Genomic DNA, 111097 nt, shown 5'->3' with positions numbered 1-111097 from the left:
GAAGGCCGCCGACGCGCAGGTGGCGCCCGAGGACACGTCTTCGTCGACACCCGAGCTTTTGGGCATTCATCCGGTGGAACCGGAGGAGGTCGAGCCGGCACAACATGCCAAGGAGGCGGAACCGTCGCGCTCCTGGTCCTTCGACGAAGGTGATCCTTTCGCGGTCACAACGGAAGGCAGAAAGGATAAGCCTGCCGACGACGATATTTCCGAATGGTCGTGGCCGGTGGAAAAAGCGCCTGTGCCCGCGAGCCAGGAAGAACGTGCCAGCACGGCCTGGGACCATATCGACGACCTGCTTGGCTTTGGCGAGAGCAACGGGGCCGCGGTAGCGAACGGAGCGGCCAAGGAGAACGGCCGCGAGCAGCCTCCGATTTCCGCGCCGGCACGGCCGGCGTCCTACCGCGCGACACCGAAGCCTTCCCGGTTCAACTTCAAGCGTCTGGCGATCGGCGCCGTTATTGCGCTTCTCCTCGGTGGTGGCGGTTACGCCTATTGGCAGAACCGGGAGGCGGGCAACGCCTGGCTTTCGGGGCTGATTGCGAAGGTTATGCCCGCAGCGCCGGAGGGCACTGAAACACCGGCGGGTGAGACCGCGCCTACCGGTCAATCAAGCGGACAATCTGGTGCGCCTGACCAAACGGCGCAGCCGCAGGACAGTTCCACCAAGTTCACCCAGCGGCTGCTTGCCGACGGGTCTGAAGTGGACGATGGTCCGGCAGGGGTGAACGGCACGGAAGTTGCCCAGGAAGGCAAGTCCGTCGCTCCCCAGACGGAGGCAGGGCATGTGCAACCTGGCGGCACCGCACCACAGCCGCCGGCGGGAGAGCAAGCCGCGGCAACGGCACAGGGCCAGAACGCAGCACAGGGTCAGAACGCAGCACAGGGCCAGAATGCAGGGCCGGCGCCTCAGGCGGAGGTTTCCGTCGCAGATGGGGAGAAGATGTTCCTTTACGAGGAGCGTCTCGGCCAGTCGTCGCCGACAGCGATCCCGGGCACCGTCGCCTGGTCGATCAAGGATGAGTCGCCGGGCGGCGACGCGAAACCCGAGCCCGCCATCCAGGCGCAGATCACCGTTCCCGATCGAGGCTTTACCGCGCTGATGACGATCAAGCGCAATGCCGACCCGTCTCTGCCGGCAAGCCATGTGATCGAATTCGTGTTCTCACTTCCGGAGAACTTCGAGGGCGGTGCCATCGACGGTGTCCAGCGCGTTTCGATGAAGCGCACCGAGCAGGACCGTGGCGATCCGCTGATCGCCGTCCCGGCGAAGATCACCGACGATTTCCACATGATCGCACTCAACGACTTCGCCGAAGCGGTCAGCAACAATACGGAACTGCTGCGCAGCCGAAGCTGGATCGATATTCCGATTACCTACCGGAACGGTCGCCGTGCCCTGCTGACGCTGGAAAAAGGTGCGGCCGGCGTCGAAGCCTTCAACAAGGCTATGCAGGCGTGGGGTACGCTCGGCAACACGGCCGCAAGCAGCCAGTAGCGGGTAACGAGACACCGATGCAAAAAATCCCGGCGGGGCAACCTGGCCGGGATTTTCGTTTGTTCCCGCGTCGCGCGGAAGCTTAACCCTTTACGCGCCTTCAACGACGCGCAAGGCGCTGGAGCGCTCCAGCGCCGCCTTGCGGACGGCATCCTGCACTTTCTCGAATGCCCGGACTTCGATCTGCCGGACGCGTTCGCGGCTGATGTCGAACTCGGTCGAGAGATCTTCCAGCGTTACCGGGTCCTCGGCCAAGCGGCGGGCCTCGAAGATCCGACGCTCGCGATCGTTCAGCACCTTCATGGCGCTGGCGAGCAGGGCCCGGCGATTGTCGAGTTCGTCCTGTTCGATCAGGATCTCTTCCTGGTTGTCGTGGTCGTCGACAAGCCAATCCTGCCACTGTCCGGAATCGCCCTCGCTTGCCTTGATCGGCGCGTTCAGCGAGGCATCGCCCGAGAGGCGGCGGTTCATGGAAACGACCTCGTCCTCGCTGACCTTCAGTGTCGTCGCGATTTCCTTCACCTGCTCGGGCTTGAGGTCGCCCTCGTCGAGTGCCTGGATGCGGCCTTTGAGCCGCCGGAGGTTGAAGAACAGCCGTTTCTGGTTGGCGGTCGTGCCCATCTTGACGAGCGACCAGGAGCGCAGGATGTATTCCTGGATCGCTGCCTTGATCCACCACATCGCGTAGGTCGCGAGCCGGAAGCCGCGATCGGGCTCGAATTTCTTGACGGCCTGCATCAGGCCGACGTTGCCTTCCGATACGACTTCGCCGATCGGCAGACCATAGCCGCGGTATCCCATCGCGATCTTGGCGACGAGGCGAAGATGGCTCGTTACCAGCTTGTGCGCAGCGTTGCGGTCGTCATGCTCCTGGTACCGCTTGGCGAGCATGTACTCTTCCTGCGGTTCGAGCATCGGAAATTTGCGGATTTCGTCGAGATAACGGTTGAGACCGCCCTCTCCAGCGGTAATGGTCGGCAAAGTATTGCGGGCCATGAAGCACCCCCTTTTTGCGTCTCCGGTCTCCGGGACGGCAGACCGGACATGTGGGTCTTCATCAAGACCCCACGAGGCTAGAAGATAAGTACGGCGAAAGCATGATTCAAGGACTCCGGTTTCACGCTGTCGTGAGACCGGGGAAGGGAATGGCGCAAGTTGAAGCTCTTATAAGATTGGAATCCGGAACCAAGAATTCAAGGGCTATGGCATGATTCCTGAAAGTCTACGCGGCTTAGGAATCACGCAGCAATTCAAAGTGATACAGCGCCGTTTGCGTGTGCTGCAGGATTAATCTCCGGCCCGCAAGGCGGCAACCAGGGCTTCCATGTCAGAGGGCATCGGTGCCTCGAAATGCATCGTCTCGCCTGTCGTCGGGTGCTCGAACTGCAGCATGAAGGCGTGCAGCGCCTGCCGGTGAAAGCGGTTGACGACGGTTTTCGCCAGCTCGGGCAGCAGATTGGCCTTGGTCCGGAAAGCCGCGCCATATTCGGGGTCGCCGATCAGCGGATGGCCGATATGGGCCATGTGGACGCGAATCTGGTGGGTACGGCCCGTTTCAAGGTGACAGGTCACGGTCGAGGCGAGGCAGGTGCCATCCGGCTTTTCATGGTAACGCTCGACCACTTCATAATGGGTGATGGCTTCGCGCGCGTCGTCGCTTTCCTCGTGTTTGACGGCGCGCTTCGTCCGATCAGCGGCCCGTCCCAGCGAGGCGTTGATCGTGCCCTTCAATTGCCGGGGACGCCCCCACACCACCGCCTGATAGGCGCGTTCGAGTGGGCCGGTGCGCCCGTGGTCGGCAAACTGGTCGGAGAGATGCCGGTGGGCGGTATCATTCTTTGCCACGACCATGACGCCGCTCGTTTCCTTGTCGAGCCGGTGAACGATACCCGGTCGCCTGACGCCGCCGATGCCGGAGAGGCTGTCGCCGCAATGGTGGATGAGCGCATTGACAAGCGTGCCCGTCCAGTTGCCGGCACCCGGATGGACGACCAGGCCGGCAGGTTTCACGAGGACGATCAGGTCGTCGTCCTCATAAAGCACGTCGAGAGGGATCTCTTCGCCCTTCGGCTCGGGATCCTCGGGCTCAGGCAAGGCGATCTCGAACACGTCGCCGGGATGCACCTTACGCTTCGGCTCGACGATCGTCTTGCCGTTGATCGAGACGGCGCCTTGCTCGATCAGGCTTTTGATGCGATTGCGGGAAAACTCGCCCGCAAGCGCGGCCGTAAGGAAGGCGTCCAGCCTTCCCGCCGCGTCCTCATTGGCCTTCAGGACTTTCCTATTGCCGGCGGCTTGTTTAAAGGGATCGTTCATTCCGTTTCAATTCCGACAGAAAGCCAGCCATGACTGCATTCGAGCCCGATGAACAGGAAGAAAAGCCGCTGGATCCCGCGATGGAAAACGTCCGTCGCAAGATGGTGCGCCTGCAGCTCGTCTCGGCCGGCGTGATGCTTGTCATGCTTATGGCTGTCCTTGGGACGATTGTCTACAAGCTGACCCGCACGGATGACGGTGCGGCGGCAGCGCCGATGGCAGCCGTGAGCGTGCCGGGCGACGCGCCCGTAAGCGCGATCGCTGCGCTGCCGGCCGGGTTTTCAGTGAGCAATGTCGCGCTCTCGGGGTCGCAGGTGCTTTTCTACGGCAGCCTGCCCGGCGCCGAGCCGCGCGCGATCGTGTTCGACATTCCCGCCGGACGCATCGTCGCCGACATCACCGTCAGGACCAATTGACGGCATCGCCATGACGCTGCCCGCCCCCGTCCGCATCGATGATCCTTCCGATGCCCGCATCGCCGGCTTCGTCGCGATCAAGGAGCGGGATCTCACAGGGCGGCAGGGTCGTTTCATTGCCGAGGGCACGGTCGTGCTCCGCATGCTGGCTGCCGCTCATCGCGCCCGGCGTGGCATCGTCGCCGAGGCGATCCTGCTGCTCGAGAGCCGTGTTGCCGGCCTGACCGAACTGCTTGCCGACTTTCCGGCCGATGTCCCCGTCTACGTGGCGGATGGGCGGGTTTTCGATGCGATCGCCGGCTTCAACATGCATCGCGGCGTGCTGGCGCTCGGGCGACGCGATGCGGTGCCTGATCGGGATTCGCTCATCGCCAGCCTTCCGGCAGAAAGCCTCGTCCTCGCCGCCTGCGGGATTTCGAACCACGACAACATGGGCTCGCTGTTTCGCAACGCCGCCGCCTTCGGCGTCGATGCCGTCCTGATGGATGCAGCGAGCTGCGATCCGATGTACCGCAAGGCGATCCGGGTGTCGGTCGGATCGGTGCTGACGATGCCGTTCGCGCGGGAAGGGACGGGGGCTGCGCTGATCGAACGACTTCAGACCGCGGGCTTTGCGATCTGGGGACTGTCGCCGCGCGGCACGGTCGACATCAGCGACATTCCGCCAGCGCCACGAACGGCGCTTCTCGTCGGCACCGAAGGCGAAGGGCTGCCGGAGGCTATCCTGTCCGGGATCCAGACCGCGCGCATCCGCCAGCGGCCGGGTCTCGATAGCCTGAACGTCGCCATGGCTGCCGGCATAGCGCTGCATCAGGTCGCGCTGATCAACGGGCGAATCTGAAGCTGGTCCGTTCGGGAGCAGGTCCGTTCGGGGCGCTCACTCCGGGGGCAAGATTTCCTTGGCGCGGCTTGCCAGGCTCTTGCGGTTCGGCGTGGCGTCCGTCTCCTCCCCGGCGAGCAGGCTGCGGATCGGTGAGGCCTTGCCTTCGCTTGCCGCCGTCAGCGCAATCATGCCCGCGGCGATGTCGGCGACCTCCTGCCGCAGCGCCTCGTCATGGGCGGCGGACTTGGCGTTTATCAGCCGCTCCGAAAGCGCTGTGGCGCGATTGCGCAGGTCTTCAGACATGGTCTTGTCAGGGGCTTGTTTCGCCATTGCGTGTGGCTCGGCGCTCGCACCATCCACGGCGTCCGCAGCAACCGCTTTCTTAGGAATTGCGAGGCCGGCCGCACGAAGGACTTTCGCCGCTTCGCGCATCTCCTGATTCAACTCTTTCAGGCGCGCCTTCAATTTTTCGATCTCGTCCGCCCGCCGCGCGAGCGCATTCTCGCGCTGCGCATTGGCGGCGGCTTCGCGTGCGACCGCGGCATCGAGCTGGCGTATCCGGGCCTCGTCCTTACCGAGCCGCAACTCCATTTCCCGTGCGCGGGCATTCTCGGCCTTGAGATCGCCGCGCAGCGCCTGGCGCTCGTCATGCAGCCCGGCGAGCCGGCTCTTCAGGTGCTCGATCTCGGTTTCGCGTGCGGCGAGGTCTATCCGGAGATTGTCTATATCGGCCGTATGTTTGTCCATTTTGCCGTTGAGCGTACGGATCGTATCGCTCTTGGTGCCGTTGTCCTTTTCCGAAGTCTCGAAGGTTGCCTTCATCTGCTCGAGACGTTGTTCGAGTTGGCGGACCGTGGAGCGCATGTCCGCCGCTTCCACGTTCATATCGGCAAGTTGAGCCTGCAGATCGGCATTTTCCCCGGCGAGCCTGCGCGCCTCGCGAAGGGTATTTTCGTTTTGCAGCATCAGCGTGACGCTCTTGTCGCGTTCGCGCCGGAGCGCCTGCTGGGCCTTGGCGTTTTCGGCAGCATAGGTGGCGCGGGCGGCATCCCTCTGCGCACGCACCTCCTGGGGGCTGAGGGGCATGGTTGCCTTCAGGCGATCTTCTGCAAAGCGAACGATCCGCCCTTGAATGGCGGGGGCGATCATCAGGCCAATAACAACCGCCGTCAGAAAGCCCAGGGCAAAGAGGAGCGCATATTCAATCACGAGCTGGCCGTTTCAATCTGGACCGGATGCACCGCCCGCGGCGGAGCGCGGGCGCCATCCAGTGCTTTTCCTGCAGTAAACATGATGGCTGGAATGCTGCAAGTGCTGCAACAGGAAAGCGCGCCTTTTCAGACGCGCCAAGATCGGGTGAGACGGAGAGGTGAGGTTTACTTCGCGAGTGCCCGGTCAGCGGTGCGCCGGAACAGGCCCCTCGCTTCGAAGCGCCTCAGAAGGGATTCCACGTCGGCTGTTGCGTCAGCTTGAGGTAGCCGACGTTGAGGCCGAGCCTTGCGCCGATGCCGGTGCGGATCGGCACGACGACGACCTGGTCGTCCGTCAATACGGTCATCCCGACGCCGGCGACGACATAGGCCGAGCCGGAAACGCCGCCGAAGCGCTTGTAGAGCGCCGGAACGCTGGGGAGGTTGTAGACGAGCATCATGGCGCGGCTGCCCTGGCCGCCCCAATCGAGCCCGAGCGAGGGACCTTGCCAGAAGACCGAGTGTCGTCCTACGTTTTTGGTATAGAGCTCGCCCTCGCCATAGGTCAGGCCGGCGATAAAGGCGCCGGAGCCTTCCTGTCCGAGAATATAGCCATTCGGCAGGCCGTAGCGCTCGAAGGCGCGCTCGACGACCTTGGCAAGTCCGCCCGACGTTTCGCCGAAGAAGCTGTGGCCGGCATCGACGATTTCCTGCATCGTGTACTGGCTGTTGTTCGGGGACTGGGCGTGGGCGACAGACATGGCGCCGGCTATTAGCATCATCGTCAGGATAGCGCGGACAACCATTGTGGTTGCCTTCATGAACGGCTGCATCGTTTCCTCCGTCAGGCACGAAAGTGACCTGCGCCGGCTGTCATGGCCGGTATTTGCATCGGTTGCGCGTCCGGCGCGGGTCTTGTCCATTTCCAGGGGCGGGCGCGGAAAAGTGTGGAAACTGGTTCCGGCCGCGCATCCTCCAGCGATTCGCGCTGAATTCGGGATGCACCAGCAATTTGAACCGATCATCTTAACAATCGGTTTACCAAATGTGATGTCATTATGACCTATTGATTACCGGCCGCGCCCGCGCGATTCATGGCCCGTGCCATGGTCGTGCGGCAGCTGTGTTGTGGGGCAAGAAGGCGCGCCGGCGCCGGTAGACGGATAGCGAACAAGGAAGAATGATGGCAAAGAATCCGAACCTGACACTGACGGGACCCGATCTGGCCGCACTGCTCTGCAGCCGGGTTTGCCACGACATCATCTCGCCGGTCGGCGCCATCAACAACGGCCTCGAACTCCTGGACGAGGGCGGAGCCGATGCCGACGCGATGGACCTGATCCGTACCAGTGCGCTCAATGCCTCCGTCCGCCTGAAGTTCGCCCGTCTTGCATTCGGTGCGTCCGGGTCGGTCGGCGCCTCGATCGATACGGGCGAAGCCGAAAAGGCTGCGAAGGACTTCGCCGCAGCGGAAAGGAAGACCGAGATCAGTTGGAACGGCCCACGCGCGATCATCGCCAAGAACCGCGTCAAGCTTCTCCTCAATCTCTTCCTGATCGCCTACGGCTCGATCCCGCGCGGCGGTTCGATCGATGTGACGCTCGAAAACCCTGAGTTCGACGCGACCTTCAGGCTTGTCGCCAAGGGGCGAATGATGCGGGTCAACCCGAAGCTGGTGGAATTGCTCTCCGGCAGCCCGGAAGAAGCTGTCGACGCACATTCGATCCAGCCCTACTACACCGTCCTGTTGGGCGAGGAAGCTGGCATGACGATCGATGTCGTTTCGACCGGTGAGGAGATCGTATTCACGGCGAAGTCCGAGGCCGCTACTGCATGATTCCTTAAATCGCAATCGATTTAAGGACAAAATCACGCGGCAGATCAAAGTGCTACAGCGACCGTAGCGCGTCCGATTGGACGCGCGGCGCTGCGGGGGACAGGCTCGTCGTCCCATTCGCCGGACGATGAATATCGACACGTTACCGACCCTTCGGCATCAGTCTGCCGGAGGGTCTTTCGTATGTGGCCCCCTGGGTTGGGTTCGTCTCACGTGCGACCGGGACGTGTTGAGCTTCGATGTCCGTGCCGAAACGAAGTATTAAGTAACCCTCGTAACAGTTTCTTTGCCAAATCTGTATAAGATTTGTTGCATGATTGCCGGTGCGCGTGCAGGTAGAGTGTGAAGGAGTTTGGACATGCGGCGCTTGATGATTGCTGATGGCTCGGAAGCTGTCAGGAAAGTTGGAAAGCGCATCCTTTCGGGCATGGGATTCCTGGTGCTCGAGGCGCCGAGTAGCCTTGATGCGTTGGTGCGCTGCGAAGCCGAGTTGCCGAACATTCTGATCGTCGATGCGGCCCTGGACGGTGCGCTCGATCTGATCGCCAATATCCGGCATCTGCCGAACGGAACGTCGGTGCGCATCTACTATTGCGTTGTCGAGGCGGACCTGAAGAAGATGATGGCTGGCAAGCGCGCCGGCGCCGACGACTTCCTGCTGAAACCCTTCGACCGCAAGATTCTGACGAGCGTTTTCGCCAGCCAGTCGATGGCCGCCTGACGGACCTTTGCAGCGCCGCGCGTTTTTGAGACGCGCAAAGGTCGCCGTAGCACTTGAATTGCTGGATGATCGACACGGCCGTGGCATTCCGCGGCCGTTTTTCTTACACCCTGCCCATGCCCAATGTCGATCCGACGCGGCGGCGCCGCCATTCCCTCGTTCGGTTGGCGAGCGCAATGAAGGTTGGCCTAAAAGAAAAACCCGCCCGGGAGGGGCGGATTCTTCGATCCGATGATAGCTGCTAGAGCGGCCGAGGAAATGCGGGGTCCCGACCGCGTTGCTATCGAAATCAAGCCGTTTCCAGGTAGTCGTTGCCGTCCGGCTCGCGCAGGACGTAGCCGCGCCCCCATACGGTCTCGATATAGTTGGCGCCGCCGGCGGCGTTTGCGAGCTTCTTGCGCAGCTTGCAGATGAAGACGTCGATGATCTTCAGTTCCGGCTCGTCCATGCCGCCGTAGAGATGGTTGAGGAACATTTCCTTGGTGAGCGTCGTGCCCTTGCGCAGCGAGAGGAGCTCCAGCATCTGATATTCCTTGCCGGTCAGATGCACGCGCTGGCCGCCGACTTCCACGGTCTTGGCGTCGAGATTGACGATCAGCTCGCCGGTCGAGATCACCGACTGGGCGTGGCCCTTGGAGCGACGGACGATCGCATGGATGCGTGCGACCAGTTCGTCCTTGTGGAAAGGCTTGGTCATGTAGTCATCGGCGCCGAAGCCCAGGCCGCGCACCTTGTCTTCGATGCCCGCCATGCCCGACAGGATGAGGATCGGGGTCTTCACCTTCGACAGGCGCAGCGTCCTCAGGACCTCGTAGCCGGACATGTCCGGAAGGTTCAGGTCGAGAAGGATGATATCGTAATCATAAAGCTTGCCGAGATCGACGCCTTCTTCACCGAGATCGGTCGTGTAAACGTTGAAACTCTCGGACTTAAGCATGAGCTCAATGCTTTGAGCTGTCGCGCTATCGTCTTCGATCAGTAGAACCCGCATTTTTTTCCCCTTTTCCGCCGCCCAAGGTCGTCCGTGGCCCCCTTACGCGATACGGATCCAGTCGTTGCCTGATTTGGAGGCTGCCACCAAATGGTTAACAAATTCTGATTCACTCTGGCAAGGTGTATCGAGATTGTTAAATATTTTTAGCAGTCTCCTGATTCCAAAGGTGAATCTCAAATGGCACTTCTCACGTAGTTCATGAGGAAACGCCGTTAACTGACTCTTGCGACTCGGTAATGGCGAAGTGCCACATTTCGTGCTTCAGCATTTACGGAGCCTTAAATCATCACACCTATGATTAACGATGCCCGTAAACGAAAGGTTACCAGCGGTAGGCCTTTGTTAATGCCGCTTCGATTTTTTGTTTCCGGCCGCCACAGGGCCGGCACGACGGGTCAGGATCAGTAACCGGGGTCTCGGTATCCACGGGAGTATTGCGTATGAAAGCACGTGAGAGCCTTGTCCGCCTGAAAGAGTTTCAGGTCCGGGAGAAGCAGCGTCAGTTGAACCAGCTTCAGATGATGATGGCCGAGTTCGAGCGAATGACCAAGGATCTGGAAAGCCAGATTGTATTCGAAGAGAAGAAATCGGGAATTTCCGATCCCGCGCATTTTGCCTATCCCACCTTCGCCAAGGCTGCCCGCCAGAGAGCCGACAATCTCCAGGTATCGATTCGCGAGCTGAAGGCGCAGCAGGATGCCGCCGAACTTGCCCTCGAGGAGGTCCAGGCCGAATACGCGAAAGCGGCGGCGCTCGAAGAACGGGACACGGGCGCACGGATGCGCGCCTGATAAGATGGAAGCGCTTTGCAGCGCCGCGCGTCCTATCCGACGCGCAAAGGACGCTGCAGCACTTTCAGTCGTCTCCGGCTTGACCGGAAGACAGCCTGGCCTGAAGCGAACCCGCCTCGCATGTCTGGATGCAGGGTATCCCCACGGTGACGGCCGCCTTGCTGAGATGGCCTGAAGGCTGCAAGTCCTAGTGCAAGCACTAGGGATATTCCTATGACAAAGCAGCTTGTTGAGGTGATTACGTCGGTCGAGCGTCGTCGACGCTGGTCTCGTGAGGAGAAGGAGCGGCTGGTCGCAGCGACGCTCGAGCCGAACGCCAGTGTTTCGGAGATCGCGCGCTCGGCGGGGATCCATGTGAGCCAGCTTTTCCGCTGGCGTAAGGAACTCTGCCAGATCTCCGCGCCGTTCATCCCGCAACTGGTTCCCGTGGAGGTCGTCGAGACGCTGCCTGCGCCATCGATCCCGACCGAGCCGCCGCCGGGAGACCGGCGGCGCAAGAAGGCGAGCCTGGTGATGATCGAGCTTGGCGGCGGCCGTCGCCTGCGGGTCGAGAGTGACATTGACACCGAAGCCTTGGCCCGGATTGTTGATGTGCTGGAGCGGCGATGATCCCGGTCCCGAACAGTGTGAAGGTCTGGCTGGCAACCGGCTATACCGATATGCGGAGAGGCTTTCCTGGCCTGTCGCTGATGGTGCAGGAGACGCTGAAGCGCGATCCGATGAGCGGTCATCTTTTCGTCTTCCGCGGCCGAAGCGGCGGGCTGATCAAGGTGATCTGGCACGACGGCCAGGGTGCCTGCCTGTTCACGAAGAAGCTCGAGCGCGGGCGGTTCATATGGCCGTCAGCGGCCGATGGCACGGTGGTGATTACGCCCGCGCAGCTCGGATATCTGCTCGAAGGCATCGACTGGCGAATGCCGCAAAAAACCTGGCGTCCGAGCTCAGCGGGATGAGCAAAACCGCTGGCATGCAGGGAGCGAATATGATTCCATCCCGCCATGACCGATGCGGCCGATCAGCTTCCCGACGACCTTGCCAGCGCGCATGCGATGATCCTCGCCGAGCGCGCGGCCCGCCGTGAGGCGGAAGCACTCGCCGCCCGCGCCCAGGCGGTAAACTCGCATTCGGATGCGCTGATTGCCCGGCTCCGGCTGGAGATCGAGAAGCTGAAGCGCGACATCCATGGCAGCCGCTCGGAACGCAAGGCCCGGCTTCTGGAACAGATGGAACTGCAGCTCGAGGAGCTGGAGGCCGACGCCAGCGAAGACGAACTGGCCGCGGAGATGGCAGCACGCTCATCGACGGTTAGGGCCTTCGAGCGCAGGCGTCCGTCCCGCAAGCCGTTTCCCGAGCATCTGCCGCGCGAGCGCGTCGTCATCGCCGCGCCGGTGAGCTGCCCGTGCTGCGGTTCGGCCAAGCTGGCAAAACTGGGCGAGGACATCACCGAGACGCTGGAGGTGATCCCGCGTCAGTGGAAGGTGATCCAGACCGTGCGCGAGAAGTTCACCTGCCGCGAATGCGAGAAGATCACCCAGCCGCCAGCACCCTTCCATGTGACGCCGCGCGGCTTTGCCGGGCCGAACCTCTTGGCGATGATCCTGTTCGAGAAGTTCGGTCAGCATCAGCCGCTGAACCGGCAGAGCGAACGCTATGCCCGCGAGGGTATCGACCTCAGCCTGTCAACGCTCGCCGATCAGGTCGGGGCCTGCGCCGCGGCGCTGAAGCCGGTGCATGCGCTGATCGAGGCGCATGTGCTGGCCGCCGAACGGCTGCATGGTGACGACACCACCGTGCCGATCCTGGCGAAGGGGAAGACCGATACGGGTCGCATCTGGACCTATGTCAGGGATGACCGGCCGTTTGGTGGGCAATCGCCGCCGGCGGCGCTCTATTATGCCTCGCGCGATCGGCGGCAGGAGCATCCCGAGCGCCATCTGAAGAGCTTCACCGGCATTCTGCAGGTGGACGCCTATGGCGGCTACAATCCGCTGTTCAAGGTGGATCGCGATCCCGTTCCGCTGACCCAGGCGCTATGCTGGGCACATTCACGGCGCAAGTTCTTCGTGCTCGCCGACATCGCCAGCAACGCCAAACGCGGCAAGAATGCTGCCGCGATCTCGCCGGTTGCGCTCGAGTCGGTCAAACGCATCGACGCTCTCTTTGATATCGAACGTGACATCAACGGACTTGCCGCCAGCGAACGCCTGCAACGACGTCAGAAGGACAGCCGTCCGCTCGTCGATGAGCTTCAGGCCTGGCTTCGATCTGAGCGAACAAAGCTGTCGCGCAGTTCACCGGTCACTGAGCCGATCGATTACATGCTGAAGCGCTGGGACGGATTCACGTCCTTCCTCGGCGACGGCCGCGTCTGCCTCACCAACAATGCCGCCGAACGGGCGCTGCGTGGCTTTGCCCTCGGCAGAAAGTCATGGCTCTTCGCCGGCTCCGACCGTGGTGCCGATCGCGCCGCCTTCATGGCGACGCTGATCATGAGCGCCAAGCTCAACGACATCGATCCGCAGGCCTGGCTTGCTGACGTTCTTGCTCGTATCGCCGACACCCCGATCACCAGGCTGGAGCAATTGCTTCCGTGGAACTGGGTGGCATCGTCGGCAAAAGCCGCCGCTGCGTAGGTCAACTCGGACGATTTGGCCTGCTCACGCCGATGTATAGGGGAATGATCGTGGTCACCAAACTCTCGAAAAACACATTTTTGGCGAAGAAGCTGACCGGCAAAATACTCGTTGCTGTTTCTACGATCTCAGAGGAGACGACGCTCTCGTTTAAGGACGGATTAGCTTGGACGGCAGTTCGAGTTGATGGTCGGGTCGCTTGCGGGTCTTCATCGGTGCAAGCGGTCACAGTCACCGATGAAGACTTGATGTTAGAGTTCGATGAAGGCCGCATAACAGTCGGCCGGATTCCTGACAAAGGTCCGGAGAGTTATCTTTTGGAGGACAGCAGCGGTGCTCTCATCGTCGACAACGGAGCCTGACCGTTCGCTCAGGTGAATGACGATCGGCCACCTGCGGTGCTCACCGGACGGTTACGATGCAGGGCGGGTTAAGGCGTTTCCTGGACGCGCCGTTCGTCGAAATGGAAAGAGGGGCATGGCAGAAGCCGCCCGCGCCGGCGTGACTAAAGCGCGTCGCGTTCAATTGGACTCATGCGACGCGCTTTAGGTCGTTGCTTTTAAGCATGCCGCTGGCCCAAACCGCTGCACACTCTTGGGCGACATGCATCAGGCCTGGATCACGTCCTGCCACTCCTGATGGCGCATGGCCTGGGCGCGCATGAAGGGGCAGAGCGGGATGATCTTCCAGCCACCCTTTCGCGCTTCTTCGACCGCGTGCTTTGCGAGCGCTTGGCCGACACCCTTGCCGCGCAACTCATCCGGCACCAGTGTATGATCGATGATGATCAAGGTCGGCGAGGAGCGAGAATAGGTCATCTCGCCGGTATAGCCCTCCACGGTCGCCGAATAGCGGCCCTTCGAATTGATTTCCTCGTCGACGATTTCCATCGATCTTCCGTGCTCCGCATCTGTTGCTGACGGCTGGGATGCTACAGCATAACTTCCGAGATCGAAATCGACTGCGATCTCGTGCCGCAATTCAAAGTGCTACAGCGTCCTTTGCGCGTCCGATGAGACGCGCGGCGCTGTAGGAGCACCCTGCCATCAAAAACAACACCGGCGGCTGCGGGCAGATCCCGAGCCGCCGGTGTCGAATTATGGCCCTGTCGGGTGAACTCAGTGGCGATACTGTTGGATGCGCGTGGTCCGCAGGCCGGCGAGACCGTGGTCGTTAATGGAGGACTGCCAGGAAAGGAACTCCTCGACGGTCAGCGTGTACCGTTCGCACGCCTCTTCAAGGCTCAAAAGGCCACCGCGCACGGCGGCGACGACTTCAGCCTTCCGGCGGATGACCCAGCGCCGGGTGTTCGCCGGCGGGAGATCCGCAATCGTCAGAGGGCTGCCATCGGGGCCGATGACATACTTTACGCGTGGTCGCATCATTTCGGTCATGGGACTCTCTACACAAACTCAAGACCATATGAACGCGACCTTAGCCTGCCACATTTAACATTTGCCTAAGCGGCAGGTAACAATTTGCTCATAATTTGAGACACTTCGCGGCTGGGTGTAGCGATCCTGTCGCGTTCAAAAGATCAGGCCAGCATGCTTCATCCAATTTGCTCCGCTATTGCTGTGCCTTGCGCGGAAAACCCTGGATTCGCGCGGTTTTCACATGGGAGCCATGCAATTACCACATTTCACTTCAACTAAAATTTTTGATAGCGAGGCGTCCATCAAAGAATGAGCGTTCGCGTGTACGCTCCCGGAATTGTCTCCTGGATACAACTTATTTCGTGATCGGCCGCGTTGCTTGCGCGACCGGCGGAGTGGGGCCGGTTGTATTTCAGCTGCACTCGAAGACGATGCCCGGTTGTAGGAAAGCATTCCATTCTCGACCGGTCGAACGAGCGCCGGCAACGTGGTGACAAGGTATGAAGGAATCGAGTGAACCGGCCTTGCGGCGCGAGGCTGAGGCGGACATGTATTTCGAATTTGATCCGGCATCGGTGCGCACCGAATACGAGCTGCTGCACCTGATGCGCAGACTGATTGCGCGCTACCGGTTTCAACGCTTCCTGATCGCGCGGCTGCCGCTCGCCGAACAGCAGCGGTTTTCCGAAAGCCTGGTGCTCAGCAACTGGCCGCCCGAGCTGGTTCGCCAATACGATGCTTCCGGCGCCTTTCATGCGAGCGTCCTTGTCCAGCGCCTGCGCCAGACGAAGCTGCCGCTCGCGGGCGGCGCGGAGCTTCTGGACGCGGCAAGCACGGAGGGAGGAGATATCTCCGTCCGTCACCTCGCCGATCCCGACATGGCGCGTCATTTTGCCTTGCTTTTGCATACGACCTACGGAGAACCATACGTGGTCCTGCTTTCGGGCGCGCGGGAAGAGCCGGTCGGCGCGGAATGCGCGATGCTCTATCTGACGCTCGTGCAGCTCTTCGAGTGCCTCGAGCGCACCTTCGATACGGGCAGCACCGTGCGCGAAAAGTTGTCCGGCCGCGAGATCGAGTGCCTGCGCTGGGCGGCGGCGGGCAAGAGCAGCGACGAGATCGCCATCATCCTCGGCATTTCCGCCTATACAGTCAGCAGCTATTTCAAGAGCGCGACCCGCAAGCTCGACGCGGTCAACCGCATGCAGGCGATCGCCCGGGCGATGCGGATGAAGCTGATCTGACCACGTCTATCGGCCACCAAACCTCCGCTCTTGCCGCAAGGCGGACAAGTTTCTATATGTCGCGGCACAGAAAGCCTTGAAAATGCCGGCCGGCGCCGCCTTTGCGGGAGGCCCACGGCAAGAGCGTGAAACAGGGCGGCGCAAGCGATCGGCGCGCCGCAATGCCGGATTGGATCCCGTGAACAGTCTCGATTTTGACCGCAAGCCCGAAGATACGCGCGTCGTCGTCGCCATGTCCGGCGGCGTCGATTCCTCTGTCGTGGCGGGGCTGCTCAAACGCGAGGGCTACGACGTACTCGGCATCACGCTGCAGCTCTATGATCATGGGGCGGCGGTGCACCGCGCCGGCTCCTGCTGTGCCGGCCAGGACATCGACGATGCGCAGCGCGTCTGCGAGACGCTCGGCATTCCGCACTATGTGCTGGACTATGAGGCACGCTTCCGCGAGACGGTGATCAACCCCTTTGCGGAAAGCTATATTGCCGGCGAGACGCCGATCCCCTGCGTTGCCTGCAACCAGACGGTCAAGTTCGCCGATTTGCTTGCGACCGCCAAGGAGCTCGGTGCCGACGCGCTCGCCACCGGCCACTACATCCGTTCCCGGCCGAGCCCGAACCCGCGTTACGCGGGGCAGCGCGCGCTCTACCGGCCGACGGATGCCGAGCGGGACCAGAGCTATTTCCTGTTCGCGACCACGCAGGAACAGATCGATTATCTGCGCTTTCCCTTGGGCGGCCTTTCCAAGGCCGAGACGCGGGCGCTTGCCGAAGACATGGGCCTGATCGTCGCCAAGAAGGCCGACAGCCAGGACATCTGCTTCGTGCCGCAGGGCAAATACAGCGACATCGTCTCGAAGCTGAAGCCGAATGCGGCGCTTGCCGGCGAGATCGTCCATCTCGACGGTAGGGTGCTCGGCAGCCATGACGGCATCCTGCACTATACGATCGGTCAGCGGCGCGGCATCGGGGTCGCCACCGGCGGGCCGCTCTACGTCGTCTATCTCGACGCCCGCTCGCGCCGCGTCATCGTCGGCCCGAAGGAAGCGCTGGAGACGCGCCGCGTCTATCTGCGCGACATCAACTGGCTGGGTGACGAGGAGCTTGAGCAGGCGGCCGCCCGCGGCTTCGACTGCTTCGCCAAGGTACGCTCCACCCGCCAGCCGATGCCGGCGGTCCTGAAAAGCGACGCCGAGGGCCTTTATGTCGAGCTTGCCGAAGGGGAGGCGGGCGTCGCGCCCGGCCAGGCCTGCGCGCTCTATTCCGGCACCGGCGAAGACGCACGCGTCTATGGCGGCGGCTTCATTCGCAAATCCGAGCGCGAGCCCGGCGCGGAAGCGGCGCTCAAGGCGCTTTTGCAGGCGCCGGCGGCGGCTTGAGAAGGCGTGATCAGCAACGTCAGGAAAAGTTCACATTTTCCCGCAGACTTTGCTTGACACTAGCCGGAACAGCACCTTATAAGCCGCCCGTCCAGCCGAGACGGGCTTCTTCACGAAGCCTCCACGGCACCGGCGGCGGAGTAGCTCAGTAGGTTAGAGCAGAGGAATCATAATCCTTGTGTCGGGGGTTCGAATCCCTCCTCCGCTACCAACGATTTAGCCGACAGTGTGGAATCGATTAGGCTCGATGTAGCTCGCCGCGCTTTTCCGGATGTAGCTCGCCGCGATTTTCCGGAATTTTGACACCGAAAATCGGAATATTGGATTTTCCGGCCCTTCTGTCAAAATCCGCCCGAAAGTGCCTTTTGAGCCCGTAGGAATCCGCAGGGCGTAACGACGATATCTCAGGCGGGAGCATCTGCCATCTTTGCGGGCTGCTTCTTTTGAACGCCGGGTCCGTGTTCTTTCCAGACCTTATCCATGTCGATGCCCTCTTCGAGCGCCGCCTTCATCTTGTTCCGGGCATTGTCAGAGAAACGGTCGTGCTTAGAGCTCCCGAACTCGAACCTGTGGTGACACGAAGGGTCGTCATCGATCTTGAGGTAGCGCCGGAGGGCCAACGCTCGCGGGAGGCTCAGCTTGAGCACCTTCGCTAGCTCCGTAGCGCCCATATGGAATTTCTTCTGCAAGTCCACCTGTCGCACGGCCGCAGCTGCTTGCGGGTCGTCCCCAGCCACGAACTTGACGGGAGGGCCTTCCTTCTTCGAGAAGTGCACCGTGATCGCCGGCCCGTCGCCCTCAATCGTGCTGGCGATAGTGTTAAGCCTCGGGAAGACCTCTCCCATTTCGCTCCCCGCCTTTATCGCTTTCTCGATCCTGTTGATGTCCTTCTCAGAAATCTGGACCTCCTCGGCGGCGAGGCCCTCCATCGCGAGTAGTGCGCGTATGCGGGCGCGGGCCTCGTCGCGTTTCCGTTTGCCGGGTTTAAGTAGCTCGCCGATTAGCCGGTACTCTCGGTCTACGAGAAAGTCGAAGTCGCCCGGCGGCTTGGTCGACACGGGCAACACACGGGCGGGGATGCGGGACGAAAGGTCGAGGTCGAGTGCCCGCTTCAGGTACATGTCGAATACGGTGACCAGCGCCCGCGTCTGGAGGTACAGAACGTCTTCCTCGACGACCGTGAACCAGTGCTGCTCGGCGTCGCGGAGCGCGTCGATCATGCGCATCGTTCCAGCCTCGGCTTCCGTGAGACCGTGATCCTGTCGGCACAGGTGTAGCGCCCGATCGAAGCTGATGCTCTTTCCGTTCTCCTCGTCGAAGACCTTCACTCTGTTCTGCACCAGGACAGCCTTGAGGAGCATTTCGCAGGCGTGCTGCAAGTGCAGGAGAACCGAGCAGACCCGGCCCTCGTCGTCGTAGCTGTTGAACGTGCTCATGGCCATTCGCATCGAGCAAATGGCCTTGTTGGATAACGTCTTGGCGTCTCGGATTAGCGGCATGCATGAATCTCCTGAAAGGCGCCACCAAGACCACCTGCTTTTTAACAGGGGCTTGGCGCGCTCTCTCAGCAGGAAAGCTGATTCGTGGATCGAACCCAACTACGACGGATCCGGTTCGTCTCCGAGTTCAAGAAGGAGATCGTGAACGCTTTGGACCTCTGGGGCTAGGTCATCCAACGAGATAAGGTCGTCTCTCGATAGCCGCACGATGCGAGGCGAGCGGACCTTGGGTAAACGGTCGCGGCGGGACTCGACGGTCTCAAAATCACAGCTCAAGTCGGCTAGCTCCACAACTGCCGCTTCACGGTCACCAACTGCATATGCGTGGTGGATGATGGAGAGCAGAACCTTGATTGTGTGATCGTCAAGACGCTCTCGCCGAGGATAGGCAAACTGAAAAATCAGCTCGTCGTCTTTGACCAGCTCGTGTTGAAGCCCAATCGCCGCTGTTCTGTTAAGGCCGAGCGCCAGATTGCGTGCTGGATGGTCATACGCGGCATAGCCTCTCGGCCTGACTACATCAAAAAGAGTCAAAGCGGCGTCGACATTGATGCCCTCGTCTATACCCTTGCACGCCGCCTTAACATATCGCTCCAGCTCGCCTCGTCCGACAGGTGGAGACGGATCCAGGCCCCGGGCAACACCATAGATGGTGGGAATGGCGGCGCGAAAATATCGGTAGCTCGGAAATTTTCCGCCGTTCACCGCACGATGAAGGTATCTTCTGAGCCAGCCCTTTCGCGCGGCCGAGGAAACGGTGACGGCTTGCGCAAGGTCAATAAATTGTATGCGATTTAGAAGGCCGATGGCCTTGCGTTTCATCTTTCCCAATTAAGCGCCCCTAAGCGGTCTGTAGCCCCTCGAAGTACGACAAGATCAGATCATCCTTGATTCGCATACCAACGTTAACACGGGACTTTGCTGCCTCGATCGTTCGAGACCAAGGGGTGCCGGGACGGTGGGTGATGTCCACCAAGGTGAAGCTCGGAATCTCAAGATACTTGTAGAGATGCTGCTCGATCGTGGAGATCGCAGCATTATCAGTTAGCTTGGGAAGGGGCGCGGTGGTCCGCTTCACCGGGTCGAATTTCTGGGCAAGCTCGGTAATAGGTTCGTCGCCATATTTCTTGAACTCGTCGTAGACGGATCTTTGGACAGGTCCAAACTCCCAAGCCTCAAACTCAGACTTTACGAGAGCTTGCCCATACTCGGTTAGATGATGCCCATGCAGGAAGTAGAGGATTTTCTGCACATCGATCTGCGTGAGTTCGAGGCCTTCGTCCCACGCCCTAGTGAGCATTTCGTTAGCGATGATCCGGGCATCAAACATATTCTCTGTCCACTCGCTGCTTGCGATGCTGGGTCATGGCGCATCTCCTTGCGCAAATCAGTTGCATCCTATCTTCAACTCACATCGTCTCCAAAGGCTTAAAATCGCTTCAAAGGGCCTTTAAATGTGCGTTGTGGTTTATGTGGGCAGCCTGAGAGTTCGCCACGCACGCGCCGCCGCTCGGCTGATGGGGATATCCTCAATCGTCGGACTAAAGCGGCGTGCGTGACGCTGCCTTGTTTCACACCCCCCAAAAGAAAAAGCCCCGCGCAAGGGCGGGGCAAGTTTCGCATCCCGTTGCCTTCAAGGGATACGGGGGAAAGATGTAGTTCCAGCGGAAACTACGGTGCGACGCTATCCATGGAGTGAGTGGAGAGGAAGGTCGGATTCTTCGATTCCGGTACGCTTCTGCAAATAAAGCCAGTATGGCGATCTGCTGCATTTGCGCGATAGAATTTAGAATTTGCTAAATCATTTATCGCTAAGATTCAGGAATGCGCGGCTTGCTACTCGTCATTGTTGGACTGTGTGGCCTCCTGGCGATCGATCAGATCGCAACCGAGGGCCGGTATCGCCGCGCGGTCTGGAGCGAAGCAAAAGCGCAAGGAAACACGATCCAGGATCGGGTGGAATATTGGGTGAACGGTATCATCAGGTTTTGACGCGGGCCCGCCGTGCGGCCCTCCGTTCCGCTATTTTTGCCTGGAGTTTTTCGCTGAACCGCGGCGCCCTCGGCAGGGCCATGTTCATGGCCTTGTCCAGATCTTCCCGGTACCAGAACTTGCGCCTGGGGCCTTCGACGAGGCGCGGCTGCGGGTAAATTGTTCCGATCCGCTCGAGGAAGTCTTCGACGTGCTTTTCACCAACGTAACCGGCCGCCATCTCCGCCATCATGCGTGGCGGCCAACTGCCGGTGGGAATCTGGGCGGCACGGCGTTTCCTGTCTTTTTCGGGCATCGCGGCACCGTTTCCTCGACTGCAACCGAGACGTCCTGCAGCGCCGCGCGTCTTTTGAGGCGCGCAAGGGATCACTATAGGACGTTGAACCGCTGGCATGATCGCTCAAATCGATTCCGATTTGAGCGATCATGCAGTAGGCTCTCACAGTGCCGGTTGCTGTCAAGAATTAGCGGCGCCCCCCAAAGGGAGTAGGGCGATCAACATGCCGGTCGCGGCCACGTGACCATACCTGTCGCCGATCGGATCGCCGCCGAAATTATCGCCCACGCACTCGATCTGCTTCACGAGGTAGGCCGCAACGCCCACGCGGAGGTCGTCGACCGCTCGATGTCAGGCCGCGCCGCCGGGCACGATCTCGACAAGGAAAAGCCCGGACGCGATCTCCGCCGTCAGCGTGAGGGGGAGTGGCTGGATGAGGATCGCGGCGTCCAGCGCATGAAGCGTTGCGGTCACGCCCTCCGTCGCCAGCGTGACGCTTCCGCGGTGGCAGAAGACGATGAGTTCCCGGGCATGGGATTCGAGCGATTGCGAACCCTCGACGTGAAGCCGCCGCACGCGGTGCTTCAGCACGCCGCGCCGCGTCATGACGTTAAGGTCAATCACCGGGCCGTCGCGAAGCGTCGCCGATGTCGGCGCCTCGGCGGGGAAGGAGAGGGGAGGATCGGCGACCGTCAGCAGCTTCGGCTGCCGGCCTTCGATTGCAAGCGTCATGCCGGCACCTTCGAGGATCGAGAGCGTGCGGTCGATGCCGGGGAAGCTGGAGAAGGAGCCGTCGCTCGCGACCGTCGCCATGCTGATGCGCCAATCGAAATCGGAAAGCGACGCGCGCTCCGGGGAGACGGCAATTTCCACGGTTTCGCCGCCACCGTTTTTCCACGGCATGCGCCGGTATTCGTTCGAGCGCAGGATCTTCATGGCGTGGCTCCTTGCATCAGGTTGCGCATCCGGTCGATGTCATTCGCAGGCTTGTCGCCGGTCTGGGTCTTGCATCGCGAAACATGGCCGGCGCCGCACAAGGCGCGACATACGGTTAGCCAGATTGCACAGAATATCACCCGACGTTCTATTGTGCACGGCCTGCAATCGTCGGTCGTCTGATCTTGATCGTTGCTTCGGTGACTATTTCAGTTTCGTCAGAACCCGTGCGAAGGCGCGGTCGATCTCTTCCTCCCGATCATGGCGTCCATTGCGGATCTTCCATTGGCCGGCGACCATCACGTCGCGCACCGCCTCACCACCGAGCGCGAAGAGCCAGCGGTCGAGAATCTGGTTGTCGGTGGCGGCGGCGATATACGGGTTGGCGCCGTCGAGGACGACGAGATCCGCGCGTGCGCCCGCCTTGATGCCCGGCGCGTCGAGGCCGGCGGCTTGCAACCCGCCGGCAAGGGCCGCCTCGAAGACCGATCGCCCGACGGACGCGCCTGGACCGGCGGCAAGCCGGTTGCGCCGGCGATCGCGCAGCCGCTGGCCGTATTCGAGAAGCCGCAGTTCTTCCGCGACGCTGGTTGCGACATGGCTGTCGGTGCCGATGCCGATGCGGCCGCCGTCGGCGATGAACTCGACGGCGGGAAAGATGCCGTCACCGAGATTGGCCTCGGTCGCGGGGCAAAGGCCGGCAACCGCCCCGGAAGCGGCGAGCCGCTTCGTTTCCTCGGCCGTCATGTGCGTCGCGTGGATGGCGCACCAGCGTGCGTCGACAGGCATTTCATCAAGCAGCCATTCGACCGGCCGCCGGCCGCTCCAGGCGAGGCAGTCGTCGACCTCGCGCGTTTGCTCGGCCACATGAATATGAATGGGGCCGGAGACCGGAGCCGCAGCGAGAATTGTCCGCATCTCGTCCGGCGTCGCGGCGCGCAAGGAATGAATCGCATAGCCGAGCTTGGCGCCACCGCTCGCGCAGGCGGGACCAAGGCGATCGAGAAGGGCGAGAAAGCGATCCGGATCATGCAGGAACGGGCGTTGGCCGGGATTGGGCGCCACACCGCCGAAATTGGCATGGGCATAGAAGACGGGAAGATGGGTCAGGCCGATGCCCGTCGCCTCGGCCGCGCGCAAGATCCGAAGCGACATTTCGGCAGGATCGGCATAAGGGGTGCCGTCTGCCTGGTGATGGAGATAATGGAACTCGACCACACGGCCGAAGCCGCCCTTCAGCATCTCCATGTAAAGCTTGGCGGCGATGGCCTCGGCGTCGTCCGGGTCGACGAGGCCGACGGTGCGATACATTTCCTCGCGCCAGGTCCAGAAACTGTCATCTCCCGTGCCTGCTACTTCCGCGAGGCCGGCCATGGCGCGCTGAAACGCATGGGAGTGAAGGTTGGCAATCGCCGGAATCACCGGTCCCGAAAGTCGCTCGTCGCCTTCCGCAATGGATTGGCCGGGCGTGACCGATGCGATGCCGCCCCCGTCGTCAAGGGTGATGGCCACGTTTTCGGCCCAGCCGCCTGGAAGAAGAGCACGCTCCGCAAAGAGCCGTTGGACGGGAAACGTGGCCATGCTGCGATTTTCCTGTACGTGGTTGTATATGGAACTATAGGTATTTTGTGGTGGCGCGCAAGGCTAAAATCGACGAAAAGAGTGATTGCCGAGATGGTCGTTGCCTTCATAGGCGTTAATTGGGAGCAGGTGATGACGGCACCGGGGTGGACGAACGACATGGCAGCCTTCGCGCCAGGGCCAGTTCCGCGCTACGAGGCGGTGAAGCAGTTCATTCGCAGCCGGATTGAGAGCGGCGAGTGGCCGGCCAATCACCGGATACCGTCGGAAAACGATATCGTCGCGGATCTCGGCGTCAGCCGGATGACGGCGAACAGGGCTTTGCGCGAGCTTGCGAGCGAGGGCGCGATCACACGGGTGCAGGGGGTCGGATCCTTTGTCGCGGCCCACAAGGGCAGCACGGCGCTCCTCGAGGTCCGCAACATCGCGGACGAGATCCGCGAGCGTGGTCATCGGCACACTTCGCGGCTGACCCTTTTAGAGGAGGAGCCGGCGAGCCCCGAGATCGGCGATGCGCTGGGCGTCCCGACGGGGGCAAGGGTGTTCCATTCGATCATGGTCCATTGCGAGGATGAGGTGCCGATCCAGATCGAGGATCGGTTCGTTAACCCGACGGTCTGCCCGAGCTACATGGCGCAGGATTTCAGCGCCATCACCCCAAACGCCTATCTGACCCTGGTGGCGCCGATCACCCGCACCGAGCAGATTGTCGAGGCCGTATCGCCCAAGCCTTGGGAATGCAAGCTTCTCGCGATCGGCCGCAACGAACCGTGCCTGATGATCCGCCGTCGGACCTGGTCGGAGACGGCGAGTGTTACGACCGCGCGGCTGCTTTATCCGGGCACGCGCTATCGCCTTGAGGGCGTCTCGCAGTGAGGCGGTCCCGCGAACAAACGGGAATTGAAGGATGGACGGAGAAGCGCTCAAGCTCCGCACGCAACTTGCCAGGCCGGATGTTTCGGCCGAGGAGGCGAAACGCGTTCTGTCGGTTGAGTACGACCTTTCCGGCGCGCTGACAGAACTCGGCAGCCAGCAGGATCGAAACTACCGCGTGGATACCGAGGACGGCCGGTTCGTCCTGAAAATCTGCCGGATGGAATATGCGCGGGTCGAACTTGAGGCGCAGAATGCAGCGCTGCATCATCTCGGCGCCACCGCGGGCGCTCCGAAGGTGCCGGCCGTCATCCCGGCGCGGAATGGCGAGGACATCGTCGTCGCCATCGTCCGGGACGTGCCCTATCAGTTCCGGCTGCTCACCTATCTCGACGGTACGCCTTTGACCCGCCGCAAGCATCTTCCGGCGCAAACGGTGGCGGAACTGGGCGATCTCGCCGGAAGGTTGGCTTCGGCGCTCAAGGGGCTGGATCATCCCGGGCTCGAACGCGAACTGCAATGGGACCTGCAACGGGCTGGACCGGTCGCCCTGCAACTGCTGCAGACCATGACCGACGTCGATTTGCGCAAGCGTGTCGCAGAGGCGATGGTCGCCGCCATGCGGCGCGTGCAGCCACTGATGCCGGAGTTACGGGTGCAGGCGATCCACCAGGACGTCACCGACGACAACGTCGTGAGCAGGGTGGAGGGCGGCAGGCTGGTGCCCGAGGGCGTGATCGACTTCGGTGATGTCCTCAAGGGGTGGCTCGTTGCGGAGCTGGCGGTCACCTGTGCGTCGCTGCTTCACCACGCCGACGGCGACCCGTTCTTCATCTTGCCGGCGGTCCAGGCGTTCCACGCGGCATTCCCGCTGACGGATGTCGAGCTGGAAGCGCTCTGGCCGCTCATCGTGGCACGGGCGGGCATTCTGGTCGCAAGCACGGAACAGCAGTTGGAGATCGATCCCGACAACGCCTATGTCCGTGGAAACGCTGCCCATGAACGCGAAATTCTCGATGTTGCGCTGTCCGTGCCTTTCGCTCTGATGGAGCAGGCAATCCGCCGGACGGTGGGGAAGGGGGCGGCACCGACCGTGCCCCTGACGGCCGGCCGGCTGCTGCCGGACATCGAGCCCTCCCGCGTCGGGATCGTCGATCTTTCGCTTCTTGGGCCTCATCTTCCGGCCGACCGCTGGCACTATGAGGACACCGAAGCGCTGCTCTTACAGTCGGCGGCGCGGGCGGCCGGCACCTCCGCCACGCGCTACGGCGAATTCCGCTTGACCGAGACGCGGCTTCTCCAGGCAAGGTCGCCTGCGACCTTCGCCCTGCACGTCGATCTCTGCCTGCACGGGCAAACGGCCGTCCATGCGCCCTTCGCGGGGCACCTCGGGCGGCGCGGCGATAAAATGGTTCTGTCGACCGATGGGCTGCATCTTCATCTGCATGGCATCGAACAGGCCGCCGAAGGTGCGATCGAAGCCGGAGCACCGATCGGCGTCGTGTCCGGCGATCCGCCGGCGCTCGGCTTCATCCGCGTCCAGCTCTCGACGGAAGCGGAGATCGACCCGCCGCCTTTCGCGACAGCAAGCCAGGCGGAAGCCTGGCGGGCGCTTTGCCCGTCGCCCGCCCAAATGCTCGGTTTCGACTGTGATGCGCCTTTGCCGGCGGCAGGCGAGCTGCTTCAGCGCCGGCAACGTCATTTCGCACGGCCGCAAAAGAACTATTACCGGCAGCCGCCGCAGATCGAGCGGGGCTGGAAAGAACATCTCTTCGATGTCGAGGGCCGCGCCTATCTCGACATGGTCAACAATGTCACGATCGTCGGCCACGGCCATCCGCGCCTCTCGGCGGCGGTTGGCCGGCAATGGTCGCTGCTCAACACCAATTCGCGGTTCCATTATGCGTCCGTCGCGGAATTTTCGGAGAGGCTTGCAGAGTTAGCGCCCGATGGACTTGACACGGTCTTCCTCGTCAACAGCGGCTCGGAGGCGAACGACCTTGCGATCCGGCTCGCCTGGGCCCATTCCGGCGCGCGCCACATACTCTCTCTGCTCGAAGCCTATCATGGCTGGACGGTTGCGAGCGATGCGGTCTCGACCTCGATCGCCGACAACCCGCAGGCGCTGACGACGCGGCCCGATTGGGTGCACCCGGTCGTCTCCCCGAACACCTATCGCGGACCGTTTCGCGGGGAAGGTTCGACGGTCGATTATGTTCGTGCCGTGACCGAGAAACTGGAGGAACTCGACGAGAACCGGGTGGGCCTTGCGGGCTTCATCTGTGAAGCGGTCTATGGCAACGCTGGCGGCATCCCGCTGCCGCCCGGATATCTCCAAGCCGTTTATGCCATGGTCAGGAAGCGGGGCGGCGTCTGCATCGCCGACGAGGTGCAGGTGGGTTACGGCCGCCTTGGCCATTACTTCTGGGGGTTCGAAGAGCAGGGTGTCGTCCCGGACATCATCACGGTCGCCAAGGGCATGGGCAACGGCCATCCGCTCGGTGCCGTCATCACGCGGCGCGAGATCGCGGAGGCGCTGGAAAAGGAAGGCTACTTCTTCTCGTCGTCCGGCGGCAGTCCGGTAAGCTCGGTCGTTGGCCTCACGGTTCTCGACATTCTCCACGACGAGGCGCTGCAGGAAAATGCCCGCACGGTCGGCGACCACCTCAAGGCGCGACTGCAGGCGCTTGGCGAGCGCTTTCCGCTCGTCGGCGCGGTCCACGGCATGGGGCTTTATCTCGGCGTCGAGTTCGTCCGTGATCGCGAAACGCTGGAACCCGCGACGCAGGAGACGGCGGCGATCTGCAACCGGCTCCTTGAACTCGGCGTCATCATGCAGCCGACCGGCGATCACCTGAACGTATTGAAGATTAAACCGCCGCTCTGCCTCAGCCGCGAGAGCGCCGACTTCTTCGCCGAGATGCTGGGGCGGGTGCTGGAAGAGGGCTGGTGAACGAGACGCCCGCGCCGGGCGTCCAAAGATACGCGAAGAATCGTCTGGCTCCTAACCCTCGCTCAAAATCTCCGTCTCGCCACCTAAACGCTCGACGAGGCTGCGGCGAACGCGGCCGATATGGCGCGCCGGCGGTTCGCCGAACTGGCGGGAATATTCGCGGCTGAACTGCGACTGGCTCTCATAGCCGACCTGATGGCCAGCATCGCCTGCATCGAGACGCTCTTCCAGCATCAGGCGCCGCGCTTCCTGCAGCCGGAGCTGCTTCTGATACTGCAGCGGGCTCATCGCCGTGATTGCCTTGAAGTGATGATGAAGCGAGGAAACGCTCATGCTGACCCGGCTCGCGAGATCGTCGATGCGCAAGGGGTGCGTATAGTGCTCCTTCAGCCATGCGACGGCGCGGCCGATCTGGTGCGGCTGACTTTCCGCCGTCATCATCTGCCTGAGCCTTACGCCATGCGGCCCGACGAGCAGGCGGTAGAGGAGTTCCCGCTCGATCAACGGCAGAAGGGCGGCAATGTCGTCCGGGCGATCGAGCAGCCGCAGCAGGCGGAGTGCAGCGTCTTCGAGATCTGGTGTTATCTTGCTGACCGTCATTCCGCGCGCGGAGGCCGACGCCTTCGCGGGGCGGCTACCGATCAGATCGACCAGTGCCGGTATCTTTCCGGTATCGATCTGGAACGCGAGGCTCATGTACGGCTCTTCCGGCGACGCATGCGAGATTTGGGAAATGACCGGCAGGTCGATCGAGGTCAACAGGTAGTCCGAAGCGCCGTAGACGATGGTCTCGTCGCCAACTACCACGCGCTTGGCGCCTTGCACGATGATCGCCAGGCTCGGCCTGTAAGCTGCGCAATTCGGCTTCGCTGTGCTTGAATGCCGGTGGACGCTGAGACCCGGCACGATCGTGGCGTGGTCTCCATCCTTGTCGGCGATACGGGCAATGATATCGATCATCTCCTGGCGCGGCGTCTGTCTTGTCGTCGTCATATTCAGCGGCCTTTCCAATATCTTAGGTCTGTGCGGCGTGCCGTTCAGATAGGTTCCCGCCGCAGCCTCGCCACGGCGGCGCCTTCATTCATGCAGAATTGTGCAAAACTTTTGCAGGATCGCACTAACGCTTCGTCGCTCCGGGACAGCATAGTCCGCCCTGTCGCTCGAGGTCCACGCCTCACGAGCGCATCATTTCCCAAGACATCAAGGACAGACCCATGGCTATAGCTAGAGGATATGCGGCGACCGATGCATCGAAGCCGCTGGTACCCTTCACATTCGAGCGCCGCGAACCGCGTGACGACGATGTGGTCATCGACATCAAATATTGCGGCGTCTGCCATTCCGACATCCATCAGGCCCGCAACGAATGGGGCAACTCGACTTTTCCCATGGTGCCGGGCCACGAGATCGTCGGCATTGTGTCGGCGGTCGGATCGAAGGTCACCAAGTTCAAGGTCGGCGACCGTGCCGGCGTCGGCTGTTTCGTCGATTCCTGCACGACCTGCGCCACCCGCGACCTCGATCTGGAGCATTACCTACCCGGCCTGGTCGTCACCTATAACGGCGTCGAGGCCGACGGCAAGACCGCGACCCAGGGGGGTTACTCGGACCATATCGTCGTCAAGGAAGGCTATGTGCTTTCTATTCCCGAGAACCTGCCGCTCGACGCGGCCGCCCCGCTGCTTTGCGCAGGTATCACGCTTTACTCGCCGCTCCGCCACTGGAAGGCGGGGCCCGGCAAGAAGGTTGCAATCGTCGGCATGGGCGGCCTCGGCCACATGGGCGTGAAGCTTGCCCACGCGATGGGCGCCGAAGTTACCGTGCTGAGCCAGAGCCTCTCCAAAAAGGAGGATGGGCTGAAACTCGGCGCGGATCATTATTACGCGACCAACGATCCGGAGACGTTCCAGGCGCTTGCCGGAAGTTTCGACCTGATCATCTGCACCGTTGCCGCCGAGGTCGACTGGAACGCCTATCTCAATCTCCTGAAGGTCGACGGCGACCTGGTGCTTGTCGGCATTCCTGAGACCCCGGTGCCGGTCCACGCCTTTTCGCTGGTTCCGGCGCGGCGCAGCATTTCCGGTTCGATGATCGGCTCGATCAAGGAAACCCAGGAGATGCTGGATTTCTGCGGCGAGCACGGCATCGTTTCCGAAATCGAGACGATCGAGATGGAGCAGATCAACGAGGCCTACGAGCGGGTGATCAAGAGCGACGTTCGCTACCGCTTCGTGATCGACATGGCTTCGCTCAAGGCGTGAACCTTCTTACTGCACCGTATGCCTTGCCGGCCATACGGCGCTATAGAGGGCTGGAGGGGGAATCCGGTTGCGGAAAGCAGCTGTGATACCCCCCTCTGCCCTGCCGGGCATCTCCCCCACAAGGGGGGAGATTGGCAAGTGGCGATGCCGCTTTCCACCAATGGTTCGCCTGTTGGCTCTGGATATCGTGTGCTCGCAGTTATAGGGGCAGGCGATTGCTCCAGCCGATCTCCCCCCTTGTGGGGGAGATGCCCGGCAGGGCAGAGGGGGTGTCGCTGAGCAGTCCGGATATGTCGCTGCTCAGGCCTGCCGCCTTCAGACGAGCGGCAGCGGACCGTCGTTCTTGATCTCTTCCATGACCGCGTAGGTGCGGGTTTCCTTGACGCCTGGCAGCGTCCAGAGCACCTGCCCGAGGAAGTTGCGGTAGGCGGTCATGTCCTCGAAGCGGGTCTTGACCAGATAGTCGAAGCCGCCGGCGACCATGTGGCACTCCAGCACGGCGGGTGCCTGCTTGATGGCGATCGCAAACTGGTCGAAGACTTCCGGCGTCGTCTTGTCCAGCATGACCTCGATGAAGACGAGCAGGCCGAAGCCGAGCTTGTGCGGGTCGAGCCGTGCGCCGAAACCCGAGACGTAGCCTTCCTTCAGCAGGCGCCGCAACCTTTCGCTGGTTGCTGTCGGCGACAGGCCGATGCGGTCTGCGAGTTCGAGATTGGTGATCCGCCCATCCGCCTGCAGAATGTTCAGGATTCTGCGATCCGTCTTGTCGATCTGATGCATTGCCGCCGCCTCCCCGCTTTTGTCTCTCAGGCGGCCAGTCGCGTTTCAGCGAGCTTCACCCAATAGGAAATCCCATGGGGGATTGCCTCGTCGTTGAAGTCGTAGGCCGGATGGTGAAGGCCGGCCGTGTCGCCGTTGCCCATGAAGATGAAGGCGCCGGGGCGGGCGAGCAGCATGTAGGAGAAATCCTCGCCGCCCATCATCGGGTCGAGTGAAGCATTGACCTGGGCGGCGCCGGCAACCGTCGCGGCTGCCGCAAGCGCGTGGCCGGTCTCATCGGCGTGGTTGACGGTCACCGGATAGTTGCGGCCATACCAGACGTTGACCGTCGCACCATAGGCGCCGGCGATGCTTTCGGCGATCTGGCGGATGCGGGCCTCGCCGGTGTCGCGCACCTCCGGCATCAGGGTGCGGACGGTTCCGGCGAGCACCGCCTGTTCGGGAATGACGTTGTGGGCGAAGCCGGCGTTGAACTTCGTGACCGAGACGACGACGGATCCGAGAGGATCGACCGTGCGCGAGGCGATCGTCTGGAGTGCGTTGACGATCTGCGCGCCGATCACGATCGGGTCGATCGTCTTGTGCGGCTGCGCGGCATGTCCGCCACGGCCGTTGATGGTGATGGTGAACTCGTCGGTGGACGCCATGATCGGGCCGACGCGGCTGCCGAAATGGCCGACCGGCATGCCCGGCATGTTGTGCATGCCGTAGACCTCCTCGATCGCGAAACGCTCCATCATGCCGTCCTTGACCATCTCGTTGCCGCCGCCGCCGCCTTCTTCCGCCGGCTGGAAGATGACCGCCACGGAGCCCGCGAAATTGCGCGTCTCGGCGAGATATTTCGCCGCGCCGAGCAGCATCGCTGTATGGCCGTCATGACCACAGGCGTGCATCTTGCCGGCGGTCGTCGACGCCCAGGGCTTGCCGCTCGTCTCGGTAATCGGCAGGGCGTCCATGTCGGCTCTCAGCCCGATCGTGCGGCCGGCGCCAAGATTGCCGCGGATGATGCCGACGACACCGGTTCGGCCGAGGCCGGTCACGATTTCGTCAACGCCGAATTCCTTCAGTTTCCTTTCCACAAAGGCTGCCGTATTTTCCACCGCGAACAGAAGTTCGGGGTTCCTGTGCAGGTGGCGCCGCCATTCGGTGACTTCGTTCTGGAGTTCGGCGGCGCGGTTGAGAATCGGCATAGGGTCGTCCTGTCGGTTCGGGCACTAAGGCGCAGTGGATTGGCGCGGCAGCCATGGATTGGGCTTTGCCATCTCCTCGCCATATAGGCTAAATACCGGGACGAGGCGAGGCAACTGCGGAATTTCGAGGTCGGATTGTGGTGACAGGTGGATTCTTGGGACATGGCCGGGCGAGGGCGATGGGCGTTCTCGCGGGGGCCTGTACGGCATTTCTGGCGGCGGTGCTTCCCGCATCTGCCAATCCGCGGCTGGTCGTCGACATCAATTCACTTAAGGTCTACGAGCATCAGGACATCTTCAAGAGATGGTACCCGGCGTCGCTGACCAAGCTGATGACGGCCTACACGACGTTTCGGGCGATCAAGACGGGACAGTTGACGCTGGAAAGCCCGGTCGTGATGACGAAGAACGCTGCATCCGAGCCGCCGAGCAAGATGTTCTACAAGCCCGGCCAGGCGATGACGCTCGACAGCGCGCTGAAGATGATGCTGGTGAAATCGGCAAATGACATCGCCGTTGCCATCGCGGAAACGGTCGGCGGATCGGAAGCAGCTTTCATCGAGCGGATGAATGCCGAGGCACGCCGTATCGGCATGACCTCGTCGCATTTCATCAATGCCAACGGACTGCCCGGTGAGGGGCAGTACACGACGGCGCGCGACCTCGCCGTACTCGCCATCACATTGAAGCGCGAGTTCCCCGAATATGCTTCCTATTTCGCGCTGGAGGGTTTCACCACCGGCAAGAAGGATTATACCAACTACAACATGCTCATCGGCCGCTTCGATGGCGCGGACGGCATGAAGACCGGCTTTATCTGCGCCTCTGGCTTCAACCAGGTCTCGTCAGCGACGCGCGGTGGACGCAGCGTCCTTTCGGTGGTCCTCGGGGAAGACAGTCTCGGTGCCCGGGCCGACGAGTCCGCACGTCTGTTGCAGATGGCGCTGACGACCAGCGATGCCGGCAAGCAATCGCTGACGCAGATCGCCCCCTATGGCGAGGATCGCGATTTGGTTGCCGACATCAGCAAGGAGATCTGCTCCAAGGCCGCGGCGAAGGTGCGCAGCGAGGGCCGCGACGAAGCCGGCCGCCAGAAGCTGCTTTCTCCCTATATCCACGAACTCAATCGCCCGCTGAAGCTTGCTTTTGCCGGGCTTATCCCCGGCAGCGACAAGACTGCCAAGGCCGGCAGCGATGTCGCGGGGCAGGGTGATGTCGCCGCGATCGCCAACGTGCCGATCCCGGTTCCTCGCCCGACTTTCTAATTCGGATGCGCGGCCTGCGGCTGCATCCCGCGTCTCAAATTTGATTTCGGGACGAATCGACCCGAAGTCAGCGTGATCTAAGACGGAGTCCGCCATGAACGGTCCATTGCCGGTGGTGCCGGTATCAATCCTCACCGGCTTTCTCGGTGCGGGCAAGACGACGCTTCTCAATCGCTTGCTCAAGGATCCCGACCTCGCCGACACCGCGGTCATCATCAACGAGTTCGGCGATGTCTCGATCGACCACCTGCTGGTCGAGGCGTCGAGCGATGGCGTGATCGAGCTTTCCGACGGGTGCCTCTGCTGCACGGTGCGCGGCGAGCTTGTCGATACGCTCGCTGACCTCATGGACCGGATGCAGACCGGCCGCATCAAGCCGCTGAGGCGCGTCGTCATCGAAACGACCGGGCTTGCCGATCCGGCGCCGGTGCTGCAATCCGTGCTCGGCAATCCGGTCATCGCGCAGAACTTCCGGCTGGACGGTGTCGTCACGGTCGTGGACGCGGTCAACGGGCTGCAGACGATTGCGAACCATGTGGAAGCCTTGAAGCAGGTCGCGGTCGCCGACCGTCTCGTCATCAGCAAGACCAAGCTCGCCAATGAGGCGGAGCGCGATGCCCTCTTCGAGCGGCTCAAGGACCTTAATCCACGTGCGCCGTTGATCGACGGCGACACGGACGAGGCCGGCCGTGCGGATCTGTTCGCCTGCGGTCTCTATGACGCGTCGACCAAGGTCGCCGATGTCGGCCGTTGGCTTCAGGACGAGGCGCACGCCGATCATGATCACCATGATCACGACCATGGGCATGACCATGACCATCATCATGGACATCACGATCACCACCATCACGACGTTACGCGCCACGGCTCGGACATCCGGTCCTTCAGCATCGTGCACGACCGTCCGATCGAGCCTATGGCGCTGGAGATGTTCATCGATCTGCTGCGCTCGGCCCATGGCGACAAGCTGCTGCGGATGAAGGCGGTCGTTTCCGTGGCGGACAACCCTGAACGGCCGCTCGTTCTGCACGGCGTGCAGACGGTTTTTCACGCGCCGGAGCGGCTGGCCGCCTGGCCCGATCCTGCCGACCAGCGCACGCGCATGGTACTGATCACCAAAGGCCTCGAAGAAGCCTTCGTGCGCGACCTCTTCGATGCCTTCACCGGCAAGCCGCGGATCGATCGACCCGACGCACAGGCGCTCTCCGACAACCCGCTCGCGGTTCCCGGAGTGAAATTCTAGGCCCGGACCGAAACTCTTGGATGGCTCCGGGTTGATTCACAGCCAGCGGCGGACGCGGCTCCTGTAGCCGCGATAGGCGTCACCGAACTTGCGTTCGAGATAGGCTTCCTCTCGGGCCACCACCAGGTAGCGGATGACGAAGTAAAACGGCACCAGCAGAATGAGGAGCCACAGGCTGTCGAAGCCTACGGCGAGGCCGATCAGGCCGAGAAACATACCGATGTAGATCGGGTTCCGGCTGAAGCGGTACGGGCCCTCTTCGACGATCGTCGTCGTCGGCTGTGTGGTCGGAACATGCGTTCCCGCCCGGCGGAATGTCGTCGCCGCCCAGATCAACAGTGCCAGGCCCGTCAGGAACACGATTGCGCCCAACCAACCGGCCGGCACTGCCGCCGGCAGGAATGGCAGCGGGTGGACCACGTCAATCACGCGCCCCGCCACGACCATCAAGGCCCAGACGATCGGCGGCCGCACCGCCGCGCCGGAACTGTCGTTAAGATTGCCGCCCGCATCGTTCATTGTTGAGCCCGCATTGTTCTCGCGGATCATAGCAAGAATTCCGGCCGCCTTGGAGCGCTGCGGTGTGGGACGCCGAGAGGGCTGAGACCCAGCGAATTGCCCCTCTCCTCGGGTTTAACCCGAGGACAACGGCGCCGCGCGTCCAATCGGGCGCGCAAAGGTCGCTGTAGCACTTTGATTTGCTGCATGTTTTTATCCTTAAATCGATTCCGATTTAAGGGATCATGCAGTAGCCCTCTCCCCGCAAGCGGGGCGAGAGACTTCAGAGGTCGCCGCTTGTCGTCAAGCCTTCTTGCGGATGAGGAAACGATGGCCGCCCTTGGTTGGTGCCGCTTCCTCGAGCCGGTGTCCATCCTCGTTGCAGAAATGCGGAATGTCGATCACCGCGAGTGGATCGGTCGTCTCGATTTCGAGCAGGGTGCCCGGAGCGAGCGTCTGCATGCGCTTGCGCGTCTTCAAAACGGGAAGGGGGCATTTCAGCCCCCTCAGATCATAGACGGTCCTGGGTTCGTCCGGCATCAATTGCCCCAGATCTTCCAGAACGGGCGCTTCTTCGGTTGCTCGGCGGCGGGTTGTTCGGCGGCTGCCTGCGAGTTATCCGCCGGAGCCGCGGCCACCTGTGCGTTGTTTCCGGCCGGCGCGGGTGCCTGCTTCTGGTCGCCTGCCGGCTGCTGGTTTGCCGCGGGCTGCGGTGCAGCCGACTGAGCGGTGGCCGGCTGCTCGGGTGCCTGGACCGCCGGCGCGGGGGCCGCCACCTCCGGCTCGCTTGCAGAGAACAGGTTCCAGAAGGATTTCCTGGCGGGCGCCGGGTGGATGGCGGCCTGCAGAACAGGGCGCTCGATCGGGCTTGCCTGTGGTACCGGAACACTTGCCCCGCCGCGGGTCGCTTTCTCCAGCGCCTCCTTCTGGATCAGCGCCGCCTGCTTGGCTTCCTCGGCCGCCTTCTGGTCGGCGAGCTTCTTTTCGAGGTCGCTCACCTTCATCAGCTTGCCGGCGTCAAGCGAAGTGCCGGTTGGGGCATAGGCGAGCTCGCGGCCTTTGCGCTGGTCGGCGACGATCGCCTTGCGCTCCGCTTCGGTCGGCTCATACCAGACCATGCCTTCGTACTTCTTCAGTGCCTTGTCGTAGTCGCGCTGGTAATCCTTCTCGAAGCTGGCCATCGCCACCTGCAAGGCCGGCGGCGTCGACATGGCGGGGCATTGGCCCATCGGATTGAACGCGCCGTCGCTCTGCTGGTTGAAGACGTACTTCCTCTCGCAGACATTCACTTCCGGCGGGCGTTTGGTCACCTCGAACTGGTCGTAGCCCGTCTTCAGCATCTTCCAGAACTCGATGTTCGGGTTGTCGCGATGGCGGGCCATGTTCTCCGCGGTCATGCGGAAGGGAAAGGCTTGGAGCTGGACGCTTTGCTGGCCGCCCTTGAAGGCGTCACGCGCAAGCGCGAAGATCTCGATGATCTGCTCGTCGGTCATCGAGTAGCAGCCCGACGAAGAGCAGGCGCCATGGATCATCAGATGCGTGCCGGAACGGCCGTTCGCCTTATCGTAGGTGTTCGGGAACCCGGTGTTGATCGCGAGATAGTAATTGGAATTGGGGTTCATCTGGTGCGGGAACAGCGGATAGAACCCTTCCGGCGCCTGCCGGTCGCCTTCCTTCACCTTAGGGCCGAGTTTTCCGGACCACGCGCAGATCTTGTAACTCTTCAGGAGCTGGAAGCGGTTCGCGGTGTTGGCCTTCCAGACTTCGAGCGTGCCTTCTTCCTTGAAGATCCTGAGAGCGATCGGGGACGTCTTCTGCATCCCGAGTTCGCTCATCTTGGCGGTTATCTTGCCGGAGAGTTCATAGTTGGTCTTGCTCTTGACCGAGGAGAGATTGACCGAATCCAGCGTCTCGTTGGTGCAGCCGGCGAGCGCGGCTGCGATAGCGGCGGTGGCGACAAGGTTCCTGAAACGCATCGGCAGAGGCCCGTTAAAAAACACAATCCGTCATTGAGCGCCGCACCCGTCGAGGGGCGGCCTCAACGAATCAGTAAGCGATTATTCTTCACGAAATCTTAACCCTGCAGGATCCCCCTGCGCACGCCGTCTTTCATGACCGCACGAATATGGCCAAGATTTGGCCACAGTTTGATTTCCGGTTGCCGTGCCGGCGTTTTTAATCGCAATGGTTCAGAGATTTCGGCCGATGTTGAGGTATTTCTGCCGACGGTCTGTTCGCAATTCGTCACCGTTGCGGCCGGACAGGTCCCTGAGCGCGTCGGCGATGACGGTCCCGGTGCGGCCGATGACCGACGCCGGATCACGATGGGCGCCGCCGACCGGTTCGGGAATGATACCGTCGATGATGCCGAGCGACTTCAGGTCCTCGGCAGTGATCTTCATGTTGCTGGCGGCTTCCTTGGCGCGCGTTGAATCGCGCCACAGGATCGAAGCCGCGCCTTCCGGCGAGATGACGCTGTAGATCGCGTGTTCCAGCATATAGACGCGGTTGCCTGTTGCGATCGCGATCGCGCCGCCGGAGCCGCCTTCACCGATAACTACGGTCACGATCGGCACCTTGACGTTGAGGCACATCTCGGTCGAGCGGGCGATCGCCTCGGCCTGGCCGCGCTCCTCGGCGCCGACGCCCGGATAGGCGCCCGCCGTGTCGACCAGCGTGATCAGCGGCAGACTGAAGCGGTCGGCCATCTCCATGACGCGGATCGCCTTGCGGTAGCCTTCCGGCCGCGGGCTGCCGAAATTATGCTTGATGCGCGACTTGGTGTCGTTGCCCTTTTCCTGACCGAGGACGGCGACCGGCATGCCGCGAAAGCGGGCGAGACCCGCCTGGATCGCATCGTCGTTGCCAAAGTTGCGGTCGCCGGCGAGCGGCGTGAATTCGGTGAAGAGTTCGGCGGCGTAGTCGAGAAAATGCGGGCGCGACGGGTGGCGGGCGACCTGTGTCTTCTGCCACGGCGTCAGCTTGGAATAGATCTCTGCCATCGCGTCGCGTACACGCACCTCAAGCCGCGCGATCTCGTCGGATGTGTTCACACTCTCATCTTCGCTGGCGAGCTTCTTCAGTTCGAGAATCTTGCCTTCGAGATCAGAGATGGGTTTTTCGAAGTCGAGATAGTTGTGCATGAGATGCGTTTCCGATCAATTTGCGACAGGGCTGTCCGGTCGAAGCCAGCCTGCCCGGCGGTCCTAATCCTGTTTTTTCGCCTGTTTGGCAAGGGGGTGATGGTTTTGCACGAGGTCATGCAGCCGTTCTTCAAGCACATGGGTATAGATTTGTGTCGTTGAAATGTCCGAATGGCCGAGGAGTTCCTGCACGGCACGCAGGTCGGCGCCGTTGGCGAGCAGGTGGCTGGCGAAGGCATGGCGCAGCACGTGCGGCGAGATGGTCGCGACCCTTATGCCGCCACGCGCCGCGAGGCCTTTGAGGTCGCGTGCGAATACCTGGCGCGGCAGATAGCCGGCCTTTCCGTGGGATGGAAAGAGCCATGGGCTCTCCTCGGGCCGGTCTGCCTCCGCATTCGCCGATCGGAGCGCGTCGCCATAGGCGCGCATGGCACTGATGGCGGCCTGCGACAGCGGCACCAGCCTTTCCTTGTTGCCCTTGCCGCGAATGACGAGGAAGCGGCCGTTTTGCGAGAGCACGCTTGCTGGCAGAGAGACGAGTTCGCTGACACGCATCCCCGTCGCGTAGAGAAGCTCGATCAGCGCGTGCATGCGCAGTTTTGCCAGCGTGTCTTCACCGCCGGCGGCGGCTTCCGCTTCCGCCTGGCCGATCAGCCTGGTCACGTCATCGATGCTGAGCGTCTTCGGCAGCGCGCGCCCCTTCTTCGGCGCGTCGAGAATTCCGGTCGGATCGTCGCCCCTGAGGCCCTCGGCGTAAAGAAACTTGTAGAATTGCCGCAATGCGGACAGGCGGCGCGCCTGCGACGAGGACTTGAATCCCTCGCCGGCGAGATGTGAAAGGTAGCTTCTCAAGTCGTCGGCCGAGGCATCGGCCAGCCGTATGCCACGGGTCCGCAGGAAGGAGAGCGCGTCTTCCAGATCGCGCTCATAGGATTGCAGCGTATTGGTCGCAGCGCCGCGCTCGGCGCTCATCATCTCCAGGAAGGACTCGACATAGGCGGCGGATCGGTCGGTCATTGCGGTTTGTTGACCCGTTCCGATGGAATGCGCACCGTGACGTCCCGTTCGACCGGCTCGACGAAGGTCACCAGCGCCACCATCGTGCCATAGACGATGGCGGCAAAGACGGCCAAGAAGAACAGGAAGCGGAAAAGGGTCGGCATTTCGGTCTCCTCTGCATGATTCCTACTCGGCGCCGGTTAAGATCATGCAGTCGTTCTTCAAAGTCCCGCAGCGACCTTCCATGCGTCTGCAGCGGATGCGTGGACTATATGAACGGACCCGCCGCCGAGTTCAAGAAGCGTCGCGCAGCACGCGCGACGACTTGACGCTCCCCGTCGATTTGTCGATATCGAAGGGGAATGGGGAAAATGAAGTGCAATGAACGACGTGACCGAACCGGTTTCCGCGACGCTCGCCGAACGGGCGAAGCTCGCCCTCGGTAAGCGCAATCTCGTTTTCATCGGATTGATGGGAGCGGGAAAATCGGCAATCGGCCGACTGACCGCGCAGGCGCTCGGCATTCCTTTTATCGATTCCGATCATGAGATCGAACGGGTTTCCCGCATGACGATCAGCGAGCTTTTCGCGGCCTATGGCGAGGAAGAATTTCGCGCGCTCGAGGCCCGCGTGCTGAAACGGCTCTTGAGATCCGGCCCCCGGGTGGTCTCCACTGGCGGCGGCGCCTACATCAACGAACGCTCGCGCCGGCAGATCAAGAAGGGCGGCATGACGATCTGGCTCAATGCGGAGCTCGACGTGTTGTGGGAGCGGGTGAACAAGCGCGACACCCGGCCGCTTCTGAAAACCGAGAACCCGAAACAGACGCTCGAAAACCTGATGCGAGCACGTTACCCGATCTATGCGGAGGCGGATCTGACCGTCCAATCGCGCGACGTGAAGAAGGAGATGATCGTCGAGGAGGTTCTCATCGCCATCGCCGATCGCCAGAAAGCTCAAAGCCATGACTAGCCATGTGATACCCGCCGCTGAACGCAAGGTCCGTGTCGACCTCGGAGATCGCTCCTATGACATTCTTATCGGCCCCGGCCTCATCGCCGCGGCGGGCAAGGAAATCGTTTCGCGGCTCAAGGGCCGGAAGATGGCGGTCATTACCGACGAGAACGTCGCGCCTCGCTACCTTCAGCCGCTGATGGCGAGCCTCAACGAAAATGGCATCAACGCGGTGTCGCTCGTGCTGCCCGCCGGCGAAAAGACCAAGAGCTTCGACCATCTCATTCCCGTCTGCGAGACCGTGCTCGGCGCCAGAATCGAGCGGAACGACGCCGTGATCGCGCTTGGCGGTGGCGTGATCGGCGACCTTACCGGCTTTGCGGCCGGCATCGTACGCCGCGGCTCGCGCTTTATCCAGATTCCGACGTCGCTGCTGGCGCAGGTTGATTCTTCCGTCGGCGGCAAGACCGGGATCAATTCGCCGCACGGCAAGAACCTGATCGGTGTGTTTCATCAGCCGGATCTCGTGCTGGCCGACACGGACGTGCTCGATACGCTGAGCCCGCGCGAATTCCGGGCGGGTTATGCCGAAGTCGCCAAATACGGCCTGATCGACAAGCCGGAATTCTTCGAATGGCTCGAACGGAACTGGCAGGCCGTCTTCGCCGGGGGCCCGGCGCGCATCGAGGCCATTGCCGTCAGCTGCCAGGCGAAGGCCGACGTGGTGGCTGCGGACGAACGCGAGAACGGCTTGCGCGCGCTTCTCAATCTCGGACATACCTTCGGTCATGCCCTGGAGGCGGCGACGGAATATGACAGCGCGCGTCTGGTGCACGGCGAGGGCGTTGCGATCGGCATGGTGCTGGCACACGAGTTTTCTGCCCGCATGAACCTTGCGAGCCCGGACGATGCGCGGCGCGTGGAAGCTCATCTCAAGGCGGTCGGCCTGCCGACGCGGATGGCCGACATACCCGGCAGCCTGCCGCCGGCCGAGCGGCTGATGGACGCGATCGGCCAGGACAAGAAGGTGAAGGGCGGCAAACTCACCTTCATCCTGACCAGGGGCATCGGCCAGTCCTTTGTCGCCGATGATGTTCCGGCTTCCGAGGTGCTGAGCTTCCTCAAGGAAAAACATCCCCGATGACCAGCGACACGCTATGGGCATTCGTGGCGGAGCATTGGCCGTCTCTTGTTTCGGTCATCTGCCTGCTGTTGCTCTCGGCGTTCTTTTCCGGATCGGAGGCTGCTTTGACCGCGGCATCCCGGGCGCGGATGCACATGCTCGAAAGCAACGGCGATCGGCGGGCGGGTATCGTCAATCGGCTGATCGAGCGGCGTGACCGCCTCGTTGGAACGCTTCTCCTCGGCAACAACCTCGTCACCATTCTCGCGACATCGCTGGCCACGAGCCTGCTGATCGGCCTCGTTGGCAGTTCCGCAGTGGCGGTCGCCACGCTTAGCATGACCGTGCTGCTCGTCGTCTTTGCCGAAGTGTTGCCGAAGAGCTGGGCCATTGCCTCCCCGGACCGGTTCGCGCTCGCCGTGGCACCTCTGGTAAGGCCCTTCATGGCGGTTGCCGGTCCGGTGTCTTCTCTCATCAATACCTTCGTCCGGCGCCTTTTGACGCTCTTCGGCGTGAACGTTTCCTCCGACAAGCCGATGCTGACGGCGCAGGAGGAACTGCGCGGCGCCGTCGACCTGCTCCACCGGGAAGGATCCGTAATCAAGGCGGACCTCGATCGTCTGGGCGGCGTGCTGGATCTCGGCGAACTCGAGGTCTCCGATATCATGATCCACCGCACCGCCATGCAGGCGGTCAATGCGGAAGACCAATCGGAGGTCTGCGTACGCGTAATCCTCGAAAGTCCGTTCACGCGCCTGCCGCTCTGGCGCGGCTCGACCGACAACATCATCGGGGTCATCCATTCCAAGGATCTCCTACGCGCGCTTGCGGAGCCCGACGTCGAGCCCGCGAGCCTCGACATCGTCAAGATTGCGCAGAAGCCCTGGTTCGTCCCGGATACGACCAACCTCAGGGATCAGCTCAATGCCTTTCTGCGACGCAAGCTGCACCTCGCCATCGTCGTCGACGAATACGGCCAGGTCCAGGGCCTCGTGACACTCGAGGATATTCTTGAGGAGATCGTCGGCGATATCGCCGATGAACACGACATCGACATCCAGGGCGTGCGGCAGGAGGCTGACGGGTCGATCGTCGTCGATGGTTCCGTGCCGATCCGCGACCTCAACCGGGCGCTAGATTGGTCGCTGCCGGACGAGGAGGCAACCACCGTCGCCGGCCTCGTCATCCACGAATCGAAGAGCATTCCGGAAGAACGGCAGGCCTTCACCTTCTACGGCAAGCGCTTCATCGTCATGAAGCGCGTCAAGAACCGGATCACCAGACTGCGCATCCGGCCCGCCGAGGATGAAACGTCGATCGGTTAGTTCGAAGGGTTGAAGCCGGAGATAACCGGACGAGGCTCACCAGCTTGTTGGCTCTCCCGGCGCGGCCGGCTCGACGGCGAGCGCATGCAGACCCGCATCGAGCTCAGGCTTTAAGAGGTCGTTGATCGCGCGGTGGCGCGCCACCCGGCTCATGCCGGAAAATGCGCTGGCGACGATCCTGACCCGGAAATGCGTCTCGCCTTCGCCGTCGAAACCGGGCTGATGACCGGCATGCAGATGGCTTTCGTTGATCACCGCGAGGCGCTCTGGCTGGAAGGCATCGAGGAGTTTCTGTTCGATCCGGCTTTGCAGCGACATTGTTCCGTCCTATTTCCCTGCTTGCTGCCAGTGCCGCCCATATTAGCGCTACAGCGCCGCGCGTCTTGCGAGACGCGCCATGGACGCTGTAGCACTTTTGAGGTGCTGCTTGTTTTCATCCTTAAATCGGCTCCGATTTAAGGAAACATGCAGTAGCGGCGCAAAATGCTCGCACAAAGCCAGCAACATTCGCCTTTGTCAATTCTTGTTGTGGGGGCCTGCAAACCCCATAATGTCGGCTATGAAACTCGATTCAAAATACTTCGATCGCATCCGTACGCGCCGCAGAGTGGAGCCGCGCGCAGAACCGTCTGCGCCCGTATGCCAGTGGGACGGCTGCGACAAGAAGGCGATGCATCGGGCGCCCGTCGGCCGCAACGCCGAAGGCGAATATTTCATGTTCTGCTTCGAGCATGTGAAGGAATACAACAAGGGCTACAACTATTTCTCCGGGCTTTCCGATAGCGAGATCGCGCGCTACCAGAAGGAAGCCGTGACCGGTCATCGTCCGACCTGGACCGTCGGCGTCAACAGGAACGCCCGCAATGGGCCGAGCCAGTCGCAGATGCGCTCCGGCACGGCGGGCGCGCAGGCCCGCATGCGCGATCCGTTCGGCTTCTTCAACGAGGCGCGCGCCCGGTCGGCCCGGCACGAACCGCGCCTGCGCAAGCTGAAAACGCTCGAAGCCAAGGCTTTCGAAACGCTTGGCCTTGCCGCCTCGGCAACGGCTGCCGATATCAAGGCGGCCTACAAGGATCTGGTGAAGAAGCATCACCCCGATGCAAATGGCGGAGACAGAGGATCTGAAGACCGTTTTCGCGCGGTTATTCAAGCCTATCAATTGTTAAAACAGGCTGGTTTCTGCTAACAACGCGGATTATGACAGAAAGCACTTTATGCAGGCGAATGCGCGGGTGCCGACCGGCGGCCGCTCTGGAGACATGATGAGCAAGATTGACCTCGACATTTCCAACCTCCCCGACACGACGATCTCGGTCCGGGAGGTCTTCGGCATTGATACGGATTTGCGCGTTCCTGCCTATTCGAAGGGCGACGCCTATGTGCCCGACGTCGACCCCGACTATCTCTTCGATCGCGAAACGACGCTCGCCATTCTTGCAGGGTTCGCCCACAACCGACGCGTCATGGTCGCCGGCTATCACGGGACCGGCAAGTCCACCCATATCGAGCAGGTCGCAGCGCGGCTCAACTGGCCCTGCGTGCGCGTCAACCTCGACAGCCATGTCAGCCGTATCGACCTCGTCGGCAAGGATGCGATCGTCGTCAAGGACGGGCTGCAGGTCACCGAGTTCAAGGACGGCATCCTGCCCTGGGCCTACCAGCACAATGTCGCGCTCGTCTTCGACGAATACGATGCCGGCCGTCCGGACGTCATGTTCGTTATCCAGCGCGTGCTCGAATCGTCGGGCCGCCTGACCCTGCTCGACCAGAGCCGCGTCATTCGTCCGCACCCGGCCTTCCGCCTGTTTGCGACCGCAAACACGGTCGGCCTTGGCGACACGACCGGCCTCTATCACGGCACGCAGCAGATCAACCAGGCGCAGATGGACCGCTGGTCGATCGTCACCACGCTCAACTATCTGCCGCATGACAAGGAGGTCGACATCGTCGCCGCCAAGGTCAAGGGCTTCACTGCCGACAAGGGCCGCGAGACGGTATCGAAGATGGTTCGCGTCGCGGACCTGACGCGTGCGGCTTTCATCAATGGCGACCTTTCGACGGTCATGAGCCCGCGTACGGTCATCACCTGGGCGGAGAACGCCTATATCTTCGGCGATATCGCCTTTGCCTTCCGCGTGACGTTCCTCAACAAGTGCGACGAGCTGGAGCGGGCGTTAGTCGCCGAGCACTACCAGCGGGCCTTCGGCGTCGAGCTCAAGGAGAGCGCCGCCAACATCGTGCTGGAAGCCACCGCCTAAGGCTTCTGCCGGCTTCGGTGAGAAGCCGGCTTCGCAGGCCTCCAACGCCCGGATGTCACCGTACTGGCTGAAAAGGATTTGTCGTGAGCTCGAACTCCAAGGCGAAACCGACCACGAGGGAAAACGCCGCTGAGCCGTTCAAGCGGGCGCTTTCCGGTTGCATCCGGTCGATTGCCGGCGATGCCGAGATCGAAGTCGCCTTTGCAAACGAGCGCCCCGGAATGGCGGGCGAACGCATCCGGCTTCCGGAACTCTCCAAGCGCCCGAGCCGGCAGGAACTTGCCGTGGCGCGAGGCCTGGGCGACTCCATGGCGCTGCGGAAGGCGTGCCACGACGCGCGCATCCACACAACGATGTCGCCGCAGGGAGCGGATGCGCGGGCGATCTTCGATGCGGTCGAGCAGGCCCGCGTCGAGGCGATCGGTGCGCTCCGGATGGCCGGTGTCGCCGACAACCTCTCCTCGATGCTCGACGAGAAATATGCCAAGGCGAACTTCGCGGCGATCGAGAGCCAGTCGGATGCTCCGCTTGAAGAAGCGGTGGCGCTCCTCGTGCGTGAAAAGCTGACCGGGGTGAAGCCACCGGCATCGGCCGGCAAGGTGCTCGACCTCTGGCGCGATTTCATCGAGACAAAGGCGGCCGGAGACATGCGCAACCTGCCCGCCGCGATCAACGACCAGCAGGCCTTCGCCCGCGTCGTGCGCGACATGCTGTCTTCGATGGATGTTGCCGAGAAATACGCCGAGGACGATATCGAACCGGACGAGCAGGAAAGCGAGACCGACGAGGACCAACCGCGCAGCCAGGAGCAGGACGAGAACGCCAGCGACGAGGAAGAAGGCTCCGACGCCGCACCCGCCGATGAGAACCAGCCTGCCGAGGAGCAGATGGAAGAAGGCGAGATGGACGGCGCCGAGATCTCCGACGACGACCTTCAGGACGAGGGCGAAGAGGAGAGCGAGACGCCCGGCGAGGTCAAGCGGCCGAACCATCCGTTCGCGGATTTCAACGAGAAGGTCGACTACACCGTCTACACGCGGGAATTCGACGAGACGATCACCGCCGAGGAGCTTTGCGACGAGGCGGAGCTCGATCGCCTCCGTGCGTTCCTCGACAAGCAGCTTGCCCACTTGCAAGGAGCGGTCGGCCGCCTCGCCAACCGCCTGCAGCGCCGCCTGATGGCGCAGCAGAATCGCTCCTGGGAGTTCGACCTCGAGGAGGGCTATCTCGACACGGCCCGTCTCCAACGCATCATCATCGACCCGATGCAGCCGCTTTCCTTCAAACGCGAGAAGGATACGACCTTCCGTGACACGGTTGTGACGCTGCTGATCGACAATTCCGGCTCGATGCGCGGCCGGCCGATCACGGTCGCGGCGACCTGCGCCGACATTCTCGCCCGCACGCTGGAGCGCTGCGGCGTCAAGGTGGAGATCCTCGGCTTTACCACCAAGGCGTGGAAGGGCGGACAGTCGCGCGAAAAGTGGCTGGCGGGTGGCAAGCCGCAGGCGCCCGGCCGTCTCAATGATCTGAGGCACATCGTCTATAAGTCCGCCGATGCACCCTGGCGTCGGGCGCGCCGCAATCTCGGGCTGATGATGCGCGAAGGCTTGCTGAAGGAGAACATCGACGGCGAGGCGCTGATGTGGGCGCACGACCGGCTGCTGGCGCGGTCGGAGCAACGGCGCATCCTGATGATGATCTCCGACGGTGCGCCGGTCGATGATTCCACGCTGTCGGTGAACCCTGGGAACTATCTCGAACGCCACCTGCGCGCCGTTATCGAGCAGATCGAGACCCGCTCGCCGGTCGAGCTTCTGGCGATCGGTATCGGCCACGACGTGACGCGCTATTACCGCCGGGCGGTGACCATTGTCGATGCGGACGAACTGGCGGGTGCGATGACGGAGCAGCTTGCAGCGCTTTTCGAGGACGAAAGTCTGCATCGTCGCCCAGTGCGCATGCGCCGCGCGGGCTAGGGGTGCAGCCGATCCACGGCACGAAATTGATTGAGTGGTTTCTGCCTGCGAAGGCTTCTAAGTCCGGTTTGAGAGCGGGAATGCCGCTGCGACTTGTCACGCACTCGCATTGCCTTCCGAAGGTTCCTCCTAGATGCTCCGTCGAAGTCTCGTTCTTCTCTCCCTTCTGGCATCGCCTGCAATCGCGCAGCCGGAGCCGACGACCGAAATCGTGCCGGTTCAGGCGCGGCAGATAAGGCAATTCAAAGCCGGCTCCAACGAGACGGTGTTCGGCCACCTCGAATTCATCGGTGGCATCGAAATAAGCTCGCGCAACCCGCTGCTCGGCGCGATTTCAGCGATCCGGTTCCGGCCGGGCAGCGATTCCTTCGTCGCCGTGATGGATACCGGCCACTGGGTCGAAGGAGCCGTCGTCCGCGACAATAGGGGCAGGCTTCTGGGGCTGACCGACCTCACCGTGACCTCGATGATCGATGGGGACGGTGGCGCCGAGCTCGAAAAATGGAGAGTAGACTCGGAAGGGTTGGCGTTGCGCGAAGGTGAGGCGATCGTCAGTTATGAGCAGCAGGCCCGTGTCGAGGTCTATCCCGACCCGGGTTTCGCGCGATCAAGACCCGTGGGACAGATGGCCCTGCCGTTTCCCATCGAGGAACTGCGCATCAATGGCGGCCTCGAAACGATGGCGATCGCGCCAAAGAACAGTCCGCTTCGGGGTGCTGCGGTCGTGGTGGCGGAACGCAGCGTCGACAAGGCGGATAACCTTCTGGCGGGCATACTCGAAGGGCCGATGAAGGGTGCCTTCACGGTCGTCCGCGAGGATCCTTATGCAGTTACCGACGGCGACTTCCTGCCAAATGGCGATCTGCTTCTCCTCGAACGCCGGTTCAATCTGGCCTCCGGCCTCGGCATGCGCATTCGCAGGATTGCTGCCGCCGACATCCGCCCGGGCGCCGTCGTCGACGGCGAGGTGTTGCTCAAGGCCGACATGAGCTATCAGATCGACAATATGGAGGGGCTGGATGTCGTCGTTCGGCCCGACGGCGAGATTCGCGTGATCATCGTTTCCGATGACAACCACTCGATTCTCGAGCGCAACCTGATGCTCGAATTCCGGTTGGTTTTGGGTTGAGCCAACTCAGCACCTCATTAGGAGCGAGGGACGTCGCAAACGAAAACGGGGCCGCATCGACCCCGTCAACGTGATTTTTCATTCTCCGCTGGTCTCATGCGGTGGCGTTGGCGGGCGGCATCGGCTTGATGACGCTCATCAGCGCTCCATAGGGCAAGAGCAGCACGATGCCGCACAGGATCTTCACCAGAAGATCGCCGAGCGCCCAGGAAATCCAGCGCGGCGCTCCTGCTGCGAGCACGCCGAGGAGGGGAGCGGTCTCGAGGGCAAAGTTGTCGTTCGGTCCGAAGAATACGAAGAGCGGAGCGAAGGCGAAAGAGAAGAACATCGCGGTGTCCAATGCCGATCCGATGAGAGAGCCGGCGAGCGGTGCCTGCCACCAGGTCTGCCGGCGCAGGCGGTTGAACACGGAAATGTCGAGGAGCTGACCGAACAGGAACGCGGAACCGGAGGCGATCGCGATGCGCGGCGTCGCGAGGTAGATCGAGACAGTGACGCCGACGATAAAGCCGGCAACGACCACGCGGCGCGCGATCCGTGGGCCGAAATGGCGGTTGGTGAGATCCGTGACGAGGAAGGCGAAGGGATAGCTGAAAGCACCCCAGGTCCACAGGTCGCCGAGGTTCATGCCGGCAATGGAGCCCGGAAGCGGGTATTGGACAAGGAAATTCGACGCCACGACCACGAGGGTCATGAGTACGACATAGACAAAGAACGTGCGTTTGATCAGCATTTTTTTATCCTGGGTGATGCCACCAGTTGGAGAACGTGACCGGGTGCTTGACCGGCGGCTAAATAGATCACGACACGAGAAAAAGGCTTGCCGGACGAAGTCCGCAAGCCTTCAAGTCTTGTCGGAAGAGCTGGCGCCGATCAGGCTGCTTCAGCGGTCTTCTTGACGATCTGGCGGCGCAACAGGCGAGCGCGCATGCTCAGCTCGTTCTCGTCAGCCTTCAGCAGGAAAGCGTCGAGGCCACCGCGGTGTTCGACCGAGCGGAGAGCGGCTGCGGAAACGCGCAGGCGGAAGCGCTGGCCGAGAGCATCGGAAATCAGCGTGACGTTGCACAGGTTCGGGAGGAACTTGCGCTTGGTCTTGTTGTTGGCGTGGCTGACATTGTGGCCCGACTGGACGCCCTTGCCGGTCAATTCGCAACTACGGGACATGGTACACCTATTCTCTTTATCGCCGCCGGACAATGCGGTAGCGGGCCCAGAGCCCAGGCCGCGTTCCTGTTGGCCATTATTGGAAAGTCGCGGTTCTATAGTCACAGAAGGCCTGCCAGTCAAGCCAAACCCTGCGCATTCTAGAAAAACCGCAACGCGATCGCTGCCGCCGCTACAATAATCTCTCCCGATACCCATTCCAAGCCGTTGCTCACTGCGCTATTTCTCCTGAACGCCGTGCAACGAAAAGGTGCCGCCTGTTCTCCTTGCGGCTGGCCGGATTTTGAGCAATTGGCGCAAAAAAAGCCGCAAACCCCTTGCATCCCAGAGGATTGCAAGGGGCAAGGAAACGACAGGTCTTCGGGCATGAACAGGCGCAATGGCTTCCGGGCATCAGCATTGCTGGCTGCCACGATGTTTTCCACAACATCGGTAGCTGCAGATATCGCACATCAAACGGATTACAGCATTTCGCTTGCCGGCTTACCCCTGGCGCGCGCCACTTTCCATACAGAACTCGTAAAGAATCGCTACACGATTTCCGGCACGCTGAATTCCGCCGGACTCGTCGACATCATCAGCCGCACGTCCGGCCAGACGCGCGTTTCCGGTGTGATCGCGAATGATCATCTGCGCGCCTCGCAATATTCCATGTCCTATCGCAGCGGCAGGAAATCGCGCGCAATCAGCGTGACCTTCCGGAACGGCAATGTCGTACGCGCGAGCATGACCCCGAAACGCAACCCGCTTCCGAAGAACTGGGTGCCGGTGACGAGCCGCGACATGCGCAACGTACTGGACCCGCTTTCCGGGCTGATCATTCCGGGGAAAAACAGGGTTTGCCCCAACACGCTGCCGATCTTCGATGGCGAATCGCGGCTCGACATCAAGCTCTCGCCCAAGGGGACCCGAAGCTTCAAGACCAGAGGATTCGAGGGCGAAGTCATCGTCTGTGGTGTCCGCTTCGTTCCAAGAGCGGGATACAGGAAGGGGCGCGAGGACGTCGAATATCTGCGCCGGCTGGAGACGATGGAGGTCTGGTTCGCAAGGGCCGAGGCCGTCGATGTCTATGCCCCGGTTTATGTCCGCATCCCGACGAAGCTTGGTCCGGTAACCGTTTCCGCGACGCGATTCGGCGGGTGATCAATCCCGAAAATTCTCTTCCGTCCGTCGCAAACGGACGCTAACTATGCAATGCATGATTGATTTGACGCGGCTTTCACGCACGTGAGCCGGGCGTGGGGGCAGGAATGAAATTCAAGGCAACCTTGATCGGTTTTGCCGCGATCCTGATGTGGTCGCTGCTGGCGCTCTTTACCGCCGCTTCGGGCAAAATGCCGCCGTTCCAGCTATCAGCAATCTGTTTCCTCATCGGTAGCCTGCCGGGCATCGTGGTGCTTGCGCTGAAGCCGGAGCGATTGAAGCTGCTGAAGCAGCCGGCCAAGGTCTGGATCACCGGCATTGCCGGGCTTTTCGGCTATCACTTTCTCTATTTCACCGCGCTTCGCAACGCGCCGGCCGTCGAGGCGGGCCTGATTGCCTACCTCTGGCCGCTGCTGATCGTGGTCGGCTCGACGCTGCTGCCGGGCGAGAAGCTTCGCTGGAACCACATCGCCGGCGCACTGGCGGGACTTGTCGGCACGATCCTGATCGTCGCCGGCAATGGCGTCGCCTTCGATGAGGCCTATACGCTCGGTTACGGCGCGGCATTCCTCTGCGCGTTAACGTGGTCGGGCTATTCCCTGCTGACGCGCCGCTTCGAAGCGGTCTCGACCGATGTCGTCACCGGTTTCTGCCTTGCGACGTCCATCCTTTCCTTCCTCTGCCATCTCGGTCTCGAAACGACAGTATGGCCGGAGACGGCTTTCGAGTGGCTGGCGGTTGCCGGACTTGGCCTCTTGCCGGTCGGCGCGGCTTTCTATGCCTGGGACTTCGGTGTGAAGAACGGAGACATCCAGCTTCTCGGCGTTGCCAGCTATGCCGCACCGGTTCTCTCGACGCTCGTCCTGATCCTGTTCGGCTTTGCGGACCCCTCCTGGCGTATTGCCGCCGCCTGCCTGCTCGTGACCGGCGGCGCCGTGCTGGCTGCGAGAGACATGATCTTTCGCAAGAGGATCGCTGTACCGCAGCCGGCGGAATAGGTGCAAGGAAGCCCCTTCCTAACCCTCGAGGAGAGGGGGCTTCTGGACGGGGCGCTGCCTCGAATCTCCTTCGCCCCGCTCGCGGGGAGAAGGTGGCCGGCAGGCCGGATGAGGGGCGGAGACGGAAACCCTGTCTTTCCTCATTCCTCAGGCGGCTGCCAGTCGGCTGCCGCCATTTCGAAGGCGGAAAAGTCGAATCCGGGCGCTACCGTGCAGCCGACGAGCGTCCAGTCTCCGAGCGAGGCGGCCGACTGCCACCAGTTGGCGCGAACGACGCGTTGCGGCCTTTCGCCCTCAAGCAGATCCGGCCCAAGCCGGAAGCGTGAGGCCGGCTTGCCCGGCTCGGCGATGCTGAGTTCGAGAGGGGCGCCCGCATAGTAGTGCCAGATCTCGGCCGCGTCGCGCACGCGATGCCAGTGCGAGCGCTCGCCCTTTTCGAGCAGATAGTAGATTGCCGTCGAATGGCTGCGTGGCGCGCCACTGTCGCGGAAGGTCTCCACGTACCAGCCGCCCTCCGGATGCCTCGCCAACCCAAGCGCGTCGACAATTGCGGCCGGCGTCAGGTGCCGCGAGACGTCCATCAGAAATTATCCTTGCGCTTGCGGATCTCTGCAAACACCTCCGCATCGCTCGCGCTCTCCATGGCAAGATGCTTGCGGATCTTCTGGTCGCCTGCGCGAAGGAATGGATTGGTCCGCTTTTCGAGGCCGATCGTCGTTGGTGCGGTGAAACCGCCGTCCGAGCGCGTCTCCTCGATTTCGGCGGCACGCGTCTTGAGCGCTGTATTTTCGGGGTCGATCGTCACGGCGAAATGCGCATTGGCGAGCGTGTACTCGTGGCCGAAATAGACGGCGGTGTCGTCCGGGAGCGCCATCAGCCGGTTCAGCGATTGCCACATCGTCTCGGCCGTTCCCTCGAACAGCCGCCCGCAGCCGAGCGCAAACAGCGTGTCCGCTGCAAACAGCAGCTTATCCTTCGGGAAATGGAAGCAGATGTGGCCCGCGGTATGTCCCGGCGTTTCGATGACCTCGACCGGGTGCCCGGCAAAATCGAAACGGTCCCCTTGGCCGACGCTCCTGTCGAGGCCAGGGATCTTAGATGCCTCGCCTTTTGGCCCGATGATCGTGACGCCGAAGCGCTCCTTCAGGCTGACATTCGCCGCCACGTGGTCGCCGTGGTGATGGGTCGTAAGGATATGCGTGAGGCGCCAGCTCCGCCGCTCGAGCGCCTCGAGGATCGGCCGTTCTTCCGGAGCATCGATCGATGCCGTCGCACCGCTTGCCGGATCATGGAGAAGCACACCAAAATTATCGGTGCGGCAGAGGAAGAGGTCGAGTTCGAGCGCGGCCATGATGAGGTCCTCCGATCGGGCGTGACGCGGGATGCGGGCGAAGCCACGCCCATCCCGCTCCAGCGGAATGTAGCGAGGCTCGCCTTGAAGTCTACCGTTCCAAAGCTAACATGTTGGCCATGCACACGGATATCGTCGATCTTCGCCAATTTTATCATTCCGAGCTGGGCCGGATGGCGGAGCATTCCGTCAGCATGGCGCTCTCCTCGGTTTGGGCGCGATTGCCTGAGGAGCGGCTCGTCGGTCTCGGCTATGCCGTGCCCTATCTCGAACGATTCCGCGCCGACACCGAGCGGACCTTCGCCTTCATGCCGGCGGGGCAGGGCGCGGTGAATTGGCCTGTCGCGGAATTGTCTTCGACCGCGCTGGTCTTCGACGAGGAACTGCCGCTGCCGGACGCCTCGATCGACCGCGTGCTGATGGTCCATTCGCTGGAATTCGCTGAAAGCCCCCGCGAAACGATGAAGGAAATCTGGCGCGTTCTCGCGCCCGGCGGCCGATTGGTGATCGTCGTGCCGAATCGTCGCGGCGTCTGGGCGCGGATGGAGCACACGCCCTTCGGCTCGGGACGGCCCTATTCGCGCGGCCAGTTGACGGCGCTCCTGCGCGAGACAAATTTCACGCCCGGCGCCACTTCCGAGGCGCTGTTCTTTCCGCCATCGAAGCGCAAGGTCGTTCTCCGTTTGCGACGCAGCCTGGAGCGGTTCGGCCGTTCGTTGTGGCCTGTGTTTTCCGGAGTGATCATCGTGGAGGCGCAAAAACGGCTCTATCAGGGCCTGCCGGTCGCTGTCCGCGCCTCGCGCCGGGTCTTCGTGCCGGTGCTGGCGCCGCATGGCGTGCCGAGCACGCGCACCCAGCCGGTGCTGCCGACCACGGTGCTGTAGTCGCGTGGGCTTGCCGCACTCGACAAATTTCCTCCGCCCCGCTATTGGCTTGGCCACATTTCCTCCCGTGAAAGCCGATCCGATGAACCTTGTTTCAAAGAGCCCGCAGCCGCGTTCCGGTATTCTGGACATTGCCGCCTATGTGCCAGGCAACGAACATGCGCCGGGTGTTGCCAAGGTCCACAAGCTTTCGTCGAACGAAACACCGCTCGGCGCCAGCCCGCACGCGATCGAGGCGTTCCAGAAGGCGGCTTTCAATCTCGAACGGTATCCGGACGGTCAGGCGCATGCGCTGAAGGATGCGATCGCTGCGGTTCACGGCCTCAACCCGGCCAATATCGTTTGCGGCAACGGTTCCGACGAGCTGCTCGGGCTTATCTGCCACACCTATCTCGGCCCGGGCGACGAGGGGATCATCACCGAGCACGGCTTCCTCGTCTACAAGATCCAGATCATGGCGGCGGGCGCCACTGCGGTTACGGTCAAGGAAAAGGACGCGCATGTCGATGTCGACGCGATCCTCGCTGCAGTGACAGAGCGGACGAAGATCGTCTTCATCGCCAATCCGGCCAACCCGACAGGCACGTATATCCCCGTGGACGAGGTCCGCCGGCTGCATGCGAGTCTTCCCTCCGGCGTGTTGCTGGTGCTGGACGCTGCCTATGCGGAATATGTCCGGCGCAACGATTACGAGGCGGGCCTCGAACTGGTGTCGGCCAATCGCAACGTCGTGATGACGCGGACGTTCTCGAAGATCTACGGGCTCGCCGGGCTTCGCATCGGCTGGATGTTTGCCCCGCATGAGATCGTGGACGCCGTGGACCGTGTGCGTGGCCCGTTCAATCTCAATGCGCCGGCGATCGCCGCCGGGGCGGCAGCGATCCGCGACCAGGCCTTTGTTGCCGCGGCGGTCGATCACAATCTTACCTGGCTCGCAAAGGTCACTGCGGCCTTGCAGGGAATCGGTCTGCGGGTGACGCCTTCGGTCACCAACTTCGTGCTGATCCATTTTCCGGAGACGGGCGGCAAATCGGCCGAGGACGCTGATGCGTTCCTGACGGCTCGCGGCTTCATCCTGCGCGCCGTGCGCGCTTATGGTTTTCCCAATGCGCTCCGCATGACCATCGGTTCCGAGGAAGCGAACGAAGGCGTCATCGCCGCACTGACTGAATTCATGGGACAAGAATGATGGCTCAACAGTTCGAAACGATCGCCCTCGTCGGCATTGGCCTGATCGGATCGTCGATCGCCCGGGAAATTCGCGAGAAGCAGCTTGCCGGTACGCTCGTCGTTTCGACGCGGAGTGCTGCGACGCTCGCCCGGGCGGAGCAGCTCGGCCTTGGCGACCGCTACATGCTTTCGGCAGCCGAGGCCGTCAAGGATGCCGACCTCGTCGTCGTTTCGGTGCCGGTCGGCGCTTCCGGTGCCGTCGCTGCTGAAATCGCCGCGCATCTGAAGCCCGGCGCGATTGTTACCGATGTCGGTTCGACGAAGGGCTCGGTCATCGCACAGATGGCGCCGCACCTGCCCGACACGGTCCATTTCGTCCCCGGCCACCCGATCGCGGGCACCGAGCATTCCGGCCCGGACGCCGGCTTCGTCGGACTTTTCCGCGGACGCTGGTGCATCCTGACGCCGCTACCCGGTGCCGATGAAGAGGCCGTCGCAAAGCTCAGGTTTTTCTGGGAGACGATGGGCTCGATGGTCGACGAGATGGATCCGGAGCACCACGACAAGGTGCTGGCGATCGTCTCGCACGTTCCGCACATCATCGCCTACAACATCGTCGGCACGGCAGATGACCTCGAAGCGGTCACCGAGTCCGAGGTCATCAAATATTCGGCGTCGGGCTTCCGCGATTTCACGCGCCTCGCCGCCTCGGACCCGACCATGTGGCGTGACGTTTGCCTGCACAACAAGGACGCGATCCTGGAAATGCTCGCCCGCTTTTCCGAGGACCTTGCATACCTGCAGCGAGCCATCCGCTGGGGCGACGGCGACAAGCTGTTCGACCTCTTTACCCGCACGCGGGCAATCCGCCGCTCGATCATCCAGGCGGGCCAGGATACGGCCATGCCGGATTTCGGCCGGCACGCAATGGATCCCAAATAATCGCCTACAGCGCCGCACGTCTTATCCGACGCACAAAGGACGCTGTAACTCTTTGATTCCACGCATCGTGCCTTCCGAAAATCGGGTCCGATTTTCGGGCCGATGCGCTAGTCGGCTACGATCTAAGGAAACATCAGGGCTCTTCAGAGCGGCGGCAGCACGCCGACCGGGATGAAGGCCACGAAGGCAGTGCTATCGCGGACGTTGAGCTTCACCGTTGCCTCGTTCTTGCCGCCGGCAAGCGTTTTCAGCATGTTGGCGATGTTGTTGATCAGGTCCGTTTCGTCCGGAACCACCTTCACGAGACTTGCCCGCCAGGCATCGATATTCATCATAGTCAGCGAGAATTCGCCGGAAATCAGGCCTTGATCATTCACCGAAAAGGGGCCCGAAAGCTTCGCGCTCATTCCGTCGCCCGCGTCAAGGGTCAAGTGACGCAGTTCGCCGCTGCTGCCGCGAAGCATGTGTTCGGAAAGGGCTCCCGCCTGCATCCACCCGGCCTTGCCGACGACAGTGACGTCCGCTGCGACATCGACCGGGGCGGCAAGGCTCGGCCCTTGTGCGGGGCGCAGATCGAGTTTCTCCACGCTCAGGGCGGCGTCGAGGTCTTCGCCGTTCTGGCGCAGGTGCATCTCGCCGTGGCTTGCGCCGAAACCGAGGCTGTCGCCCGTCAACGGCCAACGCGCCGTTCCCGTGAGATTGTCATAGGCGATCGACGTACGGTCGAGGCCCGACATCGTCGCCTTGAGGCTCGCGTGCAGCAGCGTCCAATCGGCCGAGAGCGTCAGGCCGGGCGACATCCGGACCTCGGCGGGACCGTCGAGTTCGACGACGGCATGTCCCGGCTGATAGACCTGGGCGGCCGTTCTCAAGGCGCCGAAGGATGCGGAGGCGCCGCGAAGATTGTCGTCGAGCCGCAGCTTGTCGCAGAAAAGGCCGATGCGGAACGGGAAACCACGCACGTCCATCTCCGTGCACTCACCGCCAAGGCCGTTCGGCCGCTTTTCCGAGAGGTAGGTTGTCAGTCGTTTTTCAATCTGGTCCGCAGCAAAGAACCAGCCTGCAGAATAAATGCCGGCGGCGAGCACGATGCCCACTGTCAGCCAGAGAAATTTCTTGCCGGCTGGTGATCCGTTGGCGACATCGGTGACGGTCATTCTAATCGCGTACTCCAATTGCTGCTGTGGCCGGGCCCCCATCGGACCATTGATCGAAGGCGGAAGGGATGGAAAAACGACCTGGCATTCTTTCTCATTCCGTTCCGGGTGGCGGTTGCCGATCCTGCAAACTATTTTTCATTCCTGTGTATGGTTGCCGGCCTCCCCTTCCGTGTGCCGAAATAGTTTCGGCTTGATCGATCACGACAGCGCTCGCGAATGGTTCAACACGTGGCAGGCGGCATGGATTAAATGGCAGTTGATATGGACGAATTTTGGGTCTTTGGCTACGGGTCGTTGATGTGGAACCCGGGTTTCCGTTTTGAAGAGAAGTCGACGGCGCGCGCCTTCGGCTACCGACGTTCGCTGTGCGTGCGTTCATGGGTGCATCGCGGCACGGAGCAGCGGCCCGGTCTCGTGCTCGGCCTTGACTATGGCGGCTCCTGCATCGGCACCGCATTCCGTGTTCCGGGAAGCGAAAAAGCCGACGTGATCGACTATCTGCGCGAGCGTGAACTTGTAACCCATGTCTACAGAGAGCGGACCATGCCGGTCCAGCTTGCCGACGGACGCCGCGTGCCGGCACTTGCCTATGTGATCGACCGCGGCCACGCCCAATATGCCGGAGCACTCAGCGCGGCGGAAGCGGCAGAAACTGTTGCGACCGCCTCCGGCAAATCCGGGCCGAACATCGAATACGTGCTCAACACGCTCGCGCATCTCCAGGAAATGGGTATCCGCGACCAGTGGCTGGAGGACGTCGTTGCAAGATTGACCGCGACGGGCGCGGTCGCAGTTCAAGCCTGACCGAGTTCGCGCAGCCGCTGCTTTGCCGTCTCCGGCAACGGCAGCTGCGGATTGGCCTTGGCGGTCTCGACAAGCAACTCATCGCTTGCGGCCTCGGTTACCTCGATCAGCTTCTTGAGGAACGCATCCGGATCCATCCCGGCCTCGACCGGCGGCAGGACGCGCACCTTGAAATGACCGGGGAAGCGCAGGAACTTGCGCCGCGGCCAGAAGAGGCCGGGATGCATGGCAACGGGCACCACCGGAACTTTCAGATCACGGTAGAGGCGGGCGATGCCGTATTTGTATTCGGGCGGAGCCCCCGGGGGACGACGCGTGCCTTCCGGGTAGATGATCAACTGCCGCCCGGTCGCCATCTCGTTCTTGGTCCGCTCCATGACGTCGGTCATCGCCTTGCCGCGCGCCGCGCGGTTTACCGGCACCATGCGCTGCTTGATGATGTACCAGCCGAACAGCGGTATCCAGGTGAGCTCGCGCTTGAGGATGTAGAACGGGTCGTCGAGCCAAGGCAGGAGCGCATAGGCATCCCAGAAGGACTGATGCTTGGGCGCGAAGATATAAGGCCCTTGCGGAATATTTTCCAAACCTTCGATTTCGAACGTTGTGCCGACGATCTTCTCCAGAAGCCAGTGATTGCTGCGCACCCAGTTCTTCGGCACGAACCAGGCTTTCTTGCGGGGGAGAATGAAATAGATCGGCGTCAACACGATCATCTGCACGATCAGATTGGCATAGAAGACCAGGTTGAAAAGGATCGAACGCAGTATGATCATCAGGTGGCTCTCGATGCAGTGCAGGGCGTTAGTGGCGGGATAGCACTCCGCTGCCTACACGAATATGCCGTCGAGGAAAACCGCCGCGACGGCTCGGCACGCGTTTACCAGCGCAAAGTCGTCGTGGCACTCGGCGCTATTCTTCGGCCGGGGTCGCCCGAGACGAAAGTACCCTGAGGCCATTCGTCGGACGTGCGCCCATCATGTCGAGCATGGAGGCGACGGAATATTTGCCATATTCGAGCAGGATGGCCTTCAGCACGCGCGGGTTACGCAGCCAGTTGGTCGTCTTCAGATCGGAATTGACGACCGGATAGGCGATGAACTCCGTGTCGGGCTTGGCGCGGCGCAACTCCAGAAGGCTGCGCGGCATATGGTAATTGTTGGTGACGACGAGCACGGTCTTGTAGCCGCGATTGCGGATCCACTGCGCAGCCTCGGTGGCGTTGCCGATCGTGTCGATTGCTTCATGCCCGATGTCGACGCAGCACTTGAAGAGATCGGCCGAACTCTGCGTGTTACGGCGTATCTGGGTGCCCGTCGTCGCCGGATGGACGCCTGAGATCAGCAGCCGCTTGCCTGATCCTGACTTCAGAAGATCCACCGCCTGATCGATCCGCTGGAAGCCGCCCGTCAGGACGACGATCGCGTCGGCCCTCGGATGAGCCGGCGGCTGCAGTGAGGCGACGGTGTCCGCAAACTGCAGGAAGCCGGCGATGAAAACGGCAAGGAAGAGAAGCAGCACGAAAAATGTCCGGCGCAGGATTTTGCGCAGCAGGCTGCGGGACCGGCGGCGGCGCACGGCTCTCTCCCGCCAACTGCCCCTCCCGGCCATTTCGCTCTCGCCCAATTCTCGCACCATCATGATTCTCTTCACTTACAGCGCCGCGCGTCCAATCGCACGCAAAGGTCGCTGTAGCACTTTGAATTGCTGCATGATTTTTTCCCTAAATCGATTCCGATTTGGGAATCATCCAGTAGCCGCAGAATGCGGCAGGGAATAGATGGAGTGAACGCGGTTCATGGCTGTCAGCTTTGAAAGGTGTCCGTCCGGCCAGGATCCGACCGGATGAGATCTATTTCGTAGATCGTTCGCATGACTGTAAGGCGCGCCGTCAGAGTCGTCAGCAGGGCGATGACGATTATGATCGCGAATATGCCAAGATAACCGGCGTAACCGATGGCAAATCGGCCAAACAGGGCGGTAGCCTGGTCCGACTCGGGGGTGGCAAGCGTCTGCGACTGCCAGAAACTGGCCAGGGCGAAGGAAAGCGCAGCCAGCAGGCCGCCGGTCCCGGCGCCTTTCAGGCTGATCCGCAGGAAGTGCTTCTGGAACTCGGAGGCCACGAAACCCGCCTCCGCACCGACGAAATGCAGCACCTCGACAATGTGACGGTTGCCGGACAAGGCACCGCGGGTCGCGAAGACGACGGTGAGCACCATGGCCGAGAAAACCAGCGCGAGGACGCCGCTCCCGATCATCGCAGTGGTATTGGCCATAGCCACAAGACGGTCGACCCAGGTGCGGTGATCATCGAGAAAGGCCTGCGGAATCGTTTCCGTCAGCGCCTTGCGCATGGCGGCGAAGTCGGGCGGGTTGTTCTCGTCGATGGTAATGACGATCAGTCGCGGCACAGGCAGTTCGTCGAGATCGAGACCCTCGCCGAGCCACGGCTCGAGGAGCCGTGCCGTAGCGGCCCGATCGATGATGTTCCCGCCGGTCGTGCCGCTGAAGGTCAGCGCCAGGTCGCGCGCGTCGGCGAGCGCCTTTTCCATGTCGAGATTGTCGTCAGGCTTGATCTGGATGGTGATTTCCCGCGAGATCTGGGACTGCCAGCTTTGCGCCGTCGCCCGTACCATGCTGACCCCGCCGAGCGTCAGGCAGGCGAGGAAGGACATGATCGCGATGACGCACATCAGCGCGTGACCGGAAACATTGGCCGAAGGCACGATCGGACCGGTCGGGCGCACGCGCATTTCGGTGCGGCGCGGCTGCTGTTCGGGTTCGCGGCGGGGGACGCTGTTCTCATTCATAGATGTCGAGCCGCCCCTGTGACAGGATCATGCGCCGGGCTTCGACCTGATCCATCAAGGACAGGTCGTGGGTGGCGATCACCACCGCCGTTCCGAGCCGGTTGAGCTCGAGGAAGAGGTTCAGCAAGCGGCGCGCCATCGGCGGATCGACGTTACCCGTCGGCTCGTCGGCGAGCAGGATCTCCGGCCGGTCGATCAGAGCCCGGGCGATCGCCGCGCGTTGTTTCTCGCCACCCGAAAGCACCGGCGGCAGCACGTTGATACGCTCGCCGAGGCCGACCCATTTTAGAAGTTCGAGCACGTCCGCGCGATAGCTTGCCTCCTCCTTGCCCCGCACTCTGAGTGGCAGGGCGACGTTCTCGTAGGTTGTCAGATGGTCAAGCAGGCGGAAGTCCTGAAAGACGATGCCGACGCGCCGGCGCAGCATCGGGAATTCGTCTCTCGGGATGGAGGATATGTTGCGATCGAACATGCGGATCAACCCGCGTGTCGGCTGCAGCGACAGGAAGAGCAACCGCAGCAGGGTCGTCTTGCCGGCGCCCGACGGTCCGGTGAGAAACTGAAACGACCGGCGTGGGATGTCGAATGTCAGGTCCCGGAGGATTTCCGGTCCCATGCCATAGCGCAATCCGACGTTCTCAAAGTGAATCAATGGGCCAGCCCAGTTTCTCGTCACGACCTTCGACATCCGCCGCCAAGCCGATCGTCCGCGCAGAGGACAGCAATTCCGCCAGAGTAAAATCCGTGTGCGGCACGGCGGTTAACTTTCCATGAAAAGGCGTCGCTTTCACGGCTTCTTTCCGAAACATTAACCATTTCGGTTTACGTGTCGTCAGGATTTGATGCAATGCCCTGTTTCTTGCACAGGCCGGTTACAGGCATTGCCCGCAAGCTCCGCTCAAGGCTGCCGCCGGTCGCGCTGCCGTACGGTGCCGCACGTTGCTTCGGGAGGAGCGACGGAGCGATCCAAAGCGGGTCGCATTCAAACGGCCTTATGCGACGCGCTTTAGTTCTTTGTTTTCATGCATGTCGTTGTCCAAAACCGCTGCACACTTTTGGGCGACATGCATCAGGGGGAACCCATGCAGGCATTTCGCTCAAGAACGACCGCCCACGTCGATCTGCTTCCGCCGGAACGGGAGGCGCGTCCGAGTGGCGCCACAGCCAGAATGCTCGATTATGTCGACGCCGAATTCGAGACTATTGCCACCACCGCGCGGCCCAGCCCTTATCCGGTCTTCAACGTCAACCGGAAAGCCGCGCTCGCCAGGCGCGGAAAGCCCACTCGGCAGGTTTTGACGATCGTCGAGGCCAGGTTGCGCGGCATGCCGGCCCGCCAATTCGCCGGGCTGGTCAGCGGGTTGGGCCTCGGGGTGTTCCTTCTGATCGCAGGCCTTTTCAGCGAAGGACAGGCGGACACCCAACCTCTGTCGATCGGAGGCGTCAGGGCATCGTTCGACTATGCCGGTGGCATGCAGGTGCTTTCGGTCTACGGAAGCATAGACAACCGCTCCGGCACGGAACAACGTCTGCCGCTTGTCGTGGTCGATGTCAGGAGCAACGGGCACAAGGTGACGGCAACGCGGTTGATGCCCGACGGTGCGTCGATTGCACCCGGCGAGAGTCGTCATTTCGCTGCCCGCCTTCCCTACGCGGGCGGAAAAATGCCGGACGTCACGGTTTCTTTCGCCGAAAACAGTGTTTCTCGGCTCTGATTGTGCTAAGCGGCGCTTGAAAGGAAGCCACTCCCTGTCTTCCGCAATGAAGTGCTGGAGAGTCCCGCATGCCCGTCGTCCGCGGCAAGAATATCGAAGTCCTGTACAGCGCCGAGACGATCGCTGCCCGCAATCACGAACTGGCGGATGCGATCGTTCGTGGGCCCCACAAGGATCTGCTGGTCATTTCGATATTGAAAGGCTCGTTCATTTTTGCGGCCGATCTCATCCGCGCCATGCATGACGCCGGTCTCGCGCCGGAGGTCGAATTCATCACGCTATCGAGCTACGGCACGGGAACCGAATCCAAGGGCGTGAAGATAACCAAGGATATCGATAGCGACGTGCACGGTCGCGATGTCCTGCTGATCGATGACATTCTCGAATCCGGCGGGACGTTGCGTTTCGCCAAGGACCTGCTTTTGGAGCGCGGCGCGCGAAATGTCACGATCGCCGTCCTTTTGGACAAGCGGATGAAGCGTCGGGTCGATCTGGAGGCCGATTACGTCGGCTTCGAATGTCCGGACCATTTCGTCGTCGGTTACGGCATGGACGTCGCCTACGCCTTCCGCGAACTGCCATTCGTCGGCGTCGTCACGGGTGATGCTGAGTGATACCTGCAGCGGCGCGCGTCTAGTTAGACGCGCATAGGTCGCTGTTTGATTTTCTACATGACTTTGTCCTTGGATCGGGACCGGCCCAAGGTGTGATGCGCCGCCTTTTCTGAAAATCGACGCTGCGGCGTTTACCGAAAGCAAACGAAAAGCTGGTTGTTTGGAGGGGCGTCACGGCTTCGGCATGTCGAAGCGTGGCGTCGGCATATGCTCGAAATCGGCAGCGGTTTCAGAAGGCATGATGCTCGAGTTCAACGAGATGAGCGTCCTTTGTAAGTCCAAGGGACGCATGGCGCTCAATGGGAGCGAAGACGGGAGGCCATGATGGCGAGAATCCTGATTACCGAGGATGAGGATGCCTTGCGCTCATTTGTGGCGCGCGCATTGCGACTCGATGGACATGAAACTGTCGAGGCGGGCGATGGAGCCGACGGCCTCGCCTGCCTGCAAAGCCAGGCCTTTGATCTGCTCTTGTCCGATATCCGCATGCCGGTGATGGACGGCATCGAATTGGCGCATCAGGCCTCCGCCGCGTTTCCCGCGCTCAAGATCCTGCTCATGACCGGCTATGCGGAACAGCGCGAACGCGCGGACGATCTCTCGGGCAAGGTTGTCGATGTCATTTCCAAGCCGTTCTCGCTGCCCGATATTCGCAAGGCAGTCGCCCTGGCGCTCGTCGCCTGACAGCCATTTCCGATTTAGGGCCGTCGCCGCTTGCCGGCGATGGCCGGTCACATGCATCCTTCTATACCACCGAAGGAATTATGCGGCGGTCAGCGCATATCGAGCAGGCGTTCGAGATATTGCCGCTCGGCCTCCGGAGACAGGCTGTCGCCGAGCTTGCGGCGGATCGCGTCGAGGATTTCGCGGGCGCGCTGGGTATCGATTTCGTCCGGAACCTTGACCTGGTCGCCGAAGTCAGGGCCGACATTCTGCTGACGACGGCCGAGCGGGTCCCGTCCATTCTGACCGTATTGGGGAACGCCCTGTCCGGGACCCTGCTGCCCTTGGGCCTGCATCTGGTTCATCATGTCCTGTGCGCCTTCGCGCAAGGCCTGCAACGCCCGGCCCTGACTGCCGACAGCCTGTTCGCCCTCGCCCTCGCCAAGCGCGTCGGCCGCTCCCTTCATCTCGCGCTGTGCTTGGCCGAAGCCCTTGCCGGGCTTAACGCCAAGCTGCTCGAGGCCTTTCTGCAGTTCCCCGAGCTGCTTGCCAAGCCCTTCCTGCTGCTGCCGCAGTTGCTTCAAGGCTTCCTTCAACTGTTCGGCAGTCTTGTCGTCGAGCGGGTTGGGCTTGCCGTTGGGATCGCTTTGCTGCCCGGGATCCTGCGGCATGTCCTGACCGAAAAGCTCGTTGTCTTCGCCCTGTAGCGGATCGCCACGTTGCATCCGGTCGCGGAGCGCCTGGTCAAGTTTGAAGGTCTCGTCCATCAACTGTTGCTGCTGCTGCATCAACTGACCGAGCTTGTCCATCTGCTGGCGCATCGCGTCGTTCTGCTCGCCCATCTGCTGCATGCGCCCGGCCTGCAGGTTGTTCATCATTCTCTGCAGTTCAGACAGGAGTTGGCGCGCCTCGTCGCGCGAGCCGGACCGGGCCAGATTTTCAATCTGGTCCATCATCTTTTGCAGGTCTTGCTGGCGCAGCACGTTGTTCTGGTTGGGGTTGATCGCCATGCGCGGGTTTTTTGCGGCTTGCTCGGCAAGTTGCTGCATGTATTCCTGCATCGCCTGGCGCAATTCCTGCATCAGCTTGGCGATTTCCTCGTCGGACGCATTGCGGTCGAGTGCATCGGAAAGCTTCTGCTGAGCGTCGCGCAGCCTCCGTTCGGCGAGCGACAGGTCGCCGTCCTCGATGCCGAGGGCAATCTCCCAGAGATGATCAGCCGCGTCCCTGAGCATGTCGTCGTTGCGCGCGAGCGCCATGCGCGTGCGTGCCGACTGGATCAGCAGGAAATGCGTAAGGTTCGGGATCGTCTCCTCCGCGTAGAGCGTCAGTGCGTCGTTGAGATCGATCGCGCGTGGCAGGTCGTTGACGTTAAGCGCGAAGACCTGCCTTTGCTCGGCAACGGCAGCAGCGAGCGGTTCGAAGAACTGGCGTGCCGGAAGGATGATGTCCTGCGGCACGCTTCGGCCTTCTTGACCGGCGGCATCGCGGGCGACCAGGGTGATGCGCACACGCTTTCCGGCGAGCGGATCCTCGCTAAGGTTCCGGCTCGTGGTCCCCTTGGCCTCGCGGGCATTGCGGCGCGGCAGGTCGAGGCGATACTCGGGCGGGGGGTAAAGCGACCGGGCGCCGGGCGGCTCGTCCAACGGCTTGATTTCAGCCCAGGCCTGCGAGATGCCGTAGTCGTCATGCCCAAGGAAACTTATTTCGAGCGACGCATTCGCGGTCGGGCGCGGGGGCCCATCGAAAGCGATGTCGGGGACGCTGTCCGGCGTGATCTTGAAGTTCCAGCTTTGCCCGCCGACTGAAAGCGTTCCGTCCTTGGTTATCTTGTAGAGATGGTTGCGGACGTCATTCCGCGCCTGCACCGCTTCCTGCGGTTCCGTCTTTGGTTCCGACTTCGCTTTGTCCGCGGCAGCGGGAATGACCACCGGTCCGGTTCCAGCGGTTTCGGCATAGCTCACGCGTGTCTCCGGTCCGGCACCGGTTATCCTGACCGTCAAATCGCTGAACTGCGGCACGGTGATGAGGGCTTTGTCAGGAGCCGGAGCCTGCTCTTGAGCTGAAGCCGTGTCATGCCGGCCGGTCAGGAAAATCGGTGCCCGGCCCGTGTAGGCCGGCGGCGTCACCCAGGCGTCGATGCGGATGTCCGCCGCCACAGCCGTCTGCTGGGGCAGTCGGAAAGCGTCCGTTACCAACCCCGCGCGGTTCGAATAGGAATAGGCAAATGCAAGGCAGGCGAGCAACACGGGGACCGCTCTCAGTGCCCAGGGGTCGTGCCGCGCGATATCGGGACGCGGAAGGCCGGTGTCCAATGCACGGACCAGTTTGGCCATGCGCACCTGGTGCTCGCGCCACAGCGCCGCCCCGAATGCTCCCTCTGTTGCCGGCGTGTCGTCCTGGACGCGGATCGCCTGATGGGGCAGCTCGTTGCGGTCTTCAAGCATCCGGTCGGCATCAGTGTTTTCCGGCCAGCGGACCCGGGTCAGCGGCAGGAGCGAGAAGAACAATCCTGCGAGGAAGACGAGAAGGATTGCGGCGTGCAGCCACAACGGCGCGACGCGGAAGAAACCGAGCCAGCCTGCGGAGAGGAACAGGAGAACGATCGACGCAGGCAACAGCGCGCGGGGCAGAACCTGCTCCGCGAAAAGGACCAAGCGGGCGAAAAACCTCTTTGTCGCCAGCATCCTGGCGAAGGGCTTCGGTTGTGGCGTGTCATCCCGCCGGAATTGCGTCATCCGCCCAAGTTCCCTTTCGGTCGCTCATGGTCGTTCTTCTGCATGTATGCTCAAATCCCAGCCGATCAAGGATAAAACATGCAGCAATTCAAAGTGCTACAGCGTTCTTGCGTGTCTGAACAGACGCACGGCGCGTAGTGATCCTTGCAACGCAGGATAACACCGTTTGTGGCGAAGACGAGGGCGACAACAAATCGTGATCGCCGCACGGCCCTGCGACATCCTGGCCAGAAGCCGAACGATGCGGCTCAGTCGAGCCAGTCCGGCACCGAGTCGAGGCCGATCAGGCGGTCATAGTCCTGGCGTGGGCGCACGACGTGGAAGCGGTCGCCCTTGACGAGCACTTCCGGCACGAGCAGGCGGCTGTTGTAGGTTCCCGACTGCACCGCTCCGTAAGCACCGGCCGAGCCGATTGCGAACAGATCGCCCGGTTTCGGCATCGCCATCTCGCGATCGAGCGCCAGGTAGTCACCGGTTTCGCAAACAGGGCCAACCACGTCGGCCTTGATGCGCGGTGCATTGGCGGCGGAAATCTTCACCGGCCGGATTTCGTGATATGCCTCGTAGAGGGTCGGGCGGATCAGGTCGTTCATCGCGCCGTCGACGATGACGAAGGTCTTGTCGCCGCCATCCTTCACGTAGATCACTTCGGTAACAAGAATGCCGGCGTTGCCGACGATCAGCCGACCGGGTTCGGTGACGATGCGGCAGTTGAGGCCCTTGAGCTGGTTCTTGACGATGTCTGCATAGGCATCGGGCAACGGCGGCGGATTGTTGTCGTCCCTGTAGGGAATGCCGAGACCTCCGCCGATATCGACGTGGTCGATCGCATGGCCATCCGACCTGAGGGTATCGACGAGTTCGCGCAGCAGCTTGAAGGCATCGTCGAACGGCTGCAACTCGGTGATCTGGCTGCCGATATGCATGTCGATGCCGGTGACCTTGATGCCAGGCAGGGTGGCGGCGTGGGCATAGACGCTGCGCGCCCGCTCCCAGGAAATACCGAACTTGTTCTCCTTCTTGCCGGTCGAAATCTTCGCATGCGTGCGGGCATCAACGTCCGGATTGATGCGGAAGGAAACATGCGCCTGCTTGCCGGCCCGTAGTGCCCGTTGGTTCAGGACCTCCAGCTCCGGCTCGGATTCGACATTAAAGCAATAGATGCCCGCCTCGATCGCGAAGTCCATCTCGCGCGCCGTCTTGCCGACGCCGGAAAACATGATCCGGTCCGCCGGCACCCCGGCGGCAAGCGCGCGACGGAGTTCACCCTCGGAAACCACATCAACCCCCGCGCCAAGCCGGGCCAGCGTCTTCAGCACGGCCTGGTTCGAATTGGCCTTCATCGCGTAGCAGACCATGGCATCAACATCGGCAAAGGCTTGCGCGAAGACCCGGTAATGGCGTTCCAGCGTTGCGGTGGAATAGCAATAGAAGGGTGTTCCGACGGCTCTTGCGATGTCCGTTACGGGGACGTCTTCGGCATAAAGAATTCCGTCGCGGTATTGGAAATGGTTCACGGGGCTTTGCTCGGTTCAGAGGAGGGGATCAAGCAGGAAGGGCCGGTCCTCTACCGTATCCTTCTCTTCGACGGTTCCCGCCGGCGCTTTGGTGTTGAGCGTGGTGGCGCCCGGTCGGTCGAGATCGCCCTTACGCCCACAACCGATGAGAACCAGCCCGGAGATAGCGAGCACAAGCGCAAGCCGGGCTGACTTCGTCAATGTCATCGTCATTATCCTTTGCCGAAACGGGAGCCGAGTGAGTTGGAGCGGGCGGGTCTTTCTCTCCCGCTCTGGTGCGATGTCTTATCGATTTTTCAGGGCCTTGTGCACCCTCTTTCTGCGCTGCCCAACGCATGGCGCACACAATGGCAGCGCGGCGACACGCTTTCGGTCTTTGCTTGCATGCACGTCGTTGTCCTAGTTGCGGGCCCGCCACCAGGCGATCTGCTTGCGCACTTCGGCAGGCGCGGTGCCACCGAAGCTGGTGCGGCTCGCGACCGAGGCCTCGACGGTCAGTACGTCGAAGACCTTCTCGGTGATCGCCGGATTGATCGACTGCAAGTCGGCGAGCGACAGATCGGCGAGGTCGCAGCCCTTCTGTTCGGCAAGCGCCACGGCGCGGCCGGTTACATGGTGAGCGTCGCGGAAGGGCAGACCTGCTTCCCGGACCAGCCAGTCGGCAAGGTCGGTCGCGGTCGAATAGCCGGAGCCGGCGGCAGCTTTCATTCGATCGGCGCGCACGGTCATGTCGCGCACCATGCCGGTCATCGCGGCGATTGCCAGTTCGAGGCTTTCGGCGGCGTCGAAGACTTGCTCCTTGTCCTCCTGCATGTCCTTCGAATAGGCGAGGGGCAGGCCCTTCATCACGGTCAGCAGTGCAATCAGCGAGCCGTTGATGCGGCCCGTCTTGGCGCGCACGAGCTCGGCCGCGTCGGGGTTCTTCTTCTGCGGCATGATCGACGAGCCGGTCGAGAACGCGTCCGACAGACGGATGAAGCCGAATTGCGGCGTCGACCAGATGACGATCTCTTCGGCAAGGCGCGACAGGTGGGTCGCCGCGATCGAGGCGATCGAAAGGAACTCCAGTGCGAAGTCGCGATCGGAGACGGTGTCGATCGAATTGCGGGTCGGCTCGCGGAAGCCAAGCGCCTTTGCCGTCATGTGCCGGTCGATCGGAAAGCCCGTGCCCGCCAGGGCCGCAGCGCCGATCGGGCTTTCATCCATGTGCTCGATCGCATGGCGGACGCGCGAGCGGTCGCGGCCGAACATTTCGACATAGGCCATGCAATGATGGCCGAAGGTGACCGGCTGCGCCGTTTGCAGGTGCGTGAAGCCCGGCATGACCGTGTCGGCATGCTCTTCGGCGCGATCCAGGAAGGCGGCGATCAGCGCGGTCAGTGCCTTTTCGGTTTTTTGCAGTTCTTCCTTGACCCACAGGCGGAAGTCGAGCGCGACCTGGTCGTTGCGCGAGCGTGCCGTGTGCAGCCGGCCGGCAGCGGGCCCGATCAGGGTCGCCAGCCGCGCCTCGACATTCATGTGAATGTCTTCCAGGCGCCGCGAGAACTCGAACGCACCGCTTTCGATCTCTGACAGGATCGTGTTAAGCCCGTGAACGATCTTGTCTTTGTCTTCGGCAGAAATGATGCCTTGATGCGCCAGCATGGTCGCATGCGCTATTGAGCCGCGGATGTCCTGTGCGTAGAGCTTCTTGTCGAAGCCGATCGAGGCGTTTATCTCCTCCATGATCGCATCCGGGCCAGAGGCAAAGCGCCCGCCCCACATCTGGTTGGAGGATTTCGTCTCGGAACTGCCGTCAGCCATGAGGATGCCCGCCTTGGAGAATGAAATGCCAGACCAGAAAAAAAATCCCCTGGCCGTCCGTTTGATCGCGCTCGCCGCCCTTTTCGGCGTAATCGTCGGCGCGGCTGCGGTATACGTGAAGGAGACGGGGTCTGGCAATGCCACAGGATCCGGCGACCGCGTGGCGACGCAAACGGCTGATGGCGGGAGCTGCCCGCAAATCAAGGAAAAAGTCGCCTCGCTGACCCCGTTCATGAAGGGCCAGGTCGCCGCCATGACGCCGGCGGACGACCCGCGTCCGATCCGTGATCTCAATTTTAACGGCCCCGATGGCAAACCGCTGACGCTTGCCGCCTTTGCCGGCAAGACCGTCCTCGTCAACCTTTGGGCGACCTGGTGCGTGCCCTGCCGGGAAGAGATGCCGGCGCTGAACGGACTGCAGAAAGCGCTCGGTGGCGACCGCTTCTCGGTCGTCGCGATCAACATCGATGCCGGCGACGACGAAAAGCCGAAGGCCTTCCTCGATGAGATCGGGGTTCACGAACTCGGCTACTACCGGGATGCATCGATGGGCGTGTTTAATACGCTCAAGAAGGAGGGCCTCGCCTTCGGTCTTCCTGCGACACTGCTTCTCGACGAGAAGGGCTGCCTGATCGGATCGATGAACGGTCCGGCCGCCTGGGACAGCGAAGATGCGAAGAGGCTTATCCAGGCGGCGCTGAAGTCGCCTGCGGGCACTTGAGATTAGCGCTTCAAAGCGCGCTGCATCGACGGAGTCGCACCGGACTACCCCCTCTGGCCTGCCGGCCATCTCCCCCACAAGGGGGCAGAAAACAAGCGGCTTCGCCTCGCTACGTTCGCTACGCTGCCGCAAGCAGAATGCTTCGCTGGGAGTGACGGGCGGGCCGCATCTATTCTCCCCCCTTGTGGGGGAGATGGCCGGCAGGCCAGAGGCATGTGGACCAAAAAGGCTCAGCGCGTCGGAATCGGAACGTCGCCGCGATAGTCGTAGAAGCCGCGGCCGGATTTGCGGCCGAGCCAGCCAGCCTCGACATATTTGACCAGCAGCGGACAGGGGCGGTACTTCGAATCGGCCAAGCCGTCATGCAGCACCTGCATGATCGAGAGGCAGGTGTCGAGGCCGATGAAGTCGGCCAGCTGCAGCGGTCCCATAGGATGGTTTGCACCGAGTTTCATCGCCGTATCGATGGCATCCACGGTGCCGACGCCCTCGTAGAGGGTGTAGATCGCCTCGTTGATCATCGGCAGCAGGATGCGGTTGACGATGAAGGCGGGGAAATCCTCGGCGACGGTGACGGTCTTGTCGAGATGAGCAACGAACTCCTTCGCCGTCTTGAAGGTCTCTTCATCGGTCGCAATGCCGCGCACCAGTTCCACCAGCTTCATCACCGGAACCGGGTTCATGAAATGGATGCCCATGAAATGTTCCGGCCGGTCGGTCGCGGATGCAAGCCGCGTGATCGACAGCGAAGAGGTGTTGGTTGCGAGAATCGCCTCCGGCTTCATGATCGGGCAAACCTGGCCGTAGATCTTGCGCTTGACGGTTTCGTCTTCCGTCACCGCCTCAATGACGAGGTCGGCCTGCGAGAGATCATTGATGTCGGCGGAGCCCTTGATCAGGGAAAGCGCCTTCTTGCGGTCCTCGTCGGTCATCTTGCCGGAGGAGACCTGACGGGCGAGATTGCCGTTGATGGTCGCAAGCCCGGCCTCGATGCGGTCCGCAGCGAGATCATAGAGCTGCACCTTGTATCCGGCGGCTGCCGAAACGTGGGCAATGCCGCAGCCCATCTGACCAGCGCCAATGATTCCGACCGTCTTGATCATCGAAGCGAACATCCATCCTCAAGAGACTTTCCGCAGCTTTGCAGCCGCAGAAACAAAAATACCGGGCCGATGGCGCCGGCCCGGTACGATTGTTAATGCCAAGTCCGCGCTTTTTCCAGCCTTTTTCATGCCGGAAGCAAACGGGATTTACGCATGGTTACAGCGCCTTTTCGAGTTCCGGCAGAACATCGAAGAGGTCGGCGACGAGGCCGTAGTCGGCGACCTGGAAGATCGGCGCTTCCTCGTCCTTGTTGATCGCGACGATCACCTTGGAATCCTTCATGCCGGCGAGATGCTGGATGGCACCGGAGATGCCGCAGGCGATGTAGAGGTCGGGGGCGACCACCTTGCCGGTCTGGCCGACCTGCCAGTCGTTCGGGGCATAACCGGCATCGACGGCGGCACGCGAGGCGCCGACGGCGGCACCGAGCTTGTCGGCAACCGGCAGGATCACTTCCTTGAACTTTTCCGACGAGCCGAGCGCCCGGCCGCCGGAGATGATGATCTTCGCCGAGGTCAGTTCCGGCCGGTCCGACGACGACAGCGCATCGGCAACATGGCTCGAAAGACCGGGATTGGCGGCGGCCGAGACCGTCTCGATCGCGGCCGAGCCGCCTGCCGGCGCCGAGGCGAAGGCGGCGGTGCGCACGGTGATCACCTTTTTCGCTTCGCTCGTCTGCACCGTCTGGATGGCATTGCCGGCATAGATCGGCCGCTTGAACGTGTCACTGGACACCACCTCGATGATCTCCGACACCTGGGCGACGTCGAGCAGCGCGGCAACCCGCGGCATGACGTTCTTGCCGACCGAGGTGGCGGCGGCAACAATGGTGTCGTGGCCGCCGGCAAGCGAGACGATTGTGGCGGCGAGCGGCTCGGCGAGACTGTTGGCGAGGCTAGCGTCGTCGGCGACGAGCACCTTGGCAACACCGGCAAGCTTCGCCGCCTGTTCGGCGACCGCCTTGGCGCCCGAACCGGCAACGAGAATGTGAACGTCGCCGCCGATCTTCGTTGCCGCCGTCAGCGCCTTGGCGGTCTGGTCGGAAAGATTGGCATTGTCGTGGTCAGCCAGAAGCAGAATGGCCATGGTGAGATCTCCCTTTCGGTTTGAGCTCAACGATCGGTTCCCGATCGGAGCTTCTAGATTCTGAAGTGGTTCATGCGTTTGTCCGGAAACCGGTGCCCACTTTCCGGACGCATGAACTAAAGCACGCCGGCTTCGCTCTTGAGCTTCTCAACGAGCTCGGCGACCGACTTGACCTTGACGCCGGCCTTGCGGCCCGACGGCTCTTCCGTCTTCAACACCTTCAGCCGCGGCGCCGTGTCGACGCCGAAATCGGCCGGGCTCTTCTTGTCGAGCGGCTTCTTCTTCGCCTTCATGATGTTCGGCAGCGAGGCATAACGCGGCTCGTTCAACCTGAGATCGGTGGTGACCACTGCCGGCAGCTTCAGTTCCACCGTCTGCAGGCCGCCGTCGACTTCGCGGGTGACGTTGACCTTGCCGTCGCCGATCTCGACCTTGGAGGCGAAGGTGCCCTGGGCCCAGCCCAACAGCGCCGAGAGCATCTGGCCGGTCTGGTTCGAATCGTCGTCGATCGCCTGCTTGCCGACGATGATCAGCCCCGGCTGTTCGGCCTCGGCCACACCCTTGACGATCTTGGCGACGGCGAGCGGCTCGACCTGGTCTTCGGTCTCGACCAGGATCGCCCGGTCGGCGCCCATGGCGAGCGCCGTCCTCAGCGTCTCCTCGGCCTTGGCCGGGCCGACCGAGACGACGACCACTTCACTCGCCTTGCCGGCTTCCTTCAGCCGCAGCGCCTCTTCGACCGAGATCTCGTCGAACGGGTTCATCGACATCTTGACATTGGCAAGCTCGACGCCGGTGCCATCCGCCTTCACGCGGATCTTGACGTTAAAGTCGACGACACGCTTCACCGTTACTAGGATTTTCATGGATTCATTCCCTCCAAGAGCTTTCGCAGGAAAATGCCCCTTAACAGAGCTGCCTGATTGTCGGTTGGCGACATCGATACGCGTTTTTTCTCCAATTACAATCGTCGCCCACGAAGCTAAATCGATATATGCTCGAGATTTCGAATGACGTTTACGTACACGTCATATAGTCGCGTGGCAAGAGTTGAGGCGAGGGGCGTCGAACGGCCCGATATTGCCGCTCGCGACACGATCAACATATTGAAATTGCGATCCATATCTGCCCAAATATTCTCCGCCCGCTCCAGGTCTCAGGTTGGGCGCCCCCACGGAGTAGGCGGTTTGCGGGTGCTCGCCGTGCTGACGTCGACGTCCGCCGGACGCTCCTCACGATGCTCGACGGCGCGCGGGCTGACGATGGTGCGATCGAAAAGCGGGACGCCGCGACGTCGCAAAGCGACCACCAGCAGCAGTCCCGCAACAATGCCGCCGACATGCGCACTCCAGGAGACACCGCTGCCGGGGTCAACCACCAGCATGTAGAATTGCTGGCCGATCCAGAAAGCCAGAGGGATCGCCGCGGGCAGCGGCAGCGGAATGCGGAAAAGGACGAGAACCCACACGCGCACCTTCGGATGCAGCAGGAAATAGGCGGCGACGACACCGGAAATGGCGCCGGAGGCGCCGATCAGCGGCGCTTCCGAGGCAGGATCGAGCAGGCCGTGCGCAAGCGCGCCCGCGGCAGCGCACAGCAGGTAGAAGACGAGGAAGCGAAAATGCCCGAGGGCATCCTCGACATTGTCGCCGAAGACCCAGAGAAACAGCATGTTCATCGCCAGATGCGAGAAGTCGCCATGCAGGAACGAATAGGTGACGAACGTGAATTGATCGGGAACGATGACGAGCGATGGATCGAGGTCGGCGTACTCGAAGATCACCGCCGGGATGTAGCCGAGCCCGAGTACGGCTGCGTTCGCGAATTCCTCCGTGGCGATCGGGCCGGTAACCAGCCAGACCGCGACGTTCGTCGCGATCAGTGCGATCGTCACGTATTGCATGCTGATGTGCTTCAGTGCGTTGCTGTCGTGAAGCGGTATGAACATGCGGCCCTCGAGCGCGATTCTTGAGGAACGTTACCTGTTCTTGCCCGGAACCCAAAGCACATCCGAACGTCCCCTGTCATTTGCCCAGCGAGCGGCCACGAAAAGGAAATCGGAGAGTCGATTGATATAGGCGATGGCGTCCCGGCTGACGATCTCGCCGGCCGCAAGTGCAACGATCTGGCGTTCGGCGCGTCGTGCGACGGTGCGGGCAACGTGCAGGGCCGCGGAGGCCGGGCTGCCGGCCGGCAGAACGAAGGATCGCAAGGGCTCGAGATCGGCATTGAGGCGGTCGATCTCAACTTCGAGCCTTTTGACCTGGGCGGCTGCGATCCTCAGCGGTTCATGGTCAAGCGTCTCGCCGGTATCCGGTGTTGCAAGGTCTGCTCCGAGGTCGAAGAGGTCGTTCTGGATGCGCATCAGCATGGCGTCGAGATCGGTCATGCCCTCTGTATGCAGGCGCGCAAGGCCGACCAGGGCGTTTGCCTCGTCGACCGTGCCATAGGCATCGACGCGCAGGTCGCATTTCGCTCGGCGTGGGCCGGAAACAAGTCCGGTCGTGCCGTCGTCGCCTGTTCTGGTGTATATCTTGTTGAGCCTCACCATGATGTCGTCGCCCTCTCTCAGCCCGGCCGTCCGCCGCCGGTGAACCAAAGCGTCAGCAGGATCAGCGCGATGGCGATCGCCTGCAGGACGATGCGCGCCTGCATCAGCTTGTTCGAAGTATTGCCGCTGCCGCCGACCGCCATATTGAAGAGGCCGCGGATCAGAACGATGACGACCAGGCCCATGACGAGCAGGGTCAGGCCGGTGAAGAAAGTGGACATGATGCAGATCCCTCCAATTTCGGTCAGCCGAGACGGCCGATGATGCGATAGAATAGTGCGGCCGGCAGGAGCTTCTTCAACAGTGCACCCTGCTTGGCGGGTCTTGTCACTATATAGTGCGGTCTCGGCCTGCGTGACGTCAGCGCATGTTTCAAAACAGCATAGACGGCGTCCGGCCCGAGCTTGCCCCGTGCTGGTTTGCTTTCGCCGCGCAGGCGTCGCATCTGCCGCTCATACTCCTCGCGGTGCACGGAATTCTTGAGATCGATGAAGCGCTCGATATAGGGGATCGCGTTGGCCGTGAATTTCGACGCGATCGGCCCGGGCTCGATCAGGCTGACGTAGACGCCGCTGCCGGCGAGCTCCATCCTCAAGGTCAGCGACAGTCCCTCGATGGCGAACTTCGAGGCGTTGTAGGCACCGCGCCAGCGATAGGGGACGATGCCGAGGATCGAGGAGCATTGGACGATGCGGCCGTGGCCGCGGGCGCGCATCGCCGGTATCACACGGCGTGTCAGTTCATGCCAGCCGACGACATTGGTTTCGAGCTGCAGCCTGAGTGCCTCGGCCGGCAGGTCCTCGACCGCACCCGCCTGGCCATAGGCACCATTGTTGAAGAGTGCGTCGATGCGCCCGCCCGAACGGGCCATCACCGCCTCCGTCAGCGCGACGATCGTTTCGGGCCTGGTGTAGTCCATGATGAAGATCTCGATGCCTTCGGCCTCCAGTTCCCCTTGATCTTCAGGCCGGCGAACGGTCGCGAAGACGCGCCAGCCGTCCGCCTTCAGCGCGCGGGCGCAGTAGGCGCCGATGCCGGAAGAGCAGCCTGTGACGATGATTGTGGGGCGATCGGGCATCCGGTCGATTCCTGTAGAAATCCATCCCCCGTTTCCCATATTCGTCGGTGGGATACAATTGAATTGCGTGTGTTACACGGGCGCCAGTCGGTGCGCGTGGATACCGCAGGCTCGGAGTTGGAATGGCCGTCGTTCGCATCATCTGGAAGGTCGTGTTCGATGCGCTCTGGCATTTCAGCGAGGATGACGGCTGGGCGATGGCGAGCCATGTGGCACTGTCCTCGCTGATGGCCGTCTTTCCCTTCCTGATCTTCGGCACGGCGCTCGGCAGCTTTCTCGGCGCCGACCAGTTTGCGGAGACCGCCGTCCATCTGATTTTCGATGCCTGGCCGGAATCGATCGCCAAACCGGTGGCTGACGAGGTTGTGCGGGTGCTGACGATCCCGCGCGGCGGATTGCTCACCGTCTCGGTGCTCGCTGCCGCCTATTTCGCCTCCAACGGTGTCGAAGCGCTCAGAATTGCGCTAAACCGCGCCTACCGGGTGGCGGAAAGCCGCCCCTGGTACATGACGCGGCTTGCGAGCCTCGGCTTCGTGATCGCCGGCGTGCTCATCCTTGCCGTCATCAGCGTCCTGCTCGTCGCCGTGCCGCTTGCGGTGCGCAATGCCGACCAATGGCTACCCTGGCTGGACTCCGTCCTCGCAACCGCCGATGACTGGGGGCTGACGCTGGCCCTGGTCATGGTCACCGGCGGGCTGCTGGTATCGCATCTCTGGCTTCCGGACGGGCACCGCAAGATCCTCGATGTGCTTCCCGGAATTGTTCTGACACTGCTGTGCTGGTCGATTGGCGCCTACGCCTTTGCTTACTACCTCAAAGCCTTCTCCAGCTATGTGACCACCTATGCCGGTCTCGCCTCGGTCGTGATCGTTCTGGTGTTCCTGTACATGATCGGCGCAATCTTCATCATCGGCGCCGAGATCAACGCCGCCATCATGAAGTTCAGGGTCAAGCGCCTCGTCATGCGCAGTTTCCTGGGCCAGCGCGTGAATGACGATCACCCCGCCGAGAATGGCTCATAGCACCATTTCACGAATATCCGCGGGCGTCCTTCCGGCAGCGCGGAAAGCCGCGATTCCGGTGTCCTTGTTGCTCTTCGCCAGCTTCCTGCCGTCCGGCCCGAGGATCAGGCGGTGATGGTGGTAGACCGGTTCCGGCAGGTCGAGAAGCCGCTGGAGCAGACGATGGAGCGACGTCGCATGATAGAGATCGCGCCCCCGCACGACATGGGTGACGCCCTGCAACGCGTCGTCAACAACCACCGAGAGGTGGTAGCTCGATGGCGCGTCCGAACGCGAAAGGATCACATCGCCCCAGCTTGCGGGATCGGCCGCGATCTGGCCCTTTTCCCCGGCGGGCCCCGCTCCCGTCTCCTGCCACGTCAATGGGCCGGGAACGAGATCGACCGCTTTTTCGACGTCCAGGCGCCAGGCAAAGGGCCGATCTCCGGCGATGAGAGCAGCTTGCTCGCCCAGCGATAGTTCGCGCTCGCGGCCCGGATAAAGCGGCGTTCCGTCCGGATCGCGCGGCCAGGCCGACCCCTCGGCTTCCGCCGCGGCCACCGCCGCCCGGATCTCCCCGCGGGTCATGACGGATGGATAGACGATACCCATTGCCAGCAGGCGCTGAAGCATATCGTCATAAAGGTCGAGGTGTTCGGATTGGCGGCGAACCGGCTGCTCCCAACTAAGACCCAGCCAGCCAAGATCGTCGAAGATCGCCTGTTCGAGCTCCGGGCGGCAACGCGCGCGGTCGATATCCTCGATCCGCAGCAGAAAGCGTCCATTAGCGGCGGCCGCCATGTCATGATTGAGGATGGCGGACAGGGCGTGACCGAGGTGCAGAAGGCCGTTAGGGCTCGGTGCGAAACGAAAAACGGGTTGTTCCGGCAAAATGGGCATCGTTTCCTTTGACATGGAAGCGGTATAAAGGTCATCCGCTTTCTACAGCGCCGCGCGTCTTTTCATACGCACAAGGCACGTTGTAGCACTTTGAATTGCTGCATGTTTTTGTCCTTGAATCGGTTACGATCCAAGGAAACTTATGCAGTGGAGGGCGCATGCGGATCATCCGGACGCACGAGGATATCGAGGCCGGGCTTGCCGGCCTGGTGATGCTCGACGCCCGCCTCGAGCACGTGGTCGCCAAGGCAGGGCCGGTGCCGCTCAGGAGAACCGATCCCGGATATCGCGGTCTCGCCAACATCATCGTTTCGCAAATGGTCTCGAAGGCGAGCGCCGCCGCGATCTGGCGGCGCATGGAAGCCTCCCTCGGCGAGATCAGTCCGGCGGCGGTCCTTTCGCTCGGCGACGAAGATTGCCGGCAATTCGGCCTCTCCCGCGCCAAGGCCGATACATTGCGGCGAGTCGCAGCAGCGGCGGCTGCCGGCGAGATCGATCTCGACGCCATCTGCAACGCTGAGGCCACGGTGGCGATCCACGAATTGACGGCAATCAAGGGGGTCGGTCGGTGGACGGCGGAGGTCTACCTGCTTTTCTGTGCCGGCCATCCGGACGTCTTTCCTTCCGGCGACGTGGCACTGCAGAACGCCATCGGCCACGCGCTCGAGTTCGATCTGCGCCCGACGGCAAGCGAGATTGATTCGCTCGCGACCTCCTGGTCACCCTGGCGCAGCGTCGCCGCGCGCCTGTTCTGGGCCTATTATGCACAGGAAATGCGGCGCGATGTGCTGCCGGTGACGCCTTGAAGAAAAAAGCGAATCCTTCACGCCGTTTTTGTTTGTGGCTTCACAATCCTGTTGCAACACGACTAATATAGAAGGTGCAGATGCCGAATCGATCAGGAGAATACGCTTGACGATTGCAGTCTCACCACAGGCCCTGCCGGCGCTCGTCTTGAACGCCGACTACCGGCCTCTGAGTTACTATCCCTTGTCGCTCTGGTCCTGGCAGGACGCGATCAAGGCCGTCTTCCTTGACCGCGTCACGATCCTCGCCGAATACGAACATTCAGTCTCGTCGCCAAGCTTTTCGATGCGGCTGCCGAGCGTCGTTTGTCTCAAGAGTTATGTGCAGCCGTCGCGCCATCCGGCCTTCACCCGGTTCAACGTCTTCCTGCGTGACAAGTTCGAGTGCCAGTATTGCGGATCGCCGGACGACCTGACCTTCGATCATGTGGTGCCGCGCGCCCATGGTGGCCAGACGACCTGGGAAAATGTCGTGGCGGCCTGTTCGCCGTGCAACCTGCGCAAGGGCAGCAAGCTACCGAAGCAGGCCAATATGTTCCCGCATCAAAAGCCGTACCAGCCGACGGTGCAGGACCTTCACAACAACGGCCGGCTCTTCCCGCCGAACCATCTGCACGAAAGCTGGATGGACTATCTCTACTGGGATGTTGAACTGCAGCCGTAAGGGTCAGGCCTACAGCGCCGCGCGTCCTATCAGATGCGCAATCGGCTACGATTCAAGGAAACATGCAGTAGGCGTCATCAAGCCTTGGCGGCAGCGCGCAATGCGATCGCAGCCAGGATAAGGCTTGCGATCACGTTCCAGCCCGCGAATGAGAGGCCAAGCACGCGCAGCGCCGCATCCGTGCAGGAAGGGGCGTGCTTCGCATCGAGATCGCCGAGCAGGTCGCCCACATCAGACGAGACGCCTTGGGCGGCCGTCGCGCAGGTCGACGGTCCCTCCCAGAAATGCCATTCAACGCCCGAATGATAGACGCCCATCCCGGCGCCGACGAGCATCAGGACGCCGACGAGCAGAAGCAGCGTGCGCGTGATCCATGCCGGCAGCTTGAGAGCGCTCGAAACGATTGCCAGAAGGCCGAGCGGAATGCCGTAGTAATAGGGATTGCGCTGCAGCAGGCAAAGCGCACAGGGGATATAGCCGCCAATGTGCTCGAAGCCGAGCGCGCCGCCGACCGTCGCCGCCATGCCGAGCGTGACAAGAACGGCGCCAACAAGATGCTGGCGTTGGACGACGGAAACTGCGGTCATGGATACCTCGCGGTCGAGCGACAGGGTGGGCGCTGCGGCGCCGGACGTATAATCACGACGCCTTCTTAAGAAGGATTGGCGGCGCTGTAAATTGCCCGCAAGACACACAGCCTGCACGCTTTTGTGATCGCCGGATGGCGAAATGCATTTTCGCGGTTGACCGGCGCGAAATCGATCGTGTAAATCGCAATCCGCTGACATCACAGCCTGAGCCCCATTGGCGGAATTGGTAGACGCGCTCGACTCAAAATCGAGTTCCGAAAGGAGTGCTGGTTCGACCCCGGCATGGGGCACCACCATTCAAAACAGTGTGTCCACTATCTCCCGGGCAAACCCTCCATGGTGGCGCGGAGCGGCAAAAGTGCACCGACACAGTGATCGATGAACTGCCGTACTCGTTTGGCCCTCTTCAGTTCCGGGTGCGTCAAGATCCACAACGCGCTCGCCAAGGAACCCTCCGGTGGCGTCAGGCGCTCCAGGTCGGGCGTGTTGTCGCCAAGGTAACACGGCAGATACGCCGCCCCAATTCCCGCGCAAACGGCAGCGAAAACTGCTTCCGTTGAATTCGCGCTAAAGGCTATCTGGTGGGGCGCGACCCTCGTGGCCAAATAGCGTGCCGCAGCCAAGTCACTGAGCTCACCTGCGAAACTGATCCACCGCCCCTCGAAGGGATCTTCCGCTCCGTGCGATTCTGAAACGCGTCTGTACGGCGCCCATCCAATTGTTGCCAGCCGTCTACCGACCAGATTCTCGGGTGGCCTGTTTGTGGCTCTTATGGCCACATCGCAGTCCCTTTGCGACAGATTCAATGAGACGTTGCCCGTCACCACCTCCAGCGACATTCCGGGGAACCTGGATTGAAAGGACGCAAAAATGCCGGCTAAAAAGCGCGACATGATGGTGTCGTTGGTGGCAATCCGAATATGACCAACGGGGCTCTGGTCGGCACCCGCGATCTTTAGCGACGTGGCTTGGACATCTCGCTGCATGCGCATCGACAACGCGAATATCTCGGCACCTTCCTGAGTGAGTTCGTAACCCTTTCGATGCCTTTCAAAGAGTTTTACCCCGAGCGAGGCCTCAAGGCGCGCTATGCGACGAAACCCGGTTGAATTGTCTATGCCGAGCGCATGTGCGCCTCTCGCTACACTTCCGCCCTCCGCGACCGCCTTCAGCAGCCTCAGGTCATCCCAAGACAGATGATCGTCCTGCATCGATTTCTCACGCGCTTACACAATTGGGCGCATTGTTCGCCGCGAGGAGTTTCAGATGCAAGCCCGTTGCGGTCACTTATGAAGGTCGCAGAGACTGCTCCACGCGGAGCAGCGCATCCTCATCTCGGAGTGGCGGGCGTGATCGCGGCGCGCGCAAGCTTTTCCTGCAACGGGCGCGCGCCGGCTACTGGGAGCCTTGGCGCTAAGCGACGGCCATCATGCTAATTTCGATCAATTGGCTCGGGAAGGCCAAGCGGGGAGTAACGAGAATAGTGCTAGCGACAGCGGGCTTTTGAGAGCCAAATGCTTTTTTTCGCACCGGGCCAGCCACCTTGAAGGCTGCATCCATGTCCAGCACGTATATAACTTCCTGCACCACACTTTCCATGGTCAACCCGTACTGCGCCAGCAGCTTCGCGCAGTTGGCATAGGCCTGCTCCATCTGAGCTCCCATATTCGAGAAGTCCGTAACTTTTCCGTTCGCGTCGATGGGCGCCGGGGCGATTATTTCTCCGCTGTCGTTGTGGCTTAATTGGCCGGAGAGGTGGATGGTGTCGCCGACCTTTACGGATTGCGCATATCCATATTCGTCTTCCCACGGCATGCCCATGCCTTTTGCGGATTTTTGTCCGCCACTTCCCTCGGCGCGACCGGGTGTGCCGAATGCGGTTACGGCCGCTGCTGCCAGGCCAGAAAGCGCAACGAGACGGCGGCGCGTGTGATTGAACGATCGAGTATCCGAACTGCTCATAGCGGTGTGTTCCCTTTGTTCATGATCGCGACGTGACGCATCTTGGCACCGCGGCTCACTCACTCAAGGCTCATCCGCGCGAGTCCGTTCTTGCAAAATTGCGATCAAGGGACAGCGCGAGCTTCGTTGCGCCCTCTTGAGCACCCATTGAACTCGCCCAAGCAGAAATGTTAACTGCATTGCAACAATTCTGTTGCGGCCATGCTCCCGAAAATCGAAAACTACGACGAACTTTATCGCGATTTCCGCTGGCGGATTCCGGAGAAGTTCAACATCGGCGTTGCGGTCAGCGATGCCTGGGCGGAGCGGGAGCCGGAGCGTGTCTGCCTCCAGCATTTCAGACCTGATGGCGCGCATCTGTCTCTGACCTATGGCGCGTTCGCGGCGCGCTCGTCGGCCTTTGCTGCCGGATTGGCGGACCACGGCATCAAGCGCGGCGACCGCGTCGCGATCTTCCTGCCGCAGGGTTTCGAGGCGGCAATCGCGCATGTTGCGATCTACAAGCTCGGCGCGATTGCCTTGCCGCTCGCCTTGCTGTTCGGCGTCGATGCGCTCGAATATCGCCTGCTGGATGCTGCTGCGACCGCCATCGTCACCAACCGGTTCGGCTACGAGCGGCTTGCGGGGATCCGGGACAAACTGCCGGAACTCGGTCTCGTGGTACTGGCGGAAGAGGAGGACGAGCCAGCCACGGTCCGTTTCGACCGGCTCGCAAACAGCGAGAGGCGTTTTGCTGCCGCCGATACGACGCCGGATGATCCGGCGCTGATGATCTATACCTCCGGAACGACCGGACCTCCGAAGGGGGCGCTCCACGGTCATCGCGTCCTGCTCGGCCATCTGCCGGGATTCCAGTTCCATCATCATTTCCTGCCGCAACCGGGCGACCGGATGTGGACCCCGGCCGACTGGGCCTGGGCCGGGGGGCTTCTGAACACGCTGCTGCCGTCCCTGCTGCTGGGCGTACCGGTGGTTTCGTCGCCGGCGCAGAAATTCGACCCGCTTATGGCCTTCCGGATCATGGAAGAGATGGATGTGCGCAATGCCTTCATCCCGCCGACTGCGCTTCGGCTGCTCAAGGCCGTCGATCGGCCCCGCGATCGCTACGCCCTCAAGCTGCGGACGATCGGCTCCGCCGGCGAGGCGCTCGGGCGGGAGACTTTCGAGTGGGCAAAGGCAGCGCTCGGCATCGATGTCAGCGAGTTCTATGGCCAGACGGAGTGCAATATCGTCATCTCTTCGGCCGCGGATCTCGGTGTCTTGAAGCCCGGCTCCATGGGCAAGGCGGCCCCCGGTCATCGTGTGGCGATCATCGACGGCGAGGGGAGGGTCCTGCCGCCGGGAACGGTCGGGCAGGTGGCCGTGCAGCGCCCGGATCCGGTGATGTTCCTCGGCTATTGGCGCAATGAACGGGCGACGGAAGCGAAGTTCATCGGCGATTGGATGACGACCGGGGATCAGGGCGTGATGGACGCGGAGGGTTATTTCACCTTCTTCGGCCGAGACGACGACGTCATCACCTCATCGGGGTACCGCATCGGTCCCGGCGAGATCGAGGATTGCCTGGCCGGCCATCCGGACGTTCAAATGGCGGCGGTCGTCGGCAAGCCCGATCCGCTGCGCACCGAGATCGTCAAGGCTTATGTGGTGCTGAGACCAGGCGCCCCTGCCGATGAAGAGGTTGCAGCCGGGATCCGCGACTGGGTGAAAACCAGGCTCTCCATGCACGAATACCCGCGCGAGATCGAGTTCGTCGACAGCCTGCCGCTGACGACGTCGGGGAAGGTGATCCGCCGGCTTTTGCGCGACCGGGCCGCTGCCGAGGCGCTTCGGGAGTAGCGGGAGCGACGTCAGCGGCCGGCGAGCGCCCGTATCTTCTCGCGCAGCAGCCGCGCCATGTTGCGGGTGTTGCGATAGAGGTGGAGTTGGGCCGCAACCTGGCGGACGTCGCGGTCACGGTTCTGGTGCAGGCCGATGACGAGCGTTCCCATCTCCTCGCGCTCCTGCCAGAAGCGGCTAATCATCGGGTGATCGGGCACCGCGCAGGAATCGGAGCGGGTAATGTTGGCGTCGTCGAGGTGCCATTCCGTCAGTTCGGCGAGCAGCAGCTTGCCGGGCGAATATAAGGCATATCGCTCGTCATAGGCGGTCTTCCACGTATAAGCCTCGCCGGCCATCAGCAGAACGACCATGGCGGCGATCGCCTTGCCGTCGAGATCGAGTGTGTGGATGCGGACGCTGTCGGTCTCGGCGAGATTGGTGATCGCCTCGCGAGCAAAGGCGGCGCGGAAGCGATCCGTGATCATGGCGCTGCGTTCGCGCCCCTTCCAGCCGGAAGCCTCCAGCGCCAGGAATTCCTCCATGCGCAGCCGGATCTCCTCAGGCTGGCGCGCGACGTTGTAGGTCAGCTGTCCGTGCTTTTCGAGGTTCTTCCACTGGCGCCGCAATTCCTTGAAATGCGCGCGTTTGATTGACTTGCGCAGATAGGTCGGACCGTCGAGCAGGCTTTCCAGCATCGGCCGTTCAAAGCTGTCGGTCACGGTGAGCGGCAGGTTTTCGCTGATCGCGACGGCACGCGCGAGCTGTGCGAAGCGGCCCTTGAGTCTTACATCCGGCAGCACGAGCACCGGCGGCAGACCGGAGGAGGGGGCGGCCAACGCTTCGTAGAGATTGCTGATCGTTTCGGCCGCATCTTCTGCATCGAGCAGCGGCACGCCCAGCGGTCCGAACGGGTTGGACCAGGCACGAATGATCGAGGGGCCGATCGCAAAGCCCGGCTTCTCGATCGAAAACGGCATGAGGAAGCGCATTCGGCTGCGGCGTTCGTCGTTGTCCCGGATCACGGCGAGCCGGATGACGCGGTCTTCCAGGCGCGGCATGGCCGGGGCGAGGAAGCGGCCGGTAAAGAATATGTTCGGTTCTATCGCGCGGTTGGAAAGGTAATCGAGCTCTCGCTGCAACTCGTAGCCTGCCCTTGCGGAATAGATCGAAAGATAGCGGCCGGGCCGCCCCACGCTGATGGTCTGCTCGGGTTGTGACGCGTCGAAGCCGGGTTGGGCCAATCCGCCGAGCAGGCGGCTCGCCCTGCCGTTCGTGTTTCCGGGGAAGGGTGTATTGCCGATCATGGACGGATCGCCTCGTTCTTGTCGTTGCCGCTTCCTGCGCCCGCGAAAGCGAGAAGGGGGATGGCGAAGGTGCGTCTTGCCGCGAGGTGCAGAATTGCCGCCTCGAAGAACATCGCGCCGGCGGTGGCGAAGGCTGCGCCCATCAGGCCGAAGGCCGGGATGAGAACAAAGTTCAGCGCGATGTTGACGGCGAGCGCGGTCGCGTAAAGCATCGCACAGAGCTTCTGTCGGCCGGCCATGGTAAGCAGGGTTTCGACCGGGCCGACGAAGGCCTTGGCCAGAATCCCGGCAAACAGGACCGCCATCAACGGCGCGCCGGCGGTGAAGGCCGGGCCGAATAGCGACAAAAGAAAACGACCGGCGATAAGCACCGTGCCGCCCATCGCGAGCGAGGGCCAGAAGGACCAGTGTGCGCTTTCGGTTGCGATTTCTGCAAGCTGGCGGCTTTCGCCGGAAGCCATCGCCTCGGAGAAGCGCGGCCCCGCCGCCGCCTTTACGGCGAACATGACGAAATGAACGAGAGCCATGGTCTTGGCAGCCGCAAAGTAGATCGCGACGTCGTCTGGCGGCAGGTAGAGCCCGACGATCACCACGTCGGAATTTGTCAGCAGGAAACCGAAACCTTCGACTAGAAATATCGGCACGGAAAGGCGCAGCCATGATCCGAGTTCGATCTTCATCGGCCCGCGAACGTAGCGCCTGCGCAGGCGCGACGTCATCGCGAGAAACTGCGCGAGCGTCGTGATGTAGGTGGCTGCCAGCGCGGCGACCATTGCCGTCTTCGCCGTATTCGGCAAGCCGGCGGCGATGGCTAACACCATGAAGACGAGAATGAGCAGCGGCCGGACGATGAAGGTGGGGCTCATCGCCGCAAGCGGCCAGCTATGCGCGCGGGCGGTGCCGTCCATCACGTCGCCGAGCGCAATCATCGGCAGGGCGACCAGGCCGAGGTAAAGGGCGACGAGATGATAGTGCTCGATCATGTCGGCAAAGAACCAGAGACCGATGCCGCCGATGGCGGCGAGTACGGTCGCCGACAACAGCGCAAAGACGCGCGCCACGGTCGTCAGCCCGCGGATCTCGGCCACGGCGTCCGCCATCTGATATTCCGGCACGAAGCGGATCACGGCCGCATGCAGGCCGAGGCAGGACAGGTTGCCGAACAGGACGGCCAGGACCCAGACGAAGACGAAGACACCGTATTCGAACTCGCCCATCAGACGAGCGAGAACGATCTGCGAGACGAGGGCAATGGCCGCGCTGAAGATGCGGATCGCGAAGGCGATCAGCGCCGTGCGCTGGGCGCGGCTCTTCGGATCAGCGCCGGACGCGATCGGTCCAAGCCTGGCCAGCAGCGGAGACAGGCGTTGCCTCAGCGCCGACGGCAGCATTCGTCCGGCTGATTGACATACCGCCATGAACACGAGGACACCCTGACACTACGCAATACAGGGCCTCACTTCTGCCAGATCAGCGTTAACAAACGGTTCAGCGCGGCATTCGCGGAAAGCTGTCACGTCCTAATGAAAATGCCGCCCGAAGGCGGCATTCGATCATGCTTCGTATATTCCGTGGCAATGCTTGTATTTCTTGCCCGAGCCGCAGGGGCAGGGCTCGTTGCGCGATACCTTGCCCCAGGTCGAGGGATCGGCCGGATTGCGGTCCGCCGGTGCCGCGGCCAGCAGCGGCGCACCAGCATGCGCGAAGTCATCCTCGCCGGTCAGCGGATCGATGTGATGACCCTCCATCGGCGGCAGAGCCTGCGGTGCCTCCGGTGCCTCTCGCACCAGTTCGACGCGCATCAGTTGCGCCGTCACGGCCTGGCGGAGATTGCCGAGCAGGCCATGGAACAGTTCGAAGGCCTCGGACTTGTATTCCTGCAGCGGATCGCGCTGGGCGTAGCCGCGGAAGCCGATGACCGAACGAAGATGGTCGAGGTTGACGATGTGTTCGCGCCAGAGATGGTCGAGCGTCTGCAGCACGACGGAGCGCTCGACATATTGCATGATGTCGGGACCGAAGCGTTCCGCCCGGTCGGCCGCAGCCTTGTCGGCGGCAGCGGTGACGCGTTCGAGAATATCGTCCTCGGCGATGCCCTCCTCGGCCGCCCATTCGGTGAGAGGCAGGTCGAGGTTGAGATATTGCTGGACGTCCGCCTTCAGGCCCTCAACGTCCCATTGCTCGGCATAGGCTCGCTCGGGAATCCGCTTGCTGACGATTTCCTCGATCACTTCGTTGCGCATGTCGGTGACCGTCTCGGTGACGCTCTCGGCATCCATCAGCTCAATACGCTGCTCGAAGATGACCTTGCGCTGATCGTTGAGCACGTCGTCATATTTCAACAGGTTCTTGCGGATGTCGAAGTTGCGCGCCTCGACCTTCTTCTGTGCCCGCTCGAGCGCCTTGTTGATCCATGGATGGACGATTGCCTCGCCTTCCTTCAGGCCCAGCTTCTGCAACATGCCGTCCATGCGGTCGGACCCGAAGATGCGCATCAGGTCGTCCTGCAGCGACAGGTAGAACTTCGAACGCCCGGGGTCTCCCTGACGGCCCGAGCGGCCACGCAACTGGTTGTCGATGCGGCGGCTTTCATGGCGCTCGGTTGCGAGAACATAAAGGCCCCCGGCGGCGAGTGCCTTCTCCTTGAGCTTCTGCACTTCTTCGCGGATCGCCTTTTCTCGTGCCTCGCGCTCCGGCCCCGGCTCCATCTCGGCCAGTTCCTGCTGGATGCGCATATCGGGGTTGCCGCCGAGCTGGATGTCGGTACCGCGGCCGGCCATGTTGGTGGCGATCGTCACGGCCCCCGGGACGCCGGCTTGCGCGACGATATAGGCTTCCTGTTCGTGGTAGCGGGCGTTCAAGACCTGGAATTTCGAGAAGCCGCTCTTCTTCAGCATGTCGGCGAGGAGTTCGGACTTTTCGATGGAGGTGGTGCCGACCAGCATCGGTTGGCCACGTTCGTGCGCGGCCTTGATCTCGTCGATGATCGCTTTGTACTTCTCGCCCGCCGTCCGATAGACCTCGTCGTCCTCGTCGGCGCGCTGGATCGGCAGATTGGTCGGAACTTCAACCACTTCGAGGCCGTAGATGTTGCCGAATTCCTCTGCTTCCGTCGCTGCCGTACCGGTCATGCCGGCAAGCTTTTCGTACATGCGGAAGTAGTTCTGGAAAGTGATCGAGGCGAGCGTCTGGTTCTCGGGCTGGATTTGGACCTTTTCCTTGGCCTCCAGCGCCTGGTGCTGGCCTTCGGAATAACGACGGCCCGGCATCATGCGGCCGGTGAACTCGTCGATGATGACGATCTCGCCGTTGCGCACGATGTAGTCCTTGTCGCGCGTGAAGAGCTTGTGGGCCTTCAGCGCATTGTTGACATGGTGGACGATCGCGACGTTCTCGATGTCGTAAAGCGACTCGCCCTTCAAGAGCCCTGCCTGCCGAAGCATGTTTTCGAGTTTCTCGGTGCCTTCCTCCGAGAAGTTGGCCGAGCGCTGCTTCTCGTCGATCTCGTAGTCTTCAGGTGCAAGCAGCGGAATGAACTCGTTGATCGTATTGTAGAGGTCGGAGCGGTCGTCGAGCGGACCGGAGATGATCAACGGCGTGCGTGCCTCGTCGACCAGGATGGAGTCGACTTCGTCGACGATCGCGAAGAAGTGACCGCGCTGTACCATCTGCGAGCGCTCATATTTCATGTTGTCGCGCAGATAGTCGAAGCCGAGCTCGTTGTTGGTCGCGTAGGTGACGTCGCAGGCATAGGCGTCGCGGCGCTGCTCGTCGGTGAGGCCGTGGATGATGACACCGGTGGTCAGGCCAAGGAAGCCGTAGATGCGGCCCATCATGCCGGCGTCGCGTTGGGCAAGGTAATCGTTGACGGTGACGACATGGACGCCCTTGCCGGCGAGCGCATTGAGGTAGACAGGCAGCGTCGCGACGAGCGTCTTGCCTTCACCGGTCTTCATCTCGGATATGGCGCGCTCATGCAGGATCATGCCGCCGATGAGCTGAACGTCGAAGGGGCGCAGGCCGAGCACGCGGCGCGCGGCTTCGCGCACGACGGCGAAGGCGGGCACGAGGATGTCGTCGAGCGTCTTACCTTCGGCCAATTGCCGGCGGAATTCTGTGGTCTTTGCCGCCAGCGCTTCGTCGCTGAGCGCCTTCATTTCGGCTTCAAGCGCGTTGATGTCGTCCACCCGGCCCTTGTAACTACGGACGCGGCGCTCATTGGCGGAACCAAATAACTTGCGGGCTAGGCCGCCGAGACTGACCATACGAATGGCCCTTTCTTTATTTGTCGCCTGGGGTTTCAGGTTGGGCTTGAAAAACCACATAATGCCATGAAACGCCCGGAAACTGTTCTGGACGCGAGGTTGCGTGACAGATAAGAGGGGGGTCGGATTATGTCAACGCACTTGCACTGCTGGATGGCTACAGATCAGCCACATTCTGGTGTTGTGCAGCCGCAGGGCCTGAGGCAATCGCGCCGGCGGTCAATGGTGAAAGGTTAGTGAAATGTCCAGATACAAGACTTTGGCGGCTGCGGTTTTCGTCGCGGCGATCGCTTTGCAGGGAGCGCACGCCGAAGAAACCGATCCGGTAATCGCGAAGGTTGGCGAGCAGGAAGTCCGCCAGTCCGAGCTCAATCTCGCTCTCGGTGGTCTCGATCCTCAGCTTCAGCAGATGCCGGAAGAACAGAAGCGCGCCGCCGCGCTTTCGGCCGTCATCGATGTCAAGCTACTGGCAAAGAACGCCGAGAAGGAGGGCCTCCAGGACGACGCTGTCTTCAAGCTGCGCATCGCCTATCTCACCGAACGCGAACTGCACAATGCGTTCTTCAAGAAGCATGTCGTGGATGCGGTGACGAAGGAAGATGTCAAGGCACGCTACGACAAGGAAATTGCCGCAATCCCGGCGCAGGAAGAGATCAAGGCACGCCACATCCTGGTGAAGACCGAGGACGAGGCCAAGGCCGTGATCAAGGAGCTTGACGCCGGCAAGAGCTTCGTCGAACTCGCCAAGGCCAAGTCGTCCGATCCGAACAAGGATGACGGCGGCGATCTGGGCTATTTCGCCAAAGGCCGGATGGTGCCGGAATTCGAGGCAGCCGCCTTCGCTCTCGAAAAGGGCACCTACACCAAAACCCCGGTGAAGACGCAGTTCGGCTTCCACGTCATCCTCGTCGAGGACAAGCGCCCGCAGGCGCCGCCGACGCTGGAACAAGTCGAGCCGCAGGTTCGTCAGCTCGTCATGCGTGACAAGTACCTTGAGCTCCTGGCTTCCGCGAAAAAGGAAACCGGCGTCGAAATTTCGGATCCGGCGCTCAAGAAGGCCTACGACGAGGCCAACAAGCCCCAGGAAACGAAGTAAGCTTTCGCCGGATGTCGTTCGTCTGAAGGGCTGAGCGACATCCGGCTCACTCATTGTCGATGCCCGACGGTTCGATTCCGTTTGGGCATTTGCCGCAACATCATCCACGGTTCTCCAAAGCAGGTTCGTCCCATGTCCGGCTCCGTTTCTCCGCTCGCTCCGAAAACCTTCGCCGAAATGCCGCCGCTTCGAGGCGTGCGCATGGCTACGGCAGCCGCAGGGATCAAGTACAAGAACCGCACCGACGTGCTGATGATGATCTTCGACGAGCCCGCTGCGGTCGCTGGCGTCTTCACCCGATCGAAATGCCCGTCGGCGCCGGTCGATTTCTGCCGCAGGAATCTGCCGGCAGGTGTTGCCCGCGCCGTCGTCGTCAATTCGGGCAATGCCAATGCGTTCACGGGCAAGAAGGGGCGGGAGGCGACCGAACTTACGGCGCAGTCCGCAGCCAAGGCTGTCGGATGCACCGATAGCGAGATATTCCTCGCCTCGACCGGCGTGATCGGTGAGCCGCTCGATGCGACTAAGTTCGCCGGCGTCCTCGATGGTCTTGCGGTTTCCGCTAAGGAAGATTTCTGGTTCGAGGCGGCCAAGGCGATCATGACAACGGATACTTATCCGAAGGTCGCGACCCGCAGTGCCAAGATTGGTGACGTCACTGTGACGATCAACGGCATCGCCAAGGGGGCGGGCATGATCGCGCCCGATATGGCGACGATGCTTTCCTTCGTCGTGACGGACGCGGACATCGCGCCGCCAGCACTGCAGGCTCTGCTTTCCGCCGGCGTCGGCCCGACCTTCAACTCCGTCACGGTCGACAGCGACACCTCCACCTCTGACACGCTGATGCTGTTTGCCACCGGCGCGGCGGCGAAGGACGGTCAGGCGAAGGTCGTGGACGCTGTCGATCCGCGCCTCGACGCCTTCCGCGCGGCGCTCAACGACCTGCTGCGCGATCTGGCGCTGCAGGTGGTGCGCGACGGCGAAGGTGCCCGCAAGATGGTAATCGTAACCGTCGAAGGCGCGGAGAGCGATGCCGCAGCCAAGCGCATTGCGCTGTCGATCGCCAATTCGCCGCTCGTCAAGACGGCTGTTGCCGGCGAGGACGCGAACTGGGGCCGGGTGGTCATGGCTGTCGGCAAATCCGGAGAGATGGCCGAACGGGACCGGCTTGCGATCTGGTTCGGCGATGTGCGCGTTGCAGTCGAGGGCGAGCGGGATCCGGGCTATTCCGAGGCAGCGGCAAGCGCCGTCATGAAGGGCGAAGACATTCCGATCCGTGTCGACATCGGTCTCGGTTCGGGTCGTGCGACCGTCTACACCTGTGATCTGACCAAGGAATATGTCGAGATCAACGGCGACTACAGAAGCTGATGCTCTGGTTCCCTGATCCAAGGTTGCGAACGAATGACATCGAATGACAGGCAGCCGCCGACGACGGGCGCGGCGGTTGGGGACGCGATGATGGTTGATCTCCCGAGTGTGCGCCGCCTGGAAGCCGTCGGCTTCCGCGCCTGGCCGGCCGCAAGCGTTCAGTATGACGGCAGCTGGTTGATCCGCCTTACGGCGGGACATGCATCCAAGCGCCTGAACTCGGTCAACCCGCTCGACCCGTCGGATTACCGTGACATTCACATCCGGCTCGAAAAGGCAGGCAAGCGCTTCTCCGATTACGGCCGTCCGCTCATCGTTCGCCAGACGCCGCTGACGCCGCCGCAGCTGATCGCCTACATGGACAACGAAGGCTGGGTCGCATTCGGGCACAGCCTGGTGCTGACGGCGGACCTAGCCGAGCGCGAATTCGGCGATGGCATAGACCACCTCCCCATCAAGGATGTCGGCCGTTTCGTCGATGCGCGCATCTTGATCGGCAAAGAAGAGCCGCAGACCAAGCCGGCGCTTACAGAAATCATCAATGCCATCAAGCCGGAATGCGGCCTGTTCCTGTTCGAAGACCTTGAGATCGGCCCGACCGCCGTGTCGCTGGTGGTCCAGGACAACGATCTGGCCGGCATCATGCAGTTCGCGGTCGCCGAGGGCGTGCGCCGACAGGGGGTCGGTTCGGCGTTGCTCGATGCCTCGCTACGCTGGGCGCGCCTCAAGGGTGCGAAGAAAGCCTGGCTGCAGGTGGAGGCCGAAAACGAAGCGGCGGTCGAGCTCTACCGCAAGGCCGGCTTCACCGAGGTCTATCGTTACCTTTATCGCGCGCCGAGGGCCTGACGCATGGATGTGCAGGAAAAGAAGATCGTGCTGGTTGCGGCCTGCGCTCTGGTCGATTCCGATGGCCGCATTCTCCTGGCGCAGCGTCCGGGGGGAAAGCCGCTTGCCGGGCTTTGGGAGTTTCCCGGCGGCAAGGTGGAGCCTGGTGAAACGCCCGAGGCGACGCTGATCCGTGAGCTGGAGGAGGAACTCGGCATCCGCACCAAGGTCGCATGCCTTGCGCCGCTCACCTTCGCGAGCCACAGCTATGACGATTTCCATCTGCTGATGCCGCTCTATGTATGCCGGCGATACGAGGGCTTTGCCGAGGGGCGCGAGGGCCAGACGATCAAGTGGGTGCGACCGAAAGCGCTGCGCGACTATCCGATGCCTCCGGCGGATGAACCGCTGATCCCGTTTCTGATGGATTTGCTCTGATCCTGAAAAGGCGCACGCGGTTGCGTCTGGCCTGATTGTTTCCCTCCCGGGACGCGAATCTACCGGAAATCTCGAACTTTATTAATCAAAAGTTTATCACCCTGGCGGCATGATAGGGCCATCAGTTTCGGTGCCTGCCGGCTTAAGGCGTGGCTCCGGTTTCGAGCAGGTGTGGTCAGGTCGAGGCTTGGGAAGGGTGCTTCGCCCGCCGCTCTTTACGTGTTTGCGAGGCTGGGATGGTGGACGAAGATTTCTGGAGGACAGTTCAGGACAAGGATCTGGCGGCGAGCCAGGCCCGTCGGACGGGCGTGCTCAATCTGTCGCTGCTGTTCGGAACGGCGGTGATTGCGCTGACGATGATCCTCACGCCGATGCTGTCGTCAAAGGCGGACAGGCGCATGCTGGCAAATACGCCAATGGGCTACGACAATATTTCGACCGGCTCGATTCCTTCCAACGGTACCAGCAGGCGCTACACGGTGCGCCGCAGCGTGCTGCAGGAAATGCCGGGCGCCGTCTGCATCATCGACGCGGACGGCAGCAAAAGCGGATGCTGAGTTGCAGCGAGCTTTGTGCGTGTGAGAAGACGCATGGCGCTGCAGGCCGGCATTTCCCGCTCCGGAACGGGCAAAACGGGGGAAGGGTGCATGGCCAAGTTCGCAAGCTTCATTCGTAGCAGAGACGGCGCCACAGCCATCGAATACGGCCTCGTCGCCGCGCTTATTTCCGTCGGTCTGCTGATCGGGCTGGAGAGTCTCTCCGATTCGCTGCTCGGCCTCTTCAATCACGTGTCGGACACGGTGGAGTCGGCCTGGGGGTGAGTAGGCGCCGAAGGCGCCGAAAGGCCACGTCCCGGGATTCAAAGTGCTACAGTGTGCTTTGCGCCTGATAGGACGCGCGGCGCTGTAGTGTCGTCTATTTTTCTTTCAACGGATGTTCGTTGACTCCGAGCGCTTCGGAAAGCCTTTGCTTCGCGGAACCGGGTCGTAACGGCTTTTGCTGGCTCTCGTGCGGTGCCCAACCGGAAACATAGATGACCGAGAACGTCGCGCGGATGCGGCCATCGGGGTCAGAGAAGCGTTCCGCATAGATCTCGGCTGCCCTCAGGAAGAACCGCCTGGAAACCGGCACGCGACTGCGGGCCGTCAGCGGGTTGGCCATGCCCATGGCCCTCAGGTCCTTCAGCAATCCGAAAAGCGAATCGTAGCGGACCGTGTAGGTTTCGGCGTCCGCGACCGGCAGGGCAAAGCCTGCCCGCTGCAGGAGCGCACCCATTTCGCGGACGTCGGCAAAGGGAATGACCCTTGGGCTCGCCCCGCCGGTCAGTTCGGCCTCGGCGGTGAGAAGCGACTCGCGAAGCTCCTGCAACGTGCCGTTGCCCGGGATCGCCGCGAGGAACAGGCCATCCGGCTTCAACACGCGACGAGCCTGGATGAAGACGCCCGGCGTATCGTTTGTGAGATGCAGCGAAAGCGGTGACACGAGAAGGTTGAGCGATTCCGGTGCCGCGGGAATCTGCTCGAGTGGGGCGACCGTGACAGGTCGGTCGCCGGAGCCGAAGCCTTCCTCCGTTTCCACCCGCTCGATGATTCCGACCTTGCCCGTCGCTGCAAGACAGCGGGCCGTGGGGCCGGTGTAACCATGCAATTCCATTGCCCGGTCGAAATGCCGTTCAACGACGCTGACGCGCTCGGCGAGCTCTTGCGCCACGATATCGAGCAGGAAGGTTGCCTTCTGGTCGCCGTTGATGAGGGCCCTGTGGCGGTGCGCCTCGACGAGGCTCTGGTCAAAGATGATTTCCACGATACTCTCTCCGAAATCACGGATGCAAAGAAACCCTGAAGTGGACAAAGTCAACCATATGGAGCCGGAAGGATGGCGAAATCGGGCCTTGCGATGGACGGCGCTGTTGCGCCGCCTCGGGAGCGAAGCCGTCGCATCGTCTTTCCACCGGTCTGCTGCGGCTGCGGTCGGCTGACGGGCGATCATCATGCCGTATGCCCGGCCTGCTGGTCCGGTCTGCGGCTGATCGAGCGACCCTATTGCGAGATCCTCGGGCTCCCCTTTGCCTTTGATCCCGGACCGGGTTCCCTCTCCCCCGAAGCCATCGCCGATCCGCCCGTCTTCGACCGGCTCCGCTCGGTCGCGATCCACGACGGTGTCGTGCGCGATCTCGTCCACGGCTTGAAATACCGCGACCGCACCGATCTGGCGCCGATGATGGGCGAATGGATGATCCGTGCGAGCGACGGCGCGGTCGCGGCTGCCGACATGATCGTACCGGTTCCGCTCCATGCATTCCGCCTCTGGCGGCGAAAGTTCAACCAGGCCGCCGAACTCGCCCGTGTGATCGCGGGTCACGCGGGAAAACCCTATCGACCGGACGTGCTCCGCCGCATCAAGCGCACCAGCCGGCAGGTCGGTCTCGGCGCCCGGGCGCGTGAGGAAAATGTTCGCGGCGCTTTCGTCGTCCCTGAAAGCGGCAGGCCGGGTCTCAGCGGGAAAAGAATTATACTCGTCGACGATGTATATACGACCGGTGCAACCGTCTCGGCCGCCACCCGTGCGCTGAAGCGGGCGGGGGCTGGAGATGTCACGGTCTTGACCTTTGCAAGAGCCATGTCCGGTCCTATATGACAATCAGATATCCGGCGTCGTGCTGGTGAAGGAACGGTTCAACAATATGGCTTCGGTCGTCATTTATACGCGTCAGTTCTGCGGGTATTGCTCGGCAGCGAAGAAACTTCTCGAAACCAAAGGCGTCACCTTCGTCGAGCATGACGCGACCCATGATCCGGGCCTGCGCCAGACGATGATCGAAAAGTCCAACGGCGGCACGACTTTCCCGCAGATCTTCATCAACGGCCTACACGTCGGTGGTTGTGACGACCTGCATGCGCTCGACCGGGCTGGCAAGCTCGATGAGATGCTCGTAGCCTAGAGGTTTGACGCGCGGCCATCGCGCACGACCCCTTGGCGTGCGTGAAGGTGGCTACGGAGAGAAGAAAGATGAGTTTCAAAGCTGCTGCCGTCCAGATGTGCTCCGGCGTCGATCCCGCAAGAAACGTGGAGACGATGGCGAAGCTTGTGCGCGAGGCGGCCGCTCAAGGCGCGACCTATATCCAGACCCCGGAAATGACCGGCGCCATCCAGCGCGATCGGGCAGGGCTTCGTTCCGTGCTGAAGGACGAGGCGAACGACATCGTCGTGCGCGCGGCCTCAGCCCTTGCCGGTGAGCTCGGCGTCTATCTTCATATCGGCTCGACGCCGATCGCCCTTTCCGACGGCAAGATCGCCAATCGCGGCTTCCTCTTCGGGCCGGACGGGGGCAGGATCTGCGACTACGACAAGATCCACATGTTCGACGTGGATCTGGAGAATGGCGAAAGCTGGCGAGAGAGTGCGGCGTATCGACCCGGCACCACGGCCCGTGTCGCCGATCTTGCGTTCGGCAAACTGGGCTTTTCCATCTGTTACGACGTTCGCTTCCCTGAGCTTTTCCGTCAGCAGGCCGTTGCCGGCGCCGAGATCATGTCCGTGCCGGCGGCCTTCACCAAGCAGACCGGCGAGGCGCATTGGGAGATCCTGCTGCGTGCCCGCGCCATCGAGAACGGCGTTTTCGTCATCGCCGCCGCGCAGGCTGGAAAGCACGAGGATGGTCGTGAAACTTTCGGTCATTCGATGATTGTCGACCCGTGGGGTCGCGTGCTCGCCGAGGCAGGCCCGACCGGAGAGGGGATCATCATAGCCGATATCGACACCGCCGCGGTGCATGGCGCGCGCGCCAAAATACCCAATCTCAAGAATGCCCGCAGTTTCGTGCTGGACGAGGTGACGCCGAACGGGAAAGGGGGCGTTGCAGCGTGATCCGTTACAACCTTTCGTGTGATAATGGCCATGATTTCGAAGGCTGGTTCGCGTCGAGCGACGACTTCGATTCGCAGGTCGAGCGGCGTCTGGTCGCATGTCCCGCTTGCGGCTCTCACTCCGTCAGCAAGCAGCTGATGGCGCCGTCGGTGTCGACAGCACGCAAGAAGGAGGCGACGCGCGCGCTGGTGATGGATCGCGCCCAGAAAGAAACGATCGCCAAGATCCGCGACCTGGTCAATTCGATCCGCGAGAATGCCGAGGATGTCGGCGAACGTTTCCCGGAAGAGGCGCGCAAGATCCACTATGGCGAGGCCGAGCAGCGCGGGCTGATCGGCAAGGCTAGCGCGGAAGAGGCGATGGCGCTTCTGGAAGAAGGTATCGAGATCGCACCTCTACCGGTGCTGCCGGATGATGCGAACTGAAGTCGGTCTCAGCGGTGCCGGTAAGTCAGAGCGGACGCCTGGCGACGATCATGTAGTTGACGTCCATATCCTTAGACAAGTTCCATTGATTGGCGAGCGGATTGAAGAACACGCCGGTTCGGTCGGTGATTTCCATGCCGCTTGCCTCGAGCGGCCTTTCCAGCTCTTCCGGACGAACCAGCTTCTCGTACTGGTGGGTGCCGCGCGGGAGCCAGCGCAACAGGTTTTCCGCGGCGAAAATCGCCAGCGCGGCGGCTTTCACGGTACGGTTGATGGTGGCTATGAACATCAGCCCACCCGGCCGCACCATGTGGGCGCAGGTGGTGATGAAGAAATCGACGTCTGCGACATGTTCCACCACCTCCATGTTGAGGACGACGTCGAAGCTTTCGCCGGCCTCGGCGAGCGCCTCCGCGGTGACTGCGCGGTAGTCGACGGAAACGCCGCTTCCGGCCGCGTGGGTCCTGGCGATGCCGATATTCTTTTCCGATGCGTCGGCGCCGAGGACATTCGCACCCATGCGCGCCATCGGCTCGGAGAGCAGGCCGCCGCCGCAGCCGATGTCGAGCAGCCGCAGGCCCTTGAGCGGCTGCGGACCCTTGGGATCGCGGCCGAAATGCTCTGACACCTTGTCGCGGATATAGGCAAGGCGCACCGGATTGAACTTGTGCAGCGGACGGAACTTGCCGGTCGGATCCCACCATTCGGCCGCCATCGCGGAAAACCGATCCACCTCGCTCTGATCGATCGTGGTGCGTGCCGTCTCGCTCATCAGAGCCTCCTTGCATTTCGCCTCGGCGGATAAGGTTCGACCCGCTCGAAATTTCGCCATTCTGATCGTGAAGTCGGACGATCGAAGGGCGATGTCAAGGGGCGAGTCAACCGCCAGTGGCCGTACAGTGCTAAGGCGGAAGTGATGGCGGGACGAGGAGGTGGCCATGCCGAATGACAGGATAGGCTGGGCGGTCGACGTTCTGGCGCCGCGCGCGTCCGAGCGGATCCTCGAAATCGGTTGCGGCCACGGGGTCGCGGTGACGATGGTTTGCGACAGGCTGACCGATGGCCATATCGTCGCCGTCGACCGCTCGGCGACGATGATCGCGGCGGCAAAGCGGCGAAATGCGGTTCATCTCGCCGCCGGCCGCGTGCAGTTTCATGCGGCCGAGCTTGCCTCTGCGGATTTCGGCGAGGCGCGTTTCGATAAAGCCTTCGCCCTGCGCGTCGGCGTTTTCGCGCGCAACGGCCCCGTGCGCGAGCTTGAGGTTCTGGCGCGGCACCTTTCTCCGGCGGGGCGGCTCTTTCTTTTCCACGACGAGCCATCCCGCAGCGCCGCCGATGTTGCTCGGCGACTTGAGGCGGGCATAAGGCGTAATGCCTGGACGGTGGCAGCAGTGCTAACGCGCAGGTTTGACGGTTGCGACGTCGCCTGCGTCATCGCTGTTCCACCGAAGCGGGTTGCCGTTGCCGACGAACCGAAGCGGTGAGGTAAGTTGTGTTCGCAGCACCCCGCCAGCGGCGGAGTGCTGCATCGGTGGCGCTGCTTTACGTCGGACTCGCTGCCGCGGAGGCAAAGAAATCCTCCGGCCCCTCGATCTCGACGAGCCGCCGGTTTTCGATCTGCCAGAAGCGATTGCCGACGGCGCGCACGAAGCTGCGATCGTGGGAGACGAGTAGGCAGGTCGCCTCGTTGGCCATCAATTCCGATTCCAGCGCCTCCTGTCCATCGATGTCCAGATGGTTGGTCGGTTCGTCGAGCAGGTAGAAATTCGGATTGGTGAGCCTCAGGATAAGCATCGCAAGCCTCGACTTCTGCCCGCCCGAAAGAGCGCCGATCGGGCGCGTCTGGAGGTCGATGCCAAGGCCGGCGCCCGCAAGCAGGGCGCGTGCCCTTTGATCGCCGATCTCGAATCGCCGGCCGAGGGCTGCAAGCGGCGTGTCCTCATCCGGCAGGCCAGCAAGGGCCTGATCACTGTAGCCGAGCACGACAGACGGCGTTGACTTGATGCTTTCCGAGGCGTGGCCCGATCCGGATACCGCCGTTCTGATCAGGTCGACGAAACGGGATTTTCCGGCCCCGTTGCGCCCGAGCAGCACAATGCGGTCGCCCTGGCAGATCCAGAGCTTGCCTGTCTTGAAGAGCAGACGTCCGCCAGGCGCCTCCACGGACACACTGTCAAGCGTCAGCAGGGTCTTTGCGTGCGTGCCGCGGTTGGCAAGCCGGATCGCCCCGGATGATCGTTCTTGAAAGCCCGGCCGCGCCGCGTCTTCCAGACGCTCCGCCCGCTGGCGCAACTGCTTCGTCTTGACGGTCAGGAGATCGCTACCGGAGTTGATGCCGATATTGTTGAGCTTGGCCGCCTGCCGGCGCAACTGCTGGGCCGTCTTCATCTCCTTCTGATAACGCCGCTCATCCGAGGCATCGATCTCGTCTAGCGCGCTGCGGGCGCGCGAATAGGGAAGCGAAAACACCTGAGACTGCTCAGGACGCAGAAACAGCGTGCGGTTGGTTGTTGCATCGAGAAAGGCGCGGTCATGGCTGGAGATCAGCACGGGAACGTCGCGGGGGAGGCTGTTGAGCCAGGTTTCCAGCCGCATGATCTTGGCGAGGTCGAGGTGGTTCGTCGGTTCGTCGAGCAGCAGCGCGTCCGGATCGGTGACCGAGACGCGAGCGAGAAGCGCAAGCCTCTGCCAGCCGCCGCTGAGCTCAGCGATCGGCCGCTCGCGAAGCTCCGTGGGAACGTCGATCGAATCCAGCGTGACGTCGACTCGCCAGCTTTCTGTTTCCGCCTGTTCCTCCGGCAACGCCTCGAGCACCGCTTCGTAGAATGACTTGCCCAAGATGGCGGACGGCACCGCTTGCTCGACGTGGCCGACAGTGAGGCCACGCGAGCGCGTGATTTCGCCGGCGGTCGGATCAAGCCCGCCTGCGATGCATTTCAAAAGCGTGGACTTTCCCCGGCCGTTGGCGGCGACGATGCCGATACGGTCGCCGGCTGCGACCGAAAGGTTGAGGTTCGAGAAGAGCGGCGCACCCAAGGTGACGCCGAGGTTCTTTACATTGATCAAGGCCATTGTCGTTCTCTGGACTGCCCGAGCTGTGCTCCCGCTTCCGATAATTGATTGGTTGCGGGGTGGCCGGATGCGAACGCCAGCGCGTTGCTCGGGCCATTCGACCCGGTTTGGTGACGATGAGCGGCGCCAAAAAACCCTTTGGTTCGGCTCCGCACGACGACTGGGCAGACCAGGAAACGATGAGAATGAGGTTCAGTCTCTGGTCAGCCCTGCAAACGCATTTGCAGGGCGGAGACGGGGCCACGCTGGCGGTGGTGCCGGAAGTATGTGATCACGCGCAGCCCTCCCTTCATCACTTGAGTTGCGGTGCCTTGATAGCATCGCGCACAAAGTCTTGCAACCATGGCGAGACGAGGGATCGGCAGGACGGTTCCAACACGGATTGTAACAACGCCATTCCGTCGCCTTGCCATTGCACGTCGCCCGTTGATCCGCTAAGAGACGCCGCGACTTTCCACTCCCCGTAGCGGTGACTGGCCGATGTCCGAGAAGTCCCAAGCTTTTTTGATCGACAGGCGCCGGCGGGGACGCTTTCCCTGTCGCGCGCTCGCGCGCAAACATCGGTACCGGTAGAGGCGAAATGGCACGCATCGTGATGAAATTCGGCGGAACGTCCGTCGCAAATTTGGAACGCATCTACAATGTCGCCCGCCATGTGAAACGTGAGGTCGATGCCGGCCACGAGGTCGCCGTCGTCGTTTCCGCCATGTCCGGCAAGACCAACGAACTGGTCGGCTGGGTCGAAAACATGCCGAAGGTCGCCGGTTCGAACGCCCCGTTTTACGACGCGCGCGAATACGATGCGGTCGTTGCCTCCGGTGAGCAGGTCACCTCCGGTCTGCTTGCGATCGCGCTGCAATCCATGAACATCAACGCGCGCTCCTGGCAGGGTTGGCAGATCCCGATCAAGACCGACAACGCCCACGGCGCTGCCCGCATCCTCGATATCGAAGGAGCCGACATCATCCGGCGGATGGGCGAGGGCCAGGTGGCGGTGATCGCCGGCTTCCAGGGCCTTGGCCCAGACAACCGGCTGGCCACACTCGGGCGCGGCGGCTCCGACACTTCGGCGGTTGCGATCGCCGCCGCCGTTAAGGCCGACCGCTGCGACATCTACACCGATGTCGATGGCGTCTACACGACCGATCCGCGCATCGAGCCCAAGGCGCGGCGGCTGAAGAAAATCGCCTTCGAGGAAATGTTGGAAATGGCCTCGCTCGGCGCCAAGGTGTTGCAGGTGCGCTCGGTCGAGCTCGCCATGGTGCACAAGGTTCGCACGTTCGTGCGCTCTTCTTTCGAGGATCCCGATGCGCCGGGCATGGGTGACCTTCTGAACCCGCCCGGAACGCTGATTTGTGATGAGGATGAGATCGTGGAACAGGAAGTCGTAACCGGCATTGCCTATGCCAAGGATGAAGCCCAGATTTCGCTGCGCCGTCTGGCAGACCGGCCGGGCGTTTCCGCCGCGATCTTCGGTCCCCTGGCAGAAGCCCATATCAACGTCGACATGATCGTCCAGAACATCTCGGAAGACGGCTCGAAGACGGACATGACCTTCACCGTCCCTTCGGGCGATGTCGACAAGGCGCTCAAGGTGCTTTCCGACAACAAGGAAAAGATCGGCTACGATGTCGCCCAGTCCGAATCCGGCCTGGTCAAGGTCTCGGTGATCGGTATCGGCATGCGCAGCCATGCGGGCGTCGCCGCATCCGCCTTCCGGGCGCTTGCCGAGAAGGGGATCAACATCAAGGCGATCACCACCTCCGAGATCAAGATATCCATTCTGATCGACGGTCCATATGCGGAATTGGCGGTTCGCACTTTGCATTCCGCCTACGGTCTGGATAAGAGTTAATTAGCAGACATTTCGATTTGGGATTCACGGCTCGAAAGGCCGCGGGTCCAGATGTATGTCGTCGGTAATTCTTATTCTGGAGACCTTACGCGATGAGAGACCTTTCCGCAGGTCCGCGCGTTCTCCTCAAGCGGTTGCGCGAGCTCATGGCGGAACCGCTCGAGCCGCAAGAGCGCCTGGACCGGATCGTGCGCCAGATCGCACAGAACATGGTCGCGGAAGTGTGCTCCGTCTACGTATTGCGTTCCGACGGCGTGCTCGAACTTTATGCCACCGAAGGCCTGAACAAGACCGCCGTCCACCTGGCGCAGTTGAAGATGGGGCAAGGTCTCGTCGGCACCATCGCCGCCTCCGCACGGCCGCTCAACCTTTCCGACGCGCAGTCGCATCCGGCCTTCACCTACCTGCCGGAGACGGGCGAAGAGATCTACCACTCCTTCCTTGGCGTGCCGATCCTGCGCACGGGGCGCGCGCTTGGCGTTCTCGTCGTGCAGAACAAGGCGATGCGCAATTATCGCGAGGACGAGGTCGAGGCGCTCGAGACCACGGCGATGGTTCTCGCCGAGATGGTTGCGACCGGCGAATTGAAGAAGATCACCAAGCCGGGGCTCGAACTCGATCTTTCACGCCCGGTCTCGATCGAAGGCAACAGTTTTGGCGAAGGCATAGGTCTCGGTTACGTCGTGCTGCACGAGCCGAGGATCGTCGTCACGAACCTGCTCAATGAGGATACCGAACAGGAGTTGCAGCGACTTGCGGAGGCGCTTGGTTCCCTGCGTATCTCCATCGACGACATGCTGTCGCGCCGTGAGGTGTCGATGGAGGGCGAGCACCGGGCGGTGCTCGAAACCTATCGCATGTTCGCCCATGATCGTGGCTGGGTAAGGAAGCTTGAAGAAGCGATCCGCAACGGCCTGACGGCGGAAGCGGCCGTCGAACGGGTTCAGAGCGAGACCAAGGCGCGGATGATCCGGCTGACGGACCCCTATCTCCGCGAGCGGATGCACGATTTCGACGACCTTGCCAACCGGCTGCTACGCCAGCTTTCCGGCTATGGCGCCAAGCTTTCGGCAGCCGACTTCCCGAATGACGCGATCATCGTCGCCCGCGCCATGGGTGCGGCGGAACTGCTCGACTATCCGCGAGAGAGAGTGCGCGGCTTGGTCCTTGAAGAGGGCGCGGTCACGAGCCATGTAGTGATCGTCGCCCGAGCCATGGGGATCCCGGTCGTCGGCCAGGCGGCAGGTGCGGTGGCGCTTGCCGAGAACCGTGACGCAATCATCGTCGACGGTGACGACGCGAAGGTGCATTTGCGGCCGTTGGCCGACCTGCAACGGGCCTATGAGGAGAAGGTACGGTTCCGCGCCCGCCGGCAAGCCCAGTTTCGCGCGCTGAAGGATGTCGAGCCGCTGACGAAAGATGGCAAGCGCATTACGCTGCAGATGAACGCCGGCCTGCTGGTCGATCTGCCGCATCTGAACGAGGCGGGGGCGGAAGGCATCGGGCTTTTCCGCACAGAGCTGCAATTCATGATCGCTTCGACCATGCCGAAGGCCGAGGAACAGGAGGCCTTCTATCGCAACGTGCTGAAGCAAACGGGCGGCAAGCCGGTGACCTTCCGCACGCTCGACATCGGTGGCGACAAGGTCGTACCCTATTTCCGCGCGGCGGAAGAGGAAAATCCGGCGCTCGGCTGGCGCGCGATCCGGCTTTCGCTCGACCGACCCGGACTTCTGCGCACGCAGTTGAGGGCGATGCTGAGAGCGGCCGCCGGCGCCGAACTCAAGCTGATGCTGCCGATGGTGACGGAAGTCTCCGAGCTCAAGTTGGCGCGCGAGCTTTTGCAGAAGGAGATCGAGCGCCAGTCGAAGCTTGGCGAGCAGTTGCCGCGCAAGCTGCAGTTCGGCGCGATGCTGGAAGTTCCGGCCCTGATGTGGCAGCTCGATGAGCTGATGTCGGAGGTGGATTTCGTTTCCGTCGGTTCGAACGACCTGTTCCAGTTCGCGATGGCCGTCGACCGCGGCAACGCGCGTGTGTCCGATCGTTTCGACATTCTCGATCGGCCATTCCTGCGCATCCTGCGTGATATCGTGCGGGCCGGCGAGCGCAATGACACGCCGGTCACGCTCTGCGGCGAAATGGCGAGCAAGCCGTTGTCGGCGATGGCGCTGCTTGGCCTCGGCTTCCGCTCGGTGTCGATGTCGCCGACTGCAGTCGGGCCGGTCAAGGCGATGCTTTTGGCGCTCGATGCCGGCAAGCTGGCCGAGATCCTGGAAGCTGCGCTCGACGACGTGAAATCCCAAACGTCCGTTCGGCAGCTCCTTGTCGATTTCGCAGCGGCGAACGGCATACCGGTTTAGACAGGATTGAAGCGCCTTATAGCGCCACGCGTCCAATCAGACGCGCAAAGGTCGCTGTAGGGCTTTGAGTTGCTGCATGATTTTGTCCTTAAATCGATTCCGATTTTAGGAACCATGCAGCAGCCACGCCCGGATGGACCCGGGCGGGGCGAACGCATTTGGAGTTACATTTGGCAAATCTTCCCGTTGAAAAGATGCGCGAACTGGAGCGCCGGTTCGGTGAAATCGAAGCTCGCATGTCGGCCGGTCCGGCAGCAGACGTCTATGTGAAACTGGCCTCGGAATATTCCGAGCTGCAGCCGGTCGTGACGAAGATCCGCGCCTACGAAAAGACCACGGCTGAGCTTGCCGACATCAACGCCATGCTTGCCGACCGGACAACGGACAAAGAGATGCGCGACCTCGCGGAGATGGAAAAGCCCGAGGTCGAAGAGCAGATCGAAGCGCTCGAGCAGGAGATTCAGATCCTGCTGCTGCCGAAGGATGCGGCCGACGAAAAAAGCGCGATCCTTGAAATCCGCGCCGGTACGGGCGGCTCGGAGGCGGCGCTCTTCGCCGGCGATCTTTTCCGGATGTACGAGCGCTATGCCTCGACCAAGGGCTGGCGTGTCGAGGTCCTTTCCGCAAGTGAAGGCGAGGCTGGCGGCTACAAGGAAATCATCGCCACCGTGTCAGGCCGCGGCGTTTTCTCGCGATTGAAGTTCGAATCCGGCGTTCACCGGGTCCAGCGCGTGCCGGAGACCGAGGCGAGCGGGCGCATCCACACCTCCGCCGCGACGGTGGCGGTTCTGCCCGAGGCGGAGGAGATCGACATTGATATCCGGCCCGAGGATATCCGAATCGATACGATGCGGTCTTCCGGCGCCGGCGGCCAGCACGTCAATACCACCGACTCGGCGGTCCGCATCACGCATATTCCAACAGGCATCGTCGTCACCAGTTCGGAAAAATCGCAGCATCAGAACCGCGCCAAGGCGATGCAGGTGCTGCGTTCGCGGCTCTTCGACATGGAGCGCCAGCGTGCCGACAGCGAGCGGTCGGCCGATCGCAGGAGCCAGGTGGGTTCCGGCGACCGCTCGGAGCGCATCCGCACCTATAATTTCCCGCAGGGCCGCATCACGGATCATCGCATCAACCTGACGCTCTACAAGCTCGACCGGATGATGGAAGGCGAGATCGACGAGGTCGTGGATGCGCTGCTGGCGGATCATCAGGCGAGCCAACTCGCGCTGCTCGGCGAGCAGCAGGGCTGAGCCGCAATGGCTGAGACGCTCGACCGCCTTCTTGCCGAGAGCCGCGACCGGCTGAAGGCCGCGGGTATCGAGACGGCGGCGCTCGATGCACGTCATCTGATTTCCGGGCTGCTCGGGCTTTCGCTTGCGGCGTTGATGACACGTGGAGGGGAGACGGTCGATGACGCCATGGCCGCGCGTATCCGCGCCGCGGTCGCCCGTCGCGCAGCGCGTGAGCCGGTCTACCGCATCCTGGGCGAAAGAGAATTTTACGGACTGACCTTCAAGCTCTCGAAGGACACGCTCGAACCGCGACCTGACACAGAGACGCTGGTTGATTGCATGATCCCACATATGCGGCGGATTGCCGCCAGAAAGGGGTCCTGCCGGATCGTTGATCTAGGCACCGGAACGGGAGCGATCTGTCTCGCGATTCTTCATCAGGTACTTGAAGCGCGCGGTCTCGGTACCGATATATCGGAAGACGCCCTGGCAACGGCGCGTGACAACGCAGAGCGCAACGGTCTTTCTGCACGCTTCCAGACGCTTCGGAGCAACTGGTTCGATAAGGTCGATGGGCGGTTCGATGTGGTCGTCTCAAATCCGCCTTATATCCGGTCCAGAATCGTCGATGAGCTTGAGCCGGAAGTGAAATTGCATGATCCGGCCGCTGCTCTTGATGGCGGAGACGACGGACTTAATGCCTATCGTGCCATCGCCCTTCACGCCGATCGTCATCTTGAAACAGACGGCGTAATCGGCTTGGAAATCGGTTTCGATCAAAAGCAGGCGGTAACGGCGCTGTTCGTGGCGCAAGGGTTTCGCTTGCATGATAGCGCGAAGGATCTTGGCGGCAACGACCGGGTCCTTGTATTCAAGCGCGACGGAGAATGCGGCAGCGATCGTTGAAAAAATGCTGCATCGGCGCATCTCTTTTCTCGAAGGGCAAAGAAAGGGCTTGGAATCCTAAAGGAAGCGGGCTAGTTTGCCCCCGCGCACTGGGCAGAAGGTCATTGACCAAAGATTCGTTCCGGTATGACCTGGCCACGGGGATTGCTCTCAAGAAAGAGTTGCTAGGGTTCGACAGTGCCTCGTGCGGGTACCTGTTAATTTGACGTCAGCCGGCGCCGAGATCGCAATATGCGGTCTGTTGCGGCGCGTGTTTTTCCGGGCGCGGACAGATCCCGCCGGGATGCGGAACCACATGATCATCATTATCAAGAAAATTCGGGTGAATGTACTATGAGGCCAGGACAGCAAAACAAGCGCGGCCGTGGGCGAAACAACAACAATAACGGAAACAACAATCACAATCGTAAGGGATCCAATCCGCTTACGCGGACTTACGACAGTTCCGGCCCCGACGTGAAGATTCGCGGTACGGCCCAGCACATCGCCGAGAAGTATGCCGCCCTTGCGCGCGACGCCCAGAGCTCCGGCGACCGCGTCATGGCCGAGAACTACCTGCAGCACGCCGAGCACTACAACCGCATCATCGCAGCCGCCCAGGCACAGATGCAGGATCGCTTCCAGCGCGAAGAGCGCCAGGACTATCAGGAAAGAGACGTGGCCGATCGCGATCAGGACGATCTGGATCAGGTCTATGCCGAAGAAGCGCCGGTCTCGATTGCAGCCCAGCCTTCGGTGAGCGCACCCCAGCCGATTATCGACGGTTCCGGGCCGCAGCCGGTGATCGAAGGCACACCTGCCGAAGTTGCAATGGAAGAGGAAACGCCTGCGGCTGCGTCCAGCCGTCCGGCCTCTCGCCGTCGCAGCGCCAGCCGCCCGCGCCGACAGCCGCGCCGCACGCAGGAGGAAGCATCGGACGACGCCCAGTCGACCGGCGAATCTGCCGGCGATGCACCGGCGCTCGCTACCTCGGAATAAGCGCGATTACGGTCGCATTTGCGGGCTCGGCCCACGGATCGCTGAAAACCCGGCTGCTTGGCGGCCGGGTTTTTTATGTCGGTCGCTCGCTCGCCGGATCCCCATGCTTTCTGCCGGGTCCGGGTTGCTCCACATGCCCATCGAGATTTCCCCAACCCCTCTCGCGACGGCCCTTTAATTTCTGAAAACGCTGCCCCATATTCCGCTTCGAAGACTTGATCACGCGCAATGCGACGACGAGGTTTCACTGCATAATTCCTTAGATGGAAATCGATCCAAGGATAAAATTATGCGGCATTTCAAAGCGTCAGAGACCGCGTCCGATAGGGCGCGCGGCGCTGAAGCAACAGGCTTGCCGAATGCGGGAGCCTGATCCTGAAACACTGGCCAGTGCCACGAAGATGGGCTCGCCGGGCTATGGAGGTAGAGAATGAATATCGAGAAATATTCCGAGCGTGTACGCGGTTTCCTGCAATCGGCGCAGACCTATGCGCTGGCAGAGGGACACCAGCAGTTCACGCCCGAGCACGTCCTCAAGGTATTGCTCGACGACGATCAGGGCATGGCCGCCTCTTTGATCGAGCGCGCCGGCGGTGATGCACGCGAGGCGCGAGCCGGAACTGTTCAGGCTCTGGCCAAGCTCCCGAAGGTTTCCGGCGGCAATGGTTCCGTCTATCTGTCACAGCCGCTTGCCAAGGTTTTCACCGCAGCCGAACAGGCCGCGAAAAAAGCCGGCGACAGCTTCGTGACCGTCGAGCGCCTGCTCCTGGCGCTGGCAATCGAAAGCTCCGCTGCCACTGCATCGATCCTGTCGAAGGCAGGCGTCACCCCGACCAAGCTCAACCAGGTCATCAATGATATCCGCAAAGGGCGTACGGCAGACAGCGCCAATGCCGAGCAGGGATTCGACTCGCTTAAGAAATACGCGCGCGACCTGACGGCAGAAGCGCGGGACGGCAAGCTCGACCCGGTCATCGGCCGCGACGACGAAATCCGTCGCACGATCCAGGTGCTTTCGCGCCGGACGAAGAACAATCCGGTATTGATCGGCGAGCCGGGCGTCGGCAAGACGGCGATCGCCGAGGGCTTGGCGCTCCGCATCGTCGACGGCGACGTGCCGGAGAGCCTCAAGGACAAACGCCTCATGGCGCTCGACATGGGCGCGCTGATTGCCGGTGCCAAGTTCCGCGGCGAGTTCGAAGAGCGGCTGAAGGCCGTGCTCAACGAAGTGCGCGCGGAGGAGGGCGAGATCATCCTCTTTATCGACGAGATGCACACGCTTGTCGGCGCCGGCAAGGCGGACGGGGCGATGGATGCCTCGAACCTCCTGAAGCCCGCGCTTGCTCGCGGCGAACTGCACTGCGTCGGCGCGACGACGCTCGACGAGTATCGCAAGCATGTCGAAAAGGACGCGGCCCTTGCCCGACGGTTCCAGCCGGTGATGGTCGACGAGCCGACGGTTGAGGACACGATCTCGATTCTGCGCGGTCTCAAGGAGAAGTACGAACAGCACCACAAAGTGCGGATCTCGGATTCCGCGCTGGTGGCCGCCGCTACCCTTTCCAACCGCTACATCACCGACCGTTTCCTGCCGGACAAGGCGATCGACTTGATGGACGAGGCTGCGTCGCGCCTCAGGATGCAGGTTGACTCCAAGCCGGAAGAACTCGACGAACTCGACCGGCGTGTCATTCAGTTGAAGATCGAGCGCGAGGCCCTGAAGAAGGAGACCGACGCGTCCTCCAAGGATCGTCTCGCGAAACTCGAGCTGGACCTCGCTTCTCTAGAGGAAGAGGCTGCCGCGCTGACGGCGCGCTGGCAGGCTGAGAAACAGAAGCTCGGGCAAGCTGCCGATCTCAAGAAGCAGCTCGACGAGGCACGCAACGAGCTTCAGATCGTTCAGCGCAAAGGTGAGTTCCAGCGCGCGGGCGAACTCGCCTACGGGGTGATCCCGAAGCTTGAGAAGGAGCTTGCCGAAGCGGAAAGCCAGGACGGTTCGAACGCCAATGCGATGGTGCAGGAGGTGGTCACTCCCGACAACATCGCCCATGTCGTTTCGCGCTGGACCGGCATTCCCGTCGACAAGATGCTCGAAGGCGAGCGCGAGAAGCTGCTCAGGATGGAAGACGAACTGGCAAAATGGGTCGTCGGCCAGGGCGATGCGGTGCAGGCCGTCTCGCGGGCGGTCCGGCGTTCTCGCGCCGGGCTCCAGGATCCGAACCGGCCAATCGGCTCGTTCATCTTCCTCGGGCCGACCGGCGTCGGCAAGACGGAGCTGACCAAGGCGCTTGCACGGTTCCTCTTCGACGACGAGACGGCGCTGATGCGGATCGACATGTCGGAATACATGGAGAAGCACTCCGTTGCCCGGCTGATCGGTGCGCCTCCCGGCTATGTCGGCTATGAGGAAGGCGGGGCGCTGACGGAATCCGTTCGCCGCCGGCCCTACCAGGTCGTGCTCTTCGACGAGATCGAGAAGGCCCATCCGGATGTCTTCAACGTGCTCCTGCAGGTGCTTGACGACGGTCGCCTGACCGATGGCCAGGGGCGCACCGTCGACTTCAAGAACACGATGATCATCATGACCTCGAACCTCGGTGCGGAATACCTGACCGCTCTCGGCGAGAACGAGGACAGCGATGCCGTTCGCGATCAGGTGATGGAAGTGGTGAGAGCCGCTTTCCGGCCGGAATTCTTGAACCGCGTCGACGAGATCATCCTGTTCCATCGGCTTCGCCGCTCGGAAATGGGTGCGATCGTCGATATCCAGCTCGAAAGGCTGCGCAAGCTGCTTGCCGATCGCAAGATCACGATCGAACTGGAGGACGATGCGCGGTCCTTCCTGGCTGACAAGGGCTACGACCCCGCCTACGGCGCGCGGCCCTTGAAGCGGGCGATCCAGAAATATGTTCAGGATCCGCTGGCCGAGAGGATATTGCAGGGCGAGTTCCCGGACGGTTCCGTCGTGAAGGTTCTTGCCGGCTCCGACCGGCTGAACTTCAAGCGCGGGACCTCCGCCGAGAAGGAAGCCGCGTAAGGCGAAGCATCAAGAACAGAAAAGGCCGCCGAGGGGCGGCCTTTTCGCATTACAGCGGTGAGCGTTACTTGCTCGCGACCTCGTTGCCCTCGTCCTTGCCGAGGAGTTCATCGATCCGTTCGCGCTCCTTTTCGAACTTCGCCAGCGCTTCTCCCTTGAGCGACTTGCCGCCGGGCAGGCGGATGCGCAGGGGATCCACCTTGTTGCCGTTGACGATCAGCTCGTAGTGCAGGTGCGGCCCGGTCGAAAGCCCGGTCGTGCCGACCCAGCCGATCACCTGGCCCTGGACGACCTTGGCGCCCGGCTTGACGCTCTTGGCGATCGCGCTCTGGTGGTTGTAGGACGAGACGTAGCCGTTGGCGTGGCGGATCAGCGTCTGATTGCCGTAGCCGCCGGAGTCCCAGCCGGCTTTCTCGACCGTGCCGTTACCGGCGGCGATGATCGGTGTGCCACGCGGCGCGGACCAGTCAACACCCGTATGCATGCGCGAAAAGCCGAGGATCGGGTGGCGGCGCATGCCGAACCCGGAGCGGAAATGGCCGTTCGGAACGGGATTGCGCAAGAGGAACTGGCGGATGCTCTTGCCGTCCTTGTCGAAGTAGTCGATCGAGTTGTCGTCCGGATCCTGAAAACGGTAGAACCGGGTTTCCGCGTCGCCGAACTTTGCATTCACGTAGAGAAGTTCGGAGTCTTCCGTCGCAAGCCCGCTTTCGTCGGTGACCGAGAAGAAGGCCTCGAGCGAATCCGTGGGCTTCAATTGCGCCTGGAAATCGACATTGCTTGCCAACAGCTTGACCACCAGGGCCACCATGTCGGAGTTCATGCCGTAGG

Annotated in this window: 112 protein-coding genes and 2 tRNA genes (2 of these 114 only partly in view); 58 read left to right on the top strand and 56 right to left on the bottom strand. The window is 62.0% G+C overall.

All coding sequences use genetic code 11. The features are described 5' to 3' along the window. Positions 1 to 1498 carry the 3' portion of a hypothetical protein gene (locus tag QA637_RS13795; protein ID WP_153436530.1) on the top strand. The gene continues 767 nt to the left of window position 1, outside the view, so only the last 1498 of its 2265 coding nucleotides appear in the window; its start codon lies beyond the left edge, outside the window; it ends in the stop codon at positions 1496 to 1498. 90 nt (positions 1499 to 1588) lie between these two features. Here QA637_RS13795 and rpoH read toward each other — a convergent pair whose 3' ends face one another. Together rpoH and QA637_RS13785 are read right to left on the bottom strand one after the other, a co-directional pair. Beyond that, positions 1589 to 2494, bottom strand: a complete 906-nt coding sequence (gene rpoH, locus QA637_RS13790) for an RNA polymerase sigma factor RpoH (RefSeq protein ID WP_153436529.1) — start codon at positions 2492 to 2494, stop codon at positions 1589 to 1591. Positions 2495 to 2785: 291 nt separating this feature from the next. Further along, the gene (locus QA637_RS13785; RefSeq protein WP_153436528.1) at positions 2786 to 3814 is read right to left on the bottom strand and encodes an RluA family pseudouridine synthase; all 1029 of its coding nucleotides are present in this window, start codon (positions 3812 to 3814) and stop codon (positions 2786 to 2788) included. Positions 3815 to 3843: 29 nt separating this feature from the next. Between QA637_RS13785 and QA637_RS13780 the strand changes: the two genes are divergently transcribed. Then, positions 3844 to 4230, top strand: a complete 387-nt coding sequence (locus QA637_RS13780; RefSeq protein WP_153436527.1) for a hypothetical protein — start codon at positions 3844 to 3846, stop codon at positions 4228 to 4230. 10 nt (positions 4231 to 4240) lie between these two features. Continuing rightward, positions 4241 to 5071 (top strand): TrmH family RNA methyltransferase, encoded by an 831-nt coding sequence (locus tag QA637_RS13775; RefSeq protein WP_153436526.1) that lies wholly within the window; start codon positions 4241 to 4243, stop codon positions 5069 to 5071. A gap of 36 nt (positions 5072 to 5107) precedes the next feature. Here the strand turns inward: QA637_RS13775 and QA637_RS13770 are convergent, their stop codons facing one another. Further along, positions 5108 to 6262 (bottom strand): coiled-coil domain-containing protein, encoded by a 1155-nt coding sequence (locus QA637_RS13770; protein WP_283061840.1) that lies wholly within the window; start codon positions 6260 to 6262, stop codon positions 5108 to 5110. A 226-nt stretch (positions 6263 to 6488) separates the two neighbouring features. After that, entirely contained in the window at positions 6489 to 7076 is a 588-nt protein-coding gene (locus QA637_RS13765) for a DUF1134 domain-containing protein (RefSeq protein WP_153436525.1), read from the bottom strand. A 350-nt stretch (positions 7077 to 7426) separates the two neighbouring features. Here QA637_RS13765 and chpT point away from each other — a divergent pair, with 350 nt between their 5' ends. Both chpT and QA637_RS13755 read left to right on the top strand, forming a co-directional pair. Beyond that, entirely contained in the window at positions 7427 to 8080 is a 654-nt protein-coding gene (gene chpT, locus QA637_RS13760; RefSeq protein ID WP_167528120.1) for a histidine phosphotransferase ChpT, read from the top strand. A gap of 358 nt (positions 8081 to 8438) precedes the next feature. Beyond that, positions 8439 to 8801, top strand: a complete 363-nt coding sequence (locus QA637_RS13755) for a response regulator (RefSeq protein ID WP_153436523.1) — start codon at positions 8439 to 8441, stop codon at positions 8799 to 8801. A 289-nt stretch (positions 8802 to 9090) separates the two neighbouring features. Here QA637_RS13755 and ctrA read toward each other — a convergent pair whose 3' ends face one another. After that, the gene (ctrA, locus tag QA637_RS13750) at positions 9091 to 9792 is read right to left on the bottom strand and encodes a response regulator transcription factor CtrA (RefSeq protein ID WP_136508054.1); all 702 of its coding nucleotides are present in this window, start codon (positions 9790 to 9792) and stop codon (positions 9091 to 9093) included. Between the two features lie 443 nt (positions 9793 to 10235). On the opposite strand from ctrA, the gene QA637_RS13745 reads away from it, so the two are divergent. The 5 genes from QA637_RS13745 to QA637_RS13725 all read left to right on the top strand — a co-directional run bounded on the left by QA637_RS13745 (position 10236) and on the right by QA637_RS13725 (position 13581). Further along, a complete protein-coding gene (locus QA637_RS13745; protein ID WP_136508053.1) occupies positions 10236 to 10586 on the top strand; it encodes a flagellar export protein FliJ in 351 nt (116 codons plus the stop codon). Between the two features lie 213 nt (positions 10587 to 10799). Continuing rightward, positions 10800 to 11195: an IS66-like element accessory protein TnpA gene (tnpA, locus tag QA637_RS13740; RefSeq protein ID WP_283061836.1), complete on the top strand. Its 396-nt coding sequence runs from the start codon at positions 10800 to 10802 to the stop codon at positions 11193 to 11195. Next, positions 11192 to 11539 (top strand): IS66 family insertion sequence element accessory protein TnpB, encoded by a 348-nt coding sequence (gene tnpB, locus QA637_RS13735; RefSeq protein WP_283061835.1) that lies wholly within the window; start codon positions 11192 to 11194, stop codon positions 11537 to 11539. Before tnpA ends, tnpB begins: the two co-directional genes overlap by 4 nt. 45 nt (positions 11540 to 11584) lie before the next feature. Further along, positions 11585 to 13219 (top strand): IS66 family transposase, encoded by a 1635-nt coding sequence (tnpC, locus tag QA637_RS13730; protein WP_428843110.1) that lies wholly within the window; start codon positions 11585 to 11587, stop codon positions 13217 to 13219. Then, positions 13177 to 13581 carry a hypothetical protein gene (locus tag QA637_RS13725; protein ID WP_283061834.1) on the top strand — a complete coding sequence of 135 codons (405 nt, stop codon included), beginning with the start codon at positions 13177 to 13179 and terminating at the stop codon, positions 13579 to 13581. Before tnpC ends, QA637_RS13725 begins: the two co-directional genes overlap by 43 nt. Positions 13582 to 13827: 246 nt before the next feature. Here QA637_RS13725 and QA637_RS13720 read toward each other — a convergent pair whose 3' ends face one another. Together QA637_RS13720 and sciP are read right to left on the bottom strand one after the other, a co-directional pair. Beyond that, positions 13828 to 14109: a GNAT family N-acetyltransferase gene (locus tag QA637_RS13720; RefSeq protein WP_153436522.1), complete on the bottom strand. Its 282-nt coding sequence runs from the start codon at positions 14107 to 14109 to the stop codon at positions 13828 to 13830. A gap of 228 nt (positions 14110 to 14337) precedes the next feature. Beyond that, complete coding sequence (sciP, locus tag QA637_RS13715) at positions 14338 to 14613, bottom strand: CtrA inhibitor SciP (protein ID WP_003527546.1); 276 nt, start codon at positions 14611 to 14613, stop codon at positions 14338 to 14340. A 482-nt stretch (positions 14614 to 15095) separates the two neighbouring features. Between sciP and QA637_RS13710 the strand changes: the two genes are divergently transcribed. The 3 genes from QA637_RS13710 to QA637_RS13700 all read left to right on the top strand — a co-directional run bounded on the left by QA637_RS13710 (position 15096) and on the right by QA637_RS13700 (position 17425). Beyond that, positions 15096 to 15839 (top strand): helix-turn-helix transcriptional regulator, encoded by a 744-nt coding sequence (locus tag QA637_RS13710; protein WP_153436521.1) that lies wholly within the window; start codon positions 15096 to 15098, stop codon positions 15837 to 15839. Positions 15840 to 16017: 178 nt separating this feature from the next. After that, positions 16018 to 17214, top strand: coding sequence for a tRNA 2-thiouridine(34) synthase MnmA (mnmA, locus tag QA637_RS13705; RefSeq protein WP_283061739.1), 1197 nt, complete (start codon positions 16018 to 16020; stop codon positions 17212 to 17214). Positions 17215 to 17348: 134 nt separating this feature from the next. Continuing rightward, a tRNA-Met gene (locus tag QA637_RS13700) sits at positions 17349 to 17425 on the top strand. A 193-nt stretch (positions 17426 to 17618) separates the two neighbouring features. Here the strand turns inward: QA637_RS13700 and QA637_RS13695 are convergent. The 3 genes from QA637_RS13695 to QA637_RS13685 all read right to left on the bottom strand — a co-directional run bounded on the left by QA637_RS13695 (position 17619) and on the right by QA637_RS13685 (position 20043). Continuing rightward, the gene (locus QA637_RS13695; protein WP_202982032.1) at positions 17619 to 18650 is read right to left on the bottom strand and encodes a hypothetical protein; all 1032 of its coding nucleotides are present in this window, start codon (positions 18648 to 18650) and stop codon (positions 17619 to 17621) included. A gap of 162 nt (positions 18651 to 18812) precedes the next feature. Further along, the gene (locus tag QA637_RS13690; protein ID WP_283061734.1) at positions 18813 to 19535 is read right to left on the bottom strand and encodes a hypothetical protein; all 723 of its coding nucleotides are present in this window, start codon (positions 19533 to 19535) and stop codon (positions 18813 to 18815) included. A gap of 19 nt (positions 19536 to 19554) precedes the next feature. Then, on the bottom strand, positions 19555 to 20043 hold the full coding sequence (locus QA637_RS13685; protein ID WP_153436518.1) for a Panacea domain-containing protein: 489 nt from the start codon (positions 20041 to 20043) through the stop codon (positions 19555 to 19557). A gap of 494 nt (positions 20044 to 20537) precedes the next feature. Between QA637_RS13685 and QA637_RS13680 the strand changes: the two genes are divergently transcribed. Then, positions 20538 to 20705, top strand: a complete 168-nt coding sequence (locus QA637_RS13680; RefSeq protein ID WP_167528119.1) for a hypothetical protein — start codon at positions 20538 to 20540, stop codon at positions 20703 to 20705. Here QA637_RS13680 and QA637_RS13675 read toward each other — a convergent pair. The 3 genes from QA637_RS13675 to hutF all read right to left on the bottom strand — a co-directional run bounded on the left by QA637_RS13675 (position 20695) and on the right by hutF (position 23499). Further along, positions 20695 to 21000, bottom strand: a complete 306-nt coding sequence (locus QA637_RS13675; RefSeq protein ID WP_234886732.1) for a hypothetical protein — start codon at positions 20998 to 21000, stop codon at positions 20695 to 20697. The genes QA637_RS13680 and QA637_RS13675 overlap by 11 nt on opposite strands. A 333-nt stretch (positions 21001 to 21333) precedes the next feature. Further along, positions 21334 to 21918: a HutD/Ves family protein gene (locus QA637_RS13670; RefSeq protein ID WP_153436517.1), complete on the bottom strand. Its 585-nt coding sequence runs from the start codon at positions 21916 to 21918 to the stop codon at positions 21334 to 21336. A 204-nt stretch (positions 21919 to 22122) separates the two neighbouring features. Beyond that, positions 22123 to 23499, bottom strand: a complete 1377-nt coding sequence (gene hutF / locus QA637_RS13665; RefSeq protein ID WP_153436516.1) for a formimidoylglutamate deiminase — start codon at positions 23497 to 23499, stop codon at positions 22123 to 22125. A gap of 132 nt (positions 23500 to 23631) precedes the next feature. Between hutF and hutC the strand changes: the two genes are divergently transcribed. Both hutC and QA637_RS13655 read left to right on the top strand, forming a co-directional pair. Then, positions 23632 to 24375, top strand: coding sequence for a histidine utilization transcriptional repressor HutC (gene hutC, locus QA637_RS13660; protein ID WP_283061731.1), 744 nt, complete (start codon positions 23632 to 23634; stop codon positions 24373 to 24375). 31 nt (positions 24376 to 24406) lie between these two features. Next, positions 24407 to 27325, top strand: coding sequence for an aminotransferase (locus tag QA637_RS13655; RefSeq protein ID WP_283061730.1), 2919 nt, complete (start codon positions 24407 to 24409; stop codon positions 27323 to 27325). 51 nt (positions 27326 to 27376) lie between these two features. Here QA637_RS13655 and QA637_RS13650 read toward each other — a convergent pair whose 3' ends face one another. Then, the gene (locus tag QA637_RS13650) at positions 27377 to 28318 is read right to left on the bottom strand and encodes an AraC family transcriptional regulator (protein ID WP_153436513.1); all 942 of its coding nucleotides are present in this window, start codon (positions 28316 to 28318) and stop codon (positions 27377 to 27379) included. Between the two features lie 221 nt (positions 28319 to 28539). Between QA637_RS13650 and QA637_RS13645 the strand changes: the two genes are divergently transcribed. Beyond that, on the top strand, positions 28540 to 29586 hold the full coding sequence (locus QA637_RS13645) for an NAD(P)-dependent alcohol dehydrogenase (protein ID WP_283061728.1): 1047 nt from the start codon (positions 28540 to 28542) through the stop codon (positions 29584 to 29586). Between the two features lie 315 nt (positions 29587 to 29901). On the opposite strand, the gene QA637_RS13640 is transcribed toward QA637_RS13645, so the two are convergent. Then, complete coding sequence (locus tag QA637_RS13640) at positions 29902 to 30366, bottom strand: Lrp/AsnC ligand binding domain-containing protein (protein ID WP_136508815.1); 465 nt, start codon at positions 30364 to 30366, stop codon at positions 29902 to 29904. Between the two features lie 26 nt (positions 30367 to 30392). Beyond that, a complete protein-coding gene (locus QA637_RS13635) occupies positions 30393 to 31556 on the bottom strand; it encodes a M20 aminoacylase family protein (RefSeq protein ID WP_153441567.1) in 1164 nt (387 codons plus the stop codon). A 179-nt stretch (positions 31557 to 31735) separates the two neighbouring features. Here QA637_RS13635 and QA637_RS13630 point away from each other — a divergent pair, with 179 nt between their 5' ends. Beyond that, on the top strand, positions 31736 to 32821 hold the full coding sequence (locus QA637_RS13630; RefSeq protein WP_153441568.1) for a D-alanyl-D-alanine carboxypeptidase family protein: 1086 nt from the start codon (positions 31736 to 31738) through the stop codon (positions 32819 to 32821). Between the two features lie 94 nt (positions 32822 to 32915). Next, positions 32916 to 34064: a CobW family GTP-binding protein gene (locus QA637_RS13625; RefSeq protein ID WP_153441569.1), complete on the top strand. Its 1149-nt coding sequence runs from the start codon at positions 32916 to 32918 to the stop codon at positions 34062 to 34064. Positions 34065 to 34100: 36 nt separating this feature from the next. Here QA637_RS13625 and QA637_RS13620 read toward each other — a convergent pair whose 3' ends face one another. The 6 genes from QA637_RS13620 to QA637_RS13595 all read right to left on the bottom strand — a co-directional run bounded on the left by QA637_RS13620 (position 34101) and on the right by QA637_RS13595 (position 38868). Then, complete coding sequence (locus QA637_RS13620) at positions 34101 to 34613, bottom strand: methyltransferase family protein (protein ID WP_234887028.1); 513 nt, start codon at positions 34611 to 34613, stop codon at positions 34101 to 34103. Positions 34614 to 34865: 252 nt separating this feature from the next. Next, positions 34866 to 35102, bottom strand: coding sequence for a sulfurtransferase TusA family protein (locus QA637_RS13615; protein WP_153441571.1), 237 nt, complete (start codon positions 35100 to 35102; stop codon positions 34866 to 34868). Continuing rightward, positions 35102 to 36538 (bottom strand): L,D-transpeptidase family protein, encoded by a 1437-nt coding sequence (locus QA637_RS13610; RefSeq protein WP_283061727.1) that lies wholly within the window; start codon positions 36536 to 36538, stop codon positions 35102 to 35104. The genes QA637_RS13615 and QA637_RS13610 overlap by 1 nt, the downstream gene beginning before the upstream one ends. A gap of 213 nt (positions 36539 to 36751) precedes the next feature. Continuing rightward, positions 36752 to 37705: an acetyl-CoA carboxylase carboxyltransferase subunit alpha gene (locus tag QA637_RS13605; protein WP_153441573.1), complete on the bottom strand. Its 954-nt coding sequence runs from the start codon at positions 37703 to 37705 to the stop codon at positions 36752 to 36754. 63 nt (positions 37706 to 37768) lie between these two features. Then, positions 37769 to 38722: a site-specific tyrosine recombinase XerD gene (gene xerD, locus QA637_RS13600; protein ID WP_153441574.1), complete on the bottom strand. Its 954-nt coding sequence runs from the start codon at positions 38720 to 38722 to the stop codon at positions 37769 to 37771. After that, complete coding sequence (locus tag QA637_RS13595) at positions 38719 to 38868, bottom strand: hypothetical protein (RefSeq protein WP_153441575.1); 150 nt, start codon at positions 38866 to 38868, stop codon at positions 38719 to 38721. The genes xerD and QA637_RS13595 overlap by 4 nt, the downstream gene beginning before the upstream one ends. A gap of 217 nt (positions 38869 to 39085) precedes the next feature. Here QA637_RS13595 and QA637_RS13590 point away from each other — a divergent pair, with 217 nt between their 5' ends. The 3 genes from QA637_RS13590 to QA637_RS13580 are packed head-to-tail and all read left to right on the top strand — an operon-like array spanning position 39086 to position 42106. After that, on the top strand, positions 39086 to 39676 hold the full coding sequence (locus QA637_RS13590) for a shikimate kinase (protein WP_153441576.1): 591 nt from the start codon (positions 39086 to 39088) through the stop codon (positions 39674 to 39676). After that, the gene (aroB, locus tag QA637_RS13585; RefSeq protein ID WP_153441577.1) at positions 39669 to 40802 is read left to right on the top strand and encodes a 3-dehydroquinate synthase; all 1134 of its coding nucleotides are present in this window, start codon (positions 39669 to 39671) and stop codon (positions 40800 to 40802) included. The genes QA637_RS13590 and aroB overlap by 8 nt, the downstream gene beginning before the upstream one ends. Continuing rightward, a complete protein-coding gene (locus tag QA637_RS13580; RefSeq protein WP_283061724.1) occupies positions 40799 to 42106 on the top strand; it encodes an HlyC/CorC family transporter in 1308 nt (435 codons plus the stop codon). The genes aroB and QA637_RS13580 overlap by 4 nt, the downstream gene beginning before the upstream one ends. Before the next feature lie 36 nt (positions 42107 to 42142). Here QA637_RS13580 and QA637_RS13575 read toward each other — a convergent pair whose 3' ends face one another. Continuing rightward, entirely contained in the window at positions 42143 to 42424 is a 282-nt protein-coding gene (locus tag QA637_RS13575) for a BolA family protein (RefSeq protein WP_153441578.1), read from the bottom strand. 232 nt (positions 42425 to 42656) lie between these two features. Between QA637_RS13575 and QA637_RS13570 the strand changes: the two genes are divergently transcribed. The 4 genes from QA637_RS13570 to QA637_RS13555 all read left to right on the top strand — a co-directional run bounded on the left by QA637_RS13570 (position 42657) and on the right by QA637_RS13555 (position 47472). Beyond that, entirely contained in the window at positions 42657 to 43292 is a 636-nt protein-coding gene (locus QA637_RS13570) for a J domain-containing protein (RefSeq protein WP_153441579.1), read from the top strand. Positions 43293 to 43368: 76 nt separating this feature from the next. Further along, the gene (cobS, locus tag QA637_RS13565) at positions 43369 to 44364 is read left to right on the top strand and encodes a cobaltochelatase subunit CobS (protein ID WP_283061721.1); all 996 of its coding nucleotides are present in this window, start codon (positions 43369 to 43371) and stop codon (positions 44362 to 44364) included. Positions 44365 to 44447: 83 nt separating this feature from the next. Then, a complete protein-coding gene (gene cobT / locus QA637_RS13560) occupies positions 44448 to 46343 on the top strand; it encodes a cobaltochelatase subunit CobT (RefSeq protein WP_184108571.1) in 1896 nt (631 codons plus the stop codon). Between the two features lie 133 nt (positions 46344 to 46476). Further along, positions 46477 to 47472, top strand: a complete 996-nt coding sequence (locus QA637_RS13555) for an esterase-like activity of phytase family protein (RefSeq protein WP_153441580.1) — start codon at positions 46477 to 46479, stop codon at positions 47470 to 47472. 94 nt (positions 47473 to 47566) lie between these two features. Here the strand turns inward: QA637_RS13555 and QA637_RS13550 are convergent, their stop codons facing one another. From QA637_RS13550 to QA637_RS13540, 3 genes are all read right to left on the bottom strand, one after another. Beyond that, positions 47567 to 48205 (bottom strand): VUT family protein, encoded by a 639-nt coding sequence (locus QA637_RS13550; RefSeq protein WP_153441581.1) that lies wholly within the window; start codon positions 48203 to 48205, stop codon positions 47567 to 47569. Positions 48206 to 48345: 140 nt separating this feature from the next. Next, entirely contained in the window at positions 48346 to 48636 is a 291-nt protein-coding gene (gene rpmB, locus QA637_RS13545) for a 50S ribosomal protein L28 (RefSeq protein WP_136508834.1), read from the bottom strand. 140 nt (positions 48637 to 48776) lie between these two features. Beyond that, positions 48777 to 49049 carry a hypothetical protein gene (locus QA637_RS13540; RefSeq protein WP_167528348.1) on the bottom strand — a complete coding sequence of 91 codons (273 nt, stop codon included), beginning with the start codon at positions 49047 to 49049 and terminating at the stop codon, positions 48777 to 48779. On the opposite strand from QA637_RS13540, the gene QA637_RS13535 reads away from it, so the two are divergent. Next, complete coding sequence (locus QA637_RS13535; protein ID WP_153441582.1) at positions 49003 to 49779, top strand: DUF3108 domain-containing protein; 777 nt, start codon at positions 49003 to 49005, stop codon at positions 49777 to 49779. The genes QA637_RS13540 and QA637_RS13535 overlap by 47 nt on opposite strands. A 107-nt stretch (positions 49780 to 49886) precedes the next feature. Then, complete coding sequence (gene yddG / locus QA637_RS13530) at positions 49887 to 50777, top strand: aromatic amino acid exporter YddG (protein WP_153441583.1); 891 nt, start codon at positions 49887 to 49889, stop codon at positions 50775 to 50777. A gap of 140 nt (positions 50778 to 50917) precedes the next feature. On the opposite strand, the gene QA637_RS13525 is transcribed toward yddG, so the two are convergent. Together QA637_RS13525 and gloB are read right to left on the bottom strand one after the other, a co-directional pair. Beyond that, a complete protein-coding gene (locus tag QA637_RS13525) occupies positions 50918 to 51358 on the bottom strand; it encodes a cupin domain-containing protein (RefSeq protein ID WP_153441584.1) in 441 nt (146 codons plus the stop codon). After that, positions 51358 to 52128, bottom strand: coding sequence for a hydroxyacylglutathione hydrolase (gene gloB / locus QA637_RS13520; RefSeq protein ID WP_153441585.1), 771 nt, complete (start codon positions 52126 to 52128; stop codon positions 51358 to 51360). The genes QA637_RS13525 and gloB overlap by 1 nt, the downstream gene beginning before the upstream one ends. Positions 52129 to 52238: 110 nt before the next feature. Here gloB and QA637_RS13515 point away from each other — a divergent pair, with 110 nt between their 5' ends. From QA637_RS13515 to QA637_RS13505, 3 genes are all read left to right on the top strand, one after another. Next, positions 52239 to 53012: a class I SAM-dependent methyltransferase gene (locus tag QA637_RS13515; RefSeq protein ID WP_153441586.1), complete on the top strand. Its 774-nt coding sequence runs from the start codon at positions 52239 to 52241 to the stop codon at positions 53010 to 53012. A gap of 82 nt (positions 53013 to 53094) precedes the next feature. Further along, a complete protein-coding gene (hisC, locus tag QA637_RS13510) occupies positions 53095 to 54201 on the top strand; it encodes a histidinol-phosphate transaminase (protein WP_153441587.1) in 1107 nt (368 codons plus the stop codon). Then, positions 54198 to 55124 carry a prephenate/arogenate dehydrogenase family protein gene (locus QA637_RS13505; protein ID WP_153441588.1) on the top strand — a complete coding sequence of 309 codons (927 nt, stop codon included), beginning with the start codon at positions 54198 to 54200 and terminating at the stop codon, positions 55122 to 55124. The genes hisC and QA637_RS13505 overlap by 4 nt, the downstream gene beginning before the upstream one ends. A gap of 143 nt (positions 55125 to 55267) precedes the next feature. Here the strand turns inward: QA637_RS13505 and QA637_RS13500 are convergent, their stop codons facing one another. Continuing rightward, positions 55268 to 56281 carry a DUF2125 domain-containing protein gene (locus tag QA637_RS13500; RefSeq protein ID WP_153441589.1) on the bottom strand — a complete coding sequence of 338 codons (1014 nt, stop codon included), beginning with the start codon at positions 56279 to 56281 and terminating at the stop codon, positions 55268 to 55270. Between the two features lie 252 nt (positions 56282 to 56533). Here QA637_RS13500 and QA637_RS13495 point away from each other — a divergent pair, with 252 nt between their 5' ends. Further along, a complete protein-coding gene (locus tag QA637_RS13495) occupies positions 56534 to 57088 on the top strand; it encodes a gamma-glutamylcyclotransferase (RefSeq protein WP_153441590.1) in 555 nt (184 codons plus the stop codon). Here QA637_RS13495 and QA637_RS13490 read toward each other — a convergent pair. From QA637_RS13490 to QA637_RS13470, 5 genes are all read right to left on the bottom strand, one after another. Further along, positions 57079 to 57861 (bottom strand): lysophospholipid acyltransferase family protein, encoded by a 783-nt coding sequence (locus QA637_RS13490; protein WP_153441591.1) that lies wholly within the window; start codon positions 57859 to 57861, stop codon positions 57079 to 57081. The two genes, QA637_RS13495 and QA637_RS13490, sit on opposite strands and share 10 nt — an antisense overlap. A 136-nt stretch (positions 57862 to 57997) precedes the next feature. After that, positions 57998 to 58696 (bottom strand): YdcF family protein, encoded by a 699-nt coding sequence (locus QA637_RS13485; RefSeq protein ID WP_153441623.1) that lies wholly within the window; start codon positions 58694 to 58696, stop codon positions 57998 to 58000. Positions 58697 to 58890: 194 nt separating this feature from the next. Then, positions 58891 to 59895 carry a cell division protein FtsX gene (locus QA637_RS13480; RefSeq protein WP_153441592.1) on the bottom strand — a complete coding sequence of 335 codons (1005 nt, stop codon included), beginning with the start codon at positions 59893 to 59895 and terminating at the stop codon, positions 58891 to 58893. Beyond that, positions 59888 to 60511, bottom strand: a complete 624-nt coding sequence (ftsE, locus tag QA637_RS13475) for a cell division ATP-binding protein FtsE (RefSeq protein WP_234887029.1) — start codon at positions 60509 to 60511, stop codon at positions 59888 to 59890. The genes QA637_RS13480 and ftsE overlap by 8 nt, the downstream gene beginning before the upstream one ends. 22 nt (positions 60512 to 60533) lie before the next feature. Next, positions 60534 to 60743: a hypothetical protein gene (locus QA637_RS13470; RefSeq protein WP_167528350.1), complete on the bottom strand. Its 210-nt coding sequence runs from the start codon at positions 60741 to 60743 to the stop codon at positions 60534 to 60536. Positions 60744 to 60977: 234 nt separating this feature from the next. On the opposite strand from QA637_RS13470, the gene QA637_RS13465 reads away from it, so the two are divergent. From QA637_RS13465 to QA637_RS13455, 3 genes are all read left to right on the top strand, one after another. Further along, positions 60978 to 61610 carry a hypothetical protein gene (locus QA637_RS13465; protein ID WP_153441594.1) on the top strand — a complete coding sequence of 211 codons (633 nt, stop codon included), beginning with the start codon at positions 60978 to 60980 and terminating at the stop codon, positions 61608 to 61610. Between the two features lie 68 nt (positions 61611 to 61678). Then, complete coding sequence (gene hpt, locus QA637_RS13460) at positions 61679 to 62224, top strand: hypoxanthine phosphoribosyltransferase (RefSeq protein WP_153441595.1); 546 nt, start codon at positions 61679 to 61681, stop codon at positions 62222 to 62224. A 324-nt stretch (positions 62225 to 62548) separates the two neighbouring features. Beyond that, positions 62549 to 62908, top strand: a complete 360-nt coding sequence (locus QA637_RS13455; RefSeq protein WP_136508849.1) for a response regulator — start codon at positions 62549 to 62551, stop codon at positions 62906 to 62908. Positions 62909 to 62997: 89 nt separating this feature from the next. On the opposite strand, the gene QA637_RS13450 is transcribed toward QA637_RS13455, so the two are convergent. From QA637_RS13450 to argH, 4 genes are all read right to left on the bottom strand, one after another. Beyond that, positions 62998 to 65625, bottom strand: coding sequence for a TIGR02302 family protein (locus QA637_RS13450; protein ID WP_153441596.1), 2628 nt, complete (start codon positions 65623 to 65625; stop codon positions 62998 to 63000). A 248-nt stretch (positions 65626 to 65873) separates the two neighbouring features. After that, positions 65874 to 67142, bottom strand: coding sequence for a diaminopimelate decarboxylase (lysA, locus tag QA637_RS13445; RefSeq protein WP_184108570.1), 1269 nt, complete (start codon positions 67140 to 67142; stop codon positions 65874 to 65876). Positions 67143 to 67157: 15 nt separating this feature from the next. Next, positions 67158 to 67349 (bottom strand): LPS translocon maturation chaperone LptM, encoded by a 192-nt coding sequence (gene lptM, locus QA637_RS13440; RefSeq protein ID WP_153441597.1) that lies wholly within the window; start codon positions 67347 to 67349, stop codon positions 67158 to 67160. A 192-nt stretch (positions 67350 to 67541) separates the two neighbouring features. Beyond that, positions 67542 to 68945: an argininosuccinate lyase gene (argH, locus tag QA637_RS13435; protein ID WP_153441598.1), complete on the bottom strand. Its 1404-nt coding sequence runs from the start codon at positions 68943 to 68945 to the stop codon at positions 67542 to 67544. Positions 68946 to 68970: 25 nt separating this feature from the next. On the opposite strand from argH, the gene tlpA reads away from it, so the two are divergent. Next, positions 68971 to 69666, top strand: coding sequence for a thiol:disulfide interchange protein TlpA (tlpA, locus tag QA637_RS13430; RefSeq protein ID WP_153441599.1), 696 nt, complete (start codon positions 68971 to 68973; stop codon positions 69664 to 69666). Positions 69667 to 69896: 230 nt separating this feature from the next. Here tlpA and QA637_RS13425 read toward each other — a convergent pair whose 3' ends face one another. The 7 genes from QA637_RS13425 to QA637_RS13395 form a co-directional block, all read right to left on the bottom strand. After that, a complete protein-coding gene (locus QA637_RS13425; protein ID WP_153441600.1) occupies positions 69897 to 70769 on the bottom strand; it encodes a 3-hydroxybutyryl-CoA dehydrogenase in 873 nt (290 codons plus the stop codon). Positions 70770 to 70926: 157 nt separating this feature from the next. Further along, a complete protein-coding gene (locus QA637_RS13420) occupies positions 70927 to 71856 on the bottom strand; it encodes an electron transfer flavoprotein subunit alpha/FixB family protein (RefSeq protein WP_153441601.1) in 930 nt (309 codons plus the stop codon). A gap of 116 nt (positions 71857 to 71972) precedes the next feature. Continuing rightward, on the bottom strand, positions 71973 to 72722 hold the full coding sequence (locus QA637_RS13415; protein ID WP_153441602.1) for an electron transfer flavoprotein subunit beta/FixA family protein: 750 nt from the start codon (positions 72720 to 72722) through the stop codon (positions 71973 to 71975). Positions 72723 to 73012: 290 nt separating this feature from the next. After that, the gene (locus QA637_RS13410) at positions 73013 to 73804 is read right to left on the bottom strand and encodes a rhomboid family intramembrane serine protease (protein WP_153441603.1); all 792 of its coding nucleotides are present in this window, start codon (positions 73802 to 73804) and stop codon (positions 73013 to 73015) included. A gap of 30 nt (positions 73805 to 73834) precedes the next feature. Beyond that, complete coding sequence (locus tag QA637_RS13405; RefSeq protein WP_153441604.1) at positions 73835 to 74407, bottom strand: cob(I)yrinic acid a,c-diamide adenosyltransferase; 573 nt, start codon at positions 74405 to 74407, stop codon at positions 73835 to 73837. A gap of 17 nt (positions 74408 to 74424) precedes the next feature. Then, the gene (locus QA637_RS13400; protein WP_153441605.1) at positions 74425 to 74628 is read right to left on the bottom strand and encodes a twin transmembrane helix small protein; all 204 of its coding nucleotides are present in this window, start codon (positions 74626 to 74628) and stop codon (positions 74425 to 74427) included. A gap of 23 nt (positions 74629 to 74651) precedes the next feature. Continuing rightward, positions 74652 to 75485: an SDR family oxidoreductase gene (locus QA637_RS13395; protein ID WP_153441606.1), complete on the bottom strand. Its 834-nt coding sequence runs from the start codon at positions 75483 to 75485 to the stop codon at positions 74652 to 74654. Between the two features lie 122 nt (positions 75486 to 75607). Between QA637_RS13395 and QA637_RS13390 the strand changes: the two genes are divergently transcribed. Then, positions 75608 to 76507 (top strand): YihY/virulence factor BrkB family protein, encoded by a 900-nt coding sequence (locus QA637_RS13390; RefSeq protein ID WP_153441607.1) that lies wholly within the window; start codon positions 75608 to 75610, stop codon positions 76505 to 76507. Here QA637_RS13390 and gluQRS read toward each other — a convergent pair. Beyond that, positions 76502 to 77386: a tRNA glutamyl-Q(34) synthetase GluQRS gene (gluQRS, locus tag QA637_RS13385; protein WP_153441608.1), complete on the bottom strand. Its 885-nt coding sequence runs from the start codon at positions 77384 to 77386 to the stop codon at positions 76502 to 76504. The two genes, QA637_RS13390 and gluQRS, sit on opposite strands and share 6 nt — an antisense overlap. A 158-nt stretch (positions 77387 to 77544) precedes the next feature. Between gluQRS and QA637_RS13380 the strand changes: the two genes are divergently transcribed. Both QA637_RS13380 and QA637_RS13375 read left to right on the top strand, forming a co-directional pair. Next, complete coding sequence (locus QA637_RS13380; RefSeq protein ID WP_153441609.1) at positions 77545 to 78192, top strand: DNA-3-methyladenine glycosylase family protein; 648 nt, start codon at positions 77545 to 77547, stop codon at positions 78190 to 78192. Positions 78193 to 78298: 106 nt separating this feature from the next. Beyond that, positions 78299 to 78856: an HNH endonuclease gene (locus QA637_RS13375; RefSeq protein ID WP_136508865.1), complete on the top strand. Its 558-nt coding sequence runs from the start codon at positions 78299 to 78301 to the stop codon at positions 78854 to 78856. Between the two features lie 77 nt (positions 78857 to 78933). Here the strand turns inward: QA637_RS13375 and QA637_RS13370 are convergent, their stop codons facing one another. Next, positions 78934 to 79443 (bottom strand): disulfide bond formation protein B, encoded by a 510-nt coding sequence (locus QA637_RS13370; protein ID WP_153441610.1) that lies wholly within the window; start codon positions 79441 to 79443, stop codon positions 78934 to 78936. A gap of 211 nt (positions 79444 to 79654) precedes the next feature. On the opposite strand from QA637_RS13370, the gene QA637_RS13365 reads away from it, so the two are divergent. Further along, positions 79655 to 79739, top strand: a tRNA-Leu gene (locus tag QA637_RS13365). A 21-nt stretch (positions 79740 to 79760) separates the two neighbouring features. Here the strand turns inward: QA637_RS13365 and QA637_RS13360 are convergent. After that, positions 79761 to 80657: a LysR family transcriptional regulator gene (locus QA637_RS13360; RefSeq protein WP_153443258.1), complete on the bottom strand. Its 897-nt coding sequence runs from the start codon at positions 80655 to 80657 to the stop codon at positions 79761 to 79763. Positions 80658 to 80859: 202 nt separating this feature from the next. Further along, a complete protein-coding gene (locus tag QA637_RS13355) occupies positions 80860 to 81408 on the bottom strand; it encodes a Rid family hydrolase (protein WP_283061705.1) in 549 nt (182 codons plus the stop codon). A 201-nt stretch (positions 81409 to 81609) separates the two neighbouring features. On the opposite strand from QA637_RS13355, the gene QA637_RS13350 reads away from it, so the two are divergent. Then, positions 81610 to 83247 carry an AMP-binding protein gene (locus QA637_RS13350; RefSeq protein ID WP_283061703.1) on the top strand — a complete coding sequence of 546 codons (1638 nt, stop codon included), beginning with the start codon at positions 81610 to 81612 and terminating at the stop codon, positions 83245 to 83247. Between the two features lie 11 nt (positions 83248 to 83258). Here QA637_RS13350 and QA637_RS13345 read toward each other — a convergent pair whose 3' ends face one another. The 3 genes from QA637_RS13345 to secA all read right to left on the bottom strand — a co-directional run bounded on the left by QA637_RS13345 (position 83259) and on the right by secA (position 88798). Then, positions 83259 to 84533 (bottom strand): GNAT family N-acetyltransferase, encoded by a 1275-nt coding sequence (locus QA637_RS13345; RefSeq protein ID WP_153443260.1) that lies wholly within the window; start codon positions 84531 to 84533, stop codon positions 83259 to 83261. Continuing rightward, positions 84530 to 85924 carry a lipopolysaccharide biosynthesis protein gene (locus QA637_RS13340; protein ID WP_167528436.1) on the bottom strand — a complete coding sequence of 465 codons (1395 nt, stop codon included), beginning with the start codon at positions 85922 to 85924 and terminating at the stop codon, positions 84530 to 84532. Before QA637_RS13340 ends, QA637_RS13345 begins: the two co-directional genes overlap by 4 nt. A 162-nt stretch (positions 85925 to 86086) precedes the next feature. Next, positions 86087 to 88798: a preprotein translocase subunit SecA gene (gene secA, locus QA637_RS13335; RefSeq protein ID WP_283061701.1), complete on the bottom strand. Its 2712-nt coding sequence runs from the start codon at positions 88796 to 88798 to the stop codon at positions 86087 to 86089. A 241-nt stretch (positions 88799 to 89039) separates the two neighbouring features. On the opposite strand from secA, the gene QA637_RS13330 reads away from it, so the two are divergent. From QA637_RS13330 to QA637_RS13305, 6 genes are all read left to right on the top strand, one after another. Further along, positions 89040 to 89894, top strand: coding sequence for a peptidylprolyl isomerase (locus tag QA637_RS13330; protein WP_153443263.1), 855 nt, complete (start codon positions 89040 to 89042; stop codon positions 89892 to 89894). A 132-nt stretch (positions 89895 to 90026) separates the two neighbouring features. Continuing rightward, the gene (gene argJ / locus QA637_RS13325) at positions 90027 to 91268 is read left to right on the top strand and encodes a bifunctional glutamate N-acetyltransferase/amino-acid acetyltransferase ArgJ (RefSeq protein ID WP_283061698.1); all 1242 of its coding nucleotides are present in this window, start codon (positions 90027 to 90029) and stop codon (positions 91266 to 91268) included. Positions 91269 to 91301: 33 nt separating this feature from the next. After that, the gene (locus QA637_RS13320; RefSeq protein ID WP_167528433.1) at positions 91302 to 92114 is read left to right on the top strand and encodes a GNAT family N-acetyltransferase; all 813 of its coding nucleotides are present in this window, start codon (positions 91302 to 91304) and stop codon (positions 92112 to 92114) included. Between the two features lie 3 nt (positions 92115 to 92117). After that, positions 92118 to 92531 (top strand): (deoxy)nucleoside triphosphate pyrophosphohydrolase, encoded by a 414-nt coding sequence (locus QA637_RS13315; protein ID WP_153443265.1) that lies wholly within the window; start codon positions 92118 to 92120, stop codon positions 92529 to 92531. Positions 92532 to 92767: 236 nt separating this feature from the next. Then, on the top strand, positions 92768 to 93088 hold the full coding sequence (locus QA637_RS13310; RefSeq protein WP_153443266.1) for a hypothetical protein: 321 nt from the start codon (positions 92768 to 92770) through the stop codon (positions 93086 to 93088). Positions 93089 to 93178: 90 nt separating this feature from the next. Further along, on the top strand, positions 93179 to 93352 hold the full coding sequence (locus QA637_RS13305) for a Flp family type IVb pilin (protein ID WP_153443267.1): 174 nt from the start codon (positions 93179 to 93181) through the stop codon (positions 93350 to 93352). A gap of 94 nt (positions 93353 to 93446) precedes the next feature. Here QA637_RS13305 and QA637_RS13300 read toward each other — a convergent pair whose 3' ends face one another. Beyond that, positions 93447 to 94334 (bottom strand): methyltransferase domain-containing protein, encoded by an 888-nt coding sequence (locus QA637_RS13300; protein ID WP_184108567.1) that lies wholly within the window; start codon positions 94332 to 94334, stop codon positions 93447 to 93449. A 93-nt stretch (positions 94335 to 94427) separates the two neighbouring features. Between QA637_RS13300 and QA637_RS13295 the strand changes: the two genes are divergently transcribed. The 4 genes from QA637_RS13295 to QA637_RS13280 all read left to right on the top strand — a co-directional run bounded on the left by QA637_RS13295 (position 94428) and on the right by QA637_RS13280 (position 96823). After that, a complete protein-coding gene (locus tag QA637_RS13295; protein ID WP_283064965.1) occupies positions 94428 to 95168 on the top strand; it encodes a ComF family protein in 741 nt (246 codons plus the stop codon). Between the two features lie 46 nt (positions 95169 to 95214). Continuing rightward, entirely contained in the window at positions 95215 to 95472 is a 258-nt protein-coding gene (grxC, locus tag QA637_RS13290) for a glutaredoxin 3 (protein ID WP_153443286.1), read from the top strand. A gap of 68 nt (positions 95473 to 95540) precedes the next feature. After that, positions 95541 to 96398: a carbon-nitrogen hydrolase family protein gene (locus QA637_RS13285; protein WP_283061691.1), complete on the top strand. Its 858-nt coding sequence runs from the start codon at positions 95541 to 95543 to the stop codon at positions 96396 to 96398. Beyond that, positions 96395 to 96823 carry a DUF1178 family protein gene (locus QA637_RS13280; protein ID WP_184108566.1) on the top strand — a complete coding sequence of 143 codons (429 nt, stop codon included), beginning with the start codon at positions 96395 to 96397 and terminating at the stop codon, positions 96821 to 96823. The genes QA637_RS13285 and QA637_RS13280 overlap by 4 nt, the downstream gene beginning before the upstream one ends. A 25-nt stretch (positions 96824 to 96848) precedes the next feature. Here QA637_RS13280 and ubiG read toward each other — a convergent pair whose 3' ends face one another. Beyond that, on the bottom strand, positions 96849 to 97595 hold the full coding sequence (gene ubiG / locus QA637_RS13275) for a bifunctional 2-polyprenyl-6-hydroxyphenol methylase/3-demethylubiquinol 3-O-methyltransferase UbiG (RefSeq protein ID WP_153443271.1): 747 nt from the start codon (positions 97593 to 97595) through the stop codon (positions 96849 to 96851). A 166-nt stretch (positions 97596 to 97761) separates the two neighbouring features. Here ubiG and QA637_RS13270 point away from each other — a divergent pair, with 166 nt between their 5' ends. Next, a complete protein-coding gene (locus tag QA637_RS13270; protein WP_153443272.1) occupies positions 97762 to 98307 on the top strand; it encodes a class I SAM-dependent methyltransferase in 546 nt (181 codons plus the stop codon). 58 nt (positions 98308 to 98365) lie between these two features. On the opposite strand, the gene QA637_RS13265 is transcribed toward QA637_RS13270, so the two are convergent. After that, positions 98366 to 99895, bottom strand: a complete 1530-nt coding sequence (locus tag QA637_RS13265) for an ABC-F family ATP-binding cassette domain-containing protein (RefSeq protein ID WP_153443273.1) — start codon at positions 99893 to 99895, stop codon at positions 98366 to 98368. 580 nt (positions 99896 to 100475) lie between these two features. On the opposite strand from QA637_RS13265, the gene QA637_RS13260 reads away from it, so the two are divergent. The 6 genes from QA637_RS13260 (at position 100476) to clpB (ending at position 110266) form a co-directional block, all read left to right on the top strand. Beyond that, positions 100476 to 101750 carry an aspartate kinase gene (locus QA637_RS13260; protein WP_153443274.1) on the top strand — a complete coding sequence of 425 codons (1275 nt, stop codon included), beginning with the start codon at positions 100476 to 100478 and terminating at the stop codon, positions 101748 to 101750. Between the two features lie 92 nt (positions 101751 to 101842). Continuing rightward, entirely contained in the window at positions 101843 to 104110 is a 2268-nt protein-coding gene (gene ptsP, locus QA637_RS13255) for a phosphoenolpyruvate--protein phosphotransferase (protein WP_153443275.1), read from the top strand. Positions 104111 to 104280: 170 nt separating this feature from the next. Continuing rightward, complete coding sequence (gene prfA, locus QA637_RS13250) at positions 104281 to 105363, top strand: peptide chain release factor 1 (RefSeq protein ID WP_153443276.1); 1083 nt, start codon at positions 104281 to 104283, stop codon at positions 105361 to 105363. A 6-nt stretch (positions 105364 to 105369) separates the two neighbouring features. Continuing rightward, positions 105370 to 106251, top strand: coding sequence for a peptide chain release factor N(5)-glutamine methyltransferase (gene prmC / locus QA637_RS13245; RefSeq protein ID WP_153443277.1), 882 nt, complete (start codon positions 105370 to 105372; stop codon positions 106249 to 106251). A gap of 333 nt (positions 106252 to 106584) precedes the next feature. Further along, entirely contained in the window at positions 106585 to 107229 is a 645-nt protein-coding gene (locus QA637_RS13240; protein ID WP_153443278.1) for a DUF4167 domain-containing protein, read from the top strand. Positions 107230 to 107659: 430 nt separating this feature from the next. After that, entirely contained in the window at positions 107660 to 110266 is a 2607-nt protein-coding gene (clpB, locus tag QA637_RS13235) for an ATP-dependent chaperone ClpB (protein WP_153443279.1), read from the top strand. A gap of 64 nt (positions 110267 to 110330) precedes the next feature. Here the strand turns inward: clpB and QA637_RS13230 are convergent, their stop codons facing one another. Continuing rightward, positions 110331 to 111097 carry the 3' portion of a M23 family metallopeptidase gene (locus QA637_RS13230; RefSeq protein ID WP_283061680.1) on the bottom strand. 1189 nt of this gene lie beyond the right edge of the window, so the window shows 767 of its 1956 coding nt (coding positions 1190-1956); its start codon lies off the right edge, out of view; its stop codon occupies positions 110331 to 110333.

Source organism: Sinorhizobium terangae (assembly GCF_029714365.1).
GTDB classification, from domain to species: domain Bacteria; phylum Pseudomonadota; class Alphaproteobacteria; order Rhizobiales; family Rhizobiaceae; genus Sinorhizobium; species Sinorhizobium terangae.
The sequence above is the reverse complement of the archived record's forward strand: the minus strand, read 5'-3'. Positions and strand labels throughout refer to the sequence as shown.

Bases quoted from the DNA above. Each gene is read 5' to 3' on its own strand.
- rpoH (WP_153436529.1), bottom strand. From the start codon at position 2,494: ATGGCCCGCAATACTTTGCCGACCATTACCGCTGGAGAGGGCGGTCTC.
- QA637_RS13785 (WP_153436528.1), bottom strand. From the start codon at position 3,814: ATGAACGATCCCTTTAAACAAGCCGCCGGCAATAGGAAAGTCCTGAAG.
- QA637_RS13780 (WP_153436527.1), top strand. From the start codon at position 3,844: ATGACTGCATTCGAGCCCGATGAACAGGAAGAAAAGCCGCTGGATCCC.
- QA637_RS13775 (WP_153436526.1), top strand. From the start codon at position 4,241: ATGACGCTGCCCGCCCCCGTCCGCATCGATGATCCTTCCGATGCCCGC.
- QA637_RS13765 (WP_153436525.1), bottom strand. From the start codon at position 7,076: ATGCAGCCGTTCATGAAGGCAACCACAATGGTTGTCCGCGCTATCCTG.
- chpT (WP_167528120.1), top strand. From the start codon at position 7,427: ATGGCAAAGAATCCGAACCTGACACTGACGGGACCCGATCTGGCCGCA.
- QA637_RS13755 (WP_153436523.1), top strand. From the start codon at position 8,439: ATGCGGCGCTTGATGATTGCTGATGGCTCGGAAGCTGTCAGGAAAGTT.
- ctrA (WP_136508054.1), bottom strand. From the start codon at position 9,792: ATGCGGGTTCTACTGATCGAAGACGATAGCGCGACAGCTCAAAGCATT.
- QA637_RS13745 (WP_136508053.1), top strand. From the start codon at position 10,236: ATGAAAGCACGTGAGAGCCTTGTCCGCCTGAAAGAGTTTCAGGTCCGG.
- tnpA (WP_283061836.1), top strand. From the start codon at position 10,800: ATGACAAAGCAGCTTGTTGAGGTGATTACGTCGGTCGAGCGTCGTCGA.
- tnpB (WP_283061835.1), top strand. From the start codon at position 11,192: ATGATCCCGGTCCCGAACAGTGTGAAGGTCTGGCTGGCAACCGGCTAT.
- tnpC (WP_428843110.1), top strand. From the start codon at position 11,585: ATGACCGATGCGGCCGATCAGCTTCCCGACGACCTTGCCAGCGCGCAT.
- QA637_RS13720 (WP_153436522.1), bottom strand. From the start codon at position 14,109: ATGGAAATCGTCGACGAGGAAATCAATTCGAAGGGCCGCTATTCGGCG.
- sciP (WP_003527546.1), bottom strand. From the start codon at position 14,613: ATGACCGAAATGATGCGACCACGCGTAAAGTATGTCATCGGCCCCGAT.
- QA637_RS13710 (WP_153436521.1), top strand. From the start codon at position 15,096: ATGAAGGAATCGAGTGAACCGGCCTTGCGGCGCGAGGCTGAGGCGGAC.
- QA637_RS13695 (WP_202982032.1), bottom strand. From the start codon at position 18,650: ATGAGCACGTTCAACAGCTACGACGACGAGGGCCGGGTCTGCTCGGTT.
- QA637_RS13690 (WP_283061734.1), bottom strand. From the start codon at position 19,535: ATGAAACGCAAGGCCATCGGCCTTCTAAATCGCATACAATTTATTGAC.
- QA637_RS13685 (WP_153436518.1), bottom strand. From the start codon at position 20,043: ATGTTTGATGCCCGGATCATCGCTAACGAAATGCTCACTAGGGCGTGG.
- QA637_RS13680 (WP_167528119.1), top strand. From the start codon at position 20,538: ATGCGCGGCTTGCTACTCGTCATTGTTGGACTGTGTGGCCTCCTGGCG.
- QA637_RS13675 (WP_234886732.1), bottom strand. From the start codon at position 21,000: ATGCCCGAAAAAGACAGGAAACGCCGTGCCGCCCAGATTCCCACCGGC.
- QA637_RS13670 (WP_153436517.1), bottom strand. From the start codon at position 21,918: ATGAAGATCCTGCGCTCGAACGAATACCGGCGCATGCCGTGGAAAAAC.
- hutF (WP_153436516.1), bottom strand. From the start codon at position 23,499: ATGGCCACGTTTCCCGTCCAACGGCTCTTTGCGGAGCGTGCTCTTCTT.
- hutC (WP_283061731.1), top strand. From the start codon at position 23,632: ATGACGGCACCGGGGTGGACGAACGACATGGCAGCCTTCGCGCCAGGG.
- QA637_RS13655 (WP_283061730.1), top strand. From the start codon at position 24,407: ATGGACGGAGAAGCGCTCAAGCTCCGCACGCAACTTGCCAGGCCGGAT.
- QA637_RS13650 (WP_153436513.1), bottom strand. From the start codon at position 28,318: ATGACGACGACAAGACAGACGCCGCGCCAGGAGATGATCGATATCATT.
- QA637_RS13645 (WP_283061728.1), top strand. From the start codon at position 28,540: ATGGCTATAGCTAGAGGATATGCGGCGACCGATGCATCGAAGCCGCTG.
- QA637_RS13640 (WP_136508815.1), bottom strand. From the start codon at position 30,366: ATGCATCAGATCGACAAGACGGATCGCAGAATCCTGAACATTCTGCAG.
- QA637_RS13635 (WP_153441567.1), bottom strand. From the start codon at position 31,556: ATGCCGATTCTCAACCGCGCCGCCGAACTCCAGAACGAAGTCACCGAA.
- QA637_RS13630 (WP_153441568.1), top strand. From the start codon at position 31,736: ATGGGCGTTCTCGCGGGGGCCTGTACGGCATTTCTGGCGGCGGTGCTT.
- QA637_RS13625 (WP_153441569.1), top strand. From the start codon at position 32,916: ATGAACGGTCCATTGCCGGTGGTGCCGGTATCAATCCTCACCGGCTTT.
- QA637_RS13620 (WP_234887028.1), bottom strand. From the start codon at position 34,613: ATGATCCGCGAGAACAATGCGGGCTCAACAATGAACGATGCGGGCGGC.
- QA637_RS13615 (WP_153441571.1), bottom strand. From the start codon at position 35,102: ATGCCGGACGAACCCAGGACCGTCTATGATCTGAGGGGGCTGAAATGC.
- QA637_RS13610 (WP_283061727.1), bottom strand. From the start codon at position 36,538: ATGCGTTTCAGGAACCTTGTCGCCACCGCCGCTATCGCAGCCGCGCTC.
- QA637_RS13605 (WP_153441573.1), bottom strand. From the start codon at position 37,705: ATGCACAACTATCTCGACTTCGAAAAACCCATCTCTGATCTCGAAGGC.
- xerD (WP_153441574.1), bottom strand. From the start codon at position 38,722: ATGACCGACCGATCCGCCGCCTATGTCGAGTCCTTCCTGGAGATGATG.
- QA637_RS13595 (WP_153441575.1), bottom strand. From the start codon at position 38,868: ATGCCGACCCTTTTCCGCTTCCTGTTCTTCTTGGCCGTCTTTGCCGCC.
- QA637_RS13590 (WP_153441576.1), top strand. From the start codon at position 39,086: ATGAACGACGTGACCGAACCGGTTTCCGCGACGCTCGCCGAACGGGCG.
- aroB (WP_153441577.1), top strand. From the start codon at position 39,669: ATGACTAGCCATGTGATACCCGCCGCTGAACGCAAGGTCCGTGTCGAC.
- QA637_RS13580 (WP_283061724.1), top strand. From the start codon at position 40,799: ATGACCAGCGACACGCTATGGGCATTCGTGGCGGAGCATTGGCCGTCT.
- QA637_RS13575 (WP_153441578.1), bottom strand. From the start codon at position 42,424: ATGTCGCTGCAAAGCCGGATCGAACAGAAACTCCTCGATGCCTTCCAG.
- QA637_RS13570 (WP_153441579.1), top strand. From the start codon at position 42,657: ATGTCGGCTATGAAACTCGATTCAAAATACTTCGATCGCATCCGTACG.
- cobS (WP_283061721.1), top strand. From the start codon at position 43,369: ATGAGCAAGATTGACCTCGACATTTCCAACCTCCCCGACACGACGATC.
- QA637_RS13555 (WP_153441580.1), top strand. From the start codon at position 46,477: ATGCTCCGTCGAAGTCTCGTTCTTCTCTCCCTTCTGGCATCGCCTGCA.
- QA637_RS13550 (WP_153441581.1), bottom strand. From the start codon at position 48,205: ATGCTGATCAAACGCACGTTCTTTGTCTATGTCGTACTCATGACCCTC.
- rpmB (WP_136508834.1), bottom strand. From the start codon at position 48,636: ATGTCCCGTAGTTGCGAATTGACCGGCAAGGGCGTCCAGTCGGGCCAC.
- QA637_RS13535 (WP_153441582.1), top strand. From the start codon at position 49,003: ATGAACAGGCGCAATGGCTTCCGGGCATCAGCATTGCTGGCTGCCACG.
- yddG (WP_153441583.1), top strand. From the start codon at position 49,887: ATGAAATTCAAGGCAACCTTGATCGGTTTTGCCGCGATCCTGATGTGG.
- QA637_RS13525 (WP_153441584.1), bottom strand. From the start codon at position 51,358: ATGGACGTCTCGCGGCACCTGACGCCGGCCGCAATTGTCGACGCGCTT.
- gloB (WP_153441585.1), bottom strand. From the start codon at position 52,128: ATGGCCGCGCTCGAACTCGACCTCTTCCTCTGCCGCACCGATAATTTT.
- QA637_RS13515 (WP_153441586.1), top strand. From the start codon at position 52,239: ATGTTGGCCATGCACACGGATATCGTCGATCTTCGCCAATTTTATCAT.
- hisC (WP_153441587.1), top strand. From the start codon at position 53,095: ATGAACCTTGTTTCAAAGAGCCCGCAGCCGCGTTCCGGTATTCTGGAC.
- QA637_RS13505 (WP_153441588.1), top strand. From the start codon at position 54,198: ATGATGGCTCAACAGTTCGAAACGATCGCCCTCGTCGGCATTGGCCTG.
- QA637_RS13500 (WP_153441589.1), bottom strand. From the start codon at position 56,281: ATGACCGTCACCGATGTCGCCAACGGATCACCAGCCGGCAAGAAATTT.
- QA637_RS13495 (WP_153441590.1), top strand. From the start codon at position 56,534: ATGGCAGTTGATATGGACGAATTTTGGGTCTTTGGCTACGGGTCGTTG.
- QA637_RS13490 (WP_153441591.1), bottom strand. From the start codon at position 57,861: ATGATCATACTGCGTTCGATCCTTTTCAACCTGGTCTTCTATGCCAAT.
- QA637_RS13485 (WP_153441623.1), bottom strand. From the start codon at position 58,696: ATGGCCGGGAGGGGCAGTTGGCGGGAGAGAGCCGTGCGCCGCCGCCGG.
- QA637_RS13480 (WP_153441592.1), bottom strand. From the start codon at position 59,895: ATGAATGAGAACAGCGTCCCCCGCCGCGAACCCGAACAGCAGCCGCGC.
- ftsE (WP_234887029.1), bottom strand. From the start codon at position 60,511: ATGGGACCGGAAATCCTCCGGGACCTGACATTCGACATCCCACGCCGG.
- QA637_RS13465 (WP_153441594.1), top strand. From the start codon at position 60,978: ATGCAGGCATTTCGCTCAAGAACGACCGCCCACGTCGATCTGCTTCCG.
- hpt (WP_153441595.1), top strand. From the start codon at position 61,679: ATGCCCGTCGTCCGCGGCAAGAATATCGAAGTCCTGTACAGCGCCGAG.
- QA637_RS13455 (WP_136508849.1), top strand. From the start codon at position 62,549: ATGGCGAGAATCCTGATTACCGAGGATGAGGATGCCTTGCGCTCATTT.
- QA637_RS13450 (WP_153441596.1), bottom strand. From the start codon at position 65,625: ATGACGCAATTCCGGCGGGATGACACGCCACAACCGAAGCCCTTCGCC.
- lptM (WP_153441597.1), bottom strand. From the start codon at position 67,349: ATGACATTGACGAAGTCAGCCCGGCTTGCGCTTGTGCTCGCTATCTCC.
- argH (WP_153441598.1), bottom strand. From the start codon at position 68,945: ATGGCTGACGGCAGTTCCGAGACGAAATCCTCCAACCAGATGTGGGGC.
- tlpA (WP_153441599.1), top strand. From the start codon at position 68,971: ATGCCAGACCAGAAAAAAAATCCCCTGGCCGTCCGTTTGATCGCGCTC.
- QA637_RS13425 (WP_153441600.1), bottom strand. From the start codon at position 70,769: ATGATCAAGACGGTCGGAATCATTGGCGCTGGTCAGATGGGCTGCGGC.
- QA637_RS13420 (WP_153441601.1), bottom strand. From the start codon at position 71,856: ATGGCCATTCTGCTTCTGGCTGACCACGACAATGCCAATCTTTCCGAC.
- QA637_RS13415 (WP_153441602.1), bottom strand. From the start codon at position 72,722: ATGAAAATCCTAGTAACGGTGAAGCGTGTCGTCGACTTTAACGTCAAG.
- QA637_RS13410 (WP_153441603.1), bottom strand. From the start codon at position 73,804: ATGTTCATACCGCTTCACGACAGCAACGCACTGAAGCACATCAGCATG.
- QA637_RS13405 (WP_153441604.1), bottom strand. From the start codon at position 74,407: ATGGTGAGGCTCAACAAGATATACACCAGAACAGGCGACGACGGCACG.
- QA637_RS13400 (WP_153441605.1), bottom strand. From the start codon at position 74,628: ATGTCCACTTTCTTCACCGGCCTGACCCTGCTCGTCATGGGCCTGGTC.
- QA637_RS13395 (WP_153441606.1), bottom strand. From the start codon at position 75,485: ATGCCCGATCGCCCCACAATCATCGTCACAGGCTGCTCTTCCGGCATC.
- QA637_RS13390 (WP_153441607.1), top strand. From the start codon at position 75,608: ATGGCCGTCGTTCGCATCATCTGGAAGGTCGTGTTCGATGCGCTCTGG.
- gluQRS (WP_153441608.1), bottom strand. From the start codon at position 77,386: ATGCCCATTTTGCCGGAACAACCCGTTTTTCGTTTCGCACCGAGCCCT.
- QA637_RS13380 (WP_153441609.1), top strand. From the start codon at position 77,545: ATGCGGATCATCCGGACGCACGAGGATATCGAGGCCGGGCTTGCCGGC.
- QA637_RS13370 (WP_153441610.1), bottom strand. From the start codon at position 79,443: ATGACCGCAGTTTCCGTCGTCCAACGCCAGCATCTTGTTGGCGCCGTT.
- QA637_RS13360 (WP_153443258.1), bottom strand. From the start codon at position 80,657: ATGCAGGACGATCATCTGTCTTGGGATGACCTGAGGCTGCTGAAGGCG.
- QA637_RS13355 (WP_283061705.1), bottom strand. From the start codon at position 81,408: ATGAGCAGTTCGGATACTCGATCGTTCAATCACACGCGCCGCCGTCTC.
- QA637_RS13350 (WP_283061703.1), top strand. From the start codon at position 81,610: ATGCTCCCGAAAATCGAAAACTACGACGAACTTTATCGCGATTTCCGC.
- QA637_RS13345 (WP_153443260.1), bottom strand. From the start codon at position 84,533: ATGATCGGCAATACACCCTTCCCCGGAAACACGAACGGCAGGGCGAGC.
- QA637_RS13340 (WP_167528436.1), bottom strand. From the start codon at position 85,924: ATGCTGCCGTCGGCGCTGAGGCAACGCCTGTCTCCGCTGCTGGCCAGG.
- secA (WP_283061701.1), bottom strand. From the start codon at position 88,798: ATGGTCAGTCTCGGCGGCCTAGCCCGCAAGTTATTTGGTTCCGCCAAT.
- QA637_RS13330 (WP_153443263.1), top strand. From the start codon at position 89,040: ATGTCCAGATACAAGACTTTGGCGGCTGCGGTTTTCGTCGCGGCGATC.
- argJ (WP_283061698.1), top strand. From the start codon at position 90,027: ATGTCCGGCTCCGTTTCTCCGCTCGCTCCGAAAACCTTCGCCGAAATG.
- QA637_RS13320 (WP_167528433.1), top strand. From the start codon at position 91,302: ATGACATCGAATGACAGGCAGCCGCCGACGACGGGCGCGGCGGTTGGG.
- QA637_RS13315 (WP_153443265.1), top strand. From the start codon at position 92,118: ATGGATGTGCAGGAAAAGAAGATCGTGCTGGTTGCGGCCTGCGCTCTG.
- QA637_RS13310 (WP_153443266.1), top strand. From the start codon at position 92,768: ATGGTGGACGAAGATTTCTGGAGGACAGTTCAGGACAAGGATCTGGCG.
- QA637_RS13305 (WP_153443267.1), top strand. From the start codon at position 93,179: ATGGCCAAGTTCGCAAGCTTCATTCGTAGCAGAGACGGCGCCACAGCC.
- QA637_RS13295 (WP_283064965.1), top strand. From the start codon at position 94,428: ATGGACGGCGCTGTTGCGCCGCCTCGGGAGCGAAGCCGTCGCATCGTC.
- grxC (WP_153443286.1), top strand. From the start codon at position 95,215: ATGGCTTCGGTCGTCATTTATACGCGTCAGTTCTGCGGGTATTGCTCG.
- QA637_RS13285 (WP_283061691.1), top strand. From the start codon at position 95,541: ATGAGTTTCAAAGCTGCTGCCGTCCAGATGTGCTCCGGCGTCGATCCC.
- ubiG (WP_153443271.1), bottom strand. From the start codon at position 97,595: ATGAGCGAGACGGCACGCACCACGATCGATCAGAGCGAGGTGGATCGG.
- QA637_RS13270 (WP_153443272.1), top strand. From the start codon at position 97,762: ATGCCGAATGACAGGATAGGCTGGGCGGTCGACGTTCTGGCGCCGCGC.
- QA637_RS13265 (WP_153443273.1), bottom strand. From the start codon at position 99,895: ATGGCCTTGATCAATGTAAAGAACCTCGGCGTCACCTTGGGTGCGCCG.
- QA637_RS13260 (WP_153443274.1), top strand. From the start codon at position 100,476: ATGGCACGCATCGTGATGAAATTCGGCGGAACGTCCGTCGCAAATTTG.
- ptsP (WP_153443275.1), top strand. From the start codon at position 101,843: ATGAGAGACCTTTCCGCAGGTCCGCGCGTTCTCCTCAAGCGGTTGCGC.
- prmC (WP_153443277.1), top strand. From the start codon at position 105,370: ATGGCTGAGACGCTCGACCGCCTTCTTGCCGAGAGCCGCGACCGGCTG.
- QA637_RS13240 (WP_153443278.1), top strand. From the start codon at position 106,585: ATGAGGCCAGGACAGCAAAACAAGCGCGGCCGTGGGCGAAACAACAAC.
- clpB (WP_153443279.1), top strand. From the start codon at position 107,660: ATGAATATCGAGAAATATTCCGAGCGTGTACGCGGTTTCCTGCAATCG.